The sequence below is a fragment of the Aquimarina algicola genome, assembly GCF_006443095.1.
Classification (GTDB): Bacteria; Bacteroidota; Bacteroidia; order Flavobacteriales; family Flavobacteriaceae; genus Aquimarina; species Aquimarina algicola.
Map to the genome: position 1 here is coordinate 57,118 of NZ_VFWZ01000003.1, position 115,343 is coordinate 172,460.

General features: G+C 33.0%; 95 protein-coding genes, 1 tRNA gene, 1 pseudogene and 2 riboswitches (2 of these 99 only partly in view). Of the genes and pseudogenes, 33 read left to right on the top strand and 64 right to left on the bottom strand.

The genetic code is table 11. From position 1 onward, the window contains the following. The 4 genes from FHK87_RS11110 to FHK87_RS11125 form a co-directional block, all read left to right on the top strand. Positions 1–240: the 3' portion of a hypothetical protein gene (locus FHK87_RS11110; protein WP_140592804.1), read on the top strand. The gene continues 474 nt to the left of window position 1, outside the view; 240 of the gene's 714 nt are visible here — the last part of the coding sequence; its start codon lies beyond the left edge, outside the window; the stop codon is at positions 238–240. A gap of 129 nt (positions 241–369) precedes the next feature. Beyond that, entirely contained in the window at positions 370–1,128 is a 759-nt protein-coding gene (locus tag FHK87_RS11115; protein ID WP_140592805.1) for a MerR family transcriptional regulator, read from the top strand. 256 nt (positions 1,129–1,384) lie between these two features. Further along, the gene (locus FHK87_RS11120; RefSeq protein WP_140592806.1) at positions 1,385–1,606 is read left to right on the top strand and encodes a hypothetical protein; all 222 of its coding nucleotides are present in this window, start codon (positions 1,385–1,387) and stop codon (positions 1,604–1,606) included. Continuing rightward, positions 1,584–3,200, top strand: a complete 1,617-nt coding sequence (locus FHK87_RS11125) for a recombinase family protein (RefSeq protein WP_140593918.1) — start codon at positions 1,584–1,586, stop codon at positions 3,198–3,200. The genes FHK87_RS11120 and FHK87_RS11125 overlap by 23 nt, the downstream gene beginning before the upstream one ends. Here the strand turns inward: FHK87_RS11125 and FHK87_RS11130 are convergent. The 15 genes from FHK87_RS11130 to mraZ all read right to left on the bottom strand — a co-directional run bounded on the left by FHK87_RS11130 (position 3,154) and on the right by mraZ (position 19,472). Beyond that, positions 3,154–3,227: transfer RNA gene (locus FHK87_RS11130), tRNA-Arg, on the bottom strand. The two genes, FHK87_RS11125 and FHK87_RS11130, sit on opposite strands and share 47 nt — an antisense overlap. Positions 3,228–3,237: 10 nt before the next feature. Further along, positions 3,238–3,687, bottom strand: a complete 450-nt coding sequence (locus tag FHK87_RS11135; RefSeq protein ID WP_140592807.1) for a GatB/YqeY domain-containing protein — start codon at positions 3,685–3,687, stop codon at positions 3,238–3,240. Between the two features lie 97 nt (positions 3,688–3,784). Then, complete coding sequence (gene ftsZ, locus FHK87_RS11140; RefSeq protein ID WP_140592808.1) at positions 3,785–5,773, bottom strand: cell division protein FtsZ; 1,989 nt, start codon at positions 5,771–5,773, stop codon at positions 3,785–3,787. 75 nt (positions 5,774–5,848) lie between these two features. Beyond that, complete coding sequence (gene ftsA, locus FHK87_RS11145; protein WP_140592809.1) at positions 5,849–7,207, bottom strand: cell division protein FtsA; 1,359 nt, start codon at positions 7,205–7,207, stop codon at positions 5,849–5,851. Positions 7,208–7,214: 7 nt separating this feature from the next. Beyond that, a complete protein-coding gene (locus FHK87_RS11150; RefSeq protein ID WP_140592810.1) occupies positions 7,215–7,934 on the bottom strand; it encodes a cell division protein FtsQ/DivIB in 720 nt (239 codons plus the stop codon). Further along, on the bottom strand, positions 7,931–9,277 hold the full coding sequence (gene murC, locus FHK87_RS11155) for a UDP-N-acetylmuramate--L-alanine ligase (protein WP_140592811.1): 1,347 nt from the start codon (positions 9,275–9,277) through the stop codon (positions 7,931–7,933). Before murC ends, FHK87_RS11150 begins: the two co-directional genes overlap by 4 nt. 22 nt (positions 9,278–9,299) lie before the next feature. After that, on the bottom strand, positions 9,300–10,391 hold the full coding sequence (gene murG, locus FHK87_RS11160; protein WP_140592812.1) for an undecaprenyldiphospho-muramoylpentapeptide beta-N-acetylglucosaminyltransferase: 1,092 nt from the start codon (positions 10,389–10,391) through the stop codon (positions 9,300–9,302). Next, a complete protein-coding gene (locus FHK87_RS11165) occupies positions 10,388–11,596 on the bottom strand; it encodes an FtsW/RodA/SpoVE family cell cycle protein (protein ID WP_140592813.1) in 1,209 nt (402 codons plus the stop codon). The genes murG and FHK87_RS11165 overlap by 4 nt, the downstream gene beginning before the upstream one ends. Positions 11,597–11,637: 41 nt before the next feature. Continuing rightward, positions 11,638–12,981, bottom strand: coding sequence for a UDP-N-acetylmuramoyl-L-alanine--D-glutamate ligase (gene murD / locus FHK87_RS11170; protein WP_140592814.1), 1,344 nt, complete (start codon positions 12,979–12,981; stop codon positions 11,638–11,640). Positions 12,982–13,026: 45 nt separating this feature from the next. After that, positions 13,027–14,259, bottom strand: a complete 1,233-nt coding sequence (gene mraY, locus FHK87_RS11175) for a phospho-N-acetylmuramoyl-pentapeptide-transferase (protein WP_140592815.1) — start codon at positions 14,257–14,259, stop codon at positions 13,027–13,029. 36 nt (positions 14,260–14,295) lie between these two features. Further along, complete coding sequence (locus FHK87_RS11180) at positions 14,296–15,759, bottom strand: UDP-N-acetylmuramoyl-L-alanyl-D-glutamate--2,6-diaminopimelate ligase (protein WP_140592816.1); 1,464 nt, start codon at positions 15,757–15,759, stop codon at positions 14,296–14,298. Continuing rightward, on the bottom strand, positions 15,756–17,750 hold the full coding sequence (locus tag FHK87_RS11185) for a penicillin-binding protein (protein ID WP_226294205.1): 1,995 nt from the start codon (positions 17,748–17,750) through the stop codon (positions 15,756–15,758). The genes FHK87_RS11180 and FHK87_RS11185 overlap by 4 nt, the downstream gene beginning before the upstream one ends. A 6-nt stretch (positions 17,751–17,756) precedes the next feature. Then, on the bottom strand, positions 17,757–18,068 hold the full coding sequence (locus FHK87_RS11190) for an FtsL-like putative cell division protein (protein ID WP_140592817.1): 312 nt from the start codon (positions 18,066–18,068) through the stop codon (positions 17,757–17,759). Beyond that, positions 18,065–18,970 (bottom strand): 16S rRNA (cytosine(1402)-N(4))-methyltransferase RsmH, encoded by a 906-nt coding sequence (gene rsmH / locus FHK87_RS11195; RefSeq protein WP_140592818.1) that lies wholly within the window; start codon positions 18,968–18,970, stop codon positions 18,065–18,067. Before rsmH ends, FHK87_RS11190 begins: the two co-directional genes overlap by 4 nt. Before the next feature lie 34 nt (positions 18,971–19,004). Continuing rightward, positions 19,005–19,472 carry a division/cell wall cluster transcriptional repressor MraZ gene (gene mraZ, locus FHK87_RS11200; protein WP_140592819.1) on the bottom strand — a complete coding sequence of 156 codons (468 nt, stop codon included), beginning with the start codon at positions 19,470–19,472 and terminating at the stop codon, positions 19,005–19,007. 302 nt (positions 19,473–19,774) lie between these two features. Between mraZ and FHK87_RS11205 the strand changes: the two genes are divergently transcribed. Together FHK87_RS11205 and yihA are read left to right on the top strand one after the other, a co-directional pair. Then, positions 19,775–20,545: an alpha/beta fold hydrolase gene (locus FHK87_RS11205; RefSeq protein ID WP_140592820.1), complete on the top strand. Its 771-nt coding sequence runs from the start codon at positions 19,775–19,777 to the stop codon at positions 20,543–20,545. Positions 20,546–20,557: 12 nt separating this feature from the next. Next, complete coding sequence (yihA, locus tag FHK87_RS11210) at positions 20,558–21,163, top strand: ribosome biogenesis GTP-binding protein YihA/YsxC (RefSeq protein WP_140592821.1); 606 nt, start codon at positions 20,558–20,560, stop codon at positions 21,161–21,163. On the opposite strand, the gene FHK87_RS11215 is transcribed toward yihA, so the two are convergent. From FHK87_RS11215 to gldB, 3 genes are all read right to left on the bottom strand, one after another. Then, a complete protein-coding gene (locus FHK87_RS11215) occupies positions 21,160–21,522 on the bottom strand; it encodes a GTPase (protein WP_140592822.1) in 363 nt (120 codons plus the stop codon). The two genes, yihA and FHK87_RS11215, sit on opposite strands and share 4 nt — an antisense overlap. Before the next feature lie 62 nt (positions 21,523–21,584). After that, the gene (gldC, locus tag FHK87_RS11220) at positions 21,585–21,914 is read right to left on the bottom strand and encodes a gliding motility protein GldC (protein WP_140592823.1); all 330 of its coding nucleotides are present in this window, start codon (positions 21,912–21,914) and stop codon (positions 21,585–21,587) included. A gap of 9 nt (positions 21,915–21,923) precedes the next feature. Next, positions 21,924–22,883 carry a gliding motility lipoprotein GldB gene (gldB, locus tag FHK87_RS11225; RefSeq protein WP_140593922.1) on the bottom strand — a complete coding sequence of 320 codons (960 nt, stop codon included), beginning with the start codon at positions 22,881–22,883 and terminating at the stop codon, positions 21,924–21,926. Between the two features lie 214 nt (positions 22,884–23,097). Between gldB and nadE the strand changes: the two genes are divergently transcribed. Further along, the gene (nadE, locus tag FHK87_RS11230) at positions 23,098–23,886 is read left to right on the top strand and encodes an NAD(+) synthase (RefSeq protein ID WP_140592824.1); all 789 of its coding nucleotides are present in this window, start codon (positions 23,098–23,100) and stop codon (positions 23,884–23,886) included. A 147-nt stretch (positions 23,887–24,033) separates the two neighbouring features. Next, positions 24,034–24,666 carry a response regulator gene (locus FHK87_RS11235; protein WP_140592825.1) on the top strand — a complete coding sequence of 211 codons (633 nt, stop codon included), beginning with the start codon at positions 24,034–24,036 and terminating at the stop codon, positions 24,664–24,666. Here FHK87_RS11235 and dnaG read toward each other — a convergent pair. Then, a complete protein-coding gene (dnaG, locus tag FHK87_RS11240; protein ID WP_140592826.1) occupies positions 24,663–26,630 on the bottom strand; it encodes a DNA primase in 1,968 nt (655 codons plus the stop codon). The two genes, FHK87_RS11235 and dnaG, sit on opposite strands and share 4 nt — an antisense overlap. Positions 26,631–28,027: 1,397 nt before the next feature. Between dnaG and FHK87_RS11245 the strand changes: the two genes are divergently transcribed. The 18 genes and pseudogenes from FHK87_RS11245 (at position 28,028) to FHK87_RS11330 (ending at position 51,390) form a co-directional block, all read left to right on the top strand. Further along, positions 28,028–29,866 carry a type VI secretion system Vgr family protein gene (locus tag FHK87_RS11245; protein ID WP_140592827.1) on the top strand — a complete coding sequence of 613 codons (1,839 nt, stop codon included), beginning with the start codon at positions 28,028–28,030 and terminating at the stop codon, positions 29,864–29,866. 6 nt (positions 29,867–29,872) lie between these two features. Continuing rightward, positions 29,873–30,169: pseudogene (locus FHK87_RS26215) on the top strand (PAAR domain-containing protein); the annotation flags it as partial. Between the two features lie 201 nt (positions 30,170–30,370). Beyond that, a complete protein-coding gene (locus FHK87_RS11255; RefSeq protein WP_140592829.1) occupies positions 30,371–33,526 on the top strand; it encodes a M23 family metallopeptidase in 3,156 nt (1,051 codons plus the stop codon). A 16-nt stretch (positions 33,527–33,542) separates the two neighbouring features. Continuing rightward, positions 33,543–34,154, top strand: coding sequence for a hypothetical protein (locus FHK87_RS11260; RefSeq protein ID WP_140592831.1), 612 nt, complete (start codon positions 33,543–33,545; stop codon positions 34,152–34,154). 191 nt (positions 34,155–34,345) lie between these two features. Next, positions 34,346–34,936 (top strand): hypothetical protein, encoded by a 591-nt coding sequence (locus tag FHK87_RS11265; protein WP_140592834.1) that lies wholly within the window; start codon positions 34,346–34,348, stop codon positions 34,934–34,936. 133 nt (positions 34,937–35,069) lie between these two features. Then, positions 35,070–36,149, top strand: coding sequence for a glycoside hydrolase family 24 protein (locus tag FHK87_RS26220; RefSeq protein WP_226294207.1), 1,080 nt, complete (start codon positions 35,070–35,072; stop codon positions 36,147–36,149). Continuing rightward, complete coding sequence (locus tag FHK87_RS11275) at positions 36,146–36,970, top strand: hypothetical protein (protein WP_140592837.1); 825 nt, start codon at positions 36,146–36,148, stop codon at positions 36,968–36,970. The genes FHK87_RS26220 and FHK87_RS11275 overlap by 4 nt, the downstream gene beginning before the upstream one ends. 269 nt (positions 36,971–37,239) lie before the next feature. After that, complete coding sequence (locus FHK87_RS11280; RefSeq protein ID WP_140592840.1) at positions 37,240–39,024, top strand: hypothetical protein; 1,785 nt, start codon at positions 37,240–37,242, stop codon at positions 39,022–39,024. Between the two features lie 16 nt (positions 39,025–39,040). Further along, complete coding sequence (locus FHK87_RS11285) at positions 39,041–40,453, top strand: SH3 domain-containing protein (protein ID WP_140592842.1); 1,413 nt, start codon at positions 39,041–39,043, stop codon at positions 40,451–40,453. A gap of 287 nt (positions 40,454–40,740) precedes the next feature. After that, on the top strand, positions 40,741–41,373 hold the full coding sequence (locus FHK87_RS11290) for a DUF998 domain-containing protein (protein WP_140592845.1): 633 nt from the start codon (positions 40,741–40,743) through the stop codon (positions 41,371–41,373). 87 nt (positions 41,374–41,460) lie between these two features. Next, on the top strand, positions 41,461–42,471 hold the full coding sequence (locus tag FHK87_RS11295) for a hypothetical protein (protein ID WP_140592847.1): 1,011 nt from the start codon (positions 41,461–41,463) through the stop codon (positions 42,469–42,471). A gap of 91 nt (positions 42,472–42,562) precedes the next feature. Next, positions 42,563–43,519 (top strand): alpha/beta hydrolase family protein, encoded by a 957-nt coding sequence (locus tag FHK87_RS11300; protein ID WP_226294208.1) that lies wholly within the window; start codon positions 42,563–42,565, stop codon positions 43,517–43,519. Between the two features lie 58 nt (positions 43,520–43,577). Next, complete coding sequence (locus FHK87_RS11305) at positions 43,578–44,126, top strand: hypothetical protein (RefSeq protein ID WP_140592852.1); 549 nt, start codon at positions 43,578–43,580, stop codon at positions 44,124–44,126. 82 nt (positions 44,127–44,208) lie between these two features. Beyond that, positions 44,209–44,877: a hypothetical protein gene (locus FHK87_RS11310; protein WP_140592855.1), complete on the top strand. Its 669-nt coding sequence runs from the start codon at positions 44,209–44,211 to the stop codon at positions 44,875–44,877. A gap of 128 nt (positions 44,878–45,005) precedes the next feature. After that, the gene (locus FHK87_RS11315; protein WP_140592859.1) at positions 45,006–46,328 is read left to right on the top strand and encodes an SH3 domain-containing protein; all 1,323 of its coding nucleotides are present in this window, start codon (positions 45,006–45,008) and stop codon (positions 46,326–46,328) included. Between the two features lie 336 nt (positions 46,329–46,664). Continuing rightward, the gene (locus tag FHK87_RS11320) at positions 46,665–48,221 is read left to right on the top strand and encodes a DUF3828 domain-containing protein (RefSeq protein WP_140592862.1); all 1,557 of its coding nucleotides are present in this window, start codon (positions 46,665–46,667) and stop codon (positions 48,219–48,221) included. A gap of 256 nt (positions 48,222–48,477) precedes the next feature. Continuing rightward, positions 48,478–50,403 carry a DUF4419 domain-containing protein gene (locus FHK87_RS11325; RefSeq protein ID WP_140592864.1) on the top strand — a complete coding sequence of 642 codons (1,926 nt, stop codon included), beginning with the start codon at positions 48,478–48,480 and terminating at the stop codon, positions 50,401–50,403. 6 nt (positions 50,404–50,409) lie between these two features. Beyond that, on the top strand, positions 50,410–51,390 hold the full coding sequence (locus tag FHK87_RS11330; RefSeq protein ID WP_140592867.1) for an SH3 domain-containing protein: 981 nt from the start codon (positions 50,410–50,412) through the stop codon (positions 51,388–51,390). Positions 51,391–51,541: 151 nt separating this feature from the next. Here the strand turns inward: FHK87_RS11330 and FHK87_RS11335 are convergent, their stop codons facing one another. The 16 genes from FHK87_RS11335 to rsgA form a co-directional block, all read right to left on the bottom strand. Next, positions 51,542–54,565, bottom strand: a complete 3,024-nt coding sequence (locus FHK87_RS11335) for a T9SS type A sorting domain-containing protein (RefSeq protein WP_226294209.1) — start codon at positions 54,563–54,565, stop codon at positions 51,542–51,544. Between the two features lie 507 nt (positions 54,566–55,072). Then, positions 55,073–55,672, bottom strand: coding sequence for a Crp/Fnr family transcriptional regulator (locus FHK87_RS11340; RefSeq protein ID WP_140592869.1), 600 nt, complete (start codon positions 55,670–55,672; stop codon positions 55,073–55,075). Between the two features lie 222 nt (positions 55,673–55,894). Further along, positions 55,895–56,965, bottom strand: a complete 1,071-nt coding sequence (locus tag FHK87_RS11345) for a porin family protein (protein ID WP_140592872.1) — start codon at positions 56,963–56,965, stop codon at positions 55,895–55,897. Positions 56,966–57,073: 108 nt separating this feature from the next. Beyond that, positions 57,074–57,892: a hypothetical protein gene (locus FHK87_RS11350; protein WP_140592874.1), complete on the bottom strand. Its 819-nt coding sequence runs from the start codon at positions 57,890–57,892 to the stop codon at positions 57,074–57,076. Beyond that, the gene (locus FHK87_RS11355) at positions 57,873–58,442 is read right to left on the bottom strand and encodes an RNA polymerase sigma factor (protein WP_140592877.1); all 570 of its coding nucleotides are present in this window, start codon (positions 58,440–58,442) and stop codon (positions 57,873–57,875) included. Before FHK87_RS11355 ends, FHK87_RS11350 begins: the two co-directional genes overlap by 20 nt. 99 nt (positions 58,443–58,541) lie before the next feature. After that, on the bottom strand, positions 58,542–59,519 hold the full coding sequence (locus FHK87_RS11360; RefSeq protein WP_140592880.1) for a polyprenyl synthetase family protein: 978 nt from the start codon (positions 59,517–59,519) through the stop codon (positions 58,542–58,544). A gap of 135 nt (positions 59,520–59,654) precedes the next feature. Further along, complete coding sequence (rlmN, locus tag FHK87_RS11365) at positions 59,655–60,695, bottom strand: 23S rRNA (adenine(2503)-C(2))-methyltransferase RlmN (RefSeq protein ID WP_140592883.1); 1,041 nt, start codon at positions 60,693–60,695, stop codon at positions 59,655–59,657. Positions 60,696–60,805: 110 nt separating this feature from the next. After that, on the bottom strand, positions 60,806–61,729 hold the full coding sequence (locus tag FHK87_RS11370; RefSeq protein WP_140592886.1) for a chalcone isomerase family protein: 924 nt from the start codon (positions 61,727–61,729) through the stop codon (positions 60,806–60,808). Positions 61,730–61,953: 224 nt separating this feature from the next. Continuing rightward, complete coding sequence (gene queA, locus FHK87_RS11375) at positions 61,954–63,003, bottom strand: tRNA preQ1(34) S-adenosylmethionine ribosyltransferase-isomerase QueA (protein ID WP_140592888.1); 1,050 nt, start codon at positions 63,001–63,003, stop codon at positions 61,954–61,956. A 186-nt stretch (positions 63,004–63,189) separates the two neighbouring features. Then, complete coding sequence (locus tag FHK87_RS11380; protein WP_140592891.1) at positions 63,190–64,413, bottom strand: 3-phosphoshikimate 1-carboxyvinyltransferase; 1,224 nt, start codon at positions 64,411–64,413, stop codon at positions 63,190–63,192. Position 64,414: 1 nt separating this feature from the next. After that, a complete protein-coding gene (locus FHK87_RS11385) occupies positions 64,415–64,633 on the bottom strand; it encodes a hypothetical protein (RefSeq protein WP_140592894.1) in 219 nt (72 codons plus the stop codon). 36 nt (positions 64,634–64,669) lie between these two features. Beyond that, positions 64,670–64,996 carry a nucleotide pyrophosphohydrolase gene (locus FHK87_RS11390; protein ID WP_140592896.1) on the bottom strand — a complete coding sequence of 109 codons (327 nt, stop codon included), beginning with the start codon at positions 64,994–64,996 and terminating at the stop codon, positions 64,670–64,672. Between the two features lie 3 nt (positions 64,997–64,999). Then, positions 65,000–67,024: a DUF3857 domain-containing protein gene (locus FHK87_RS11395; RefSeq protein WP_140592899.1), complete on the bottom strand. Its 2,025-nt coding sequence runs from the start codon at positions 67,022–67,024 to the stop codon at positions 65,000–65,002. A 21-nt stretch (positions 67,025–67,045) separates the two neighbouring features. After that, positions 67,046–68,956: a DUF3857 domain-containing protein gene (locus FHK87_RS11400; protein WP_140592901.1), complete on the bottom strand. Its 1,911-nt coding sequence runs from the start codon at positions 68,954–68,956 to the stop codon at positions 67,046–67,048. A 27-nt stretch (positions 68,957–68,983) separates the two neighbouring features. Next, on the bottom strand, positions 68,984–69,436 hold the full coding sequence (dtd, locus tag FHK87_RS11405) for a D-aminoacyl-tRNA deacylase (RefSeq protein ID WP_140592903.1): 453 nt from the start codon (positions 69,434–69,436) through the stop codon (positions 68,984–68,986). 48 nt (positions 69,437–69,484) lie between these two features. Further along, the gene (gene rsgA / locus FHK87_RS11410) at positions 69,485–70,435 is read right to left on the bottom strand and encodes a ribosome small subunit-dependent GTPase A (RefSeq protein WP_140592905.1); all 951 of its coding nucleotides are present in this window, start codon (positions 70,433–70,435) and stop codon (positions 69,485–69,487) included. Between the two features lie 140 nt (positions 70,436–70,575). Here rsgA and FHK87_RS11415 point away from each other — a divergent pair, with 140 nt between their 5' ends. Next, the gene (locus tag FHK87_RS11415) at positions 70,576–71,028 is read left to right on the top strand and encodes a hypothetical protein (protein ID WP_140592908.1); all 453 of its coding nucleotides are present in this window, start codon (positions 70,576–70,578) and stop codon (positions 71,026–71,028) included. A 69-nt stretch (positions 71,029–71,097) separates the two neighbouring features. On the opposite strand, the gene FHK87_RS11420 is transcribed toward FHK87_RS11415, so the two are convergent. From FHK87_RS11420 to FHK87_RS11450, 7 genes are all read right to left on the bottom strand, one after another. Further along, positions 71,098–72,180 (bottom strand): bifunctional 3-deoxy-7-phosphoheptulonate synthase/chorismate mutase type II, encoded by a 1,083-nt coding sequence (locus FHK87_RS11420; RefSeq protein ID WP_140592910.1) that lies wholly within the window; start codon positions 72,178–72,180, stop codon positions 71,098–71,100. Between the two features lie 76 nt (positions 72,181–72,256). Then, positions 72,257–73,105, bottom strand: coding sequence for a prephenate dehydrogenase (locus FHK87_RS11425; protein WP_140592912.1), 849 nt, complete (start codon positions 73,103–73,105; stop codon positions 72,257–72,259). Positions 73,106–73,110: 5 nt separating this feature from the next. Then, entirely contained in the window at positions 73,111–73,488 is a 378-nt protein-coding gene (locus tag FHK87_RS11430) for a nuclear transport factor 2 family protein (RefSeq protein ID WP_140592915.1), read from the bottom strand. Beyond that, positions 73,485–74,642 carry a pyridoxal phosphate-dependent aminotransferase gene (locus FHK87_RS11435; RefSeq protein WP_140592916.1) on the bottom strand — a complete coding sequence of 386 codons (1,158 nt, stop codon included), beginning with the start codon at positions 74,640–74,642 and terminating at the stop codon, positions 73,485–73,487. Before FHK87_RS11435 ends, FHK87_RS11430 begins: the two co-directional genes overlap by 4 nt. After that, complete coding sequence (locus FHK87_RS11440; protein WP_140592918.1) at positions 74,639–75,526, bottom strand: prephenate dehydratase; 888 nt, start codon at positions 75,524–75,526, stop codon at positions 74,639–74,641. Before FHK87_RS11440 ends, FHK87_RS11435 begins: the two co-directional genes overlap by 4 nt. A 483-nt stretch (positions 75,527–76,009) precedes the next feature. Continuing rightward, a complete protein-coding gene (kbl, locus tag FHK87_RS11445) occupies positions 76,010–77,200 on the bottom strand; it encodes a glycine C-acetyltransferase (RefSeq protein WP_140592921.1) in 1,191 nt (396 codons plus the stop codon). 19 nt (positions 77,201–77,219) lie between these two features. Continuing rightward, positions 77,220–78,194, bottom strand: a complete 975-nt coding sequence (locus FHK87_RS11450) for an NAD-dependent epimerase/dehydratase family protein (RefSeq protein WP_140592923.1) — start codon at positions 78,192–78,194, stop codon at positions 77,220–77,222. A gap of 182 nt (positions 78,195–78,376) precedes the next feature. Here FHK87_RS11450 and FHK87_RS11455 point away from each other — a divergent pair, with 182 nt between their 5' ends. Beyond that, on the top strand, positions 78,377–78,838 hold the full coding sequence (locus FHK87_RS11455; protein WP_140592925.1) for an Lrp/AsnC family transcriptional regulator: 462 nt from the start codon (positions 78,377–78,379) through the stop codon (positions 78,836–78,838). Between the two features lie 23 nt (positions 78,839–78,861). Here FHK87_RS11455 and FHK87_RS11460 read toward each other — a convergent pair whose 3' ends face one another. Then, complete coding sequence (locus FHK87_RS11460; RefSeq protein WP_140592928.1) at positions 78,862–80,193, bottom strand: glycoside hydrolase family 1 protein; 1,332 nt, start codon at positions 80,191–80,193, stop codon at positions 78,862–78,864. A 303-nt stretch (positions 80,194–80,496) separates the two neighbouring features. On the opposite strand from FHK87_RS11460, the gene gldA reads away from it, so the two are divergent. The 3 genes from gldA (at position 80,497) to FHK87_RS11475 (ending at position 85,034) form a co-directional block, all read left to right on the top strand. Beyond that, entirely contained in the window at positions 80,497–81,390 is an 894-nt protein-coding gene (gene gldA / locus FHK87_RS11465) for a gliding motility-associated ABC transporter ATP-binding subunit GldA (RefSeq protein WP_140592930.1), read from the top strand. 193 nt (positions 81,391–81,583) lie between these two features. Continuing rightward, complete coding sequence (locus FHK87_RS11470; protein ID WP_140592932.1) at positions 81,584–82,162, top strand: hypothetical protein; 579 nt, start codon at positions 81,584–81,586, stop codon at positions 82,160–82,162. Between the two features lie 238 nt (positions 82,163–82,400). Next, positions 82,401–85,034, top strand: a complete 2,634-nt coding sequence (locus FHK87_RS11475; RefSeq protein WP_140592934.1) for a TonB-dependent receptor plug domain-containing protein — start codon at positions 82,401–82,403, stop codon at positions 85,032–85,034. An 11-nt stretch (positions 85,035–85,045) separates the two neighbouring features. On the opposite strand, the gene FHK87_RS11480 is transcribed toward FHK87_RS11475, so the two are convergent. Further along, entirely contained in the window at positions 85,046–85,792 is a 747-nt protein-coding gene (locus FHK87_RS11480; RefSeq protein WP_140592936.1) for a head GIN domain-containing protein, read from the bottom strand. Between the two features lie 23 nt (positions 85,793–85,815). Then, the gene (locus tag FHK87_RS11485; protein WP_140592939.1) at positions 85,816–86,913 is read right to left on the bottom strand and encodes an acyloxyacyl hydrolase; all 1,098 of its coding nucleotides are present in this window, start codon (positions 86,911–86,913) and stop codon (positions 85,816–85,818) included. A gap of 512 nt (positions 86,914–87,425) precedes the next feature. Here FHK87_RS11485 and FHK87_RS11490 point away from each other — a divergent pair. Then, positions 87,426–88,130: a DUF2652 domain-containing protein gene (locus FHK87_RS11490; RefSeq protein WP_140592941.1), complete on the top strand. Its 705-nt coding sequence runs from the start codon at positions 87,426–87,428 to the stop codon at positions 88,128–88,130. Between the two features lie 493 nt (positions 88,131–88,623). On the opposite strand, the gene metF is transcribed toward FHK87_RS11490, so the two are convergent. The 19 genes from metF to FHK87_RS11585 all read right to left on the bottom strand — a co-directional run bounded on the left by metF (position 88,624) and on the right by FHK87_RS11585 (position 113,638). Next, on the bottom strand, positions 88,624–89,577 hold the full coding sequence (metF, locus tag FHK87_RS11495; protein ID WP_140592943.1) for a methylenetetrahydrofolate reductase [NAD(P)H]: 954 nt from the start codon (positions 89,575–89,577) through the stop codon (positions 88,624–88,626). Between the two features lie 182 nt (positions 89,578–89,759). Continuing rightward, positions 89,760–92,453, bottom strand: a complete 2,694-nt coding sequence (gene metH / locus FHK87_RS11500) for a methionine synthase (protein WP_140592945.1) — start codon at positions 92,451–92,453, stop codon at positions 89,760–89,762. 2 nt (positions 92,454–92,455) lie between these two features. Further along, a complete protein-coding gene (locus FHK87_RS11505) occupies positions 92,456–93,457 on the bottom strand; it encodes a homocysteine S-methyltransferase family protein (protein WP_140592947.1) in 1,002 nt (333 codons plus the stop codon). 127 nt (positions 93,458–93,584) lie between these two features. Then, a riboswitch (SAM riboswitch) is annotated at positions 93,585–93,709 on the bottom strand. 280 nt (positions 93,710–93,989) lie between these two features. Beyond that, positions 93,990–95,495: a M12 family metallopeptidase gene (locus tag FHK87_RS11510; protein ID WP_140592950.1), complete on the bottom strand. Its 1,506-nt coding sequence runs from the start codon at positions 95,493–95,495 to the stop codon at positions 93,990–93,992. A 454-nt stretch (positions 95,496–95,949) separates the two neighbouring features. Then, positions 95,950–96,270, bottom strand: a complete 321-nt coding sequence (locus FHK87_RS11515; RefSeq protein ID WP_140592952.1) for a 2Fe-2S iron-sulfur cluster-binding protein — start codon at positions 96,268–96,270, stop codon at positions 95,950–95,952. Positions 96,271–96,405: 135 nt separating this feature from the next. After that, positions 96,406–98,763 carry a hypothetical protein gene (locus FHK87_RS11520; RefSeq protein WP_140592954.1) on the bottom strand — a complete coding sequence of 786 codons (2,358 nt, stop codon included), beginning with the start codon at positions 98,761–98,763 and terminating at the stop codon, positions 96,406–96,408. A 230-nt stretch (positions 98,764–98,993) separates the two neighbouring features. After that, a complete protein-coding gene (locus tag FHK87_RS11525) occupies positions 98,994–100,049 on the bottom strand; it encodes an NAD(P)/FAD-dependent oxidoreductase (RefSeq protein ID WP_140592957.1) in 1,056 nt (351 codons plus the stop codon). Further along, the gene (locus FHK87_RS11530; RefSeq protein WP_140593928.1) at positions 100,036–100,662 is read right to left on the bottom strand and encodes a precorrin-2 dehydrogenase/sirohydrochlorin ferrochelatase family protein; all 627 of its coding nucleotides are present in this window, start codon (positions 100,660–100,662) and stop codon (positions 100,036–100,038) included. Before FHK87_RS11530 ends, FHK87_RS11525 begins: the two co-directional genes overlap by 14 nt. 47 nt (positions 100,663–100,709) lie before the next feature. Beyond that, complete coding sequence (gene cobA, locus FHK87_RS11535; RefSeq protein WP_140592959.1) at positions 100,710–101,477, bottom strand: uroporphyrinogen-III C-methyltransferase; 768 nt, start codon at positions 101,475–101,477, stop codon at positions 100,710–100,712. A gap of 65 nt (positions 101,478–101,542) precedes the next feature. After that, positions 101,543–103,633 carry a HEPN domain-containing protein gene (locus FHK87_RS11540; RefSeq protein ID WP_140592961.1) on the bottom strand — a complete coding sequence of 697 codons (2,091 nt, stop codon included), beginning with the start codon at positions 103,631–103,633 and terminating at the stop codon, positions 101,543–101,545. A gap of 108 nt (positions 103,634–103,741) precedes the next feature. Continuing rightward, entirely contained in the window at positions 103,742–104,989 is a 1,248-nt protein-coding gene (locus tag FHK87_RS11545) for a sulfate adenylyltransferase subunit 1 (RefSeq protein WP_140592963.1), read from the bottom strand. A 117-nt stretch (positions 104,990–105,106) separates the two neighbouring features. Then, positions 105,107–106,069 carry a sulfate adenylyltransferase subunit CysD gene (cysD, locus tag FHK87_RS11550; protein WP_226294210.1) on the bottom strand — a complete coding sequence of 321 codons (963 nt, stop codon included), beginning with the start codon at positions 106,067–106,069 and terminating at the stop codon, positions 105,107–105,109. Positions 106,070–106,088: 19 nt separating this feature from the next. Beyond that, positions 106,089–106,715, bottom strand: coding sequence for a phosphoadenosine phosphosulfate reductase domain-containing protein (locus tag FHK87_RS11555; protein WP_140592965.1), 627 nt, complete (start codon positions 106,713–106,715; stop codon positions 106,089–106,091). A 26-nt stretch (positions 106,716–106,741) separates the two neighbouring features. Continuing rightward, positions 106,742–107,008 (bottom strand): DUF2061 domain-containing protein, encoded by a 267-nt coding sequence (locus FHK87_RS11560; protein WP_226294211.1) that lies wholly within the window; start codon positions 107,006–107,008, stop codon positions 106,742–106,744. Between the two features lie 202 nt (positions 107,009–107,210). Then, the gene (locus tag FHK87_RS11565) at positions 107,211–108,389 is read right to left on the bottom strand and encodes a trans-sulfuration enzyme family protein (protein WP_140592968.1); all 1,179 of its coding nucleotides are present in this window, start codon (positions 108,387–108,389) and stop codon (positions 107,211–107,213) included. Beyond that, positions 108,386–108,811, bottom strand: a complete 426-nt coding sequence (locus FHK87_RS11570) for an OsmC family protein (RefSeq protein WP_140592970.1) — start codon at positions 108,809–108,811, stop codon at positions 108,386–108,388. Before FHK87_RS11570 ends, FHK87_RS11565 begins: the two co-directional genes overlap by 4 nt. Before the next feature lie 23 nt (positions 108,812–108,834). Continuing rightward, complete coding sequence (gene thrA / locus FHK87_RS11575; protein ID WP_140592972.1) at positions 108,835–111,249, bottom strand: bifunctional aspartate kinase/homoserine dehydrogenase I; 2,415 nt, start codon at positions 111,247–111,249, stop codon at positions 108,835–108,837. Between the two features lie 83 nt (positions 111,250–111,332). Further along, a complete protein-coding gene (locus tag FHK87_RS26575; RefSeq protein WP_140592974.1) occupies positions 111,333–112,295 on the bottom strand; it encodes an alpha/beta fold hydrolase in 963 nt (320 codons plus the stop codon). 53 nt (positions 112,296–112,348) lie between these two features. Continuing rightward, on the bottom strand, positions 112,349–113,638 hold the full coding sequence (locus FHK87_RS11585) for an O-acetylhomoserine aminocarboxypropyltransferase/cysteine synthase family protein (RefSeq protein WP_140592976.1): 1,290 nt from the start codon (positions 113,636–113,638) through the stop codon (positions 112,349–112,351). 177 nt (positions 113,639–113,815) lie between these two features. Then, a riboswitch (SAM riboswitch) is annotated at positions 113,816–113,944 on the bottom strand. 286 nt (positions 113,945–114,230) lie between these two features. On the opposite strand from FHK87_RS11585, the gene metK reads away from it, so the two are divergent. Next, positions 114,231–115,343: the 5' portion of a methionine adenosyltransferase gene (gene metK, locus FHK87_RS11590; RefSeq protein WP_140592978.1), read on the top strand. Its footprint extends 144 nt past the window's final position; the window shows 1,113 of its 1,257 coding nt (coding positions 1–1,113); its start codon is at positions 114,231–114,233; the stop codon falls past the right edge of the window.

A 115,343-nucleotide genomic window follows, 5' to 3' on the forward strand; every position in this document is an offset into this window, starting at 1 on the left:
GTAAAAACCATTGAGCTTGCACTCAAAGCGTTTGAAATGAGTATGCAAACACTTTCAACTACTTCACTGCAAGAGGTTAAACCTAAGAATAATGATATATCCGATGATAAAGTTGCGTTATACAAGGAGTTATTGAAAGCCAATGAAGCAGTCTTGCAAGCTAAGGATAGTGAGAATACCACTTTAAAGAAATACATCGCTTCATTGGAACGTCAATTAGAAAATAGTTTGTTGCCATAATAAGATGGCTAATAGTTAGCTTTCAAAGTACAGAAAATACTTTATTTCAATTAAAAACAAATGCAAGTTACTGCTTAGTAACTTTATTTTATTATATTAGCTGCTCACATCAATCAAATTATTTAGATAATGACAGCTACTAAAAAAGTAGATTATGAGATCTACGACATTCTGTTGAATGAGCGACAATTTGAACTACGACCACAGAGAGGGGTTAGCTCAAGAAAATTAAACGGATGGATAAAAACAGGGCTCTTGGAAGATTCAAGAGCCTTTCCCGGTTCGGGGAATGTACATTATTTCAGTCCTCTGGAACTGGTATGGCTTGGGATTATTATCGATCTAAAAAAATTACAGGTATCCGGCAAGAAAATCAGAAATGCTAAAAAAGGGCTTTTTACCCCTTTTAAAGCCGGAAATAACAAACACTATCCAGCCTTGCAATATTATATGACTTATATATTTGAAGCGAATACAGCCGTTTATATTGTTTTAAATGATAAGGATGAATTATACGTGGTCAATGACAAAGAATACTTTACAAAAATCAAACGTGGGCATATTCAAAATCACATTTGTATTTATTTAAACAAACAAATTAAGGATGCTTTGCACGATGTGTATACGTATCCGGATTTTAAAGATTTTGAAGGACTAAATCCAAAAGAAATTAAGGTGCTTAATATTATACGAAGTAAAGTATATAAGTATATTAAAATTACGACCAGTAAAGGAGAGATGACCCGATTAGAAGGAGTCCAAGAAATGAAAAAGAATGAAAATTCATTAGCAAAGCTTCTTAAAAGCGGGGATTACCAAGATTTTGAAGTAAAGCAGCATAATGGAGATGTGGTTTTGATTACAAGAACCGTTAAAAAGAAGTTGTAAACATCTTGATATGAAACAAAACAATACTAAAATCCGCGCTGATCCGTAACCAAACTTTTAATCATGCAATTACAGTTTTTTGTGATCTTTATTCACTTACTATACATTCATCCTTTCCTTATGCTAAAGGATACCTCAAAAAGTTGGATACAGAAGCTCAAAACCGAACACAGTAAAAAAGGCAGACCATGCCAATATTCCGACCCGTGTGATATGACTGCTAAACACGCAGAATACCACGACTTGTGTCACTAAAATGTTAACTAAATCAGAAAGAGAAGAAGAAAGAAAAAAATTAAACCAATTCTTAAAAGTTGAACGCATGAATCCTGAAAGACTAAAAAAGTTTAAGGGATTAGAACATTATTCAACCAAACAAGCCGAAAATGCCATCGAAATGATAGAAATGCTTTTTGAAGGTATTTTTGATCATTTATCAAATTCAAAAAGCAACAATGGAAAATTTAGAGATTTTTAGAAAGTTTGCAAAGAATAAAAGGCAAATTACTGAAAGAAAAGAGAAAAAAGCGGTTATTTATACAAGGGTTTCCACTAAAGAACAAATGGAAAACAATGCGAGCTTGGAAACACAAAAAAAATACTGTGAAGCTTACGCCAGTAAAAAAGGGTATGAAGTAGTGGAATATTTTGGCGGAACTTATGAATCCGCTAAAAGCGATGAACGTAAAGAATTCCAAAAAATGCTGACCTTTGTAAAAAGAAGAAAAGATATATCTTCAATTATCGTCTATTCTTATGACCGCTTTTCAAGAACAGGGGCTAATGGGGCTTATATTAGTAATGAGCTAAAAAAGAAAGGAATTACCACACAGTCGGCTACCCAAGAAGTAGATGCAAAATCTTCTGCTGGTACATTTCAGCAAAACTTATACTATATGTTCAGTCAATTCGATAATGAATTGAGGAGAGATAAAACGGTGTCAGGGATGCAAGAGAAGCTTAGAAAAGGGTATTGTATTGGACCTGTTCCGTTTGGATACACAAATCTCAATCCCGGAAAAGGAAAGGAGCAAAAGCTAGTGATTAATGAGAAAGGTAAGTTATTAAGAAAAGCATTTCTTTGGAAAGCCAATCGAAATATGCCACATCGTGATATTATAGAACGACTGGCTAAAAAAGGATTGAAAATTGATGAGCGTAGACTTAGCGAATACTTTAGAAGACCATTCTATTGTGGATTACTCGTCAACAACATGCTGCCTGATGAAATTATACCAGGAAAACATGAGCCGTTAATATCAAAAGAAACTTTTCTTAAAATACACAATTTACTATTACATAGAGAAAGTGGAAATAAATATAGTGAGGATGATATTAACCTGCCATTAAAATGCTTTGTGAAATCTGCTGTATGCGAAACTCCTTACACGGGTTATGTCGTTAAGAAAAAGGGACTGTATTATTATAAAAATCGAAGAAAGGGAAGCAATGAGAATAGAAGTGCAAAAATTATGCACAATAAATTTATTGAGCTTTTAGGGAACTATCAGTTAAATGGTGATTTGCTAACTCCCGCAAAAGAAATTGCAAAATTTGTCTTTGTACAGAAACATCAGGAGCGACTGCAAGAAATTAAGGAGCAAGAAGCTGAAATAAAATTGAAAGAAAAGCAGTTGGAAAGAATGAAGAAAAGATATGTTGTATTAGAAGATATATCTAAAGAAGATTACTATAATTTCAAATCTGAATTAGAAAATGATATTGCTAAAATTCAAGCAGATTTGTTTGAAGAAGGTTTAAATAGTTCGAACCTAGAAAAAGCAGTGGATTTAGCTTTAAATTTTTCTTGTAACATTGTGAACGTTTGGAAATTACAAGATATTGAATTGAAAAAATTAGTTCAAAATCTTGTGTTCCCCGAAGGAATTTTATTTGACTTTAAAAACGATGAATTTCGAACCCCAAGAGTAAATGAATTTTTTAAAATAATCCCCTCAATATCAGACACTTTGAGCCGAAAAAAAAATCGGAGTAATCAAATGAAATTTGACAACTCCGATTTAGTGACCCAGGGAGGATTCGAACCCCCAACCCTCAGAGCCGAAATCTGATATTCTATCCAGTTGAACTACTGGGCCATCTTATCAATTATGATAATTTACTTTTTACAATAGTCGAAATTGTTTTACCATCAGCTTTACCAGCTAATTGAGACGAAGCCATACCCATAACTTTTCCCATATCTTTCATTCCTGATGCTCCGGTTTGAGCAATAATATCTGCAACTACTTTCTCTATCTCTTCTTCACTTAATTGTTCAGGTAAAAACTGCTCAATAACTTTTGCCTGATCCAATTCTGGCTGTGCTAAATCATCTCTTCCTTGCTCTGTAAAAATAGCAGCACTATCTTTACGCTGTTTCACCAACTTTTGCAATAATTTTAATTCCTGATCTTCAGATAGTTCTTCTTTTGCTCCACTTTCTGTTTGAGCCAACAAAATAGCAGATTTAATTGCTCTTAATGATGTTAAAGCATTGCTATCCTTTGCTTTCATTGCCTCTTTCATGGCAGTCATTACTTTTTGTTGTAAACTCATGATTACTAATTTTGATCTTTAGGATTGCGAAGATAAAAAATAAACCGATAATCTATATCGAGATTATCGGTTATCTAATACTAAATTTTAAAAATTCTTAATCTACATTATCATGTAAAAAAGAATTGTTTTTTCTTAACTGAACATCATCATTACTATCCGTACCTATTGAAGTTCTAGAAAGTCCTGAATCTTCTGGTTTTGCATCAACATCTATTCCTGCTCTCTTGTAAGCCGGTTCTTTTTCGATATCATCAATATTAGAACTATTTCTAAATTTATAATTAAATTCTTTCATCTTAGCTCTTCGCTCCGCAGCTCTAGCTTTTAATGTTTCAGAAATAGGTTGATTTATTGGATCTACATTTTCTTTCTCTTCTACATCCGGAGTGGTTGCGATGGTTTTCTTCTCAAAGATAACTTCTTCATCTTGCTCTACTACCTCTGAAGGTTTTGCCTCGGTTAATCTTTTTTCTTCTTCCATATAGTCTTCTAAACTATATCTTTTTACTCCTCCTTCTACTGTTTCTGTAACCGGCACCACCTCAATTGGGTCTTTTACTTCCATATCGAGAATATCATCACTAAGATCAAAAACAATAGGTTGTTCTTCTTGATCACTATGTATCTCTGAGTCGTTTTTTGTAGTGGCCGCTATTTTATGATCTTCAGCATTTTCATTTGTATTATCTACAGGCATATCAAAAGCCAGAGAAAATTGATCTACACTTTCTTTTTCCGGCTCTACTTCTTTTGCATCATTAACCTCAATTTCTTTGATGATATCTTGCGCATTAATAATTACAAACTCATCTTTTGTAGAAAAAGGATCTACCACTTCATACTCAACATCAATATTTTTTAACAACCCTGATGTGAGAATCAAAGGATTATCTTTATCTATTACAACATCATCTTCTTTTAATTCATGTTTTATAATCGGCTCTTCTTCTACCTCTACTGCCTTTTTAGGTAAAGGAGATCGCAATGGTGAGATTTTTCCTGTAGATTTTGGTGATAATTCTTGTGTTGCTGCTCTTTGTTCATCTTCTAAAGTATGGATGATCTTTTTGGTTTCTGTATTCACAATTTCATCCTGCTGCTCTACATCAAAACCGGTAGCTATAACTGTTACTGATATTGCATCTTCTAAAGATTCATCTTCTCCTACCCCCATAATGATATTAGCTCCATGCCCTGCTTCTTGCTGGATATGATCATTAATTTCTCCTATCTCATCAATAGTGATTTCTTCTTTTCCTGAAACAATTAGTAATAATACATTTTTTGCTCCTGTAATCTTATTATCATTTAACAATGGTGAGTCTAATGCTTTTACAATTGCATCATGAGCTCTTTTATTACCAGAAGCATGAGCTGATCCCATAATTGCTGTACCACTGTTACTAAGTACTGTTTTAGCATCACGTAAATCGATATTTTGCGTGTAATGATGTGTTATTACTTCTGCAATACCTCTGGATGCTGTAGCAAGAACTTCGTCTGCCTTGGAGAAACCAGCTTTAAATCCTAGGTTACCGTAAACTTCACGTAGCTTATTATTATTAATTACAATTAAAGAATCTACATGCGCTCTTAATCGCTCTACACCCAATTGAGCTTGTTCATTACGCATTCTTCCTTCGAACTGAAACGGAATCGTAACAATACCAACCGTAAGCACATCCAATTCTTTAGCCATTTTTGCTATGATAGGAGCTGCACCAGTACCCGTACCTCCGCCCATACCGGCAGTGATAAATATCATTTTGGTATTGGTATCCAGCATTGTTTTTATCTCTTCATAGCTTTCTACGGCTGCTTGCTCTCCTACTTCAGGATTTGCTCCTGCACCTAATCCTTCGGTCAAAGAAACTCCTAATTGTATTTTGTTGGGTATAGCACTATTTTCTAATGCTTGCGCATCTGTATTACAGATGACAAAATCCACTCCTTTAATCCCTTGTTGAAACATGTGATTAATGGCATTACTACCTCCTCCTCCTACACCAATTACCTTGATGACATTAGATTGATTTTTGGGCAAATCAAACGAAATATTTCCGAAATCCTCATTAGTACTCATAATAGCTTATTTTCTGGTTCTCCTTACTTATATATTTTTACAGTGTTCTTTATTCGTGAACAGTCATTTTATTTCTTATTCAGCATTATCCAAGAATTCCTTGAATTTTTCTGTCCATTTCTCTAGAATATTTTTTCTAGGTTTCGTTTCTTCTTTTTGAGTTTTCTCTTCGGTAACCTCTTCTTCTATTGCAGTTGATGCTTCGGTTTCCTGCACTACTTCTACGTTAGCTAGTGTCTCTTTCTTACTCGCTTTTTGCTGCTTTTTCATATGGATTAAACTCCCCATAACAAGTCCTACAGCAGTTGCATACATAGGACTAGTGGTTTCTGAATCACTATTACCGGCTAGATGTTCATTTGGATATCCAATTCTGGTATCCATTCCTGTAATATACTCGACTAGTTGTTTTAAGTGTTTAAGCTGTGATCCTCCTCCTGTTAAAACAATTCCTGCAATTAATTTCTTTTTTGGCGATTCATGTCCATAGTTTTTGATTTCCAGAAATACTTGTTCTATAATTTCAACAACTCTGGCATGAATAATTTTAGACAGGTTTTTTAATGTTATTTCTTTGGGTTCTCTACCTCTTAATCCAGGGATAGAAACAATCTCATTGTCTTTATTTTCTCCTGGCCATGCAGAACCGAATTTAATTTTCAATAATTCTGCTTGTTTCTCTATAATAGAGCATCCTTCTTTAATATCTTCTGTAATTACATTTCCACCAAAAGGTATCACTGCGGTATGCCTGATGATACCATCTTTGAAAATGGCTAAATCTGTAGTTCCTCCTCCAATATCGATCAATGCAACACCAGCTTCTTTTTCTTCTTGACTAAGAACAGCATTAGCAGATGCCAAGGGTTCTAATGTTACATCTGATAATTCTAGACCCGAGCTTTTTACACATCGGCCTATGTTTCTAATCGATGTAACTTGTCCCACGACAACATGAAAATTAGCTTCTAATCGACCTCCATACATCCCTACAGGTTCTTTTATCTCTGCCTGACCATCTACTTTATATTCTTGCGGAAGCACATGTAAAATTTCTTCTCCTGGCAACATTACAAGCTTATGTACCTGATTACAAAGTTTTTCTATATCATCCTCATCAATAACTGCATCTGCATTTGGTCTTGTGATATAATCACTATGTTGTAGACTTCGAATATGTTGTCCTGCAATACCAACTGTTACATCATTAATCTTAGCTCCCGATACACTTTCTGCTTCTTGTACCGCTTGTTGAATGGATTGAATTGTCTGTGTAATATTATTTACAACACCACGATGTACTCCAAGGCTTTTGGATTTACCAACACCTAATACCTCCATCTTTCCATATTCATTATATCGCCCGACCATAGCAACAATCTTTGTTGTTCCTATATCTAATCCTACCGCTATTTCATTTACTTCTCTATCCATATTGGTATTATTTTATTGTGCACACCACTTGATTACTGAATTGCAAACTGACACTTTTATAACCGTTAAGCGTTTGATCTCTTAAAGCTTTTTGATAAAATGCTTTAAAATTTCTAAACTTATTCTTCAAATTTTCAACTTCTCCTACTACTATTCTAAAATCATATACTCGAAACCGAAGCTCATAATTTCCTTTTGTAGTTTGAGATATGCTTACTACATGTTTTTTAAAAAACTCATCTTTTTGAATTTCCTTTAGCAAAGGAAAAACCTCAGAAATTTCCTGTTCTGAAACATTTTGTACTAATGGTACATGAGCAGAATAACTATCAGACAATGGCATTACTCCCCCGGTAACATCAACATAAAAAGAAGTTACCGCATCAACCCTTGCAATTGGTGTGCGTTGTTTAATTCTGGCTTTAAGTTCCCCGCTTACAGTCAGATACACATCAGAATGCTCTATCATTTTGTGTGAATCAAGCTCTTGCTCTACAGTATTCAAAACTAAAATTTCTTTGCCCACGTTTGTCACTCTTCCTTGATTTTGTATTAACAATTTATTAACCGCTAATTCATTTACATAAGGATTTTGTTCTTCTACAAATTCTACATGTACTTTACTAATCTTTCTTTGGTCATTTCTTTTCCTTGCAAAAGCAAATAATCCTACCAACAAAATAAGTAAGCCACTATATTTGAGATATATTAAAATTTTCCTTTTCATATTATCAATGCTTCTTTTATTTTAAATACCTCTTCACCAATATCACCAGCACCAATAGTTAATAAAACTTCTGGTTTGGTATCTCTTATCTCTTTAACGAGATTATTTTTATTAATTATTTTTTTGTTTTCATTTTTGATCATATTTAACAACCACTCTGAAGTAATCCCAAGAATTGGTAATTCTCTAGCTGGATAAATATCCAATAACATGATTTCATCAAACTGACTAAGGCTTCTCGCAAATTCTAAACCAAAATCTCTTGTACGGCTATACAAATGCGGTTGAAAAACTGCGGTTACTCTTTTGTCAGGATGCATTTCTCTAACTGCCTGATGCAAAGCATCAATTTCTGTTGGATGATGTGCATAATCATCTATAAAAATCAAATCATCTGTTTTGACTTGATATGTAAATCTTCGTTGTACTCCCTTAAAAGAAAATAAAGCCTTTGCCAAAGAATCGGTCGGGGAGCCGTATAACATTGCTATAGCAAAGGCTGTAATAGCATTTAACAAGTTGTGTTTACCTGGAAGGTTTAAATGCAAATCCCTTATAAGCGTGTGAGGTGTTTTTAAGTCAAAAATATAAGTCCCATTATCGATTCTTATATGCTGTGCACAATATTGAGAATCATCATCAATGCCAAAAGTACTGCCGGTAAGAGGCAAGCCATTTCGGACTAATAAATGATCTTTTGTTCTGGATGAAAATTCTGTAAATGATTCCTCTAAAGCATTTGCTTCTTCATAAATATCTAAATGATCTGCATCCATAGATGTAATTGCAGCCACATCTGGATATAACTGTAAGAATGAACGATCAAACTCATCTGCTTCTACCACTACAACTTCATTCCCTTCTAAAACTAAATTTGAATTATAATTCTCACTTATCCCCCCTAAAAATGCAGTTACTTTTGCTCCACTTTCTTTTAATAAATGTGCTAAAATTGCAGTAGTCGTGGTTTTACCATGTGTACCTGCTACCGCCAATGTATAGACATCCTTTGTAATAATTCCTAATACTTCTGCTCTCTTCTTAACTGCGTATTCTTCTTTAATAAAAAAATTAAGTTCCTTATGATCTGCAGGAATTGCAGGAGTGTATATGATCAGTGTTTCTTTATTATTTTTATAAGCCGAAGGAATATTCTTGATTTGATCATCAAAATGAATTGCAATTCCTAGATCTATGAGATCACTTGTAATTGGACTTGGCGTTTTATCATATCCAGCAACATTTTTATCTAAAAATGTAAAGTATCGTGCAAGCGCACTCATACCGATACCACCAATACCAATAAAATATATATTTTGTATGTCTTTTAAGCTGTTATTCATTTACAACTATACTCTTCTTTTTTTATAATAAATCTTCAATTTCGTCAACGATGTCTGATGTTGCCTTAGGCAATGCAAGTTTTTTTATATTCTCTGAAAGCTCTTTTTGCATTTTCTCAGACAACAACAATTCTTTTATTTCGATTTCAAACTTATCATCCAATTCATTTTCTTTAATCATTTTGGCACCGTGTTTACTAACAACTGCAAACGCATTTTTTGTTTGATGATCTTCTGCTACATTGGGCGAAGGGATAAATATTGTAGGTTTTGCTACAATACACAGTTCTGAAACCGAGCTTGCTCCTGCTCTAGATATAATAATATCTGCAGCTGCATATGCTAAATCCATCGTATCCAAGAATTGATGAACCTGTGCTCCTTCTTGATCATTGTACTTTTGATATTCTTCAAAATACAGTTTACCACACTGCCAAATGACTTCTAAATCGTTTTGTTGAAAAAAATTAAGTTCTTTTTCTACTAATTGATTGATTCTTCTTGCACCAAGGCTTCCTCCGAGAACAAGAATTGTTTTTTTATTATTATCGAGGTGATATTTTTTGATCGCCCCTTCTCGTTTACTACTAATCTCTAATAAATCTTGACGAACAGGGTTTCCTGTTTTTACGATTTTATTTTTCGGAAAAAACCGATGCATTTCATCATAGGCTACACAAATTTTGTTTGCCTTTTTTGACAACCACTTGTTTGTGATACCTGGAAAAGAGTTTTGTTCTTGGATTACTGTTGGTATTCCTTTTGATTCTGCTACTCTCAACAATGGTCCACTAGCAAATCCTCCTGTTCCTATAACGATATCAGGGCTAAATCGTCTTATAATCTTTCTTGATCTCAAGAGACTGCTTATCAATTTAAAAGGAAATAAAAAATTACTTAATGATAGTTTCCTTTGAATCCCACTAATCCATAAACCTTCTATTTTATATCCTGCCTGAGGTACTTTTTGCATCTCCATACGGTCTTTTGCTCCTACAAATAGTACAACTGCATCTGGATACCTATTGCGTATCTCATTAGCAATAGCTATTGCAGGATATATATGTCCTCCTGTACCTCCACCAGACAATATGACTCTTACCGCATTACTCATATCACTTCGCTCAGAACCTCTGAAGGATTCTCTTCATTTTTATTTTCGTTTATATTTTGATTTTCGACAATGGTTTGTCTTTTGCTGCTTACACTCAATACAATCCCTATAGCAAGGCATGTCATCCAAATAGAGGTACCACCACTACTTATAAGTGGTAATGTTTGGCCAGTTACAGGAAACAACTCAACTGCAACGGCCATATTAATTAAAGCTTGAAAAACTATAGGCAAACCAACACCTATGACCAACAGTTTTCCAAAGACATCTATGCTTTTGTGTGCGACTATTACTAGCCTAAGTAATAATAATATATACAATAGCATCAAAAACACTCCTCCTACAAACCCCCACTCTTCTATAATTATAGCATAGATAAAATCTGAAGAGGATTGTGGCAAAAAGTTTCTTTGCACACTCTTACCTGGTCCCTTACCGATAACCCCGCCTCTTGCAATAGCTATTTTTGCACGCTCTATTTGATAATCTTCTTCTGTATCTTTATTATCTGCAAAGTTTTCAATACGACTTACCCAAGTATCCACTCTATTCGGAAAAACCCCTGGAAATGCTTTGGCAAATAATATAAAAAATGAAAGTACCAAAAACGCAGTTCCCAAAATGGTAATTATATACTTCAAAGGATACCCTCCTAAGAAAACCAACATAATAACCATCGAAAAAATAATAGCTGTTGTAGAAAAATTAGCTGGAAGAATTAACATTAATACTACAGCAACCGGTAGCCAAAGTGGCAACAATGTTTCTTTAAAAGACACTTTTTTATCTTTTATCTTAGAAAGATACCTTGCAACATAAGTCATCAAAACTACAGCCGCGAGTGTTGATGTCTGAAAAGTAACTCCGACAAATGGAATTCTAATCCATCTACTTGCATTTGCGCCCCCAATTGTCGTATTCTGAGCCATAGTTACCAAAAGCAAAACCACTATTACAGGAATCATAATAATCGAGAGTCCTTTGAAATAATGATATGGTATCTTATGTACTCCATACATGATCAAAAAACCTAATACTAGATGAGCACCATGTTTTATTAAAAACTTAAATGTATTTCCGTCTCCATATAAATAAGCCAAATTACTACTTGCACTATATACAGGCAGAAAAGAAAACAATGCCAACAGGGCAGCCACAGCCCATATCATCCTATCTCCTTTTATATTTGCTAGTATTTTGGTCATTTTATGATTAAAAATTTTACTTTTTTTAAAAAAATCTATTTTTATAATTCTCTTACTGCTTCTTTAAACTGTCTTCCTCTATCTTCATAATTTTTAAATAAATCAAAACTTGCGCAAGCAGGAGACAGTAACACATTATCATTTCTTTCTGCCAACTTATAAGCAATATCTACAGCATCTTTCATAGTTTGTGTTTCAACTATATTATCAACACAGTTGCCAAAAGCATTAATAATTTTTGAGTTGTCTATACCAAGGCAAATGATGGCTTTCACTTTTTCGTTTACCAAAGAATACAATTCTGTATAGTCATTTCCCTTGTCTACTCCTCCTACAATCCAAATGGTAGAAGATTTCATAGCATCTAATGCATAGAAAGTGGCATTTACATTTGTTGCTTTTGAATCATTGATATATTGAACATTATTTATTTTCAATACGTTCTCTAATCTGTGTTCTACTCCATGAAAGTTTTCTAAACACTCTCTTATCGTAGTTTTTCTAATTTTTAATAAGTGTGAAGCAGTAGCAGCTGCCATAGCATTTTTTACATTATGATTTCCACTTAGCGCTAATTCTTTTGTCGGCATGATTATCTTGTTGTTATCTATTTGTATTATTATATTTTCATTTTCTATGTAAGCTCCATTTTCTATTTTTTTTGTCAGAGAAAATGGAAGCAATCTTGATCGAATTGGGTTTTCTTTTAAGTATCTCACAATCACTTCATCATCGGCATTGTATATGAAATAATCATTTTCAGTTTGATTTTTAACTATTCTAAATTTTGACGCTATATAATTATCAAAATTATGTTCATATCGATCTAAATGATCTGGTGTAATGGTTGTTAAAATGGCAATATGTGGCACAAAATCAACAATCCCATCTAATTGAAAACTACTCAGTTCTAAAACATAATAAGGAGCATCATTCAATGCTACTTGCTTTGCAAAGCTATCTCCTATATTTCCAGCCATATTGATATCCAAACCACCATGTTTTAGAATATAATGAGCTAGCATGGTTGTAGTTGTTTTTCCATTACTACCTGTAATACCAACTATTCTAGCATTTGTATATCTAGATGCGAATTCTATTTCAGAAACTACAGGAACTTTATTTTTAAGCAACTTTTGTACAATCTGTACTTGATCCGGTATCCCTGGACTTTTCATTACAATAGATGCTTTCAGAATTTTATTTTCTGTATGCTGTTCCTCTTCCCATTCGATTTCAAAATTTCTAAGAACTTCTTTATAAGAATCTGTAATCGTTCCTTTATCAGAAACAAATACATCAAATCCTTCTTTTTTACCTAAAATAGCGGTCCCTACTCCACTTTCTCCTGCTCCCAATACAACTAAAAGGCCTTTATTTTTCATTTCCCTCTCCTTCTTCAATATTCTTTATCAGTCTATTTTCTGATATTATCTCACTTTGAGTGTTATCACAGCTATGATAGCTAGCAAAATTCCTATAATCCAAAACCTTGCTACTATTTTACTCTCATGTATTCCTTTTTTCTGATAATGGTGATGCAAGGGAGACATCAAAAAAATCCTTCTTCCTTCTCCGTATTTCTTTCTTGTATATTTAAACCAACTTACCTGCATCATTACAGACAATGTTTCTATAAAAAATATTCCACAGAGTATTGGGATCAAAAACTCTTTTCGTATCGCAATGGCAATTACAGCAATGATTCCACCAATAGTCAAACTCCCGGTATCTCCCATGAATACTTGCGCAGGGTAAGTATTGTACCATAAAAACCCTACTAATGCTCCTGCAAAGGCTGCAATATAGATAGTCATCTCACCAGAATTAGGGATGTACATAACATTGAGGTAATCTGAGAAAATAATATTACCGGACACCCATGCAAACAATGCCAGTGTGAGTACAATTATTGCCGAAGAACCTGCTGCCAAGCCATCTATCCCATCGGTAAGGTTTGCTCCATTAGATACTGCTGTAATGATAAAAATTACAATTGGTATAAAAATTAACCATGCATATTTTGTAAGGCCCGGATTGATCCAAGTAATCAGGCTAGCATAATCAAACTCATTATTTTTAAAAAAAGGTATCGTAGTCTTGGTAGATTTAATAGCCGGATTAAAATCTGAACTATTTTCTTCTGCATTTACTGTTTGCTCTATCTCTGATACTGCTTTTTCTTCTTTCACAAGAACATCTCCATGAAAATACATGATACAACCAATGATAAGCCCCAGACCTACCTGACCTATAACTTTGAACTTACCAGCTAACCCTTCTTTATCCTTTCGTTTTATTTTTAGATAATCATCTGTAAATCCGATTGCTCCCATCCATAATGTAGTTATGATGAGCATGATTACATAGATGTTGTCTAGTTTAGCAAACAATAGTACTGGAATCAAGGTTGCAAGAATGATGATAATTCCTCCCATAGTAGGAGTTCCTGCTTTTTCTGCTTGCCCTTCTAGACCTAACTCACGGATACTCTCTCCCATTTGCTTTTTTTGCAAAAATCGTATAATAACCTTCCCATAGATGGTCGAGATAAGCAGTGACAATATAATTGCAACTGCTGCTCTAAAAGTTATAAACTGAAATAGAGTAGCACCCGGAAATTGGTACTCATTTTCTAAATATTCAAATAAATAGTATAGCATACATCGTTATTATACCTCTTCTGTTTTGTTAAGAGATTATTTATTTAATTTTTTCAGTTCTTCTTTCACAATTTGGAAGTCATCAAAATCTATACGGTTTCCATCAATCTCCTGATAGGTTTCATGACCTTTCCCAGCTATCAGAATAATGTCATTCGTTTCTGCAAGTTGACATGCTATCTTTATTGCTTGTTTTCTATCTGTAATAGATATTGTTTTCTTATAATCTTGTGGTTCTACTCCTTTTTCTACATCTTCTATAATTCTATCAGGATTTTCTGTTCTGGGATTATCACTGGTAAAAATGGCTTTATTACTCAATTTTGAAGCAATGTTCCCCATTACAGGACGTTTCATCTTATCCCGATCACCACCACAACCAACTACTGTTATCAGATTCTCGTTATTAGTTCTGATATCATTAAGAGTTTCTAAAACATTTTTTAATGCATCCGGCGTATGAGCATAATCTACAACAGCTGTAATTTTTGTCTCAGAAATCAGGTATTGAAATCTACCACTTACACTCTGAAGGCTACTTAGCAACTGTAGGGTTTCTAGCGTTTCTAACCCTAATAATTCTGCAGTACCAAAAATGGCTAATAGATTATATGCATTAAAACTTCCTATCAATTTTGTCCATACCTCATGATCGTTAATCTTAAGCAATAAACCTTGTAAGCTATTTTCTAAAATCTGCCCTCTGTAATCAGCATATGATTTCAGTGCGTAGCTATACTGCTTTGCTTTGGTATTCTGAAGCATATACGCTCCATTTTTATCATCTTTATTGGTTAATGCAAACGCTTTATCAGACAATCCATCAAAAAATGCTTTTTTAACATCTCTATACTCTGAGAAGGTATTGTGATAATCCAAATGATCATGAGACAGGTTTGTAAAAATTCCTCCTGCAAACTCAAGACCTTCTGTACGTTTTTGATGAACTCCGTGAGAGCTTACCTCCATAAAGCAATATTCCACACCTACATCATTCATTTTTTTGAGAAATGAATTTATAGTTAAAGAATCAGGAGTTGTATGACTAGCCTCAAAAACCTCATCATCTACTAATATTTTGATTGTAGACAATAAACCTACTTTGAAGCCTGCTTTTTTGAAAAGCTGGTATAACAAGGAGGCTATTGTAGTCTTCCCATTGGTACCGGTCACACCAATCAGTCTCAAATTTTTAGATGGTGAACCGTAGTAATTTGAAGCCATTATCGCTAATGCTGTTTGAGCATTATCTACCTCTACATAGGTCACATCATTTTCAATGTGTTCTGGTATCTTTTCACAAATTACAGACATTGCACCTTGCTTTACAGCTTTTTCTATATAATCATGTCCGTCTGAGATTGTACCTTTTATCGCGACAAATACATCTCCTTTCGAAACCTTTCTGGAATCAAATTCAATCTTATTAACATCAATTACAGTATTACCTGCAACAGCATTAATAGCAACCTTATATAATATGTCTTTTAATTCTATCACGATAATTCCAGACTAATAGTTTGATTTTTTTTCACTTTGGTACCCGGAGCTACAGATTGTTTTTTTACACTTCCTGAACCTTTGACTTTTACATTAAGCCCCATATTTTCTAAAAGAGAAATCACATCCATTGCAGGCATTCCTGTTACATCGGGCATTATAGTTTTATACTTTTGAACTTTTTGATAATAGTTATCATAGCTTTTTTTCACAAACTTACTTTCTACGGTAACTTTTGAAACTTCATCAATAACCGGGATATCATTATAAATTTTGGTTGCTATAGTCTTAAAAACAGGAGCCGCAACCTCACTCCCGTAATACCCTTTCTTCGTATCAGGATTATGTATTACTACAATAGAAGAATACACTGGCTGATCTGCAGGAAAGTACCCTGCAAAAGAAGATATATACTCTCGCTCTTTGTCTTTCCCATAATTACCCCAACATGTTCCTGTTTTTCCTGCTATTTCAAAATTATCTGTACGGATATTACCTGCTGTCCCTCTTTTTACAACATTCTTCATCATTTCCTGTACAATTTTTGCTGTTTCTTTAGAACAAATTGTAGGGTTAAGAATCTCTTTCTCAAATCGCTCTCTTGTTTTATCCCATGTTTTTACTTCTTTAATAAATCTGGGTTTTACCATCTCTCCATCATTTGCTATTGCATTATAGAAAGCTAATGTTTGTAACGGAGTAAGAGACACCCCATAACCGTGAGCCATCCAAGGCAATGTAGTACCATACCAATCGTCATCACCGGGATATGGGATCTTGGGGACACCTTCACCTTTGATTGATAACCCTAAGGTTTCTGCCAATCCCATATTTATCAACCGATCTACAAATTTTCTTGGGTTGTCTTTATATTTTTCATTAACTATTTTTGCAAATGCTGTATTCGAAGACAATTCAAATGCTTTTGCCGCTGATATTTTGCCATACCCACCCCATCGAGAATCTTTTACTACTCTATCATAAAATTTTACACGCCCATTTTCGGTATCCACTACATAGCTTGAATCTATCACTCGATCTTCTAATGCCGCTACCATTGTCATTAACTTAAAGGTAGAACCTGGCTCATGGGATTCTCCCACTGCATAATTAAGCTTCTCGTAATATTTTCTTTTTTGGGTACGCCCCAGATTAGAAATTGCTTTAATTTCTCCTGTTTTCATCTCCATCACCACCACTGTACCATGTTCTGCTTCATATTTTTCAAGCTGCGCTAATAGTGCATGGTGAGCTATATCTTGAATATTTACATCTATGGTTGATATGACATCAAAACCATCTTGTGGTTCTACTTCATTAGCATCTCCAATTGGTTTCCATTGATTTTTAGCAATTTTCTGTTTTTTTCTTTTTCCTTCTTTTCCTCTCAAAAAAGGCCCATATGCCCCTTCTAACCCAACACGTGTGTAATACCCATTTTCATCCCTTCTTTCATACCCAACTGTTCGTTCTGCTATCTTCCCGATAGGATGTTCTCTTACTGTTCGCTGTTCTACAATAAATCCACCTCGATTAGCACCTAATTCAAACAAAGGAAACTCTTTGACTCTCATATATTGAGAATACCCGAGATTTCTACGAATTAACAGGTATCTATTTTTATTTCCTCTTGCGGTTCTTATCAATTTATCATAATAAGAAACAGGTTTCCCAAATTCTTGTGATAAGGCTTCACAAAGTGGTTTTATATGATCTCTAAAATCCTTATCTGTTACAGTAACTGCATCAAAACGGATATCATATTTTGTTACCGATGTTGCTAACAAATTGCCTTTACTATCATATAGATTTCCTCTATTTGCAGGGATATCAAAAGTTCTAAAAACACGTTCTTGTGCTTTTTGACGATATTGATCTCCTTCAACAAATTGTATATTAATCAGTTTTGCCACCACTACAATTGCAAAAACGAGCATAACTGCTGCTATAAAGTACAGTCTGTTTAATATGTTCTTTTCTTTTATTGCCAAGACAACTTAATTTTTTACAATTATTTTTCTGGGTGGTTTTTCAGGACGTTTCAATCCTTTTTTCTCCATTTTTTTTATAATTGATGACTCCATTTTTAATTTCATCAATTCTGTTTTTCCATCAACAAATCGTGTTCTCAATTCTCTTACTTCGTCATTTAACCTTGCAATCTCATGCACCTTACTCTCTGCATTATGAGAACTTGCAATCATTATGATCGCTAAAAAGGAAAGAAACAACAGCATTCTCCAATTTTTTATTGCATCATCTGCAATAAGAAACTTTCCTTTTAATATGTCATAAATTGCTTTTTTCAAAGTTTTTCCGCTATTCTTAGTTTAGCACTTCGTGCCCTGTTATTCTCTGCTATTTCTTCTTCATCAGGCACTATCAGCCCTCCTACTTTTTTAAAAGGAACTGTTACATTACCATATAAATCTTTTTCAGGTTCTCCTTCAAAAAGCCCATTTCTAATAAATCGCTTTACCAATCTATCCTCTAAAGAATGGTACGAGATCAAACTTAATCGTCCTCCTTCTTTCAATAATTCTTCTGTTTGCTTCAAAAACTCTTTAAGCACCTCTATCTCCTGATTAACTTCAATACGAATCGCCTGATAAATTTGAGCCAATACTTTATGTTCTTTATGTCTTGGCAAAAATGGTTTCAAAATCTCTTTTAAGGCTACACTCGTTTTTATAGGTGTATTTTTTCTCACTTCTACAATTGCTCTTGCTAGTTTAGGAGCGTTTCTCAATTCTCCATACTTCAAAAACACAGCTCTCAAATCTGATTCTTCATACTCATTAATGATATGATAAGCAGATACACTACTGTTTTGATTCATCCTCATATCCAAATCTGCATCAAAACGGGTAGAAAAACCTCTCTCTGCCTCATCAAATTGATGTGAGGATACCCCAAAATCTCCTAGAATCCCATCTACTTTTCGCACTCCATAAAATCGCAAGAACCTTTTGACAAACCTAAAATTCTCATTAATCAAAGTGAATCGCTCATCTTTTAATTCATTATTAAGAGCATCTTGATCTTGATCAAAAGCATACAATTTTCCTTGTGGTCCTAGCTGCCTGAGGATTTCTTTAGAATGTCCTCCTCCTCCAAAAGTTACATCTACATATATACCATCTGGTTTGATTGCCAATCCCGCGACAGTCTCTTTTAACAAAACCGGATTATGATATCCTGTATCTTCCATTCATTCTATTTCTATACTTAATAATGAGAAGCTATCAATCAAGACTTATCTCATCATCAAAACCCATTACTTCTTCAGCAAGATCTGCAAAATCATCTGCTGTATCATCTATTACTTTCTCGTATTGTGCTTTATCCCAAACCTCGATGATATTAACCGCTGATGCTAATACAAGTTCTTTAGATATCCCCGCAAAACCTATCAGATCTTTGGGAATCAACAAACGACCGGTAGCATCAACCTCAACCATTTTTACCCCTGCAGTAAATCTTCTTATAAAATCATTGTTCTTCTTCTTGAATCGGTTAAGCTTATTAATTTTAGCCATCAATAAATTCCATTCTGCCATAGGATACAACTCCAAGCAGGGCTGAAAAACACTTCTTTTAAGTACAAATCCATCTTGCAACACAGACGACAATTGCTTCTTGAAAGCAACAGGCATCATCAAACGCCCTTTAGCGTCCGCTTTACACTCATATGTGCCGATTAGATTTACCACTTTACTCTATTAAACGTTTAATTAGTCAAATATATTGAAAAAATTACCACTTTTTACCACAATTTACCACATTGTTAATAAGTTATACCTTTTTAAAGAAGAAAGAAGTGATCAAAATCTTTAAAAAATTGTTTATCAATACACTACAAAAAGCGAGATAAATACTTGCTTCTAACCAATTCGTATTGTATTTGACAGGTCACAAAAAAAATTATTAAAATTCATTTATTAGTATTTATAAAAAATCTTAAAACTTATTATGAAAATGCTATATTTGCTTTTGATTCTTGTAAGAAGCATTAATGAAGCACGAATTAATAAAAGACGGAAAATTTAGTTATCTAGAAATAGGAGAAGGAACCCCGATAATCATTTTACATGGGCTTATGGGAGGTCTTAGTAATTTTGACGGTGTCGTTTCTTTTTTTCCAAAAAATGGATATAAGGTTCTGATCCCTGAGTTACCTTTATACACAATGCCAATTGTTAAAACAAGTATAGGTGCATTTACCAGATATCTCAATGATTTTATAGAACATTTGGGATATCACAACAAAGAAGCTATACTATTAGGGAACTCTTTGGGAGGTCATATTGCACTATTGTGCACCAAGATGTTCCCAGAAAAAGTAAAAGGTCTGGTAATCACAGGAAGCTCTGGATTATACGAGAATGCAATGGGAGAAAGTTATCCAAAACGCGGTGACTATGAATATATAAGAAAAAAGGCTGAAAATGTTTTTTATGATCCTTCTATCGCTACCAAAGAAATCGTAGATGAAGTTTATGAAACCGTAAATGACAGAAACAAACTTATAAGAACCCTCGCTTCGGCAAAAAGTGCAATTCGCCACAATATGGCAAAAGACCTTCCTAATATGACAACTCCAACTTGTATTATATGGGGAAAAAATGACAATGTGACTCCACCTGAAGTGGCTGAAGATTTTCATAAGCTTTTACCAGATTCTAATCTGTATTGGATAGACAAGTGTGGCCATGCTCCTATGATGGAACATCCCGAAGACTTTAACAAACTCCTTTATAACTGGTTACAGGAGCGTAATTTCTAAAAAATCGGTATTATGAAAATTAGCAGTGCTGATTTTGTAATGAGCAATAGTGATGTTGCAAAGTGTCCAAAAGACAAGCTCCCTGAGTATGCTTTTATCGGAAGATCAAATGTAGGCAAGTCTTCTTTGATCAATATGCTAACGCATCGCAAAAACCTCGCAAAAACTTCTGGAAAACCTGGAAAAACACAGTTAATCAACCATTTTATCATAAACAAATCATGGTTTTTGGTAGATTTACCAGGATACGGATATGCCAAGGTATCTAAATCTACTAAAAAAGTTTTTCAAAAATTCATTACCGCATATTTTTCAAAACGTACACAATTAGTAAGCGCATTTGTACTTGTCGATTGTAGACACGAACCCCAAAAAATAGATTTAGAATTTATGCAATGGCTGGGAGAACACCAGATTCCCTTTTCTATCATTTTTACAAAAGCTGATAAACTTTCAAAAAATAAACTTGAAACACAAATAAACATGTACATCGAGAAGATGCTACTGTATTGGGAAGAAATGCCTAACTATTTTATCACCTCTTCTTCATCAGGCTTAGGAAAAGAAGATATCCTTAATTACATCAATCAAATTAATACTGAATTAAAGAACAACTAGTTACCCTCTTCTCTTTGCAAGAACTCTATTAATTCTTCGATAGAATGTATGTCTGAAAACTGAGCAGCAGTAATCAGTTTATCTAAACCTTTTTCTGTTTTCTTCATTACAATTGGTAAATCTACATCTACATAATCAGGATATTGATTCTCAAATTCATTTTTGTACATAAAGACAAACCCATCTTCAGTAGTTTCTCTAAATTCTTTCCAGATTTTCTTTTCAGAAAAATTTCCATGAGTAAGACTACATAAATCACAAGGATACGTAGAAGGACTTACAATTTTGTGAGCAACATCAATATATTTACTCCAAAAATCAGAAGTAGCATTATAAACAAAGATCAACGAGCGTTTCAAACTATAGGTTTTTAAAGTTTTAGTCTATTTTACTTTAAAAACATTTCAAAAAATTCATTCTTTTATTTCTGCTTGAGCTCTAGTTTTTCGGCAAAATAGTCGCAAAAATCTTTCATTGTTGCAGACATTTTTTCATCTTGAGTAGCACGATGAAATGTATCACTCATTGAAACAAGGGTTTGATGAAAAAATATTTTCATTTCGTCTACGGGCATATCTTTTGTCCATAGATCGATTCTTAAACTTTCTTTATTTTTACTATCCCAAACCGATAATAATACTGCTTTGGTTTCTTCATTCTCGACACCACCATCTTGGGCTGTCCATTGCAACTGTTCCGGCACTCGATTTTCGTCTAATTCTATATCTATCTTTATTTCTGACTTATGCATCTATCAATACTATCTAGCGGGTTTATATTTTGATTTATTAAAAATTGTTTCGGCATCTGCCATCAACATTTGTTGCAAAGATACGTCGTTATTTTTCATATAAGAAGAAACTATTTGCCAACCTATATACTGCCCTATTCTATCCGGTGCCTCCTTATCTATTTCTTCTAGATAGAATTTTGAAAAAGGTCCCGGATACAAAAACCTAGGCATGAGATTACTATCAGTGCTGTACAATAATTGTCTATCTACAAAATACCTCCATATCTCTTCTTCATTTTCTTCTGCCCAAGCATATTCTTCTTGCGTATACCCTATTTTTTTAGCCTTATCAAAATCTGGCAAAAGCAAATCCTTGATATATAATTCTTTTCCAAACGCTATGAGATTACCCAAAAAAGTCCTGTCGCGTATTGGACCTACTCTATTTTTAGCATAAGCTCCTGCAACATCAGGAAGAATATATTCTCTTTTGAATCCTTTTTTTAAGTAATTCTGTATGCTTTCATAAAAATGATGATCTTCTCCCAGATATGTATCCAATGATATGATCAAAATACCTTTAGAAACAACTATCTTGTTTCTATAATCAACATCAGAGGTTATAGTAATTATTCGTGGCTCTTTGATCTCAGGAAAATAATATTTAATATGCTGAAACAAATCATACAACATCTCTTCTTCTTTAGAAAAGTCAGGAAATATCTTTTTAATTTCACTATTAACCTCTAATTGAATTGTATCTTTTGCCCTATTAATCCAAACACTATCTGCATATTGCTCTGCAAAAAGAAATGGATATTCCTTTTTTAAATCCGGTAAATTCTGCGGGGTAATCTCTGCAAATAATTGATCAAATCGTTCTACAGTAATATCAACAGGAATGTTTTCTATCTCCTTTTCTATCCTATTTTTACTTGTACAAGAAAATATTATGCAAGAAACAATTATAATTTTTACATATTTCATACTATTCGTCATCAAATCACGATAACTTTTTAAATAATTATTATCTCTACTAAACGCCATCTTTTTTTATTAATTTTATATTAACAAAAGTACTAATCAAATTATGAACTAAGCTAGTAAACATATAAAGTATAAAAGCTTACAAATATATAATGATTACAATCTTTAACACGTATTTTCTTTATTTTATTAAAACAACTATAAACAACGACACATGCAAACAGAAAAAGTGATTGATCATATTGTAACATGGCTTAAAGAATATGCTACAAAAGCAAACATGAACGGTTTTGTAGTAGGCATTAGTGGAGGAATCGACAGTGCAGTTACTTCTTCATTATGTGCAAAAACAGGTCTCAATACACTTTGTGTAGAAATGCCTATACATCAAGCTCAGAGTCAAATCAACCGAGCTCAAGAACATATCAATCAATTAAAAGAACGGTTTTCTAATGTTTCTGACACGAGAGTAGATCTAACTCCAGTTTTTGAAGAATTAAAGACTGCTGTTCCTACTGTAGATCCTAGTGCTCAATTAGATTTGTCACTAGCAAATACCAGGGCAAGGCTTAGAATGTCTACTTTATATTATTTTGCAGGACTCCATAGATTTCTTGTTGCCGGTACCGGTAACAAAGTAGAAGATTTTGGTGTGGGCTTCTATACAAAATACGGGGATGGTGGTGTAGACCTAAGTCCAATAGCAGATTTATTAAAAAGCGAAGTCTATGCTATCGGAAAAACGCTGGAAGTGCCAAATTCTATACAAATCGCAGCACCTACGGATGGATTATTTGGTGATAGCAGAAGTGATGAAGATCAAATTGGAGCTACTTATGATGAACTTGAGTGGGCGATGAAAATGAAAGATCAAGGAAAGAGCAGCAGTGATTTTGAAGGTCGAGAATCAGAGGTATTTAACATTTTTATTCGATTAAATACCGTAAACCAACACAAAATGAACCCTATACCTGTCTGCAAAATACCCGTTAATCTATTATAAATGTCATTTTGTCGATAAATTAACAAAAAAAATTTTATGAGGAATAGTTCTTAGTAATTTTGCATTTAAGATTTATAAAAAACTACCCCTAATCTATAAGCTAAATGTTAAATAAAATTAAACGAACATTAACACTCGTAAACAAGAATGACAACCGTATTAATCGCCGATCATCATCCAATTACAAGGAAGGGGATCGTTTCTTTATTTCGTAATTCTGAGGAATATGAAATCATTGGCAAAGTTAGTAATGGAAACGAAATGTATGATGTATTAAAGGCTAACACCCCTAATGTCCTTATCATGGAACTGGATTTACCCCAGATCAATGGTATTATGGCATTAAGAACAATTAAAAAAGAATTTACTGGTATCAAGGTAGTTGTATTTAGTTCTCATCCAGAAGAGATGTATGCACTTAGCGCTATTAAAGCTGGTGCTTCTGCCTATTTATCAAAAACAGTACCTACAAAAACGCTGAAAAAAGCTATAGAAAGAGTTGCCAGAGGAGGTATATATCTTAATGACAACCTAACAGAGCAATTAGCAAATGGTAATGCTAATGATAACAATATGGTTGTTAAGTACAAAAAACTTTCTTCTCGAGAAATTGAGGTATTAAACCTACTGTCTTCAGGAAAAAGAAATAAAGACATTGCTACTACTCTATCTATAAATGAAAAAACAGTAAGTACTTATAAAACAAGGTTACTAAAAAAACTTAAAGTAGATAATTTGGCTGATCTTATACATCAATCCCGATTATTACATATTAATTAAACTACTCGATTTAGTTTTTCTGACAATATTTTTCTTAAAAGAAGATAATCACTTATATCCTGAAGGGTTTCGTGGTTATCTTCATTATTTTCTGATGTCATTATAGATTGCTTAAGCTCTTCTATCTTTTGTGCAATCAGAACGCCTCTTAGATTCAAAATAACGTCATGTACATATGCCGATACATTATTCTCTTTTAATTTGACATGTATTTCTTTGTCGTGCCACCTGCTTAAAGAATGCTTATCCTCCGTCATCAAAATAGACGTTATTTCTGATGCAATCTCAGGATCAATATGATTGATAAAATTTTCTAATCTAAAATCTTCTTCTTGATTAAGCTGCTCTATAAGAATTGTATATAGTGTTTTAAAATCATTATTCGTAAACTCTATCTCATCTTCTTGCAAGTCCAGATATATTTTCTCAAAAACTTTAGCTGTATATTGCTCTAATTCATGTACAAGCTCTCCTTCTTCATTTTCTTTTAGGATAAGATCCTCAAACTCTTCTTCCTTTTTACCGTACAACAACAATATTTCAATAATTTTACGCTCTAATTCATATTGTCGATTTACCTCCGGAGCTTTCTTGACTTCTGTTTTTACAACCTCAAAAGATTTTTTTTGTGCTGTTTTTTGCTGTTTACGTTGATCCTTTGTGTGATCATTTCGTATTTGTGCCAGTGTATCAAATAAAACATCTTCAGAAATATCCATGATTTTAGAACATTCTCGTATGTAAATCTCTCGCTTGATCACATCCGGTATTTTAGAGACACTTGTGATCATATCTCTAATCATTTCAGCTTTTTTAATCGGATCATTACTCGCTTCTTTTTGAAGTAGAGAAGCTTTAAAACTTATAAAATCCTGTACATTTTCTTCAAGATACGAGGTTAACTCTTCAAGCGTATTTTGTTTTGCAAAACTATCAGGGTCTTCTCCTTCGGGAAAACTACATACCTTTACATTCATTCCTTGCTCAAGAATTAAATCTATCCCTCGGATTGAAGCTCTCATCCCCGCAGCATCACTATCAAATAGTACTGTTATATTTTTGGTAAGCCTACTAACCAATCGGATTTGATCCGGGGTTAAAGCTGTACCGGATGAAGACACAACATTTTTTACTCCGGTTTGATAGAACTGTATTACATCTGTATATCCTTCAACCAAGTAACAGTTATCGTTTTTGGCAATGGCTTGTTTGGCATGATAAATCCCATAAAGCACTTTACTTTTATGATAAATATCGCTTTCTGGAGAATTGAGATATTTTGCAGCTTTTTTTTCATTAGTCAATATTCTACCTCCAAAACCAAGTACTCTCCCAGACATCGATTGAATAGGAAACATTACTCGTCCTTTAAAACGATCAAATTGCTTCTCTTCTTTTACGATAGTGAGCCCTGTTTTTTCTAAAAACTCTAATTGATACCCTTTTTTTATAGCTTCTGTTGTAAAAGCATCCCAAACATCAGGAGAATATCCCAATGAGAAGGCTTGTATCGTTTCTTCTGTAAACCCTCTTTCTTTAAAATAAGTAAGGCCAATGGCTTTACCCTGTTCTGTTTTATGAAGTGAATTTTTAAAAAAAGTATTAGCAAACTCGCTTACCAAATACATACTCTCTCTCTCATCAGCCTGTTGTTTTTGCTCATCGGTTTGCTTAGTTTCTTCAACCTCGATATTGTATTTTTTGGCTAGATATTTTATGGCTTCGGGATAGGTAAAGTGCTCATGTTCCATCAAAAACGCAACCGCATTACCTCCTTTTCCGCTAGAAAAATCTTTCCAGATCTGTTTTACAGGAGACACCATAAATGATGGAGTTTTCTCTTCGCTAAAAGGACTTAAACCTTTAAAATTACTCCCCGCCTTTTTAAGCTGCACAAAATCTCCTATTACCTCTTCTATCCGAGCAGCATCAAAAACAGCATCTATCGTAGACTTATGGATCATGTTTATTGTATTTTCTGTAGCGACTACTACAGCACGTCACTTTGTATAATAAACAAAAATAATACAATCAGTCCATTTTGTGCATTTTATTATTTTACTTTTAAGTCAAAGGGGGTTAAAATCTTTAGAGCAGAAGATCAAAAGAAGCCTATAGATTTGAGGTGTCAACTTCAAAAAACAACTCAATACCCCTTGTTAGGAAGGGTGTACCCCCTACTCGATAAAGGGTCGAGGCCACGCAAAGGTAGTTCGAGGCCGCACTTTACTTCTTTTTACCCATATTTTATCGCTTCGAAGGCTTACATTGACGCTTTTTTCTGATCCTTTGCGGCTTCGAGGGCCTATATTGAAGGATATTTTTGATCAAATCAGGGGTGTCGATCCAAAAAGAGGTGGTTCGAACTACCTTTGAGTGGCCTAGAAGTACCTTTCTAATGATTCGAACTACCTATACAAGTAGTTCGAAGGATCAAAACAAGAGCTCGAATCACCTCATTATGACCTAAAAGTACCTTTATCAAGAGTGATACTACTTATGCGAGGCATTGAATGCATCTACAATGATGGGTAAAAGATCAAATCTAAAGGTACTCGATTCAGCATCTCATTAGGATTATTCCCAATATTGTGTGACCCTGAATCGAGCTCAGGATGATGCTTGTTTTTATCTATACTCTTTCATTGTCAAACTGAGCTTGTCGAAGTTTTTCATTTTACCATTTTAAAAAGTGTCTTCAACAAGCTCAGACTGACAATACTCTTATGTTATAAAAATAAGATATATCAAAAGAAGCTTGGGAAACCCAAACCGTATTTTCAGCAACAAAACATTAGGTTTGGGAAGTTGACCCTATAAAAATCAATCTAAAAGTAAGATTTTTGAATGTTGTAAATACAGCTTATAAATGTAGTACTCTATTAAGTATAAAAAATACTCTGATTGAAAAAACCTCTATGGTTACTCCCCTATTATCATATTGTTTGACAGCTGTATATAAACCCCATTATAATGAATTAAAAAACACAACAAGATATTGTACGCTGTATTTAATTTTGGCAAAGATATTGTGGTATAAGAATAACAAAATAATAACAACTTTTAACTTTATATTTTAACACAAAATAAGCAGGCATTATTTGCTTTAAGAAAAAGAAAACAATTGTAGGAATTTTAAAATTTATTCCTATTAAAATCAAAAAAATAATTACCTTTTAACGAGTTTTTTATTTTTTTCGTAGAGAAACAGGGGGAAAACCCCCTGTCGATTAAAAAATAAAATTTTATACTTGCATGCTTGTATAAAGTTTACGTTCATATTCCTCTTAACTTTTTTATTGTAAAAGAGATAAGTGTAAAAAACCAAATAATCAATCAACTAAAAAACGAGATATATTCTATGGCTTTACAAACTGAAATTCAGGTATCAATCGGAGGTGAGGTTATCCCATTTATAAACAGTTTTTCTTTAAAAGAGGATATAGGAGAGCATTCTAGTTTTAAAATAGCTGTAAGAGGTGACATTTTAGAAACTGAGCTTAATGGAACTTCATTACTAGAAAACAGCAAAAATTTTCTAGGTCAGGATTGTATCATACAAGTAGACGATCATGGTAGAGACCTTGGATATACCTCTTTACAATTCAAAGGGATTGTTACACATATCAATAGTGAGAAAGGTAAAGATGGTGCCGGAGTTGGTGACATCATTAATATTCATGGTATGAGTAGCAGTATCATTATTGATGATGGTCCACATATGAGCTCTGCTTTAGACACACCACTATCAGAAGCGATACAAAATGTACTAGGCATATATGATCAATCAAAATTAAATATAAATATTACTCCGGAGAACGACGACACACTTATGTACTCTGTTCAAAATCAAGAAAGTGGATTTCAATACATGCAAAGGTTGGCGGCCACCCGAGGAGAATATTTATTATATGCAAGAGATACCTTATACTTCGGAAAACCAGACCTTGGCGATGATGTTGTACTAAATTATGGATACGATCTTACAGATTTTAGCCTTGGACTACAACCGGAGTCGGGAAAATTTAAATATTACACTCATAAATACCTTAGCGACGAAGCTGTAGAAGCCTCTACGGCATCAGTATCTTCTCAAGGGCAAGGGCATACTGTTTTTGCGTCTAGTGTGAGTGAAAATATGTTTCAAAACGAAACACAAATACCTTTTTACGCTTACGAAGACGAGCAATTGCAACAACGTCTTGATACTGCCATTACGTTACAAAAGAAAATAATAGAACAAAAACAGGTAAGCATTACCGGAAAAAGCAGTAATACCAGCGTAAGTTTGGGCAAAGTGATCGATATACAAAATGAGAGTGGCACTTTTGGTAGATATAGAATAACAAAAGTAGACCATACCTGTGATGAAAATGGTAATTATGTAAACAGTTTTACAGCAATACCTATGGATATCGATGTATATCCGCTTACAGATATTTCTACACTCTCAAAAAGCGAGATCCAAATCGCAAGAGTAATCGACACCAATGATCCCGAGGGCATGAGTCGTATAAAAGTGCAATACAACTGGCAGATCCCAATGGGAGGCGAAACCCCATGGTTACGAATGTCGACTCCTTATGCAGGAGCAGAAAAAGGATTACATTTTATACCAGAGACGGGAGAAGAAGTTATTATAGGGTATGAAGGCGGTAATGCCGAGCGGCCTTTTGTGATGGGCGCCTTATACAACGGCAGCAACAAAGCAGACGCCTGGCAGACTGAAACCAATGATATCAAGGCTATTAGATCCCGCAGCGGACATACAGTAGAATTAAATGACACTGATGGAGAAGAAACCATAAAAATTTATGATAATGAAGGAAGTATTATTACCTTTAATACTCAAGAAAAATCATTAGTGATCAACGCTACAGAAACCATTGATATCGCAGCCAAAAATATAAATATACAAGCAGAAGAAAACATCAATATAGGAGCGCAACAAAATGTAGATATTGCAGCAGAAGCAGATCTGTCGGCGCTGGCAGAAGGTAATGTTGCAATACAATCTACAGGAGACACAGGAGTAAAAAGTAATGGTGCTATAGCCCTAGAAGCTATGTCTGATGCAACGGTAAAAGGACAAAAAGCGATTGTAGAAGGGTTAACCACTGCAGAAGTAAACGGTACACAAACCAAAGTAACCGGTACAGCCATGACAGAAGTATCTGCACCAATTGTAAAACTTAATTAATATACTATGCCAGGACCAGCAGCAACAATAGGAAGTATTCACACTTGCCCGATGTTTAATCCGGGAGTACCTCCAATACCACACGTAGGAGGACCTGTAACCGGTCCGGGAGTACCTACTGTATTGATCGGTGGCAAACCTGCCGCTGTAGTAGGAGACCTTTGTACCTGTGTCGGCCCACCCGATACGATAGCACAGGGAGAAGCTACGGTATTGATCGGTGGTAAACCTGCTGCCACAGTTGGTAGTATGACTGCACACGGGGGTGCTATCACTGTAGGAGAAACTACTGTATTAATCGGCACAGGAGTTTCTGCACCTACAGCCATACTGCCCTTGCAAGAAATCCCTTTTCCTAAGATTAGCCCTGTCTTGAATGTATTGGCATCAGTGACTGGTAGATCGTTGAAAGAAGCAAAAGAAAAGCAAGATGAGCTTAAGCAAGAGGCTAAGAAAAATACGATCACTCCAGAGTATATATTTAGTATGTAATTTAATGCTTATATGAAATTATCTTTTCCATATATCCAAAACAATGTAGCAGATATACTGGGGCAAACCAACAGCTTTGGAGTATACCCGGTGAACCATTACAACACCTGGCATGGAGGACTACATGCCGAAGGTGATAAAGAAATAAGAGCCATTGCTGATGGTAGAATCATTGCCTATAGGATTCTAGAAGACTACATCAAAGAAAAAATTGATGGTAAAACCTATGAATATTCAAGTGGTTTTATGCTCATGCAGCACGAGTACAAGAGCCCCGAGGGATTCACCTATCCGTTCTACAGCCTGTATCATCACCTAATGAGCAAAAATGAAATGAAGGGCAAAATCCCCGATCTGTACGGCAAACCCATTTACAAAATAAAATCAGCACATCATAAAAAGGGAATAAGAGTTCGAGGGCACGAAAAACTTTATGACAAATTCCTTATGGTGATTCCAAAAGGCCACACCGTAAAAGTAGCCAAACTAACAGAAGAGGAACAAAAAAAATCGCACTGGAGCAACACTGCCAAAGGAAAAAAATATGTAAAAGTCTCCTATACCGACCCTGCGACAAAAAAAACACATACCAATCTGTGGATGTATCGATACAAGCAAGATGCTAAACTAAAAGATGGTATATACACAATCTATAAAGAAATACACACAGATAAAAACTCAGAACAAGGAGCGCACGTCTATGACAAGCCCAACGGAACTTTTGTACGCATGATCAACAAAGACCAAGAGATCAAAGTAGAAAAAACACAAGGTAACTGGTATAAGCTCAAAGGCAAAGACGAATACGTACATAAAAACGACGTATCTAAATACAACGAGATCAAAGACGATGTCGTGCTTAATAAGGTAAAAAACTATGATTTAGCGATCAAAGCTGGAACTTTGTTGGGATATACCGGAAAATATAATGCCGAACGACAACCTACATATAGAACCGCTCATATAGAAATCTTTAGCCACAAGAATCCAGAAGGCTTGCTTAATGATGAAGGCAAAGACGGGGAGAAAAAGAAACATTACTATAAGATAGCAGCAGGCACATCGCTAAAGAAAAACCTGAAGTTTGATACTACAATAAAGAAAAATACCCCTGTAAAAATCCTTGCTATTAGTGGTAATTATTGTAAAGTAGAGCCACAATCTGTAGAAACAACAGTACAATACAAAGACCTGATCGACCATAAAAATAAAATCAATAGTTATGGAATCAAAAAAGGTGATGCATTTGCAACTGTAAATACTGCTTTTAATAACATCTTGTCTAATGGTGATACCTTGTATTTTGTAAAATCAGACCCCGAAGAAAAAGACAAAAAGTGGGCAGACAAAAAAAACAGGATTGTACGATTTGACCCCAAAGCCAAGGGAAAAAGCATTTGGATTGATCTCGATGCTACCAAACAAGAAGCATTACAACCCATAGCCTCTATCAAACCACGATCATTTGTTATCGATGGGGTCAAAGAAGACCTTGCCGGCACCACTACAGAGACCACAACCGAAACCGAAACTGCTACAGAACCTGAGCTCATCACCCCCCGGGTAACCGAAACCGTAAGACTGCGTACCGATGTAAGCGAATATTACCTGATCCAACCCATAGAAGACGAAACAGAAGAAGTAACCCTATCACAAGAACATCTCTTACTGATCAGAAAAACCAAACACGTCACCAATCCCAAAGACAAAAAATGGTGTTATATCATTTGTAAAGAGGAGCAAGAAGAAAAAAAAGGGTGGATTGCGCAGGATGATGCACAACTAGAACAAGTCTCTGCCTTTGATTGGACAATCTTTGGTTTTGAACCCCTAGAGGCAGGTAACGAGTTTGTGTACAGCGTAGCAGAGATACGCAATGCCACTAGTACTACCCCATTTATAGAAACCATTTGGGGCAAAGTAGATGCCAATCAAGACAAAGTATTAGATCATAACGAGTGGCGTACCGCTTATAGAAAAATCGATAACGTAACCAAGTTTAGCAAACTGGTTTGCAAACATAAGAGCGAATGGGCATACACCTCTGGTGAGATCGAAAGAGAAACCAAACAGTTTTTTGACATACAAGATGTAGATGCCGCCAAAAAGCAAGAAAAGATAAATGCACTCAAAGAGCGTATCAAAAACCTGTGTTTTTGGAAAGAACTCAAGGCAGGAGAGTTTAAAGAAGAACCCAAAGACGATACTGCTGAAGTAATGGGACCTATGCCGCCCAAGCCCTTGGCATCACCAGCATCGTTGCTAGAAGCACCGGCAAAACCCAGAATGATCCCACCCAACCCAGAAGTATGGCATTTTCATCCTATTAGCTTTATTAATCATATGAAAAAGATTACCAACCCTTATGACCCAGATCATGGGGAATGGTATGATCCTATTGTTAACCCACAAGTTAGAGGGCATTATATAGGACAATTAGGTATTCATAGTGAGCATAAAGGCTGGGATACAGATCGTAGTAGGGCTATAAAACGCCGTCTTAGAAATGGTAAACCAAGAATGCATCATGGGTTGGATATCTATGCTCCTGTAGGTACTCCTATATATGCTTGTCAAGATTTTACTAAAGTTACTAGACACAGATTTAGAGAAAGAAAAGCAGGAGGTTTTGATTTAAATTTTAATATAAAATATAAAGACAAAACACATGTAGTGGTATACTGTCATATGATAGAATTTCTTGACAAGAAATTCTGTTTAGGAGGTGTAATGGGAAAATCAGAAGAATATCATACCTATGAATCTTGTATAAATACTAAAAAGATTCAACTTAAACATACCAATGGTAGTCTAGAAAAGAATGCTATATTTGAAGTAACTTATGCCCCTGCCGCCAATACACTAACTATTGACAAAATGGTAGTAGATTTAGATATAGCCAAAAAAAATTACGAAGGAGTTAGCAAAGATGACTTACCTAAAAAAGGCGATATTGTTGGTTATGTGGGGATGACGGGTAATGCAGTACAACATCGTAATACGGCTCATTTACATTTAGCAATGTACGATGCAACTGAAAAAGATCCTGTAACCAAAAAAATTAAAGAACTTGAACCAGCACAAATATTAAAAGAATATATAATTAATGATGAGGAGGGAGACTCGATGAGTAAGCAAGATGGATATATCCCAAGTTCAGAATGGTAATTAAAATTTAAATATCATGAAATATTTCTTTAAAACTATAATATTTTTATTCATTGTTTCATCTTGTAAGGTTGAGACAAAAAAAATAGCAAATACTTCTGAGAATATTATATCTACTTCTTCTGAAAAAGAAGTTGTTCAACAGCAAAAAGATACTGTTAGAAAAAAGTCTGCCATAGGAAAATCGTATAACAAGTATTTACATGAAATTGAAGAGTTTAAAAAATTTACTAGTAGAGGGGGATGGAGTGTAACTGATTATCAGGATGATACATCTAAGTATTCAGGTTACATTTTGTCGACTTTAGATATCTTTGAAGAAAACAAAGAAGAAGGAACGAGTATACGAAAAGGAACAAAGTACGTTGTCATGGTCAATAATAAAGTGGTAATTGATTACATAGATGTTGAAAAAATTGATATTCCAAAAGATTATTTTTTAAGTGATGAAGTTTGGTTAAATGACGAAATAGACCGAGAAATATTTGCATACGTAAGATATGATGATAGTGGCGAACAATTTGTTACAGATATTTATAAAGCTTTTAGAGCAGACAAGGAAACAGGTAAAATCTTTGAAGTCCCATCAAAGGGTATGAAAGCAGAAAATGGAGATTACGGATTTTAATTGTCTTTGTCTTTTCCGTAATCTTTAAATGATTTTATTTGTATAAATGTAAGGAAGAGTAGGTTCCTATATTAAATCAAAAATAATAGAAATATCTAAAAATACTGGCTCTACAGGCAACTATTATCAAGATAAAAAAATGAATCACTTACATTTTGGTGTAAGTTTTGATAAAGTACCGCAATTACCTTATGAAACATATATCAAAATATTTATTAATAGTACTTTTTTTATTAGCGTGTAAGATTGAGAATAAAAATAAATCTAGTCTCATAGCAGAAACTAAAGAAGCAATAACACAGCAAAAAGACACTATTAAGATAAAATCTGCCATTGGAAAATCATATAACCAATATTTACATGAAATTGAAGAGTTTAAAAAATATGATAATCATGGTAGTTGGAGTATTTATGATAATTTTGGGAATGAAAATCAGGATTTCAAAGAATATGGACTAGCAACATTAGATATTTTTGAACGAAATAGGAAAGAGGGGACGAGTATTAAGAAAGGTATAAAGTTTATTGTATTGCTGAATAGTAATATAGTTATCGATTATATAGATGTAGAGGATTTAACAATATCTGAAAATTTGATTTTATATAGTGATGGTGTACAATTGAACGGTAAAATAGACAAAGAATTATTTGCCTTTGCACCTTACATTGAAGAAGATGAAGAAATAATTACGGAAGTAAATAAGGTATATCGTGCAGATAAAGAAACAGGTAAAATTTTCGAAATCCCTACAGATGGTATTTCCATTATTTCAGATTACTAGGGTCCATGATTAATCCCCTACACCACCGGCAGAAAACAAAAAAGAAACACCCACAACACCAGAACGTGTTTTTCCTGCATCACCAGAGGTATTTCATTTTCATCCGATTGCCTTTATCAATCAAATGAACTTGATGTTCCCGAAGAGCAAAGCAGATAGTAATCCGGAGGCTATGATAAGAGCCTTTATGAGATTGGTTAAAGAATTTGAAGGAGTACCGGGAGAAGAAGGATATACAACACTATTTGGAGGCAGTCAATTTACAGACACAACCACACATCCCGAAAAACCTATTTATTGGTACACGAAAAAAGACGGAACTAAAATGTATAGTTCAGCAGCTGGGGCTTATCAAATAATGCAATACGTTTGGTGGGATTATAATGGATGGGTCGTTAAGGATTATAAAAAGACAGAGAAAAGAAATGAAAACAGAAACTTTGTCAAAAAGTATGGAATTAAAGATTTCTCACCAAAATCTCAAGATGAGTTTTGTATTGCTTTGTTAATACATGCAAAACCTGGTTTGTTAGATAAATTGTTGAATGGTTTTGTTACTCAGGCTATAGAAGAACATGCAGCGCATATATGGGCTAGTTTAACTCCAGGAAGGTTTGAAAACCAAGGACCAGCTAAACATGCAAAAGATAAGAAAGAACGTCAGGAATTGATACATGAAGCTAGAATAAAGCAATTAAAATCGTATAATAAATTTCTTGCAGAAGAATTAGATGGGCAATCTGATTTACATTTGGAACCTGGCTTTTTGAAAAGGTTTGGAATTAAAGAACCTGAACCACAAGAACTAATAGAAAATAAAAAGGAAGGACTTGATTTAAATAAAGTACTTGAAGGGCTAAATAAAAGAGCTGGTGCTATGGACATAGCTGTCGGATATTGCGCAAAATATGTACGATGGGCATTAGAAGATGGAGGGATGAAAACATGGGGCCCAAATGAAATTGAACAGAGGCCTAATTATGCTTGTAATTATGGACCATTTCTACTTCACAAGGGATTTGTTGAAGTATCTAATGAAGATTATAAAAAAGGAGACATAGTTGTTATAGAATCTTTTTCAGGACACAAAGCTGGTCATATACAGATTTATAATGGTGAAAACTGGGTGTCCGATTTTATTCAAAACTATTTCTATCCTGGCAGAGCCTACAGGAAAGCAAAACCAAACTATAAAACTTACAGATGGGAATGAATATATATTTTAAACTTTTAATCGTTCATTTTTTTGCTTTTTTCATAATTTCCTGCAAAGGGAATCAAAAAAATGATAATGGATTTTCCGATAGTACTTCAATTGTAAAAGAGGAAATAAAAGGACAGCTTTCTAAAACTGATCAAATTGATTTTATAAAAAGTTTTTACACAAAGTATTTGAGAGATTTAAATGAGCATACCAACACATGTGTGCTTAGGGAGTATTTATCTGAAGAATTAATTAAGGTTCTAAATAAATTAGATTACAATGCAATTATAGATGCTCAAGATTATGATAAATTTGATTTAAATACTTTAAAAGTTTCAAAAACAAAAAATACAGATATTTATAGGGTTTCATTTATCAATATGAGTAAAGAAGTACTTACTGATGTTAAAATTGTCTCAAGAGGTAATTCATTTATAATAACGGAGCTTACTAATGACCAATACACAATTCCTACTGACTTTAATGAAAGTACCTCTATAAACGAAGATGAATTCACTTATTATCTTTTTAAATATCGAACGAAGCCAGAAAACCCAAGAACTGCACTTATTTACCGAATAGAATATATTGACAATGATATTGTTGTTATTAATATGGACTCTCATAATGATTCATTTGAATATGAATTATTACAAAAAAAGTCTCAAAATGATGTAGAACTTTACTATAAGAAGAATACGGGAATAAAAGAGTACACAGGAGATATAAGCAAACCTTTGATGAGAATATATAAAAAAGGAGATGATTTTTATGCTATCAGTCCTCTTATCGAAGATGGTAAAGAAGTAAAGCTAAAAGAAGAAGAATAAAATAGGTAAGCTCAATATCAATAATATTACCTAAACTAGCAGAAGCTAATACAAAAATGATAGAAACATCAAAAAATATAAACTTTCTAACATAGAGCTGATTGAACTCTAAAATTCGAAAACTAATATTATTCATACCTCTATGTATTTCTGTAAATTTTAAAGGAAAAAATCAGAGCCAACTACTAAAGTAGTTACCTGTAAGGTGATAAAAAAGAATCAAAATCTTATCTGATATTTGCAATGTATTATAACAAATCAAATTAATAATGAAAATTTTTAAATTTTTACTGATAATTTCTCTACTAATTTCTTGTAATTCTAAACCTGAAAACACAAGAAATAAGAAACTGCAAAATCCAGATATCGAACAGTCATCTAGTAACAACAATTTGATTGACAGTTCTAAACAGGATATAAACGAAATTGCAATTGAAAAAGAACAATTATCAGGAAAAATTGATTCTATAATAAAGACCTATAATACATCTAATATATCTTTAACAAGTAATTTACTAGAAAGCATTGAGAGAATAGTATATACTGATACCATTAATGATCAATATTGGCAAAGAGGAACTTACTACACTTCAAATAAAAAAAATGAAAAGCTTTATAATGTCAGGGTAAGTAATTTTGATTACAAAACAAGGTTTTATTTTATAGGTATAAATTCGGCTATAGTAGAAGGAAAAAGCCCTATTGCCAATATTTACGAATTATATAACAATGAAATTCATATTATTGATTCATTTAATTTACCTTCTCCTAAAGTAGGTTTTGTAAATGAAGCTACTCCAGAAATTCACCTAACTTCTTTTATGCTAAGGCAATTAGATAACTTGATTATTAAAAATGATACACTTTATTATTTTAAAGAAAATACCCCTATTGACTCAGATGATTCAATGTATCAATTAATAAGTAAAAGAGATTATTATGCTTATAAAATAGGCTCCAAAAAAGAAGCTCAGATAATTGAAGACAAAATAACTTCTGATAAATCTTTTTTTTGTCGAAGTACCTTTAGAGCATTAATAAATCCTCAAAATTCTGTTATTGCTTGGACTCATAATTATAGCATTAATTTTAGTCATATTCCTGATTTCGATAAAACCTTGAAAAAGTTATATAACAGTAAATCGCTAAATGATTCTCTTTATCAATTACCAAAAGTAGAATTTGATTTCTCTTCTTTTTTTAACCCCATGACAGAAGGCGTAGTTACAGATATCGATAATGAAAGAGATGTCTTTTTTGGTAGTATGTGCTGGCACAAAACAGATAATAAACTCTACTTTGACAATAGTGGTTTTGACTATAGATGTATTTGGGAAGCAGATATAAATAACAAAAGAGTTGTTAAAATTGTTCCAGAGCACGAAGCTATACAACCATTTTTTATAAATAAAAAGTACATTACTTATGTAGAAAATAATAAAATCATGGTATGTGAACCAACAGATAAATTTTATGATAAGAAACTTAATAAAAATACAAATGCATATAATGCATCAAGTTTAATATATAAAGTTAAAAAAACATTCGATTTGAGTGAAGAAAACAATGTATTACGAAGTTTAACCAATAATTGGTTTAATTTAAAACAAACTCACCCCTTTGATAAAGATAATTGGAGAGATGCTGATTTCATGGACTCTTTTTTTTCTGAAGATATTATTGACGTGATTGTTTCTGAATTACATAAAAATGATATTTATAAAAAATCAAGAATTAACCTATATTTAGATGCTTTAATTAAAACTTATAATACAATTGATAAGGCGGCAGACTATTATCTATTAGAAGAATTATATGATCTTTCTGAAAATGGGTATTTTAATAAAGAAAAAGAAATTAATGAATTATTAGACCAATTAAATAGTTTAGATGAAGATATTTATCAAACAAAATTCAAGGATTATGTTTCAGGAATGAACGGATATTTTAACCTGTATTCTTTTTGGGCCAGACGACACAAAGAAAATAATATAGACGTAGTTTACAGAATTTTAAAAAATATACAAGTTGGTATGAATAAATATAAGAATTAATATTATTAAATCTTTTATGAAAAAACATCTCAAAACATTAATTATAATTTTTATAATACTTTTTTGTTCTACATCTTTTTCACAACGACACTATACGGTTAAAGCAATAAATGGTCTAATTATTAGAGTAAGCCCAACAAGTAATAGTAAACGACTAGGAAAATTACCTTATGGTTATCATTTTGAAGTGGATGAAATAAGTGTCGATAGATCAGATACAATTACTGATCAAGGTTATAAAATTATTGGAAATTGGGTTCCTGTAAAAAATGATACTATAAATGGATATGTTTTTGATGGTTTTACCAAAAGATCATACGACACAAACTATTATAGATTATACGGCCCTGTAAAATCTTTAAAAACCTACTACTACTATGCTGACAATAAAGAAAAAATAAAATATAATGAGCATGCTCATTTTAACAAACTTGGCAAAAAAACTCAGGTCTATGAATATGATAAAGGCTGGGAGCTCGATGAGGAATATATTTACAACAAAAAAAATCTATTAATTTCAAGATACCAATATAATACCCTATATAAATACAAATATGACAAAAAGGGCAACGAAATAGAAAGAATTCAATTTGATGAAGACAAAACACCTGAAACTAAGACTTCAAAAACTTATGATAAAAAAGGGAATAAAACGTCTTCTGAGTATTATAATTATAAAAAAAAGACAACCGACAAGTCTTATTACAGCTATAATAATGCAAATAAACGTACTAAAGCAACTCACAATTATAATGATGGAAAGTCAAAAGTTATGTATTTATATGAATATTTAAATGATACAATTTTAGCAAAAGAATATAGAATAGATTATGAAGAGAATAAAAAGCTAAATGGAGAAAGAATAATAACTGATTCTTTAGGATTCATTTCTGAAAAATATGTAGAATACAATCTTAAAGATAAACCCTTTAATAAAAGTAATGTATTCACCTCCGAAGAAAAAATGTTTGATCCAAAACACAAGTTAATAAAGAAAATCACCTATGCTTCTGCTGATAGTCAATTACCTTCTTTTTCGTTTTCTGGTGGTAGTGGAAGCTATAATGAAAGAACAGTTAAAGAGTACCAAAATGGTGAACTGACTTCAGTTAAGTTATACAAAGAAATATATTACAAACAAGAATATCAAGAATTATTAATAGAAGATATTAGCCGTAAACCAAATTATTCTAATGAAATATATCATACATACTATAGCGATTTTAAAGAAATAAGTAGAAACGAGTATTATTATGACTATAACAACAGGCTAATAAAGCATATTGAATATGATAATGATCTAAAAACGATCCAAACTACAAGAGAATTTAAATATATTTTTGACAAAAACGGAAATTGGACAGAAAAACAAATTTTCAGAAATGGTAGATTATATAAAATATACAAACAAGAGTTTGAATACTATTAAATCTTTGATTTTCAAAAAACCAAAAACTATCAAAAAACTTTATATTCATAAAAATTTACTATATTTTTATCTTTTACCTCCCCTATTTCGTCTACTCACCTTCACACCTTACCAATACACAGAAGTATAACAACAGATCGTATATAGAATAATACGTAATTTTAAGTTCATCAAAAATTCTGCTAGATTTGTAAATAGGCACATATGCAGTATAAAGGGTATAATGTGTTCTTAACTAATTTGTTAATGATCATTAGACAACAAAACTACAATAGTAAAATAATGAGATGAAAAACAAACATTATTCGATAATAGGTTTTCTTGCAGTTGGAATATTCTGGATAACATATTTTATCATGGCAAATCAAAGACCAAAATATAGTTATCTATCAAAAGCTATTAGTGAACTTGGCTCTGTTGATGCTCCGAATAAGTGGTATTGGAATATCGTAGGGTATATAATCCCAGGTATGCTAATTGCTATTTTTGGATTTGGGCTACACAAGAATTTAGCATCAAAAAACTCAAGTAAACTTCCCTTAATCGGAATAGTATTGAGCGGGTTATTTATGTCTTTTTCAGGAATATTCCCAGGTGATTTTGACAACAAAGAATCATTAACAATGCTTCTTCATACATTAGGGAGTTTTGGAAGCTATATTTTTTTTCTAATTGGAGCATTTACTTATCCCAAATTGATGAAAACATCGACGTATTGGAAAAAAGCCATTAAACCAACCTTGACGTTTACATGGTTAACCATCTTATTTGGGAGTTGGGCATTTATTTTTCCAAATATTCCTGCCGCTGGACAAAGAATAGTGTTCGCTTTCTACTTTATATGGGTATTATTTAATGCTTACAAGTTATATAAACGACCAAGAACAGAGATAAAAAACGAATCCTTACCAACACCCTAAAAAATGAAATCCATATACTCAAATATCATAATAGCTATGCCAAGATAATTTATACCTACAATAATAGTCATCGTTAAAACAGTCAATATGAAATACAATATCCTAATATTCATGATAATCAGCATGGTTTCTTGTAACAAAAGTCCAAAAGCTGATACTGCTTATACTACAGACTATTTTGAATTTAATATTAACTATTGGGTCAATCTTCATCATTTCCTATATCAAAGAGCAGATGGTAGTCAACAGAAAAAATTAGAAGAAGATGGCTTAACGTTTATAGAAATAGGCGAAACTAATGTCGAAGCACAACTATCTAAGAACGAAAAAGAAATCTTAAATCAGGCAATCAAATACTACAAAGACAGCCTAATTACAAAAAATCTTAGGCGAGATCTGAACCATCATAGAATCTGGTTGCAAGAAAAAAAAGAATTCAAAACAATAACTGACACTGCTTTTGGTGAGAAATTCACAGAAATACTCAATAAAGTCTCTCCTATCTATCAAAAGTACTTCTGGGAGATACATAAAGCACATAATACATCAACCTTAGAAAAACATATTGAGACTATAGATACAATAGAAGAAGAAGTTATTCATAAAATGGAAAGACTGTCTCTAAACCAATGGCCGGATACTACAAAAGTAAGAGTTGATATTACAACCTATGCCAATTGGGCGGGAGCTTACACGACTTCTAAACCCAAAATGAACATCGTCTTATCTACAACAGACCCGTCTAAGGTTACAAGCACTTTTGTAGAAACCATACTTCACGAAGGTTCGCACTTACTATATCTATATGGAGAAAGTAAGATAAGAGATGATTTTTATTATAAAAGTGAAGAGATGAAAATTGAATTTCCCAGAAACTTATGGCACGCAAGCATGTTCTATCTTTGTGGAAGAGCAACTATGGATGAACTATCCAAACTGGGGATCGATCATGAGATGGTAATGGATGTAAATAATATTTTCTCTAAGTATAATACTCCTCAATTTAGAGAAATCAACGAACAGTTCTACACTAATAGTATTGACGCAGACTCCTTGGTAATAGCCCTTTTGACAGAAATAAAAGAAAAAAACAACTAACCAATATGTGTTGTATATTAGCATATACCTCTCTCCCAAAAACAAAAATCACATATCAAAACCACTATAGAGGATGCAAAACACAACACTTATGAAACTTAGGATACTAACAATTGTATATGTATGCTGCTTTGGGCATTATTTTGCTTATGCACAAGATGGCAAAATCATAGAAAAGGAGAGAATGACGCTAAGCGAGACTACTATCGAAAAAATTCAAAAAGCAGATTCAGAATTGGCATTGGTCCTCAAAAAAATTGAATTCTATCGTATTACTTATTTATCTGACGATCTCAAAATCAAAGGGTTTATTGCCAAACCCCGTGGTACAGGAAATTTTCCTTGTATCATTTCTAATCGAGGGGGATCAGGAGAATTTGGCAAATGGAATGAAATAGGAGTTGGCTATTTTTTAGGAAAATTAGCAAGCTGGGGATATGTTGTAGTAGCGAGTCAATATCGTGGTAATGATGGCAGTGAGGGGCAAGATGAAATTGGTGGCAAGGATATAAATGATGTACTCAGTCTAGTCAATACCCTTACCGAAATAGATAATGCTGATACCACAAGAATAGGTATAGAAGGAGCAAGCCGAGGGGGTATGATGACATATCTCGCACTCAAAAAATCTTGTACATTCAAAGCTGCTTCAGTTCTTGCAGGTTCTGCAAATGCATTTACACACTTGATCAACAGGCCGGATTTTGAAGAAAATGTCTATGCAAAGTATATCCCCGATTATTACAATAACAAAGAAAAAGAACTTAAAGCAAGGTCTGCAGTCTTTTGGGCAGATCAAATGTGCAAAACAACCCCTATTCTTATCATGCATGGCAGTTCAGATTGGCGCGTCACCGCTTCAGAATCATTAGAACTGGTACAAGAGCTTTATAAACACAAACATCCTGTACGCTATATGTTATTTGAGGGAGCAGACCATCGATTAAGTGAATTTAGAAGTGATTTTTTTGCTCAAACAAAAAGTTTCTTTGACCATTACCTCAAAGAAGGGGATGAATTACCCAATATGGAGCTGCATGGAAGATAAAACCAGTTACAAGGATTTGTAGGTATATACACTAATCACAATACATTCTAAATACAATATGAGAGACATCATCAATACGTATATAAAAACCGAAGACAGTGCTGTTTTAAAAAAATTTAAATATCAAAAAAATAATCAATGGGACGATACATACTGGGATAGAAGTGAACTTATCTTTGAATTATATAACGATTTTGATAGCACTCACAAAGCATTGATCAAATGGCTTATCAACGAAGAAATGAAAGGAATAGAAATCGAACTCCCTACAGAAACGCTTCAAGTATGTGCCTATATGATCTATAAAATCATGGATATGAGTGATATTTATGATTTATTTAATATCAAATTTGGAGCAGGAACCGATCTACAATGTGCTATCGATACCGAATTGATATTTGGTCTTGATAAAGAACGAACCAAAAAATACCTAAAGGAAAATCCATCAGAAGAAAGTAATGAGATTTTAGATTGTATAAAACATTATGAAAGTTTCAAAACCGCTGTTTATAGAAGTAGAGAAGAATATATAACATACTTTGAAACGAGGCGAATCAATATGCTCAAAACAGATTTTGAAGACGTAAAAGATTATTTAAAAAAATAAACATTATACCATATACCATAGATAAAAAAAGAGTTTTTATTTTAAGCTATATTACTGAAAACTAGACATCTTAACAAACATTATGAAAAACACCTCTACAAGTATCATCATTTTTCTTTTTTTACTGATCATCATCTCTTGTACACAAAAAAAAGAATCACAAATTAAATTTAAAGACTTTGAAATCAATGTATCTAAAGATGAAGAACCTCCCTTAGTATTTGAGCTCGTTTCTAAAAATGGGACACAATACTTCATAGAAAATCAACCTAAAAAATGGAACGGAGTACCCCAAGATTCAGAAATCAAAATCAAAGTTTATGATTGGAAATTGTTTCCTCATAATAATATTGAATTTGAATATCCAAGAACGTATTCTTTTGAAGCTGATCTATCAAAAACTAATGATATATGGACACTATCCGGTAACGACTTTAAGATTATGGTGATACGGCCACTTATCGAGATGGATGTAAAAACATATGTTGATAAAATGGTAGAGCAATTCGGGCCATCAAACTGTACAACAAAAGAGATTTTCAAAAAATTAAATCATTCAGAATTGAACGGAATACAACTCTTGGTTAAGCTTTCCGGGGTTTACCTCGAACTCAATGTTATGGAGATAATTGACAATAGCGGAAACAAAAGCCTATTAGTATTTCAAGATTCTTTATCAGACGCCAAAAAGAACAGTAAAGAATCATCAAGCACGATGAAACGAATCGAACAAACATTTAAGGTAAATTAAATGTTGCATGATAGGTATAACAAAATATAAGAAAACTGCAAAAAACCAATGGAAATTGATCTTGAGCAAAGAAGAAAAATTATAAATCAATAATTTTGACGAATCAATAGTGTGTAATCATCTCATATATGAAAAAAACAATACCCTTATTTATACTATCATTCCTATTTATATACATCGCCTGCAAAAACAATACTCAAAATACAGATGCGTCTCTCGAGGTGAAAAAGGAGATTCCTGAAGAACACAAAGAAACCGCAGAAAACCTAATAGAGAATGACTACACTGCGCTTATACCCAAAGGATACGAATTAGAATACTCTGCTACAGGAGATCTTAATCTAGATACAGTTAATGATCTCGTATTGGTTGTACGCAAAAACGACTCTCCCTTGGTAGACAGAGAAGTAATGGTATTTCTAAAAGACGAAAATGAGTTCAATCTTGATGTGATCTCCAAAACAGTATTTCCTCAAAAATATCGATCCAGAGAAGATGATATTACAAATTATGATCAAGAAGAGATTGCAATAGAAAATGGAGTACTATCGATAAAGTTGTATGGTGTAGGCCCACAGAGTAACAATTTCAGTCGTTATAAATATATTAAAGAGACACTCATGCTCATTGATATAGAATGTTATGCCATGGGAGCAGGCAGTCATGAGCGTATACAATACGAGGTTTTAGAAGGAAACATAAAAGTAGAAACCACAAATACTATGGAAGATGATATGCCTACCGAAGTCAAAACTGTACAGATAGATGGTATTGGCTACGCTTTTGACATTTGTGATACAGAAGAACTTATTTCATATGCCTACACCCGTATATCGAACAGAAACAAATTTACGGTAGTTGCAAAAAATGGTTTATTGATTAGAGAAAGCCCAGACGTTAATAGCAATCGCATCGGGAAACTCCCTTTTAATACTGATATAGAAGTTTTAGAAAAAACAAACGTCCTTTTCACTTTTGAAGATGAAGAAGGCTATACTACTACAGAAGGACATTGGGTAAAGATTGCTGTCGATAATCTCAACACATCCCATCAATACGGTTATATATTCGATGGTTTTTTAACCCCCTATGAACAGCCTACCATTTTTAGAGGCTGGCAAAATGCTGATTATATCTACATCAATATCTCTAAAAACGCTATAGATTATCAACTTCATGGGCAATGCCAATACACCTATCCGACAAAAGTGATAAGTGAAAATGAAATTGAACTTATCTGGGCTTATGATGCTGATTGTGTTTTTGACAGTCAATTAGATAATGATTTTGGCTTACAAAAACACCCCATCAAAGGGGAACCTTTTGCCAAATATACTCTGGAAGGCAGAATATTAAAAGTGACTTACTATTATCCCGAATGGGTAAAAACCTATACCGAAAAAGTCAATAAAGATACCTTTACCAACCAATATACGGAACGGTATTACTAAACTGCAGTAGAACAAAACTAGTAGGTGCAGGATAAATATAGTTCCTAAGATTTTGAAAACAAACCTTAAAGAAAAAAATACTAAACATGGGTTAAAGAGACTCAAGATTACCTATACGCATGTTTTCCCTATGTAATATGGCACGCTGGCATGGGGTGCGTGCGGGTCACCTTTATCTACGTAACATATAATAGATACTATGCGAAGACTTATCAGATAATATCTAATCAAATTTGTTAAAGTTTTTTAAATTCACAACAGGTTAATAGAACAAAAATCAATACTTTACGCCCAAACATCAATCAAATCATAATACCAATAAAAAAATACAAGTACATGAACAACCGGGTAAATTACTTTATACTTATCATACTATTGGTAGTCGCTTGCAAACAGCGTCAAAATCCTAAAGAAAACAACCTAAATACAGTTGATACAACTTCAGTAAAAACAAATAAAGAAAAAAACACTGCTGATATCAACGATTCTGAAGCAATACAGGCAATAAAAAAGTTCTATGCCTCTTTCTATTTTACAGATAATATCGAGTTCGACGACAACACACTATCTAATTTTATATCCAAAAGGTTACTTAATTATATGAATGCATTGAGAACAGAGGATAATTATATCTTAGATTATGACCCCTTTATAAAAGCACAAGATTTTAATGGTGAAGTCATTAAAAAAACATTTAAGGTTGAGGCATCACCCGATAAAATAAACGAATTCAAAGTACATTTTAATGTATTTCAACTTGAAAATGAACCTTCTACAGAAATTATTCTGCACGTAATAAAGAATGAAAATACGTATATGATAGATGCTATTAATAATGATAGTATGCTAAATCTTGATGAGCTTGAAAAGCATGAAGCAGAACTAACAAAATATATTGATGAAGCATCAGAAGAAAGTATTGTTTGCAATAAAGATATAAGTCAATTTATCACATTTTTGTCGATCGACCTCCTTGATGATAAGTACAAAAAATCATACCCCTCTATCCCGATAATATTAAAAAATGATAGTTGCAATTTTTCTGTAGAACGATATCCTGACCAGCTTCATTTTAAAGTAATTCCAAATGCAATAGATACGATTATAGTGCTCAAAGCGAGAGATATAGAGAATGAAGCATGCTATCAATGTTTAGAAATTACTAAAATTGAAACACTACAGGGAAATAAAAATTTATACTACGATATAAGTCAAAATAATAATGTAATCATACAGAAAGGTTCAATAGAAGATATTTTGGAGAAAAGAAATTTATCCTTTTCAGATCTAGACTTAGATAATAGCTACCAGACTTATGAAAATATGATAGGAAGTACTGATCTTCCAGAAATATTACAGCCAAGCTATATTTTTAATTCAGATCCAAGTTGGAAAGAGAATATAAGTATCAAAGACATTCATAAAAAAATACATTCGAGTAAATCGATTGATACTACACTGCAATCACTACAAAAAGAATATAGTGAATACATTGCTAATCACGAGCATGTATCTTTTGACAACTTATTGTCAGAAGAACAAAATGGTTATTTTCACTCTGGTGGATTTACAGTAGAAAAGGATTATTATATCAATATCGAAACGATTAATATCATCTTCATTTCTCAAAAAAATAAAATGTATACTGTCGAATGGATTAATGATTGGGAAGAATTAATTAGAGTAGATTATCAACCGCCTTTTGATGATAATGAAGTAGAAGCCGTAAATGAAACATATCAAATTAATAAATGGGATAATAACTCAAAGATAAATTTGTTTCATCCAGACATGAGTTTTGGAAAATATTTGATAGTCTATGAAATAAAGCTTAAACAAAGAGATGTCTATATACAATCCCCTATTGAAATAATTACATATAAAAAACCTTAAAAAACATAAACTATAATTGTGTTAGAGAAAAATCGCATCGCGGCGTCTATTGTAAAGTTTTGCTTTTATAAGTATGATGACCTTAATTCTGATTGCTGCAATTTCTAACCCTATGCAGTATCATATACTTCTTAAAAAGTTAAAAAAAACAACCTATAACCCCTTCAATCAATCTGATCAAAAGACCAAATTGTTAAAATTGTAGTATATTGTGCTAAAATTAACAAAAAATAGTAACCATCTATAAATCAAACAAATGCTCCAAAATAAGTTTGAAATCAAAACGAATATTTTATATTCTCATATGATTTATAGAACAATCCTTGGCATTGTTATATTATTTCTATTGTTTGCTTGCAAGCAAAAACAAGATGGGGAAAAATCCCCGGTTCTTACTCATGATACAACACACATCTGGAAATTAGACACTGTTACTATAACAGACGCAACCATAGTCACCGCACAAAATGGCCTTGTTATACGAGAGCAACCCGACTTATCCGGAAAAAAGATCGGTAAACTCGACTATCTCTCTACTGTACAAACTGGTAAAACCACAGATACTGCTTTAGAAATCAAAGACGAAGGAAAAACAATAAAAGGACATTGGGTAGAGGTTTTAGAAAATAATGCTGTAAAGGGATATGCATTTGATGGTTTTTTGGCTTCGAGAGCATCATTTTTTTCGCAAAAGAAAAATAGTAGTTTTAGAACAGCACAAGTATCTATTGCGACAGAGTTAATGCCTACCCGACCTGCCTTAGATGTGTTTAGGCTTAAAACCAAAAAAGAAACCTATTTTATTCCTGAAGATTCCAAAAAACTACAATTAATTTATTCAAACAATAATAATCTTATACAAGCTGTACAAGATGCTTATGATACACACCGCCCGTTGATCCTCTCTCCTGATATTATTTGGTTATCGATCACACAAGGGTTTTCTATTCATATCAATCAGAATTTTAAAACGCTTGAAAGTAAAATCTTTAAAAAAGATAAACCTTCAAAAATAGAATTTAGAATAGACGAACTTGATCAAGGCGCAGCACAATGGGCAAAACTAGTATCATTACTATCAAAAGATACCCAAAAATACACCCATGACAATTTGTATCAAATTATGGTACCCAAGTTTTCGACCACTACTCCTCTGCATACAACAGCGTATCAGGTTACATTACTCGAGGGGTTTGAACAAGCTTTTCAATACGTTGCCGAATCCGGATGCGGAATCCCCTATATAACTATAGAAGGAACTCCTGAAGACTGGAAAAAAATCTATGAAAACACTCAAAAACTTAAAGGATATGGTGTAGACGATTGGCTTGATAGCCTAGAACCTGTTTTACAACAATTTTATAAAGCATCACTTGGACATATCGATCAACCCTTTTGGAAAGACATCTACAAAAATGCATCAGAGTATGCTGCTTTTTATATCTCGGGGTGGATTATCAAATTTTTTCCTTATCTCAAAGCCACAGGAGAAGCAACCGGCGAGTATGACAATGAAAAGGGAAGTAAAGTCAAAGAGATTTATATCAAAAATCCGTATTATAAAAATACCGATTACCTGATGTCTACCCTATCAACAGATGATTTTCCATCGGGTCTTGCAGAAATTTCTATACAATGGAACAATCGCTTTAATAACTCACAAACAGACATACAAGTATTTGCAGGATTTATGGGGATTCAGCAATTTAAAGACAAATCTCTAAAACCATACATCTCTTATGCCATATGCAAAAAAGAAGCAAATCAGGTTACTATACAAGAAGGAGATTTTGTAGAGAATACAGCTCATGAATGTGACAAATACTGGATACCCTATCCAATAGAGTCAAAATCCATAAAGCAAGCGGCAATTTATAATCACAAAAAATATAAAGATACTGCGGCAAGCTATGCAGATGTAAAATCATATTTAAAAGAACAACTCAAACTACCTAAAAAAAAGCTGAGTTTTATTGTATTAACCAATGGAAAGGTTACTAATGTAACACTGGATGAGGCACAAGACATACTATCTGATAAAGTACAAAATCTGCTCAACCAGATGCCATCGACATGGTTACCTGCTCTGGCTCCTATACAGGTAATTGACAAAGAATTTGAGCCTCACATTGATGATGAGCAACTCATGAAAGTAAATAGTTATGTAAGAATACAACTATAACACGCTATGACGATTCAAAAATACATTACCTTATTATCAGTGATCATCATACTTGTTTCTTGTAAGCAAAATCAAAAAAAACCTGTACCTGTAACCGATAATGATATTGTAGAAGAAAAGGAAATAATAGAAAAGAACAAGACTCCGATACGTTCTAAAACAGATACTTTGTATTATGTCTATGCAAATGGATTAACTTTTAGAGAACAACCTTCATTAACGGCCAAAAAAATTAGTACGCTAAAATATCTGGAGCCTGTATATCTCCTTAAAAACCATCCTGATAAGCAAGAAACTATATCTGATGAAGGTAATACGATTATCGGTAATTGGGTATATGTCCGGTTATTGAATGGAAAAAAAGGATATCTATTCAATGGTTTTTTAAGAACCGTAAATGAGTTGGATAGTCTACCTCCCAAAGGAATGTTAGCAGAAGAATTATTAATTAACGGAAAGCTAAACATAAAAAGCACTAAAGAAGAATTTATAAATGTTTTAGGCAAACCAGACTCTATTAAATCCTTTATCGTAGTCGAAGATGATGACCTAGTAGGAGAAAAAAATGAATATTATTATGAAGACATCTACTATATCGAAGAAAATGTTGCTGAGTATTTTGGTACCGAAGAAGGTGATCTGATGTGGTATGACAGCCCAGAAACACAGCTATTCTACAAAAATGGTGTTGCATACGAAGAATTGAATAATGAAATCAGCTTCTTATCTATAAATTTTATGTCTGATGAAAATAATTTTCTGGACTATGATGGTTTCAGGATCGACAGTCAAACTACAAAGCAAGAAATTATCACTATTTTTCCGATTACAACAAAAGAGAACAAATGGTGTTACGAAAACAAAGAAGAATTTTGCTCTTTCGATTTCGGATTTATGCGAACTAAAGATACTGGTAGTGAGATCAGTTGGAATTTATCATTTACCAATCAAAAAGCAACAACATTCAGTTTCTATTATTACGATTAGAATTTGTAATACATCTTATAGTTTTGTACATATATTACAATCTGTGCATTTAATAATACCCAAAATAATCAATCATTCAAATAAAGAAAGAACTCTAAAAATGATCTTTTAGAGTTCTTCTTAAACTACCTAAAAAGCTAAACGTTTTATTTTATTTAATAATAAAACGTCTGGTTACCACCGCTTCTTCTGCTGTAATTCTAGCAAAATAAGTTCCTGATGGTAATGCGCTTACATCTACTTGAGATGTATTATCTTTTTTCCCTGCAACGTATACTTTCTGACCAAACATAGAGAAAATTTCTAATTGCTGTACAGGGATTTTCTCTACAGAAATATTGAGTGTTCCTCTTGTCACCGGATTTGGAGATAACACAAAACGACTATCGTCTTTAGTAATATCTGCCAAATCGTATGTATCTAATTTTACTGCAGTATTTTCTACACAAAAATCTGTGCTTTCTGAATCAGTAAAGTCTCCTCCTGATAAAATTTCGCCAGCACTGCTCGATACTGTGTACGATCCATTACCAAACTCACAACAAATTCCATCGCCAAACGCGTCATTAATTGTAAACGTATAACTACCTGTAGCCAAACCACTAATAGTCTCGGTAACCGTAGAACCATCAGGATTAGACGCACTATAGCTCTCTGATGCTACAATTGTACCTGCTGCGTCTGTTAATGTCCAAGATGTTTCTTCAGGATAGTTATCAAAAGTGATACTTACAGTTATATCTCCTGTTGCACAATTTGATCCTCCTGAGCCTGAGCCTGTAGATAATTCAATCTTATCAATAGCGGCATCTGCTTGCCATGTAGATCCAGTAACACGAACAAATCTTAATTGTAATCCAGAACCAATATAATCTGCCAGATCTACTGTTGCAGTTTGCCATGAGTTACCTTGATTTCCGGTTCTGCTCCAAATACTTGTCCAGGTCACCCCCTCATCATTAGTAGCTTCTAATGCTAATGAACCAAAATCGGTACCTCCAAACATATGATATCTAAATGAGAATACCGCTGACCCTGCATCATTAAGATCAAAACAAGGAGAATTGAGTGTAGCTCTTTTTTGTGGAAACCCTGTACCATTGCCAGAGGCTTCTACAAACAAATATGAAACTCCATCATCTGCCGAAGAAGGCCCTGTATTTCGAGATGGAGTTCCACCTGAGTTTTGCAACCAATCTAAATCGTCTGTAGCATCTTGAGTCCATGCCCCAATGCCTGATTCAAAGCTTTCTGCATATGGCAATAATAGTCCATCTACACAACCGGGTCCCGTAGTGCTCTCTAGAGTTGTAACACTGATACTATTACTAGCAGGAGATTCATTATTTGATGCATCTTTGGCAACAACAAAGAACTCATAAGTTGTTAGAGGTGTCAATCGATTTGCAACATAAACGGTATCTGTTACTGTCTCTAATAATGTTGCATCTCTATAGACATCATAACTGGTAACACCAATATTATCGGTAGCACTATTCCATTGCAAGGTGATTTGTCGAGCAGTGGTATCGATTGCGGTAAGGTTTGTAGGTGCAGTAGGCGCCTCATTATCTATAATCTCTGGTTCTAATTTGAAAGCTACTACATAATTTTTTCTAATACTATTTGTACCAAAATACTCTCCTGTATACCAAAAAGTCATATCATCCAGAGGGTCTATTGTCATTTGTCCATAATCTCCATATCTAAAAGAACCTGATGGATTATTACCATTTACCGATACTTGTTCTGCGGCTGTCATAGTACCAAGTGGATCACTTGCAAGTCTACCGGTATAGCGTAATGAAGGAAAAACTGAAGTGCTTACCACAGTATATCCTAACCCGATATTACCTTGAGCGTCCATTGCCATACTACCACAAAAAGCACTAAGTCCATCTGGCTGTGCATATGTTCCTTCTTGATAGATCGTCCATGGCTGACCATCGGCAGTTTGTCTGAGTTCATACCAACGAATGCCTGCCAAACTATCTGTACCGTCTAAATCTACAGCAAAATTAAGTACAATAGAATTGTGCGTACCAAAACGTCTATAATGAGTCATGTACATCATAGTTGCCTGTAGTGCATCGATATCTGGTCCTGATGGTTGTTCCAGATTTGAAAAAGATCCATTATCAAATACACTATCAAAAGGTGCTGTCGTGATTTCTTGTGGCTGCGAAATCGTTGAGTTTGCAGGATTTACCCAATCTACATCTGTTGTCCATACTTTGATATGATCTTGATTAACACCAGCCCAGCTATCATCTTGTAAATAAAGTATTGAATGTCCTACTCCTACAGGAGGTAAGTTGATTCCTGTAGCATTTGATCCTCCTGGACTATAAAAACCATTGGTTTCTGCTCCTGGTAAAGGAAATCCTATCATTTGTGCATTTGGGTCTCCTACAAGCATCAAATCTCTTTCTAATGCAAATACTACATCATTAACATCGGGAGAGTTTTGGTCTTTATTGGCTGTAATATAATATCCATCACTCCATATAGAGAGTTTTTCATAATCAGGAAATGTATCAGTATCAAAACGGTAAGAGAACCATCCATCATTTATAGGATCTGGTCCTTGAGAAACTGCGATCAAAAATCCTTTTTCAGGCTCAGAAGGAGATGAACCAAAAAACTGCATGATCACAAAACGATCTGCAAAGTTATCATATACTACTATAGGATCTCCATCAGAGTTGTCACTTTCGTTAGGAAATAATGTAGCCAAAGAAGCTTCTGGTAGTAACACATTACCATTTCTATCTCGGATTCCGAATCCAGTATTAAATGCGTATACATAATGATTAGGCCCTATCGCTCCTGTAGGATCCGTAGGAGTACTAAATCCTTCAAAAGTGTCAAAAGATGCAACCTGTGTCGAGATAGCCGCTTTTGTGGATTTTTGTTGTACTTGCGCTAAAGGGTCTGATTGTCCAGCCGCAGGAAGCCCCTTACCAGGAACAAAAGTGTTCTTACCTCTGCGCTTTTCGCTACCATTTTTGATGATTCCTTTTGCAGAAATAATATTATCCATCTTAGATAATGCAGGAATATTTCTTACATAAGAAGCCTTGCTGTGCGAGCTAGCTTTCATAGGTGATTTTTGAGCAAAAAGCCCAAAACTACACAACATAAAGAGTGTGCAATAAAAGAGTGAAATTTTCATATGTGTGAAATTTGGTTAATTTAATTACTGGGCTACATACCAATTTTCACATAAGTTTTTTTCTTGCATTTTCTTAAAAAAACAAGAATTAGGTTAAGGGTTTGGGTAAGAACTATTTCAACATATGACTGGAATAAATATAAAGCATTTCGCCACAAAACAAAAAATAAAACCATATAAAATCCTTAAAAACAAATAATTACGGTATAACCTTACAGTAATTAAGGAATTCGCTTTTGCAATATTGTTGCATTTGTGTATCCGCAATGAATTTTGAAAAATAAAGTATTTTATCCTTAAAGCATTAAAAACAAACATAAGATGCTACATTAACCTTAACCTCATAAAAAAGCAATCTTTTACACTTTAAAAAAACCCTTCATCTCTATGATAAAGGGTTCCCTAACAAACACTACGGAAAACGGTAGTTTTCCTAAACAATCGAAATTGTCATCAACAACTAAAATAAAGGCGATCGGATTTTTTCCAGTACGAATTAAAATTGTATTAAGCGGTCATATCATATCTGAGACGACTGCGTATTCTACTAAGTGAAGGTGGTTTTATTCCTAAATAAGAAGCGATATAATATTGCGGAATTGTTTTATATATATTTGGATGTTCTTTTACAAAGTATTTATATCGCTCCTCTGCTGTATACAACAAAAATGAAGAAGACTTATACCTCGAAGCACATATTGTTTTTTCTAGAATAGTCCTAAAAATTTTATTGAACAAAAGGTTATGGTTAATAGAGGTATATAATAGATGTAGATGCGTTTTATATACTCTTGAAAAAGTTAGCGCTTCTACATTTATTTGAGTTGTTTTATTCTCTAAATAAGCGCTAATATCCATAACAAAGCAAGGAGCCTCGAAAAACATTGTTGTAATTTCTTCTCCTTTACTATTGATCTCAAAACTTCGTAATATGCCTTCTGCCAAAAATGCAATTGGATGTGTAAAAGTCCCTTTTTTGATAAGATATTGCTTTTTGTGTAGTTCTTCGTGATGAAAAAGCGTTAAAAAATCATTCTTAACGCTTTTATCTAATGATGAATCGTCAGAAATAAGTGATTCTAAAACCATTTTATCTTTTTCCGACATGTAATTCTTTGATTTTAATATGTACATCGCAAGCCTTATTTTATGTGTTATATTTCTATAAGCACAATTGTAGCATAACGTGACATTTTAAAATTAAATAGTTTGCTCGATAGTCGAAACTCGAATATATTTTGGAATTGCTTACTCTAAAGTATTTTACTTTTTATTGTGTCTCCTAATTCTTATCAGTACTCTGTATTACATTATATCTACACGAAAGGATTAAAGTTCAATTCTCAAACCAAGAGAAATATTATTTTGTTCTATTTCTGCATCTTCGAAAATAGGAGAAAGATCGTATTTTGCATATAGTGAGAGATCACCACAACCTATATAGCCGCTTATACCATAAACGATATCACTGGTATTATAATCTCTTTTGATTTTATCTTTAATTCGCTCACCATTTTCTCTGTATTTTAATTTTTGGCGTGTACTCAAATTAAATCCTGCATACCCCCCAATACCAAAAATAAACTTGTATTCTGTAGAGTATCGTATGCTTTGCGCTGTTTCGGTTAATTCTGATGGCCCAAACTCAAAATGTACCGGGATAACAAGATTATCCATTCTAAATTTTGATTTGCTAAGTTCAACTCTGAACTCTTCTAAGCGTACTTGATTATTACTTTCTACAAAGTATCTATTTCCTTCTGGTTTTAATCCATTGTTTGTGTAGGACAATCCGTATTTTAACCTTAAGAAATTGGTATTTTTAAAGACTCTTGTCTTCCATACCCAACCAATTTCAAAAAACCGACTTCCTGCTCCTTTATAGTCAAGATCATCAAAGCCTTTATCTTCTGAAATAGCATTATTAAAACCTGTTGCGATCACAAGGTGAGAAGTTGTGCGACGATCATATTTTATTTCTTTTTCCTTATCGGGATTAATCTTTATCCCAAATAAAATATCGTTGCTATTCTTACTTTTAGCTCCGACACCTATCCATACTTCTGGATCTTCTTCTTGATCGGATTCAATACCGTTTCTTTGTATTAATGCGATTTGATTATCTATAATTGCTATTTTGTTTTCAATATTTAAAGCGTGGGTTTTTGCTGCATTTTCTTTTTGTCTTTGCGCTTCTTCTATTGTAATTTCTTTATTAATCAATTGATCATTGATCTTCTCAACTTTTTGTTTTAGTGCTTCTTTTTCTTGTAAAACGATCTGCTCTTTTTGTTGCTCTAGTAGTTCTAATTCGCTGTTTATTTCTCTCTCTTGCGCATTTGTTAATTGAACAAGAAATGACATGACTACAATTGTAGCTAGTGTAACTATGGTCTTCATGTAATTTGATTTTTGACACTTTGTGGGGATGCCTAAAGAGTAAGTAAGCATCTATAGTATTACATTACTTTTTAGAACTCCCACACAAAACTGATTGATGAATATTGTCTAATGATTTCTTTCTACGATAGTTGTTTTAACTTTTTGAAAACCTGTTTTTAGCGCTTCAAAAACACGTTTTTTAAATGTTTCATCCAACTCCCCTTCTATTTCTTCTAGAAGTGCGGTAGCATTTACTTTTGCATAATCTGATTGAAATATTTTTTCTTGAGCTATTTCTCTTTGTGCTTTATATAATAATTGATCAATTTCTTCGTCTGATACAGATCTGTTATTTTTTTCTAATTCTGCTACTTTGGCAATTACCTCTTCAACTTTGTTATGTATAATAGAGTCATGTATAGGTACTATATCATTTGGTGTTACCAAAATCTCTTTATTTTCTTTTAAAATTGTATTTGCTATTGTAGTATTAGAATTGCGAGTATTCTTATCTTCTACTTGTACCATAGAGGATGTTTGATTCTCTTTTTTCTGTCTTGTAGCTTCTACAGTTTTTGCTACACTAGTAGTTATATCATACTTTTTTTCAACAATAAGAGTATCGTTTTTAACCAATTGTTTGTTAGTATCTCGATTTTCTATACTTTTTTCATTGGTATTTTTTATTATTGATGTATCCTGAACCACGAATTTTGTAGAGGTATTATTGGGTGATGAGGTATTGGTTCTAAAAAGCATGGTAGTCGTTAATATTCCAATAAATATAGCTGCGACAGCCAACCACCATTTCTTTTGATTGTTCTTTTTCTGAAGTTGCGTATTATCTATCCGCAATGCCAAACGTTCCCACGAATTAGAAGAAGGCTCTATAGTATGCCCTTCTAATTTTTCTCTCATTCTATCTTCAAACTTTAATGGCGCCATTGTGCATTCTATTTTGGTAACTTAATTTTTGCTGTAACATCTTTCTTGCTTTAAAAAGTTGTGATTTTGATGTACTTTCAGAAATCTGTAACATATCTGCAATTTCAATATGTTTATAGCCTTCTATAGCATACAATACAAAAACCATTTTGTATCCTGGAGGCAAACTATCTATCAACTCTTGAATTTGTTCTACTTCTAATATCGAATTAATGTTGTTCCAGGATTCTTCATTATAATTTGTGATTTCTTCTGTAAACAGCGTATGCTTCTCTTTTCTTAAAAATGATATCGATTCATTAATCATAATCCTTCGTATCCAGCCTTCAAAACTTCCTTCTGATTTAAAAGTATTGAGATTTGTAAATACTTTTAAAAAACCAGTCAGCATAACTTCTTCTGCACAGTTGGTATCGCGGATATATCGTCTACATACTGCCAGCATTTTGGGAGCATATAGATTGTATAGCTCTTGTTGCGCATCTCTGCGCTGCTTCTTTGCTCTTTTAATTAGCTGTACTTCGTTTTTATAGAATTGAATGACTTTCAATTTTAATATGAATTGATTTATTCTTCTATATGCATAGACGCATATAAAAATGAAAAGGTTGCCCGATACTTAAAAAATAGTGATTTTTTTTGACTATGGTTATTTTTTGCGGTCTATTACATAGGTCACCATGAGCTCTAAAGAAGATTTATAATCAGAATCAGGATATTCTGAAAGAATAGTCAAAGCTTCTTCTTTGAATTGATGCATTACTGTTATTGCATATTCTAGTCCCCCATTCTCTTTTACAAACTTGATAACTTCTTTGACTCTTTTTTTGTTCTTATTATGATTTTTGACAGAATTGATCAACCATTTTTTTCTTTCTTTAGAACAATGATTCAATGTATAAATCAAAGGAAGTGTCATTTTTTGCTCTTTGATATCTATACCCGTAGGCTTTCCTATAGCAGTATCACCATAATCAAAAAGATCATCTTTAATTTGAAAAGCCATACCGATTAACTCGCCAAATTTTTTCATTTTTTGAACATGATCAGTCTCTGGGGCAACAGAACAAGCTCCTAAACCACAACATGCTGCAATAAGAGTAGCTGTTTTTTGACGAATGATATCATAGTACACTTCTTCTGTTATATCTAGATTTCTAGCTTTTTCTATTTGAAGTAGTTCTCCCTCGCTCATCTCACGAACGGCTACCGAAATAATTTTAAGTAAGTCAAAATCTCCATAATCGATAGAAAGCAATAGCCCTTTTGATAGTAAATAATCTCCAACTAGTACTGCTATTTTATTTTTCCATAGTGCATTGATAGAGAAAAAACCTCTTCTTTGATTAGAATCATCTACTACATCATCATGAACAAGAGTTGCAGTATGTATCAACTCTATAACCGACGCACCTCGGTATGTCCTATTATTTATTTCTCCTCCAGAGACCATTTTTGCCACGAGAAACACAAACATTGGTCTCATTTGTTTTCCTTTTCTGTTGACAATATAGTGGGTGATTCTGTTGAGCAGAGCAACTTTTGAAGACATCGACTCTGAGAACTTTTGTTCAAAAAGTTCCATTTCTTCAATAATAGGCAGTTTTATTTGCTCTACGACTTTCAACTATGTATTCTTGGATGCTATTAATTATTCGGTGCTAAGATAATGTAAATAGTTTTTCTGTTACAATACTATAGTGTTATATATGTTAATATTAACGATAAATATAGATTTGTTGAGTAAAATCAAAGTGTTTTATTAAGATTTATTTGCTAATTGACCACACGCAGCATCAATATCTTTGCCCCTACTTCTCCTTACATTAACAACAAAACCTTTGGATTCTAAAGCATGAATATACTTATCAATAGCAGAACCAGATGCTTGCTGAAACATCCCATCGTCTATAGGGTTATATTCTATTAGATTTACCTTGCAAGGTACATAGGTACAAAACTTAAGAAGAGCATCTATATCTTTTTGTTGATCATTAATCCCTTTCCAAACCACATATTCGTATGTAATTCTACTTTTAGTTTTTTGATACCAATAGATTAGTGCTTCTTTGAGGTCTTCGAGTGAAAATGTTTGATTAAATGGCATTATAGAAGTTCTAACTTCTTCTATTGCTGAGTGTAGTGATACCGCTAATTTAAATTTAACTTGATCATCTGCCATTTTTTTAATCATTTTTGGCACTCCGGATGTAGAAAGTGTGATACGTTTGGGAGACATTCCTAATCCTTCTGGTGAGGTAATTTTATCAATGGCTTTGAGCACATTATTATAATTCATCAAAGGTTCTCCCATTCCCATAAATACAATATTAGACAAGGGACGACTATGATATAATTTGCTTTCTCTGTCTATCGCAACAACTTGATCATAAATTTCATCTGGATTAAGATTCCTCATCCTTTTTAAGCGGGCAGTAGCACAAAACTTACAATCTAAACTACACCCTACCTGAGAGGAAACACAGGCTGTGGTTCTTGTTGGTGTAGGAATTAGTACTGATTCTACAACTAGGCCATCGTGTAATCTTACAGCATTTTTGATCGTCCCGTCTGTACTACGTTGCATTTGGTCCACTCTGATATGGTTGATCACAAAGTGTTCTTCTAGCATCAGTCGGGTGTCTTTAGAAATATTGGTCATATCTGAAAAATTATGGGCTCCTTTATTCCATAACCATTCATAAACCTGATTACCTCTAAAAGCTTTATCTCCTTGTTCTTCAAAAAAAATTCTTAATTGATCTTTGGATAAAGCTCGTATGTCTTTTTTCTTTACACTCATTTTGCAAAAGTATAAAAGATAAAGGGTACTTTGGCAGTTATCTAACTTTTCATTAGATACTAATTAATGTATATATCGTAAAATCTAGCTGTTATTGCTAAAAAAGAAGATCATTCTTTTACTTTCTTCCATTTATGTACACCGCCACCGCCTTTGTATTTTATATAAAGTACACCTTGATCTTCTGGCTTTGTCCATATCTGACACTCTGATACTTTTCCTGTTTTGATATCTGTAAATTTTCCTTCTACATATTTCTCACCAACTTTCTTTAATCCTTTCAAGATTACTAACCCTTCTACTTTTTGATTCTTATCATCGCCTCTACATTCGTAGCATACTGCATCTCTTTCTGATTGTCGTAGCATTCTGTCTATGGTTCCAAAAACTTTATTTTTGATAACATATAATTGTACTATATTGATCGCTACTCCTGTCTTTTTATCAAATGTTTTCCATTTACCTAATACAGGGTTAGGCTGATAAGAAGCTAATAAGTTTGTTTTTAATTCTACATTTACGGGATTCTCTCCCAGCCAAATTTTAAACAATGCTTTTTTAAACTCCAAACTTTTTATCGTTCCTAATTTTTCTTTGTTTTTGTACAGTGTAAGTTCTCCTCCCTTTTTATGTAAAATTTTGAAAATATCAAACTTGTTAATCTCTGATGGAAGGAGATTTAAAAAATCTCTAATTTGATTTTCTAATAGATAACTATTACCGTCTGTAGCTCTCTCTAATCCGTTTCTTATAATTTCTTTGAACTCTTTTCTTGAAAAAGATGAGGTAAGTTTTAATACAACTGCCATTGTATCATCTTTTTCGGCTACTTTTATCCCATCTTCTACGCCGTCAACTTCAAAATCGAGATACAATGCCATCGCATAGAGTTTTTCTCTGGCTCCGGCACCATTAAGCATTAGCTCTGATCCCTCAAACGTATCTGAATCGTTAAAATAAAGACTGCCAACCTGGGTTTGCGAAAAGGTAATAAGGGTAATAAAAAACGTAAAGTAACTGACTATAATTTTCATTAGACATATTTAGGTTTAGTTCTTTTTTATTTAGGGCTTAAAAAAAGCAGCACAAATCTATAAAAATCTAAAATGATAGTTTTACTTTACTATAAAGAATCAATAAAATATCATTTATTTAACAAGAAGTACCTTACAAGTGTTTAATTTTTAACATAATAATAAAAAATCCTGTTGCGCAAAAAACGCAACAGGATCATTATTTTGATACTATATCGGAAATTTTATATAATTAGCATGGCATCTCCATACGAATAAAATTTATACTTTTCTTTTACTGCTTGATCATAGGCTTCTTTTACAAAATCATGTCCTGCAAATGCAGAAACCATCATAAGCAAAGTAGATTTTGGTGTATGAAAGTTAGTGATCATACAATTGGCAATACTAAAATCATAAGGAGGAAATATAAACTTATTTGTCCACCCTCTAAATTCATTTAATGTTTTTTCTGAAGATACTGAACTTTCTAAAGCTCTCATAACGGTAGTACCTACTGCACACACTTTTTGCTTACGCTCGATTCCTTGGTTTATAACATCTACAGCTTTGGCAGTTATATAAGCTTCTTCACTATCCATTTTATGTTTAGAAAGATCTTCTACTTCTACCGGGTTGAAAGTTCCCAAACCAACATGCAAAGTAATTTCTGCAAAATCTACCCCTTTGATCTCTAATCTTTTCATAAGATGTTTAGAAAAGTGTAATCCTGCTGTTGGTGCTGCTACCGCTCCTTCATTTTTGGCATATATTGTTTGATATCTTTCTTCGTCTTCTGGCTCGGTATCTCTTTTTATATATTTTGGTAATGGTGTCTCTCCTAAATCATTTAGTTTTTGTCTAAATTCATCATAAGACCCATCATATAAAAAACGTAGTGTACGTCCTCTGGAAGTAGTGTTATCAATTACTTCGGCTACTAGACTTTCATCATCCCCAAAGTATAATTTATTTCCTATACGAATTTTTCTTGCAGGATCAACTAATACATCCCAAAGACGAGTTTCAGAATTTAACTCGCGTAACAAAAACACTTCAATTCTAGCCCCTGTTTTTTCTTTATTCCCGTATAATCTAGCAGGAAAAACCTTGGTATTATTGACAACCATTACATCATTAGGCTCAAAATAATCTATAAGATCTTTGAACTGTTTATGTTCTATAGTTTGCTCTTTACGATTAAGAACCATTAGACGAGACTCGTCTCTATTCTCTGCTGGATACTCAGCCAACAACTCTTGCGGAAGGTTAAAATTGAAATGTGATAACTTCATTAGTGTCTATATTTTTTGAAGTTGCAAATATACAATCTCAGAATAGGGGTTGTCAAGTAAATGAGCACATATTTGTATATTACTTACTATGTTGTTTTTTAAAAAGTTTCTTCGAAAGAAGTCTAACTCTCAACAATTGACACTATTTTATTGCTATGACAAAGCATCACAAAACATACAGATACGCTAATCGGTAATCAAAAAGCCCAATTTTTTTAAATCTGACCAAAAATCCGGGTAGGATTTAGAAACTACATCTGCTTCTTCTATATATAAAGTAGTTCTCAAAGCCAAAGGAGCAAAGGCCATTGCCATACGATGATCATGATAAGTCGCAATAGATATGCCTTCTTTAATCTCGGTACGCGGATACAGCTTTAAACTATTGTCTGTAATTTCTACTATTCCTCCTAATTTTTCAATTTCAATTTTTAAAGCTTCTAATCTATCTGTTTCTTTAATTTTTAATGTATGAAGCCCTGTTAAATAACAACCTAGCCCTAATCCAAAACAAGTCACAACAATAGTTTGAGCAATATCAGGGCAATTTGATAAATCTAATCCCTCAGGAATTCCTGTAACTGATTCGGAAGTTTTAGTTAATGTTATAGTATGCTCTCCAAAAGCTGTTTCTACACCTAGGTTTTTATATATTTCTACCAGAGCGGCGTCTCCTTGATAACTCTCCTTTTTATAACTTCCTATAGTTACAGAACCATTATTTGATAAAGCAACGATACTATAAAAATAAGAAGCAGAACTCCAATCGGATTCTACAACTATGTGTACAGGTTCAATTGATTTGTAATGCTTTATTGTTATTTTATTATTTTCAAAAGTGCCTTTTATTCCAACATCCTGTAATAGACTAAGTGTCATTTTTATGTAAGGCACTGAAGTGACTTTGCCTACTAAAGAGATCTCTAATCCATTAGGTAATGATGATGCGATAAGCATTAAAGCAGAAATATATTGACTGCTAATATTAGCTTCTAGTGATACTGTGTTGGTATCGGGTTGCTTACCTAAAATTCTGATTGGAGGGTAACCTTCTTCATTTTCATATTGAATAGTACAGCCAATTTTTTGTAATGCTTCGACCAAAATTTTAATCGGCCTCTCTTGCATTCTTGCACTTCCGGTAAGTACTGTTTCTTTACCTTTCTGTATTGCAAAATAGGCTGTAAGAAATCGCATTGCCGTACCCGCATGATGAATATCTACTATTTGATCATTACTTATCAATGCTTTTTGCATAAGATTTGAATCATCACTATTTGAGATATTTTCAATAGTAATATTGGGATATAGAGCTTGAAGAATTAATAGTCTATTGGTTTCACTTTTTGATCCCGTAACTTGCAATGTATTATTTGTGATGTTTGTAATCTGTGATAGCTTCAAACTCATGTTATCGTTTTGATTTTAATTTTCTCAATTCAAAATAATATGCCATAATCATTCCATACAATACCCCTCCTACAATTCTGGATATGATATATCTAACCCAATTTTGGTTAGCTATTCTTTCGGTAATAAACGCTTCCCATCCTAAGGTACTGTATTGCATAAAATACTCTATAATGCTGTAAATAAAAATAAAGCCTATACCGATAAAGCTAACAGACATCCAATATTTTTTTGAGGATAGTATCGTAACAAACATTTATTTTAATTTTTCATTGTTATGATGACGATCATGATCTCTTTTGGTTTTAATATCCAATTTTTTGTCAAATGCTTCTTGAAGGTCAATTCCTGTTTGATTTGCCAGACACAATACTACAAACAAAACATCTGCCAATTCTTCGCCCAGATCCTTATTTTTATCGCTTTCTTTTTCACTTTGCTCTCCATATCTCCTAGCAATAATTCTTGCTACTTCTCCTACTTCTTCTGTAAGTTGAGCCATATTAGTAAGTTCATTAAAATATCTTACCCCATGGATTTTAATCCAATCGTCTACAGCATGTTGCGCATTTTGAATATTCATTATCTATATTTTTTTTAATACAACCTGATCACTTTCTTTTTCTATAATTTGACTATAAAACTGTTTCAAAACAGGATAATAATCTGCTGTTACAAATGGAACGTTCAAAGTTTCTGTTATACTAACCTGAATTGAGTTACTAGTTTTATTAATTCTATAGACAAAATTACCCATATTTTCTGGTAATCTAAATGCTGAACTCTTTGGAATTTCTACAATTTCATAATTTTCAGGAATTTTTATAGAAATCATCATTGTATTTGAATATCCAAAACCAAAATCAATTGGATATCTTCTTTCTTCAGACTTAAATACATTTTCTTTATCTCTTAAAAATAATAAAGGAGAAAAAAACATTTCATCATCGATCACTTCTACTTGATTATCCAAATTAAAATCAAAACGTTCTATTACAGGTTTACCAAGTTCACGCATACCCTTCGCCTCATAATTATCTAAAGTATTGATCTCATATTTTTGTTTTAATCTTTTGATCATTGTTTCTTGGCTTTCAGCACTATAATTTAATCTGAAGTTATGGGCTAAATAATCTTTATAGTATAGATTTGTCTTCCCTTTTACAGCACCATCAGAATCAACTTCGCATTGAATCCCCAGCCTATTTAAAGAAGGTGTTTTAGGTCTAAAAGTAACTAATCTAGTGGAGCCATTCTCTGATATAATTCTACCAGAACCGTGAATCACTCTATTTGGGAGAATGTTTGGTTCTCCATATTTATCAGTCGCATCAAGATACATATATTTATCCCCCAATTGTACTCTTGCAACTACGTAGTCAAAACCTTTTAATGTTGGGAACAGAGCTGTAGTTTTTTTAATAGAACTTACCAAAACAGGTGTAGCTTTTATTTTAGCATATTTGAGCATTGCTATAAGTATAAAATTAACCTCGGCTGCATTACCTACACCTTCTTTGTAAGCTTTTTTAACTCCATGATTTGAAACAACACTATATTTTTCATTCCAATTCATTTTTGTTTTTACAAAATTATATATGAGCGCTGCTTTTTCTACGGGAGAATCTATGCTTTTTAGTAATTGTTTTAAATCTTCTTTAAAATAACTTGTCTTTTCTAATTCACCGCCAAATCTAGGGTCTTTGTATATGGATTTTACAACTGCTTCCCATGTTGTTGAAAAGTTTTCTAGTTTACTATTTGGAAATTTCACAAATTGTAACTCAAATACAATAGACGACAAATAATTATCAGGATTTCCACTATAGGGTTCTTCTCTAAAAGCAGGTACATCTTGTGAAGTAATATTGTAAACATTTACTCTATGATCAATATCTCTACTCGAAAAATTAGTAGACGAAGGAGTAAACCCTTGTCCTCCTGATCTTGTCTTTGATGTTAATGTTATTTTACTATTAAAACTTGACTCTTTAAGTTGAATCGGTAAATATCCTGTTGTAAACTTTTTAAAATTAAAATATTCTGGTATTTGGACAACCGTTTTAAGTTGTTTGATAGGAATAGTATTTTGCAAATACATTTTGTCAATACTATAATAAAAAGGCGATATAATTTTGTATTTATAATCTATGACAGAACCTTCTTTTAAAGAAGGCATTGTAAATTTTACCTGATTATTATATTCAGAATACTCTTCTTCAAAAATTTCACTTTTTTTAAGTTTTGTTTCTTCTATAGCACCGTCTTTTAAATTATAGGTGATTCCCTTTAAACCTGAAATTTTCTCTGCATTACTATTTTCTTTGTATAAATAAATTTCATGGGTCGCATGATCAAAACCCTTATTATTATATATTTTAATTCTTCTAAAAACTTCGGTGACTATTCTAAATCCGTTTTGTTGCCCAAAATCATAATATATTTTTTTATTTTCGAACAGAACAGCAGCATTTGCAGTACTATCTCCTTTGTATGATTCCTCAAGAAGTTCTTCTTTGGTTATTTTACCGAATTTATATTCTTGTGCATGACTTTTAAGTGATATAACAACGGTAAATAAAAAGGCTAATAAAAAGTAAAAATTCTTCATAAAATTAATTGGTTAATGTGCTTAAATTTGTTTCAACACTATCTTAGAATGGTCTATTTTTTTGATTTCTGATCTAAATTTTCTATAATTTTCATATTCTTCTTTAGGATAAGTCCCATCCGTAATTTTTAAATATCTTTTGAATCGAATCTGTGAGTCTTTAATTTTTTCTAATTCATAAGTATATAAGCCAAATTTGGTTTTTAATTCTCTTTTTTCTGGTAAACTATTGATTTGATATCCACTGGGAAGGTTAATTATATATTCATCTGTATTCACATACCCCCTGGCTATTATTAAAGAGGTTTGCCTATCTTCATATTGAGGGAAATTACTTTGATCTCTACTAAAAACATTTGGAACAACTAATAGTCTTGATCCAACCTTTTTGGTATATCCTTCACACGAAATATTTAATTTCTCTGTAAAAACAATATCACTTTTATCGTCTTGGTATTTAATCGAATTCACTTTTAAATCATTCAAATAATCCCAATACTTTTTGTAATAAAGTTTTTGATCTTTAGGATTTTGGTATTGAATCTTATAATTCCAATCATACTCCAATCCTTTAGATTTTTTTATATAATCAGAAACTAATTTTTTATCCGTGCCTAAGTGTATGGTAGCATCAACATGATAATGATTATCTTCAGAACCATACTTCTTTGTTCTCTTTATTTCTCCACCTTCAGGCATGATGACCAACACATTTCTGTCATCTGTAAAATCTCCGATAAAATTAAATGGTGTATTTTGACTTGTGCATTCCAACCAAATATCTTCTTGTTCATCAGGGATATTTAAGATTACATGATTTCCTTGCATTGATGCAAATTCTTTATCGATATCAATTTTTTTGTCTGCATGAACAATTGTATAATAAGAAGTAATCCCCTGGCTATTAAGTAAGGCTTTGGTATAGTTAGTAAGCGCTTTGCAATCTCCATATCCCAATCGATCTACATCACTTGCCAAAAATGGCATCCATCCTCCTATTCCTAGTTGCACACTAATATATCTAGTCTTATTCTGAACATATTTATAAATCAACCTTGCTTTCTCTTTTTTTGTCTTTGAGTTCGCAACTAATTGTTTTATTTCTTCTATAGTTTCTTGGGGTAACTCATCTCTTCCCAAAATTAATTTGTCATATTGCCACTTACCAAAAGTTTTCCAATCTGAGGCATGTCCTTCGATTCCTTTTAAAGAAAAATCGTTCAAAGCAACCTTAACTCTAGGCACTCTTTCCAATCTTAAAGGACTTAACACTTCTGGAATAACCGGTTGCACATTAGAAATTAAAAACACCTCATCACTTTCTCCTTTTTTTCTTTCAACATTATATCCATCAAAATTAATTTCTTTGATTCTCAATTTTATTTTTGAAGGATTTAAGAGTTTATAAGAAGATTTTTCTATACCTAACCTATAATTTGAAATAGGGTCCCAAGAATTTATAAAAGCAGTAGAGTTTTTTTCTACTTCACTTTCAAAAGCTATTGTATAAGGATATGCTACAGGAGTATATTCAAAGTACTTTACACGATCATCTATCATTAAAGAAACCCCATCATAAGAACTTCTGTCTTTGAAATCTTTCTTTTTATATTTTTTGATTTCTTTGCCATTTTTATCATATACTACTGCTTCAAGTTTTTTAATTTTTATTGAAGGATCATAACTTTCATAAGCATCTGCATTTTTATTACCATACTTATTCAAAATTGTTATCGTTCTCTTCGTTTTTATGGTAACAGAATGAATAGATTTTATGTCAACAATAATTTCTTCTGATCTTATTATAGCATTTGCTTCTTCTATTAAAGACGGGTTAATTTGTGAGGTTTGCAGGTTACTATCCTGAGCATTAATTTTAAAAAACACTAATACAAGGATAGCCACAAAAAATCGTAGTAATTTTTTATGCATATAAATCTTAAATTATTTAGGGGTAGTTTACTCTTTATTTTTTGTATCTATAATTATGGTTACAGGTCCATCGTTAAGCAGTGATACTTTCATATCGGCACCAAATATACCTGTACCAATCTTTTTTTTCAAATTCAATTCTAATTGTTCCACAAATTGTTCATACACAGGTATTGCTATTTCTGGTTTTGCTGCTTTAATATAACTAGGCCTATTTCCTTTTTTAGTACTAGCATGCAATGTAAATTGGCTTACGACAATAATTTCACCATCTACGTCCTGTATACTTTTATTCATTACTCCATTTTCATCTCCAAATATCCTTAGTTTTATTATTTTATTACATAACCAATCCACATCCTCTTTGGTATCTTCATTTTCGATGCCAATTAATATTAATAAACCTTGATTTATTTTTGATATTATATTTTTCTCTACTGTAACGGATGCTTCAGAAACTCTTTGAATTACTGCTTTCATATATCTATGTCACTTATATAAGAATTGTTACCTCTTATTTAAAAAAAATTATTCTTCATCATAATTATTTTTCCTGTAACTCGCTTCATCTCCTTCTAAAATCTGTAAGTAACTCTTGTATCTGGACCAAGCAATTTCTCCATTATCTAATGCTTCTTTTACTGCACATTTTGGCTCATTAATATGTAAACAATTATTAAACTTACAATTTGATTTTAATGCAAAAAATTCTGGGAAATAATCTCCTAATTCTTCCTTATCCATATCTACTACTCCGAACCCCTTGATCCCGGGTGTATCTATAATTTTTGATCCAAAACTCAAGTCAAACATTTCTGCAAAGGTTGTTGTATGCTGCCCTTGTTGGTGTTGATCACTTATTTGAGCCGTTTTCAAAGAAAGATCAGGAGCAATCGTATTAATCAAAGTTGATTTACCAACACCGCTATGCCCAGAAAACATACAAACTTTATCCTGCATTGCTTCTTTTACTTTATCAATATTTTTTCCGGTTTTTGCAGAAATCCCAATACATTCATATCCAATTTTGCGATATAAAGCTGCCAGATATTTTATTTCTAAAAGTTCATCTTCATTATACGTATCAATTTTATTAAAAAGTAGTATTGCTTTAATATCATAAGCTTCTGTGGTAACCAAAAACCGATCTATAAAAGAAGTAAATGTAACAGGGTTATTAAGTGTCACTAATAAAAAAACCACATCGATATTAGAAGCTATGATATGAGTTTGTTTAGATAAGTTTACAGATTTTCTTATGATATAATTCTGTCTGTCATGAATTTTCTCAATGATCCCTGTATGCCGATCATTGTTACTCTCTAATTTAAAATCCACATGATCTCCCACAGCTACAGGATTTGTACTTTTGATACCTTTAATCCTAAATTTTCCTTTTATACGACATTCGTATATGTTCCCGTCTTCTGTTCTTACGGTATACCAACTGCCTGTAGATTTATAAACAATACCTGTCATAACACAAATATGCAAATATTAATACGGTTAATAATCTTATTTCATTTATTAATTAAAAAAATTGAACATGTACCAGACAAAGATTCTTTGGCACGACTATTGATAAAACTGCTCATGTTATTAATTATAATCATCAAATTATGAAAAAACTATTATTTTTAGGATTAGCATTATTAAGTATTAATGTATCCATTGCTCAAGATACTTATGAATATCAAATTGTAACTGTTGTTGAATCTATAGTTCCTAATGGATTAGGTAGATCTAGAATGATCACTGCCAACGAAACAAGAGATTATAAAGAATTTACTTCTACTCGTACTGGTGAGGATGATAAGAGAAATAAATCTGATCGTGGAGACATTCGTGTAAAAGGTTTTGACGAAACTAAACTTTTGAACTTCTTTAACCTTGGTGGTATTCGTTTTCAAAACATTGCAGCAAATGATGCTCTTGTAATGTCAAAAATCAATACTATGGCTTCAGAAGGTTGGGAACTTGCATTTGTAAATAGTGGAGTTGAAGGTTATGCTGGTAAAGGTGATAAAAATGGTATTTACATTACTCGTTATACTTTCAAAAGAAAAAAATAAATCTTATTTAGATTATAAAAAATGGTTTGAATATAAAATTATATTCAAACCATTTTTTTTATTTATCATCTATCCTCTTGCTATCTTCTTTTGGTGATTAATAGATTCTTGATGAATTGCTTTGTAGATACGAAGAATGAACTCTTCGCTCAATCCATTTTGCTCTCCTTCAAGGATCATTCTTCCTAAAATCTCATTCCATCTTTTAGATTGCAGAATCGCTACATTTTGTTTTGCTTTTACTTTTCCTATTTCATCTGAAATTTTCATTCGTTTAGATAATATTTCAAGCAATTGATTATCGGCGATATCTATTTTAACACGCAGCTCATCTAATGCTTTTTGGTAGGCTTCATCCACACCAACTTCTTTACGAATTTTTAAATCTACCATATATTGTATCAAAGTTTCTGGTGTAATTTGTTGTTTTGCATCACTCCATGCATTGTCTGGGTCATAATGCGTTTCTACGATCATCCCATCAAAATTTAAATCCAATGCTGTTTGAGAAAGGTCAAAAATCAAATCTCTTCTTCCCGCAATATGTGACGGGTCTACAATCAATGGTAAATCTGGAAAACGATTCTGTAAATCAATAGGAATTTGCCATTCTGGGATATTTCTATATTTCGTTTTTTCGTATGTTGAAAACCCTCTATGGATTACCCCCAAATTTTTGACATTTGCCGTATAAAACCGTTCTACTGCTCCTAACCATAATGATAAATCCGGATTGATAGGGTTTTTGATAAGCACAGGATTTTCTATGCCTTTACAAGCGTCTGCTATATCCTGAACAATAAAGGGTGAAACTGTACTTCTAGCACCGATCCAAAGTACATCAACACCATGTTCTAACGCAAGTTCTACATGATGAGGAGTAGCTACTTCTGTAGCTATTTTCATTCCTGTTTCTTCTTTGGCTCTTTGCAACCATTTTAACCCCAATGCGCCAACCCCTTCAAAATTACCAGGACGGGTTCTCGGTTTCCAAATTCCTGCCCTAAGTACTGTAGCATCAGAATCTTTAAGTTGATGTGCAATTTTAACGACTTGATCTTCTGTCTCTGCGCTACATGGCCCAGCGATTACTAAAGGATGTTCCAGATTGTAAGCATCTAGCCAGTTTCTGAGTTCTTTATTATTTTCCATTTTTGATTTCTTTCTTTTTTACTGTAGGGTTATTGTTATTTTGTGTATTCATTTGTTCTCTTTAATTATCGCTTTTTTAAGCAATTCCTTTCAAAATCGTTCTTATATGGTTTGTATTTTCCATTTCTTTATAAATTTCTTCATAATCATTATTCTCAATAAGTTCTTTGAACTGATTAAGATTAGTAATATATTCTTCTAACGTTTCGATGACATTCTCTTTATTGTGTTTAAAAATTGGAGTCCACATGGCTGGTGAGCTTTTTGCTAATCGAACTGTTGATGCAAAACCACTACCCGCCATATCAAAAATATCTCTTTCGTTTTTTTCTTTTTCTATTACTGTTTTCCCTAACATGAAAGAACTAATATGAGACAAGTGCGATACATACGCAATATGTTTATCATGTGAAGCCGGATCCATATATCGAATTCGCATACCCAATCGAGAAAAAATTTCCATTCCTTTTTCTTGAAGTTTAAAAGCAGTTTTTTCGATCTCACAAATAATATTGGTTTTACCCCGATATAAGTTCGCGATAGCTGCTTGAGGGCCTGAAAATTCTGTACCTGCAATCGGATGCGCCGCAAGATAATTTCTTCTTTTATCATGTTGCTCTACACTAACACATAATTTCTGTTTAGTCGATCCTACATCAAACACGAGACAATCTTCATCAATCATATCCAATATCATAGGTAATATATTTACAGTAGCATCAACAGGGATTGCTACGATTACAATATCTGCCTGACTTATATCTTCTATTGTAGATTTATGGTCTATAATATTGAGTGATAATGCTTGATCGAGATGTGTTTCATTTTGATCAACTCCATAAATGACTGCTTCATCAAAAGCTGCTTTTATATCTATGGCAAATGAGCCTCCGATCAATCCTATTCCTATTACAAATACATTCATAGCAGTTAACTGATATCTATAATTTTTATAATTTTATTTTCTTTAAAAGAAAAGGTACTTTTTCCTTTTATATTCATTTGATCTCCTGCTTTTATATCTTCTGAAAGATCTACAGCCAAAATAGCTGAGTACTCAACTTCAATAACTATTGTATCACCAGTATGTTGAATTTCACGAATACTTTGATTTCTTTTGACAAATAATTTGGTTGCTTTTTCTGCCTGCTCTCTAAACGCATCAAGACCTTCTAAAGACAAAGTCACCTCATCATTAGTAACATTCTCAAAAACAACATCATTATGCAAAACAGATAGCATCATTTTTATATCAAATGCATTGTAGCCATTGATATATTCTTGTACCAGATGTTCTTGATTTTTCATGCCCTAACGGTTATGCGTTCAATTGCTGTTTTAATATCTTCTTTGGTCACACATAGAGAAAACCTAATATATCCTTTTCCATTAGATCCAAAAATATCTCCCGGTGCAATAAAAATATCTTGATCATATAAAATAGTATCAATAAATTGTATCGCATTGGTTCCCTCCGGAAGTTTAGCCCAAACAAACATCCCCACCATATTCGGATCATAAGAACATCCTAAAAGAGTGGCGAGCTCCCATATCAACACTCTTCTTTCTGCATAAATGGAATTCATTTTTTTATACCAATCTTCTGAAATTTGAAGTGCTGTTGCAGCTCCTTTCTGAATACCTTGCAACATCCCACTATCCATATTACTTTTAACTTTTAGGATCGCTTCAATTTTATCAGCACTCCCGTTTACCATACCTATGCGCCAACCTGCCATATTAAATGTTTTGCTCAATGAATTAAATTCTAATGCTACTTCTTTTGCGCCTTCAACAGATAAAATACTGGTTGGGGTATCATTTAAAATAAAACTGTATGGATTGTCATTTACAATTAGAATACTATGTTTTTTAGCAAAATCGATAAGTTTTTTAAACATTGTATTGGTCCCCGAAGCCCCTGTAGGCATATTAGGATAGTTAACCCACATGATTTTTACTTTATCCAAATTTAGTTTTGAAAGGCTATGAAAATCAGGCTCCCAATCATTTTCTTCTGTCAAATCATAAAAAACCGGAGTTGCCCCAATCAATTTTGTCACTGATGTATACGTAGGATATCCCGGATTCGGGATTAAAACTTCATCACCTTCATTAACGTATGCAAGAGAAACATGCATGATTCCTTCTTTAGAACCAATTAATGGCAAAATCTCACTATTAGCATCCAAAGAAACCTGATATTTTGATTGATAAAAATCTGCAATGGCTTCACGCAATTCCAGCAACCCCTGATAACTTTGATATTTGTGTGCTCCTTCTTGTAAAACAGCCTCTTGAATGGTTTGAATTACTTCTTTTGGGGGTGCCAAATCAGGGCTTCCGATCGCCATATTTAGGATCGGTTTTCCTGAAGCCATAAGGGATCGTACTTCTCTTAATTTCTTAGAGAAATAATATTCCTCTACAGTATCTAGTCGTTTTGCGGTTTGAATATTCATCCGTTTTGGTTTTTATATTCTCCAAGTATTTTTAATTCTAATGCCATGATTTTCAAAACAGAAATCGCTTTTTCGTACGCTTCATACTTTGTAAAGGTCACATCTACAAAAAAAGAATATTTCCATGGCATATCGATAATAGGTAGTGATTGTATCTTGGTAAGATTCAAATTACAATCGCTCATTACATTAAGTACTGTTGCCAGGCTTCCTCTTTTGTGATCTGTATGAAATTTTAAAGATGCTTTATTAATCTCTTCTTTAGGAACTCCCGAAGTACTACGAGTATTTAACACAAAAAATCTAGTGCTATTGGATTTGATCGTTTGTATATCTCTTGCCAAAATATCAAGTTGATAAATTGAAGCTGCTGTTTCTCCGGCAATGGCCGCTACTCCTTTTAATTGCTTATCATGAATTCTTTTGGCTACAGCTGCGGTATCAGAATCCTCTACTAATTTGATATGCGAGTGTTCCCTAAAAAACTCTTTGCATTGCAAAAGTGCCATTGGGTGAGAATATACTTCTTTGATATCCTTAATACTTTGACCCTGTAATGCCATTAAACAATGATGAATCGGCAAAAAATATTCTCCACTGATTGTAAGATCATGCTCATCGATATATGCATAGTTAGGAATAATCGACCCTGCGATAGAATTTTCTATCGCCATTACTGCATCTGTACTGTTACAATGTTCTAAACTTTGAACCAATTCTCTAAAAGACATACATTCATCTACTGCAACGTCATCTCCAAAAAAGGATTGTGCTACTTGATGATGATAAGAACCCTTAATTCCTTGTATTGCTACTTTAACTTTTTTTGAAGTCGCGTCATAAGTAGAGCGTTCTCCTTGTATGTCCAGACTTGTTTGTTTCATCAAAAGTTTACTTTTTTTAAAATAAGTTCAAAAAAAAATCCCGATAATATCGGGATTCTAGTTATATATTGTTCTAATTCATATTTACATAGAAATCCCGTTCTTACTTTTATAATAAAAGAAGAAATAAAATCGGTTCCAAGTAAATAAGTTACTGTTCATTGTTGTCTTATTTTTACATTGCTAATGTAGCTAAATCTATTACGATTCAAAATATTTTTTTGTTTTTTTCAATAACAAAAGAACATTATCACGAAAATTTAATTTTTAACCCTATATGATTAAAGAATTTTAAACAAAAGTTAGATTACACTAAGAATATTTTAGATTTTCTGCAACTAACAAACGTTTGTGAACTCTTTATCAATCCTTTATATGCTAAATTCATGATCAACATTCTAAGAAAATGACCCTTATTTGAATCATTTTATGTCCTAAAAACCAAAAACTATCATAGTTATTTTACCTCTTAAACAAAAGGTATTACGAGATTACCTTTAATTCTTTTCCTATTTTGGTAAATGCTTTTACAGCTTTTTCAAGATGATGACGTTCATGCGCTGCAGACAACTGTACTCTTATCCTTGCTTTTTCTTTTGGAACAACCGGATAGAAAAATCCTATTACGTAAATACCTTCTTCTAATAGTTTTGCTGCAAATTCTTGTGCTAGTTTTGCATCATAAAGCATCACAGGTACTATAGGGTGATCTCCTGCAATAATATCAAAACCTGCTGCTGTCATTTCTGATCTGAAATATTTTGTATTTTCTTCTAATTTATCTCGAAGTGTGGTAGATGAATTTAATATATCCAACACTTTGATAGAAGCTCCTACAATAGACGGTGCAACAGTATTAGAAAAAAGATAAGGTCTTGATCTTTGTCTCAACATTTCTACAATCTCTTTTCTGGCAGCCGTAAATCCTCCTGACGCTCCCCCTAATGCCTTACCGTACGTACCTGTAATAATATCAATACGCCCCATAACATCTCTATATTCATGAGTACCTCGTCCCGTTTTCCCTAAAAACCCTGTAGAATGACACTCATCAATCATCACCATTGCTCCATATTGATCCGCCAGATCACATATTTTATCTAATTGTGCTATAGTACCATCCATAGAGAATGAACCATCGGTAACAATAAGTTTACGTCTCGAACCTTCTGCAGATTTCAGTTGTTTTTCGAGATCTACCATATTATTATGTTCATATCTAAAGCGTTTTGCCTTACATAATCGGATCCCATCGATAATCGAAGCATGATTCAAAGCATCTGAAATGATTGCATCTTCTGGTCCCAAAATAGGTTCAAAAAGTCCTCCGTTTGCATCAAATGCAGCTGCATATAGAATACAATCTTCCATTCCTAAAAACTCTGCGGTCTTACGTTCTAATTCTTTGTGAATATCCTGTGTTCCACAAATAAATCGCACAGAAGACAAACCATATCCATGAGAATCAATGGCTTGTTTACCAGCTTCTATAACATCAGGATGTGATGATAGTCCTAAATAATTATTAGCACAAAAATTAAGTACATCTTTTGCTTTGAGCGTATCTATCTCTGCTCCCTGTGGAGTAGTAATCACTCTCTCTGCTTTGTACAAGCCCGCAGCAGTAATTTCTTCTATTTCTTTTTGTAAATCGTCTTTTATATTTGAAAACATAATGATTTGTGTTAGTTGTTTATAAAACTAAACTTTCTAAGTTTCTTGATCCTGTTTTGTATTTTTCTTTTAACTTTTGAATCATAATAGTGGTCATAGATTCTAGGTCAAATTCTGGTTTCCAGCCCCAGTCTTTTGTAGCCATTGTATCATCGATTGATTTTGGCCATCTTGAAGCGATTTCTTGTCTAAAATCAGGATGATAAGCGATCTTAAAATCGGGATATAATTTACGAATTTCTGCTGCTATTTCTGCTGGCGAAAAACTAACTCCTGCAATATTATAAGAAGTCCTCAAGGTAATATTTTCTTTTGGGGCATCCATCAGTTCTAAAGTAGCACGAATGGCATCATCCATAAAGATCATTGGCAGAGTTGTGTTTTTATCCAAAAAACAACTAAAATCTTCTTGCCGAACTGCTTTATGATAGATATCTACTGCATAGTCGGTAGTTCCTCCTCCCGGCAAAGATTGATATCCGATTACACCAGGATATCGAATTGACCTTACATCCAGTCCGTACCTTAAAAAGTAATATTGTGCCCAATTCTCTCCTGCTGCTTTACTAATCCCGTAAACAGTAGCAGGATCTAAATAAGCATCATTAGGCGTATGATCCAATATAGCACCTTCTCCAAAAACTGCTATCGAACTTGGAAAAAAGACTTTATCTATATTTTTTTGCCTTGAAACTTCCAAAACATTAAACAATGTTTTCATATTAATGTCCCAAGTCTGCAAAGGCATTTCTTCTCCCCTAGCCGACAATATTGCGGCCAAATGATATATCTGAGTCACATGATATGTATCAACAACCTCATGTATTCCATTGATATCTGTAGCATCAATAATTTCAAAAATACCTTTGTATCCTTCTCTATGCTTTAAATCAGAAGCTATGACATTATTCTCTCCAAACTTCTGCTTCAATGACTCTGTTAATACCGAACCCAACTGACCATTAGCTCCGATTACTAAAACTACTGTTTTCATACCTCTTTTTCTTTTAAAGCCTTACAGCATGATTTACTGACAAATTTACAAAAAATAGCACTTAAAGCTATTGAACAATTACAATTAAGTAATTATCACTTCAAAATACCATTTTAAAAGTATTTTTTATTTTATACAATATAATAAACATTATATTTGAAGTAATTTTTTTCGGAAATGATATGGAACAACTAGACGATATAGACATTACGATTTTAAGAATGCTTCAAGAGGATTCTAAAAAAACAGCTAAAGAAATTGCAAAGACGCTTCATCTTACCCCATCACCAGTGTATGAAAGGATTCGGCGATTAGAAAAACAAGGGGTGATCAAAAAATATGTTGCTATATTGGATAAAAAACTCATAGATCGATCGATTACCACAATTTGTCAGGTGTCGATGCGATATCACAATGAAGCCTTTATTGAAAAATTTGAAGAGCAAATCCAAAATCTAAAAGAAGTACAGGAGTGCTATCACATGGCGGGACAAGTTGATTTTATTTTAAAAATTCATACTAAAAGCCTTGAAGAATATCATGATTTTGTAAAAACAAAATTATCCAAAATTGAAAATATAGGAGTGCTCAACAGTACTTTTGTGCTCAAAGAAATTAAACACACATCTGAGTTTTATATTTGATCGTCTCTCTTTCTTGATTTCAATTAACGTTCGGCAATTATAGCTGCTTTTATAGTAGAAAGATATTTTTGTAACCATATAGCAGATGGTTTCATTGTTCGCTTTAATGTCTTGCGATCTAGTGCTATGATTCCAAATTTAGGAAGATATCCTTCGGCCCATTCAAAATTATCAACTAATGTCCAAAGTAATACCCCTTTAAGATTGACACCCTTGTGAATAATAGCTTTCATTTCTTCGATCACTTTTTGATAATACTCGATTCTATGTTGTTCATCTTCATCTTTAGCAAGTGCCATTCCACATTCTGAAAGCCATAGTGGTTTTTGCGAATCATATTTGGCAAATCTCTCTAAGAAATCTGATATCCCTTTGGGATACGTTTCCCAACCCATTATAGATGTCGCTACTCCTCTCTTTTTGGGTTTAACACGCATAGCACCCAAATAAGGCACATACCAAGCTGACCTAACAACTTCTCTTGCATAGGTCTGAATACCCCAAAAATCAAAATCTGTTCGTAGTGCTTCAAGATCTCCTATTTTGTAATATTTTGCCATTCGCTTCAATATAGGAAGATCATCGTCAGGATATCCCAAACCGAGATGTGGTTCGATAAAAAGACGATTCATCAATGTATCTAGACGTTTGGCAGCTTTTTGATCCCTAATCGTATCTTGATAAGGATCTATTTTTGTGCAGCTTATAGCCGTACCTACTTTTAACCCTTGTTTTTCTTTTAGAATTTTAAATCCTTTTGCCTGTGACAATAATAAATGATGAGTACTCGCTAGAAAATTTCGTATCCCTCTTTTACCCGGGGCATGAACACCAAGAAAATATCCTCCTCCCATGCATACGATACCTTCGTTGATCAAAATCCAGTATTTGACTCGATCTGCAAAATTATCTCTTAATATAGTTACATATTCTACATACCAATCAATGATTTTTCTATTCGTCCATCCGCCCTGATCTTGAAGTATTTGTGGCAAATCCCAATGATACGTTGTAATCCAAGGTTCGACACCAACCTCTAGACAATACTCTATGACTTTATTATAAAAATCAATTCCTTTTTGGTTTACTTTACCAGTGCCTTCTGGAAGTATCCTTGACCAGGAAATAGAAAAACGAAATATTTTGAGACCAATAGCAACCGTAAAATCGATATCTTCTTTATATCTATGATAGAAATCTGTTGCTACTTTTGCATTTGAGCCATCTTTAATCCGAAACTTTTTTTGAGTAAATGTATCCCATATAGAAGGTCCCCTTCCATCTTTGTCATACGCTCCTTCTGTTTGGGCAGCTGCTATAGTAACTCCCCAAATAAGATCATCAAGTTTTTTCATGTATAAGCTTATTAAATCCTAGAAGTTGGATTTTAATGCTTAAAAAAGTTTCTCTTTAAAAAAGGATATAGAAGATAAAAACTTAACCTTTGTACAAAACAGATTATTCTATACACAATCTGTTTTCCTATATATTTTAAATATCTAAATAACATATTGATTATCTTATAATTATAAATATACTCATCTTCTATCATTACTATCTTATCTTAATGTTATGATAATATTACTATTGATTTTATCTGATTGATATACACTAATTATGTACTTTTGAGTGTTAAATAGACTAATATCTTTTCATTTATGTCAATTTCGGTTTCAAATATTTCTAAACTTTATAATGAACAAAAGGCATTAGACAATATATCTTTTGACATCAAGCAAGGAGAAATCGTAGGTTTTTTAGGCCCGAATGGAGCAGGGAAATCTACAATGATGAAAATTCTTACTACTTATCTAAATCCAACCGAGGGTGCAGCGACGGTAAATAGTTTTGACATCAATACACAATCTACAGATGTTAGAAAAAGTGTTGGTTATCTTCCTGAACATAATCCATTATATCTAGAAATGTACATTCGTGAATATCTTGATTTTAATGCAAAAGTGTATGGATGTCATACATCTCGAATCGAAGAAGTAATTCAATTAACCGGATTGTTGCCGGAAGCTAATAAGAAAATTGGCCAATTATCAAAAGGATATCGCCAAAGAGTTGGACTTGCATGCGCATTACTTCATGACCCTCAGGTATTAATCCTAGATGAGCCCACAACAGGACTTGACCCTAATCAACTTGTTGAAATCAGAGAACTAATTACTTCTATTGGCAAACAAAAGACTGTATTCTTATCGACTCATATTATGCAAGAGGTAGAAGCCATGTGTGATAGAGTTCTTATCATTAATAAAGGAAAGATTGTTGCTGACAAATATCTAAATGATATGATAGACGAAAAAGAGCAAATTATAGAAGTTGAGTTTGATTATCGTGTAGAAGAAGCTTTTTTGTTACAATTACCTAATGTAGAAACTGTAAAAAACACAGGTGGTTTTTTATATCAAATCACTTTTAATACTACAGTTGATATGAGATCAGCAGTTTTTGACTTTGCTCATGACAACCAATTAAAAATATTACAACTATCAAAGAAAAACAAAAACCTTGAGAGTCTTTTTAGAGAATTGACCAGTTGACTCATTTAAAAGTTATATTCATCAATCATATATTTAACTCCACCTTAAAGACTATACTCTTACAAATAGTATTCTTTTTATCATTTCAAAAATTTATTTCTCCACTCATTTTTTTCCTTATTATTTTTTTTTCAAAAATTAGGGTGTTTTGATATATGTGTGTTTTTAGAATAAGTAATAACAATTCTAAAAAATGAAAAAAATAGTATTAAGTTTAATATTATTAGCTTGTACTTGTACATTAATTGCACAAGAAACTAATGAAGAAAAAATCAATGAAAAAGGAAATACATTTAAAAATAGTTTAAAAGTACATCCTCTAAATATTTTTGTAAATGAACTAGTATTGGAGTATGAAAGAGTAATTAGAAAAAAATCATCTTTGATCTTTACTTTGGGCCTTGGATATGAAGATGGAGACTTTATCCCTTCTGGTACTTTTGAAGAATACTTAATATTTTCACAAGTCGATTATCGCTATTATTTCTCAAAATCAAAGATTGCACCCAAAGGATTCTTTGTGAGTGGTGGGGCTTTTGGGTTTTATGAACATATACGGTATAAGGGTTTATTTAGGACAGTACAACCTAACATCAATCAAGATTTCTTCACTGCAGGTATTTCGGGGGATATCGGATACCAATGGGTTTTCAAAAAAGGAATTACAATTGGTATTTCAGGGGGAGCAGATCTACAAATTCCTCTTAACTATGATAACTCTTCTACAAAAGTTAGACCAGATCTAAACGTTGCAATAGGATATTCTTGGTAAGAATTTAAATAAGTCTCACATTATACACCTTCTATTATATGAGACTTAATCAAACAGCAAAAATTTGTATAGAAAGAAATATCACCATTATCTTTTACTCAAAAACCATCTAAATATCTCTATAGCAAATATTAATCTTTCAAAAATTACAATAAAGAAAGCATTACAAACACGTTTTGAACCTATAAATATTAATAATACCTTTATCCACCATATAACTATAGAATTTTCATATTGAGTGACCTACTTTAAGGTATTTATAGCATTTATATTATTGTCTTCATTAGGACATGCACAAGAAATTGAGATTTTAAAGCCTAAAGATGCAATTTCAATCTCCAGTCTTTTTGAAAAATTTCAAACCAATCACAAATTTAATTTTTCATTCGATGCAGATGCTATCAAAGATATGCAGCTTAAGATAGATCGAAACACACTATCAATTGATCAACTAAAACAAAAAATTAGACAACAAACAAAGTATCTTCTTAAAGCAGTCAATAGTACTAGTTATATTTTGGTGCAAAATGATACGATAACTGAAGTATGTGGAGTTGTTGTAGATGCCATAACTTCTTTTGAACTTACTCAAGCCGATATAAGTAACAATAAAGCAATTATTGATATTACGGATAAAAATGGTTTTTTTAATATAAAACTAACGTCTTTAGACACCATTTCTATATCATATTTGGGTTATAATACAAAAGTGTTAAACACCAAAGAATTCTCTTCTACTTGTGATACAATCTTTTTGCAACCAAAAATCGAAAATTTAAATCAAATTATCATACGAGAATATCTTACTACTGGTATCCAAAAAAATGAAGATGCTTCTGTAAAAATCTCTACCAAAAAATTAAAAATTCTACCAGGATTAGTCGAACCTGATGTTTTTCAAAGCCTTCAACTATTACCAGGTATCAATAGTCCAAATGAAGATCCGGCAGGTTTACATATCCGAGGAGGAACCCCAGATCAAAACTTAGTCTTATGGGATGGTATTAAAGTATATCATACAGGACACCTTTTTAATCAAGTCTCATCCTTCAATCCTTATATTGTTGAAAGTGTTAATGTCTATCGAGGCGGAACTAGTGTTCGCTATGGTGATCGCTTATCAGGAGTTATCGAAATCGAATCAGACAATGATCTTACCGAAGAACTAAAAATAGGAGGTGGTCTCAATCTTACTCACGGAGATCTTTTTATAAAAATGCCTCTTTCTGAAAAAGCAGGAATTATGTTAGCCGGACGTAGATCATCAACTGATATCTATCAAAATATCACATCAATTAATTTGTTAGAGAAAGTATTTCAAAATACCAGAGTAAATGTTAATGGTGATAACCCAGATCAAATAGATAGAATGCTAGAAGATGATTTATCATATTCTGATAGTAATTTTAAATTTATCTGGCTACCCAATGACAAAAACACCTTCAAAATTAGTTCTTTGTTTGCAGAAAATAGATTAAATACTACTAGAAATGTAGAAAGCTTATCAGAAGGTAAAATAGAAATCAATGATATTTTTAAGCTTAGAAATTTTGGTTCTAGTATTAACTGGACATCTAACTTCAAAAATGGTATTATTCAAAAAACCAGTTTTTATGCTTCGATATTTGATCAAAGATATAGGCTTGGAGCAAATTTTATTGATAGTGACATGTTTATTCAGAACGACATAGAAAACCTAATACTACGAGATATTGGAGGTGAATATTCTTTGAGCATACCTATCAAAAAAAATCAAAAACTGGGGATTGGTTACCAGTATGCATATAATGAAACAAAATATGAAACTATAGAAATTGAAAATTTTATAGATGAAGAAGATATTTCAGAAGGTAATATTAATAATCCAAATAATAGTCATACCGTTTATTTAGAATATATACGCAAAACATCAAAATCTTATCTAAACATTGGTTTACGAAATTCACTTTTGAGCGCTACAAATAAATTTTTAATAGAGCCAAGAATGTTTTCTTCTTTCGAAGTCGTCAAGGATTTTAGAATCACAGCTTCTGCTGAGCTAAAAAATCAACAACTGAATCGTTACTTTGGATCTAGAAGCACCTTAGCAAACACAGGTTTTTTACCTGTAGCCGATAATATTTGGTTGACCTCGGGGATTGTGGGTGACAATGATCTTAATCTTCCTATTTTCAGGAGTTCTCAATTTACACTTGGTGGACTTTACACCTACAAAGGCTGGAATATTGATGTTGAAACTTACTACAAAAGATTAGGAAACATTTCATCTATCAATGATATTATATTAAACGTAGCATCTCAAAGTAACTCTGATGATTTCCCCATTTTTTCTGGAAAAGAAAATAGAATAGGTGTGGATATTTTAATAAAAAAACGAATTAAAAATTATCGATTCTGGCTAGGGTACTCTTTAAGCAATACCCGGGTCAAGTTTCCTGATATTCAAAATTCTTTTTATCCAGGAAATTTTGATCAGCGCCATGTGTTTAACATCTCTCAAACTTTAAAAGTCAATGATTTTGAATTTTCTTTGGGCTGGAACTATAGTTCCGGGAAGCCATTTACAAAAATTGTGAAAGATATAAACGCTCCTGAATTTGGAGTTAGAATAGGAGATGAGACAATCAATCAAAACAGATTTAAAGATTATCATCGACTAGATGCTTCTGTATTATATCGATTTAACCCTTTGAAAGGAAATCAATGGAAAGGAATCTTAGGAGTATCATTAAGAAATATTTATAATCGAAGAAATATAATTAACGAAGCTTTTATTGGTAGAGAAGATATCAATTTTAATCAATTTATTGAGAGCCAACCAGGCGAATCTTTACGATTTACACCCGATTTTTTAATTCGTTTTGAATTTTAATATGCATACACTTAAGGCAATATTAGTTGTCCAGTAAAAAACGTTTCTACTTCTACAATACCAGGCCTGTTTACTGCAATGACATCGCCTGTACTTCTTAGCTTTCCTCTTATAGATTCTTGTGGATTTACGATTATTTTATTGGTTCCTCTATGAGAAATGTCCACATTTTGAGCTACAAGCTCCGCTCCTTCAAATCTTCCTGTACCGGATGCAAAAGCAACGTTTAGGTTTTCTGTTTTTCCTTTTAGAAAAAAAGAAGCGATATTATTCCCTACAACAAATACACGTGCATTATCTATTTGAAGCGTAAATGTCCCTGTTGTATTTCCTTCGTCTTCATTAAAATCTTCTGACAAAAGGGTTAGCGAGGGATATGTCAATACGCCATCTGAGATGATATCAAACTGTGTAGCGCTTCTAATCTCAGTAATGTTTGGTGCAGTCACAAAAATTCGTGTTTGATTGGGAGATCTAAAAAAAGTACAATCATTTGTGTTTTCTAAAATAAGCCTACCTTCTATCACTGTTGCCGATACTTCTTCTAACAGGTTATCACCGGTTTCGATAACTACAGAAAAATTCGCTGCCTCTTTGATAACCATCTCTATATTTGGTCTCACCAGAATTCTCGAAAACTCAGAAACCTCAACTTCTTTTGTTACAATATTACCTGTGCGTTGAAAACAATCAGGTGCATTTTCAGTATCACATCCGAAAATTAATATTGATAGTAATATAAAAATAAATTGTCTCAATCTAATATGCTTAAATCATTACATTAAAATCTATATCCGATAGAAAACTCCGTTGCTTCAGCTTTTGCTGCATGGGATCTTACTGTTATAGAACCTATTATATTTTTTGTAAAATAATACTGTAGTCCTGCCCTCAAATATGTTTGCCCTTCAAAATCATATGGATAATATACATAATATCCTAGTTGAGTAAGCACAGCAACTCTATTAATTCTTAATTCGTGCCCCAAAAACATCCCTACTCTTTTAGCATCTTCATCTCCTGTAGTGCCATCACCAAAATTACCTACTGCTCTAAAATCAATAAATCGTTCTAAAGCTTTTGAAAAAAATACTTCGGTCCCAAGCTGAATTGCACTTTTTTTATTCAATCTTTTATCTGCAAACGCAGCAATTGTATAAAATGGATATTGTCCTGACCCTACCACATCACTTTCATTAACACCACTTCTAAACAGAAAACCAAAACCTATTGGTTCTGTACCTTTTATCAATCCTTTTTCTTTTTCTATATATTCAGGAAGGTTCGTATCTAATGAGTATGTCAAACCTGCATTCAAAAACAATGTATTGGTACTCTTATTTGGTGCTTTGGCATTACCATTTGAATAATGCAAAACACCTAGTCCCGCTTTTACTCCTAAACCTTGTAGTAGGTTTTCTTTCTTGAAATTCAGCATTGCATATGTACCACTAACCAAGTGTGAACCATAAGCTATATTTCTAAAATTATCATCTGCATCATACGGTTTTGTATTGTAAGAAATCCCTTGTCCGACTCTAAGCATTAATAATCTATTTAGAAAATAGAAATTATAATGAACAAATATTCCATAATGTTCTCCTAAATATTCATTATCCATATTTTGATACGCAAAAGAAACACCATAATCCGGATAATTATACAAGCGTTGCCATTCTTTCTCACCAAAAGTTTTTTGTTGAAAAGAAACAATAATGCCAGAAGGATGTCCTGTGATAAGATGCGATATATCAGGATTATGCTTTAAGATAGAACCATAAAAACTATTTACATCCAACGTGTAATGTTTATTTGATTCTACTTGAGCACTAATGCTAAAACAAAAAAGAAAAAAGAAAAAATAGATTTGTTTTATCATCCGGCAAAAGTAGTAATACTTTTTATATACTCTTAAAACCTTCTTAAAAAAGCGCTTCTTTTGATTAAATCATATCATTAATCATGCTTTTTACCCATTAACAACAAGTAAATTACACTTTATATCAAATACTAAATCACACTTTGAATTAAATGAATATCATATTGTAAAGTCATTTTTACTAAATGTTTTCCAAAAAAAAATTAGGGTCTTTGTTTAGATATGTGTTTTAGGGATATAATTTTTAACTATTAAAAGAAATCGAAACATAATTGTATAGCAGTGTTAGAGTATAAAACTGAAAGTTAATACGATGATTACTACAAAATCTTAATTATGAATAGAACGAAATAATAGATCAATAAAAACACTGTATTTTAAGTAAAGAACCTCGGAGCAAGCTCACGAGGCATTCGAAGGGAACTGACTTTTGATTTCGAGGCAAGCCTCGGAGTATTTAAATCTAGATTATCGAGTAAAAATGAAAATTACAACCAACAAAAGCACAAAAAATGGCTAAATCACTGTTATTCATATCTGACATTTCTGGTTTTACCGAATATATTCAAGAAACAGAAATTGAGCATAGTCGTAATGTTATCTCAGAATTATTAGAAGCGATGATAAGTGCAAACACTTTGAATTTAAAATTAGCAGAAATTGAAGGTGATGCTTTATTTTTTTATCTGGAGAATAAAATACCGTCTAATGATGAACTCATGCAACAAATAAAAATAATGAATACTGCATTTTATAACCATCTAGAAGTTCTAAAATCAAAAACAAAATGGTCTTATAAAACTCATGCAAACCTCGATAAATTGAAACTCAAAATTGTTGCACACAGTGCTGAATTATCCTTTATCAAAATTCATAACATAGTTAAACCTTTTGGTAAAGAAGTCATAGAAATACATAGACTGTTGAAAAATTCAATTAAAAGTAAAAATTACCTTTTAATTACAAAGCAATTAGCTAATGATATGCAAATAACTACAGATTATAAGAATAATCTTGGCCATCTAGAATATGGTAAAGATATTTATGATGGCAAAGAAATGATTTACTTATATTCACCTATTAACGTTCAAAGACTAAATATTTCCTACCCAACAATAAATGAAAGTAATAATGCATTGAAAACAAATTTAAAAATTCATATCCTCGAATTGTTAAAAAACTTTTTTATCCCAACGACTTTGTACTCTTATCATTGATTAGATCCACACTCACATAAGCGTTTGCACTCGTGTATTAAAATCCTATGAAATTTCATCAAAACCTTCAATACAATATGAAAACGATATTTATATGTGCCTATAATTTTTTTGATTAACTTTTAAAAAATTTAATATCTCAATCAAAAAAAGCAATAATAGTTGATGTCTACTAAACCTATTTTAAATTTCTTTAAATACGTGTGTATTAATACTTGTTTTACTTTATTAGGGTTTGGTCTTAGTTTTGTGCTAGACTTTGCCAGATGGTTTAAGCTTGATGATGCTCATGATTTAGGACTCACTAATTTATTTTTCACAACAACTATTTTTACCATCTTAGGATTAATCTACACCGGGTATTTATTTTTTGAGCATAAATTTTTTGTAATACTATCCGTGATAGCAATCATTGGTTTACTCTATTTTATTTTGTAGAACTCAATCATACTTCGATACTAATGGATTTACCTCCTCTTTTATTGAAATAAAATCAAAATACTGCTTCGGCTATTTTTTTAATATTGTCAGATTTTCCCATAGAATAATAGTGTAATACCGGTACTCCATACTCCATTAACTCTTTGGATTGTTGAATTGCAAATTCAATTCCTACTTGTCGAACATCGGCATTACTAGTACAATTTTCGATTTCTTTGACCAATTCATCCGGCATATCTAACTTAAAAACTTGTGGTAAGAGCTGTAAGTGCCGTTTTACTGCTACAGGTTTGATTCCAGGAATAATAGGTACTTCTATCCCTGCTGCTCTTGCTTTTTCTACAAATGCAAAATACCTTTTATTATCAAAAAACATTTGAGTCACTACATAATCTGCACCTGCATCTACCTTTTCTTTTAATCTTCTTATGTCAGAATCCATAGAAGGAGCCTCCATATGTTTTTCAGGATATCCCGCCACCCCGATACAAAAATCAGATTTGTTGTCTGTTTCAATGACTTCATGAAGAAACTGTCCTTGATTCATTTTTATAATCTGAGTAACCAGCTCGGTGGCATACGCATGTCCCCCTTTACTAGGTGTAAAATACTTTTCTTCTTTCATGGCATCTCCCCGAAGCGCCATAACATTATCGATCCCCAGATAATGGCAATCAACCAGCAAATACTCTGTTTCTTCTTTGGTAAAACCACCACAAAGTACATGTGGTATGGTATCTATATTATATTTATGTTTTATAGATGCACAAATCCCTACCGTTCCCGGACGCATCCTCGTTAATTTTTTATCCAACAATCCATCACGATCTATGTAAATAAATTCTTCTCTTGATGTGGTTACATCTATAAAAGGAGGATCAAATTCCATCAATGGATCAATATTATCATATAACTCCTGAATACTTCTTCCTTTTTGGGGTGGGATCAGCTCAAATGAAAACAATGTTTTTCCTTTGGCTTGCTCTATATGTTCTGTAACTTTCATTTTTTGTTATATCGTTCTATCTTTTATTTTTAAAAAAAGGGTGTGCCCTTCGTTTTACTTCGGTCGGGCTATACTTGCTACATGGTAGCTTACTTCTATCCCTCACACAAATTGTGCGTTTTAGACTTCGAAATCTCCAAAAACAACCTCGGAGTCTCGTGTCTGCAAGCAGACACGGTTTTTTACTCTTGTATATTAGGACTCAACCATTTCTTGGCATAGTCAATATCAATATTTTTTCGGGTAGCATAATCTTCTACCTGGTCTTCTTTAATTTTACCTAGTCCAAAATATCTGGCTTCAGCATTTCCAAAATAATACCCTGATACAGATGCAGCCGGCCACATCGCCAAACTTTCGGTTAATGCTACTCCAATATTCTCTTTCACTTTCAACAAATCCCAAATGGTGAGTTTCTCCAGGTGATCTGGGCAAGCAGGATATCCCGGAGCCGGTCTAATTCCTTTATACTGTTCTTTAATCAATTCTTCATTATTCAACATTTCATCACTGGCATACCCCCAATCATTCTTACGAACTTTTTCATGAAGATATTCTGCAAATGCTTCTGCCAGTCGATCTGCCAAAGCCTTAATCATAATCGAATTATAATCATCGTGTTCTTTTTCAAAAGCTGTTGCCAATGCTGCTGTTCCAAATCCTGTAGACACGCAAAAACAACCTATATAATCCTGTATATTACTTTCTTTGGGAGCAATAAAATCTGATAATGCAAAGTTGGGTTTGCCTTGATATTTTTTGAGTTGTTGTCTTAAGGTTCTGAATTTGAATACTTTTTTATCATGAACAACTTCGATATCATCATCATGTATCGTATTAGCTTCAAACAATCCATAGATTGCTTTGGCATTAAGTAATTGTTCTTCAAATACTTTTTTAAGTAATTCCTGTGCATCAGCAAACAATGAGGTTGCTTGTTCTCCTACGATCTCATCTTTTAATATTTCAGGATATTTCCCATGCAAATCCCATGATCTAAAAAACGGAGTCCAGTCGATATAGGATTCTAATTGTTTAATATCAAAATCATCAATGATTTGAATACCTAATTGATTAGGCCTCACAATTGAAGTAGTCGACCAATCGATTTTGTATTTGTTTTTGCGAGCATCGTTGATATGTAAATATTCTTTCTTTTTAGTTCTTTTTAGAAATCCTTCTCTAAATTTTTCATAATCTTCTTTAAGCTCCCCTATATATTTTTGGTTACTTCTTTTGTTCAAAAGATCGCCCACTACAGTTACAGCTCTAGAAGCATCATTGACATGAACAACTGCATTTGTATATTGCGGATCAATTTTTACTGCAGTATGTGCTTTTGAAGTGGTCGCTCCTCCTATCAAAAGTGGAATATTAAGATGCTTACGTTCCATCTCTTTTGCCAAATAAACCATTTCATCGAGTGAAGGAGTGATCAGACCACTCAACCCTATAATATCGACTTGTTCATCTATAGCCGTTTGGATAATCTTTTCGGGAGGTACCATCACTCCTAAGTCTACAATCTCATAATTATTACATCCTAAAACTACTGAAACAATATTTTTTCCTATATCATGCACATCTCCCTTTACGGTTGCCATCAGGACTTTGCCAGCTCCCCTAGCTTCTTTTGGAGACTGGGGGGCTTTCTTTTTTTCTTCTTCAATAAACGGAAGTAAATAAGCAACTGCTTTTTTCATTACTCGTGCAGATTTTACAACCTGTGGTAAAAACATTTTTCCCGAACCAAAAAGATCCCCTACCACATTCATACCAGTCATAAGATTGCCTTCTATGACTTCAATAGGTTTATCTGCGCTTTGTCTTGCTTCTTCTACATCTTGTTCTATGTATTGGTCAATACCTTTTACCAATGCTCGTGTAATCCGATCCTGTAATGATTCCTCTCTCCATGCAAGATCGGCAGTTTGTTCTTTTTTTGTTCCTTTTACAGTTTCTGCAAAGTCAAGCAATCGTTCTGTCGCATCCTCTCTACGATCAAGAATTACATCTTCTACATATTCTAATAAATCTTTGGGAATATCGTCATATACTTCAAGCATTGTAGGATTAACGATACCCATATTCATTCCTGCCTCAATAGCATGATATAGAAATACAGAATGCATAGCTTCTCGAACCGCATTATTTCCCCGAAATGAAAAAGATACATTGCTTACACCACCACTTACACTACAATGCGGAAGATTTTCTCGAACCCACCGTGTAGCTTCGATAAAATCGACAGCATTCTTGCGATGTTCTTCCATCCCGGTTGCCACCGGAAAGATATTAAGGTCAAAAATGATATCCTCTGGAGGAAAATTCACTTCATTTACCAATATCTCGTATGATCTTTTTGAAATTTCGATTCTACGCTCGTAGTTATCGGCTTGGCCAACCTCATCAAAAGCCATGATGATTACTGCAGCTCCATATCTTTTGATGGCTTTTGCTTGTTTAACAAATAGTGCCTCTCCTTCTTTGAGGCTAATTGAGTTTACTACGCATTTTCCTTGAACCACTTGTAATCCCGCTTCGATGATTTCCCATTTGGAACTATCGATCATGATAGGTACTCGTGCAATATCAGGCTCTGCCATAATAAGGTTGAGAAAACGTATCATTGCTTCCTTACCATCAATAAGCCCATCATCCATATTGATATCAATTACTTGCGCTCCTCCTTCTACCTGATGTCTAGCGATATCTAAAGCTTCATCAAATTTTTCTTCTTTTATTAAGCGTAAGAACTTTCTCGAACCAGCAACATTGGTTCGTTCACCAACATTAATAAAATTCGTTTCTGCAGAAACGATCATAGGTTCAAGCCCAGACAATTTGAGATATTTTCTTTTATTTTCTATACTCATAGTCATACTGAAACTTCTGCTATTCTGGGTTTATAATTTGCTGCTAAATCAGCAATGGCTTTAATATGTTCTGGTGTGGTACCACAACAGCCTCCTACTATATTCACCAGATGCTTATCCAAATATTCTTTGATCTGATTTGCCATCTGTTCCGGTGTTTCATCATACTCACCAAAGGCATTGGGTAGTCCTGCATTGGGATGAGCTGACACTGCAAAAGATGCTTTTTGAGACAGTATTTCTAAATGAGGGGTAAGTTGACTTGCGCCTAGCGCACAATTAAAACCGATAGATAACATAGGGATATGGGACACCGATATCAAAAATGCTTCTGCTGTTTGACCAGAAAGGGTTCTACCACTTGCATCAGTAATCGTACCACTTACCATTATCGGAACATTCATATTTCGTTCATCTTTTACTTCTTCGATGGCAAAAAGCGCTGCTTTTGCGTTCAATGTATCAAAAACCGTTTCAACCAATAAGATATCGGCTCCTCCATCTAATAAGGCTTCAACTTGTTGCTTATAGGCAATTCTTAACTCATCAAAAGATACTGCTCGATATCCCGGATCATTGACATCAGGAGACATACTGGCTGTCTTGTTTGTTGGACCGATAGAACCTGCAACAAATCGTGGCTTATCTGGTTCTTTCTCTGTAAATTCTAAGGCTACTTCTTTGGCAATTTTTGCAGATTGGTAATTGAGTTCATAGACCAACTCCTCCATTTCATAATCTGCCATAGCGATAGTAGTTCCTGAAAATGTATTGGTTTCGACAATGTCTGCTCCGGCTTCAAAATACAATCGATGTACTTCTTTAATCGCTTTGGGCTGAGTAATGCTTAATAAATCATTATTTCCTTGAAGAGGAACCGGCCAGTCTTTGAATCGTTCTCCTCTGAAATCTTCTTCGGTAAACTTATAACGTTGCAACATTGTTCCCATAGCTCCATCGAGTACAAGAATTCTTTCTTCTAATATTTTATATATGTCTTTCATTCAAAAAAATATTATACTCATCTTCATCAGAAAATATCAGATAAATACAGACGAGTTATTATTTTAATTATTAAAAAAACTGTAATCGAGAAAAGTAATGGAAAGAAGTAGAAAATTCTTAGGATTGTCGTTATCTATTCCTCTAATGGGATAGAATGTAGCACCTTCTTTAATATTATTAAGTTGTATGATAATTTTAAAGGGTTGCTAAGGTTTCAACGGGTCTATTCCCTCCACCTTTCTTGATAACAGGATAAATACGTAAATGAACTGTTGTAGTATTACTACAAAATCAATACAAATAAAAGGCATTGGTACTTGTTTTGCAAGTTTATTTAATAAATATTGTACAAAGAAGTTTTTTTAGTGTTCCGTAACGCTGCTATGCAACAATAAAAAATTAAAAAAGTGTAAACCACTTCAAATACAAAAAGCGATCACAAAATTTGTGATCGCTTTTATATCTTTCATTTTATAATCGAGATTTAAATATTCTTAGGGTTGTTTCAAAGTTATTGACTTTTATATTTTTTTACCTTGTCCAAACAGATCCACCAAATCCTCCTGTAGCATGTACTCTTGTTAATCGATTTGCATGATCCACATTTATTCTCAAGATACCGTTACTATTTGCATTCCCTTTGGGTACATCTACCCAATCAAGCCATAAAGTATTTCCAAAACGGCTTCCATAAGCTACATTGGCCCAACCGGGGCGACCTGAGGCAAAATTACGTTCTCCAAACCATACCACTCGATTTCCAATTTGCCTTATATAATATCTACCTCCATCATTTGCTATCCATCTTGCGGTAAGATTATTTATATTATTTCTACCTCCAAAACCTGCTGCTCTGGGGGGCGGTAGATTGGCAGGCCGAGTTGTTTTATTCCATACTGATCCGCCAAAATTAGCTCCTTCTGTTTTGGTAATCCTTGTGCTATTATAATTAACTGTTAATTTTAATGTTCCTGAACCTTGTATTCTTCCTTTGGGCACATCATAAAATTGACCGGTTATTTTATTACCATCTAATTTTCCTTTAAAAATATTCGCCCAGTTACCTGATGCATGTTCTCCAAACCAATACACATCTGTTCCTATATGGCGAATATAATAATGCCCTCCATCGTTTGCTCTGTAGTATCCACTCATGTTTGGAACTGTCCCACATACATCTCTATACATTCTAGAGACCCCTATCTTATCCCAAAAAGACAATCCTGTTCTTTGTACAGAGTATGTAGTACCATTTTTACGAGTAATCGTTGGTCGATCATTTTTTGAAAATGCATAAGATCCATACATCATGATACTTCCAAAATCGAGTGATGGAGAATACTCGTCACCATCATAGCCTCTCTCTATATATGTTTTGAAATTATGATCTTTTTCTGATTCTATATTTGCATAATTAATCGTAACATATGCATTTCTGTCTTTTCTACTGTGTTCATGCCACAATCCAATCGCATGCCCTATTTCGTGTATCGTATTTCCTGTCGAGCATAGATTACTTAGTTTAATTTCTTGTTTTCCTCCTATCCGACCTACTCTGGAGGAACACCCTGTACCAGTTCTAAAATATACATAGTCTACCTGATTCGTTCTTTTTATAAATTGAAAATTAGTATTCGCTTCCCAATGTGCAATGGCATCATAAACTCTTTGTTTATTGGGTAAACTGTTTTGAATGGTGTAATAAATAGTACAATTGGGCCAAAGCCGAGAGGTTCTACCAGTACTTTTTGAAGCATTGAGTTCTTCTTCAGAAATTATGATATCGCCTTCAAAAACATAGTGGTCATCTATTTTTTCAACAGGTAGTTTTTGACCTTCAAAAATAATTTCAGTTACTTCACCTGATGTATTGGGATACGCTTTTTCTACCTCAATATTATTCTCATTTGTTACAATTGTATCAGATAAATTCTCTTCTTCAAGAAACTCTTCTTTATCACAATTTGTAAATACTAATAGGCTCCATAGTAAGATTATTGAAACTAAAGGTTTCAATATAAATGAAAGTTTTTTCATAATATTTTGATTTTAAGATTGATTTGATTGCCCCTTATGATTGATATTCTAGAAATCAATATTGGTTTCAAAAATATTATAATACTTAACTGAAGAGTAGAGACAAAACACCCTTTTTTGTATAGGGAAAGATGGTTAAACAGAAAGTCAAAACACTTAAAAACAAACAGTTAAAACACTCATCAACATATACACTTCATTCTTTATGATAAGCACTTTGAACTGTTTCTATAGTATAGGCTAAGAAAATTAAATACAAATGTTATTGAAAAATTGAGAATGTTGTCCCTAAGAGAGATTTTAGATTATTAAAAGACAATATGATATGTATACAGGACAAGAACTGTATTAATAAATAGAAAGTATAAGAAAAGGAAAAACAATATAATTATCGAAAATAGATATTATAGTAAAAATATTTATTTTCGATAATTCATATATCAACAATAATTTTTTATGATTCCGGAGCTAACTCTATTTCTAATCCATCCAGCTCTTGTGTTATAGGAATTTGGCAACCTAATCTACTATTATCTTCTACATAGAAAGCTTCGGCTAACATTAAATCTTCATCTTGACTCATTTCTGGCAGATCATGATTTGATAAAATATAGCATTGACAAGAGGCACACATTGCCATACCACCACATGTGCCTTCTACCGGCAACTCGTAAGCTTTGCATACTTCCATAAGATTCATAGCCATATCAGTCGGTGCTTGTACTTCATGAACTACTCCTTCTCTATCTTTTATTTTTATGGTAACGTCTGACATAATTTAATTCTTCTTTTGCTTAACAAATATAAGTAAACCCTAAACATTGAGAGTCATCTTTTTGGTTTATAAAACTGATTTTTTATCTTACAAATACCTGAAAACATTTGATTGTTAATACTATTAAACTTTTAACTATTGAATCATTAGTTTTCCTCTTTTTACACTATCATAAGACCTTTTTTTCTTAAGCTTATGTTTACTCTTTTTTTTCAGTTTATTTTGTTTATATACTTCTTTATATATCAATGAGATATCTCCTTCAGAATCTTGTTGGTACATGACTAGTAATATTTCATCTAAAGGATGACTTTTGATAAATTCGGTTGTAGCCTTTTTCCAATTCAATTTTTGGTTACTACTAGATATTGTATCACTCGAAAAAAACATATCATCCCCTCTATAGAAATTAAAGTAAAACTTATCATCTCTACTATATTCTCTAGATAATTCAAACTCACTTACATTCAGTTTAATTGAATCAATAATATTTTTTTTGACTTGAAAACAGGTATCTAGTTTACCAATGCGTACCTGCCGATAGTTATTGATTTTCAAACAAAGACCGTTGGCAACATTATTTTGGTTTATCTTATAATAGGGCACAAAAATGGAATTTTCATAAAACACTATCTTGTTTTCTTTGGTATTTTTTGATGTATGATCTTTGATAAATGCTATTTCTTTTTCTCCATTCTGTAGTTTTATATCATAAGACCCATCTGCATAAAACTGATCCAAAGTCATTTTTGTTTTTATGTATACACCATGAATTTTTGTCTTATTTTCATAAATTCTGCAATCTGTTGTTCCTCTTTTAAATCCATGACAACCATGAGAATATATAATAGTACTATCAACAGCTTTTACGTCATATAGTACATCATTAATTGAATGTTTGCTTTTATGTTTTATTGCAAAATTACGAGTTAACCGATCATTATTATCTCCTGAAGCCACATAAACCTCATAATTTCTAAATATTGCCAAAGGAATTTGTAACGAATATTTTTTATTGAGGAAGATGTTTTTTTTCAAAAGCTGATTGTTTTTGTTATTGATTTTAAAGTGTAAATCATCATAAATACCACTAGATGTAAGCATAAAGCTTACATCCAAAATACTTAATCCGTCTACTTTCTTTATTTCTTTGTTTAGAATATTAAATTGTATGGCCTCATAAGGATATATTTGATAAGATAAATTGATAGAATCAATAAACTTAAATGGCGTTTGATAATTCCTTTTTTTATCATCATAATTGATAGTAAAGGTTTTGGCACTAATAAAATCATCTGAAAAAACATCATCATCCATTACTACGAAACTAAATTCTTTAGGTTTTTCAGTTTTAATAAGTATTTTTCCTGTACGAGCTTCTCTTGAATTTTGAGCAAAATCGCTTGAAAACGCTTTTTTATCATTAAACTTAACAGACCAATAAGGATCAGGAGTTTTATGTCTTCCAGGTTTACCCGAATCTGCTCCGGTATCATCAGAGATTATTAATTTTTTAAGGTCAATAAAAAATAAATGAGATTGTAATTGATTATGAATAATCTTGATAGAATCAGAGGCTACAATAACATTTTGTTCTCCTCTTTGAACTGCCTCTATTTTTGCAGTCAAACTATTTAACCCTATAGGAAAAATAAGCTTACCAGAACCTATCGGCGCTTTGAAACGATCAATAATAAAGTCGTCAGATTTTAGAGGTTTAAACAGATTTCTACTGTAGTACAATACTGTTCCTGAAGAATCTAAAAGTTTAAAATCAATATCATAATATTTAAGACTATCCTTAATCTTTTCATTATTAAATCCTTTATTAATAGTGCTTATTGAATGCTTAGCTTGTAGCTTATATGATATTATTGTATTATTTTCTTTTTCCTTAGTATTACTGATCTTTATCTCAGACAGTAGAACTTTTTGATTTTTTAGGCTATAGATTTTAGGAAAGATTATTTTCTTTTTGATTTCAAACTGATCTACTAGCTTATCCGGTTTTGAACCAAAAATGGAATAAACTTTTATTTTGATCGTATACATTCCTGATACAGGATCGGGGTAAAACGCTTTGTAAGGTACAATCAACCGAGCTTTAAAACTATTTCTGAATTTTGCATAATGAAATTTACCATTTAAATTATTGAAGTCAGGGTTATAAAATGAATTGTTTAGAGGATTTTTAGGAACATTCGTATTCACTGAAAGTTCATAAATCGATTGAAGTGGTTGATCATAAATAACGTTTCCTAATGTATCTATTATTTCAACATTAAAAACATACCAATCCATTTTAGACTGGCGTGAAATATTCTTGAATGTTCCATAAAAAGAAAGTCCATCGGAAATATATTTGACATTCAGTTTTGTTAATTCAAATGTTGATTTTTGTTCTTGTTGTGAGTAGATTATTTTTACGTTGAATAATAATAAAATACAAATAGTAAGAAAACAATGGTTTTTCTTGTTAAATCCTATTTTCATGATATAAATATATGATGTTCTTGTCTCAAAGTTTAGCTAACATCTACATTCATCTTACAAACAAAACCCTTCTTTTATATTTTTAAAGATATTATCTTAAAACAAGAACAGCTTATTTACTGAGCTATACATATTCGTGATTAACATATTCTACAAAGTAAAAAAATCTTATAAAGTTGGCATATTTCTACATCAACTCTATAAGATTTCTAAAATAAAGGATTTTATATCTAAATTATTGCTTTTACAACTTCTTTTTTGGCTTCTTTTTTAGTTCCATCAAATCCTTCTACACCTCCTACTGTTGTATATTTCATCACATATTTTTTATCTGGAAATATTCTTTGATATGCACTCTGACACATGATCGCTGCTTCATGGAATCCTGATAAAATAAGTTTTAATTTCCCTTTATAAGTATTTACATCACCAATAGCATAGATACCAGGTATATTGGTTTGATAATCGTATGAGTTATCTACCTTTATAGCGTTTTTCTCTATTTCTAGTCCCCAATCTGCAATAGGACCAAGTTTTGGAGATAATCCAAATAACGGGATAAAGTAATCTGTATCAACATTAATATCACCTTCGGTTTTATGTTTAATACCTACGCCTGTCACATGATCATCACCTTTAATCTCTTTTACCTCAGCTTCGGTGATTAGATTTACTTTTCCTAGCTTAGTTAATTCTGCTACGCGTTCAACAGAATCAAGTGCTCCTCGAAACTCATTTCTTCGGTGTACAAGGGTTACTTCGCTTGCCACATCAGCCAAAAAGATGGTCCAATCTAAAGCAGAATCTCCTCCTCCTGCAATAACAACACGTTTATCTCTATACACTTCAGGATCGCGAATAATGTATGCTACTCCTTTGTCTTCAAAATCTGTGATATTTGGGATAGGTGGTTTACGAGGTTCAAAAGACCCTAGTCCTCCTGCAATAGCTACTACAGGAGCATTGTGTTGTGTTCCTTTGTTTGTAGTCACCAAAAACGTATCATCTTCTAGTTTTTCGATAGTTTCTGCTCTTTCTCCCAATGTAAATCCAGGATTAAAAGGCTTTATTTGCTCCATCAGGTTATCTACTAATTCTCCAGCTAGAATTTCTGGAAACCCTGGTATATCATAGATAGGTTTTTTTGGGTATATCTCTGCGCATTGCCCGCCAGGTTGTGGCAATGCATCGATAAGATGTGTTTTTAATTTTAATAATCCTGCTTCAAAAACAGTAAATAGACCTGTTGGTCCTGCTCCTATGATCAAAATATCAGTCTTTATCATTTGCATCTTCTTTTTTTCCTATTAATCCTTTGGTGAATTCATTAAGAGTTTGAACTTTCTCTTCAAAATCACCTTTTATTGTTTTTCTATATTCATTTAAATTTTTCACTAAATCATCTACATTCTCGGGGATCACCTCTTCAAAAAATTGTCTTAATCTCTTGGCTGTTGTTGGTGACTTTCCATTGGTCGAAATTGCTACTTTAACATTACCTTTTGTGACTATTCCTCCCATATAAAAATCACAATATGGTGGATTATCTGCCACATTAACCAATTTAGCCTGAGCTCTACAATCTTTCCAGATCTGAATATTGACTTCGGGCACATCGGTAGTTGCAATTACAATATGTCGTCCTTGCAAATATTTTTCATGATATACATCTTTGATCAAAGACACACAATATTGGTTTGCCAAAGCAATTGTGTTTTCTCTAAACATTGGTGCAACCATTGTCACTTTGGCATCCGGACTCGACTTCGTTAAGAAATGTAATTTTTCTTCTGCAACATTACCTCCCCCTACAATAAGAACGTTTAAATTTTTTGATTTTAAAAAAATCGGGTATAAGTTGTTTCTTTCAACTTCATTCGTCTTTGCGTCTCCATGCATAGCATTAGAGACCTTATCCTGAACATTCGTATTTATATTACTTATACTCAATGTATTGATTCTTCTTTAACTTCTTGATAAACAGAAGCTAATTTCTTTTTATGATGTACTACTTCTCCTACCACAATTATAGCAGGAGAAGACAGTTTTTTTTGAAAAACTATTTCTTCAATAGTTTGTATTGTACCGATTCCTGATTGTTCTTTATCAGTAGTACCATTTTGAATTATGGCTACCGGCATAGCTTCTTTGTTTTCTTTGGTAAAGATACTAACTATTTCACTCAACTTACTCATTCCCATCAAAATAACTACTGTAGCATTTGATTTTGCTGCCAGATAGACATCTTTTGATAATTTATGTGATTTTGTAGTGCCTGTAATTACCCAAAAACTTTCTGAATCTCCTCGTTTTGTTAAGGGTATATTTTGATACGCCGGAACTGCATAAGATGATGATATCCCCGGCACTATACTTGTTTGTATTCCAAATTGTGCTGCGTATTGCATCTCTTCTGCTCCTCGACCAAAAATAAACGGATCTCCTCCTTTAAGTCTAACGACATGACCGTGACTTTTTGCCCGACTAACAATTAATTCATTAATTTGTTCTTGTTGGTATGCATAACAACCTTTACGTTTTCCTACAAAAATCTTTTCAGCATTTGAAGCATATTTCAACAAATCTTCATTAATGAGTGCATCATACAACACCACATCTGCAGAAGCAAGAGCTTTTAATGCTTTTATCGTTATTAAATCAGGATCTCCCGGACCTGCTCCAACGACGGTGAATTTCGGTGTTTTATTACTCATCTTTTATGATTTTTGTCATTTGACTTCTTTTAATAATTTACTAGAAGTCAACCAAAGTTATAGCTTTATATGCTTTCTACCTCAAGTGCTCTAAAAGATTGTACTTTTTGTAAAAATTGCTCTGCTATTTTAATATAATCTAATGCAAAGTCCTTTGTAGGTGCATTTTTCTGAATTTGATACACCTTATTTGCAAAGGTATCGTCAATATTAATTTTTCCGCTAGCGATAAATTCTTCATCAAACTGCTTGATAATTCCTGCATGTGTATTCGTCTTCTTGTTTTCGGCCAGCAATAATGCTTTGGCAGAATTTATAAGCGAACTGTATGCATGATACACAGCATCAGAATATACTTCATTATCAAAAGAAATCTTAGCATTTTCGATTTTTTCCTGACTTTCTAAAAATAATGTTGCTATCAAATCGATTACAACCCCTGCACATTCTCCTATTCCGATAGCTTTTACATATTGTTCTTCGTTACCCCAGTCTATAAAGTCTTCTGCAGTTAGATTTTCTACATTTGATAGGTCGGTTAGAAAATCATAAAAGTATTTCTCTCCTTTTTCTGCATAATAGTCAACAAACTGTTTACCATTGGCATTGGCTTCATAGTCATTTAATATTCTACGTAGTGCTTCTGGCCCTCTCCTACTTGGTATTTTTACGACTTTATCAGCAAATTTTCCTTTTCCGTTTCCAAGGTTTCCTCCTCCTAGTAATACCTGAAGTGCCGGAGCAACGAGTTTATCTTTGGTACGTACAGACATTCCTTGAAAGCCAATATTAGCCATATTATGTTGACCACAAGCGTTCATACATCCACTGATCTTGATGACTAAGTCGTCTTTTTTAAGATATTGTGGATATTCTGTCTTAATAACACGTTCTAATTCTTCTGCTATACCTGTACTACTGGCTATCCCAAGGTTACACGTATCAGTTCCCGGACAAGCAGTAATATCAATAGCCTTATTGTATCCGCTTTCTGTAAAACCTAGTTTTCCTAATTCTTGATAGAAAAATGGAACTAAGTCTTCTTTTACATAAGGAATCAAAATATTTTGGCGCAAAGACAATCTGATCTCTCCTGCTGCATAGTTCTCAACTAAATCTGCCAGTAATCTTGCTTTATCTGTATAAAAATCTCCGAGCAATACTTTAATTCCGATTGCGACATACCCTTCTTGTTTTTGAGCCATCACGTTAGTTGACTTCCAAGTTTCAAAAGCTTGTTGATCTTTTATTTCTACTGCTGGTGCTTCTACAGAAACAGGTATTGAAACATTATAAGCATCTGCATCTATAACTACTGTCTTTTGCTCAATTGCATTCTGCTCTGCTTCAACTAATTCTTTGAAAGCTTCTAAACCAACATCTTTTAGCAAGAATTTCATTCTTGCTTTTGCTCTACTTTTTCTTTCACCATGACGATCAAAAATCCTTAAAACTCCTTCCATTAGAGGAATAATTTTATCTGAAGGCAAAAAACTATACAATTCGTCTGCATGTCTTGGTTGTGACCCCAGACCTCCGCCAAGCATTACTTTAAAACCACGAACTCCGTTTTCTATTTTTGCTATAAATCCAAGATCATGCATATATGAGAGTCCTGTATCTTCGTCTGACCCTGAGAAGGAAACTTTAAACTTTCGACCCATTTCCTGACAGATTGGATTTCTCAAGAAAAAACGAAATAGTGCGTCTGCATAAGGCGAAACATCGAAAGGTTCTTTTGGATCGATCCCTGCCGTTTCTGAAGCAGTAACATTACGCACAGTATTACCACAAGCTTCTCTAAGGGTAACATCATCTTTTTCTAACTCAGACCAAAGTTCTGGTGTTCTGTTCAAATCCACATAATGAATTTGGATATCTTGTCTTGTTGTGATGTGTAAACGTCCTCTAGAATATTCATCCGATACTTCACAAATTCGACGTAATTGATTGCTTAGTACTTTACCATAAGGTAGCTTAATACGAATCATTTGCACGCCTTCTTGTCGTTGCCCATACACTCCACGAGCTAATCGTAGACTACGAAACTTTTCTTCATCAATCTTACCCTTGTGAAATTGCTCAATTTTATTCGCTAATTCTACAATGTCTTTTTCAACAATTGGGTTTTCTATTTCGGTTCTAAAACTTTGCATCTTTTTTCGTATTTCGTCCCTTAAAAAAGGACATAGTTATGACTTTTGTGTACTATCTTTTGCTGTTCAAAAAAGTCTTGTTTTTATATCTTCTGAAAAGTTATTTATCTATTCTATAAATCCTACTCCAGAGGTATTGTTCGTCTGTGAATCGATTAATATAAAAGATCCTGAGGCTTTATTATTACTATAGGAATCAAAAGCCAAAGGTTTACTTAATTGTATTTGCACTTTTCCTACTTCATTGAGTTTTAATGTATTTTTTGAAGTATCCTCTCCAGAAAAATCGGTTGCAATTGTTCCACTTATGCTTTTTACCTTTGCCAGTATTCTATTGCTTCCACTTTGTACAAAGTAATTTGTACCAGGGTTGAGATCTTTACTATCCATCCAACATATTGTTGCTGTAAGTTGTTTCTCTACCTTTGGTTTTTCTGAAGATTTCACAATCATATCTCCCCTACTTACATTTACATCATCTTCTAAAGTAATCGTACAAGCACTACCTCTACCAGCGGTTTCAAACTTTTGGTCAAAAAAGTAGATTTCTTTTACTTTTGATGTTGTTAATGAAGGAAGAACTGTTACTTCGTCTCCAACAGAAAGGTCTCCTCCATATAATTTTCCTGCATATCCTCGAAAATCATGAAACTCATCTTGCTTTGGCCGGATTACCGTTTGTATAGGAAAACGTGCTTGTGATTTTTCATATACATCTTGTGCATTTAATTCTTCTAAATGTTCAAGAAGGGTTTGGCCTTTGTACCAAGGTGTATTGTCTGATTTATCAACAACGTTATCTCCTTGCAAAGCACTTACAGGAATAAAGGTTATGTTTTGTTCTTTGTAGTCACTTTTTTCTATTAACTTTTCGAAATCTGCTTTTATCGCTTCAAATTTATCTTGAGAAAATTCTACAAGATCCATTTTATTAATGGCAACAATCACATCTTTGACCCGAAGTAAATTATTGATAAAAAAGTGGCGATAGGTTTGTTCTATTACCCCTTTACGTGCATCGACTAAGATAATTGAAGCTTGCGAAGTAGAAGCTCCTGTAACCATATTCCTTGTATATTCGATATGACCGGGAGTATCTGCTATAATATAACTTTTTGACTTTGTAGAGAAATAAATATGCGCAACATCAATAGTGATTCCTTGCTCACGCTCAGCTACCAATCCATCTGTTGCCAAAGAAAAGTCTAAGTAATCAAAACCATTTGCTTTACTTCGAGTTTCTATAGCTTCTAATTTGTCTGTAGTCAATGACTTTGTATCATACAAAATACGACCTATCAAAGTACTTTTACCATCATCTACGCTTCCTGCTGTTGCTATTTTTAATACGTCCATAGCTATTATTATTTCTCCTTTTTGGGAGTAGTATTCTTAAAAAATTAATATTGTTGGTATATCCTCTCTACATTTCGACAAGTTCAATATGACATATCGAAATAATGATAAACGGCTTTAGAAATATCCTTGTTGTTTACGTTTTTCCATAGCGGCTTCTGATCGCTTATCATCGATACGAGCTCCTCTTTCTGAAATCGTAGACTTTCTGATTTCTGCCACCACTTTATCAATAGTGATTGCATCAGAAAGTACTGCTGCTGTACATGACATATCGCCAACAGTACGAAAACGTACCATTCTCTCTTCTACTACTTCGTCGTCTTCTCTGTATACTACATCATCTTCTGCAGACCAGATCATTCCGTCTCTAATAAATGTTTTTCGTTTGTGTGCGAAATAAATTGATGGTATTTCTATTCCTTCTTTTTCGATATAAGACCAAACATCTAGTTCTGTCCAATTGCTTATAGGAAAAACTCTAACATTTTGTCCTAAATCTATTTTTCCGTTAAGGTGATCAAATAACTCAGGACGCTGATTTTTTTCATCCCATTGTCCAAAATCATCTCTTACCGAGAATATACGTTCTTTTGCTCGAGCTTTTTCCTCATCTCTACGTGCTCCACCAATCGCAGCATCAAACTTAAACTCTTCTAGGGCATCTAGAAGGGTTGTTGTCTGTAGACTATTACGACTTGCATACTTTCCTTTTTCTTCAATCACTTTTCCTTGATCAATAGAATCTTGAACATTACGCACGATTAACTCTACTCCTAATTCTTTTACTAATTTATCTCTAAATGCTATGGTTTCAGGAAAGTTATGTCCTGTATCTATATGTAATAGAGGAAAAGGAATTTTTGCAGGGTAAAATGCTTTTTGTGCTAATCTTACCAAAGTAATTGAATCTTTGCCTCCAGAAAACAATAATACCGGCTTCTCAAATTGTGCAACTACTTCTCTAAAAATATAAATAGCTTCACTTTCAAGAGGATTTACCTTTAAAACAGATTCTGCTCCTTTTGAGAGATCAGCATTTTGATGTAATTGTTCAACTTTCTTTTCTAATATTTCCATGCTAATTTTTCGTCATTTATTAGTTAGTGTGCAATCCACATTCTCGATTTTCTAATACTTTGGTTGGATCAAAATATTTAAATTCATTAGGTAGTTTATTCTCTTCCAGATACACATCTAATTCTGCATCTGAATAGTAATAAAAAGGACTTACCTTTAATACGCCATCTTTGCCCATACTAAGAATATCTAATGAGTCTCTCAATGCAGTTTGTCCTTTTCTAAGGTTTGTGAACCATACATCAGGTGTATGCTCTGCCATTGCTCTTTTGAAAGGTTCTAATTTTACTTGCTCTGTAAATTCTTTATGCTTTGGATCATCAATATCAGGGATTCCCATTATCACATCTCTGTGCGCAGTAGTTTGTTTTGGAACATATAATTTGACATTCAATTTCAACATATCAATCACTTCTTCTGCATGACGATACGTATTAGGAGTATTATACCCAGAATCACACCATATTACCGGCATATCCGACAATGCTACCGAGCAAACTTGTAAAATTGCTGCTTCATAAGGTCTAAAATTTGTAGTAACTACAGGTTGATTTGCCTTTTCAACTGCCCATTGCACAATCTCAAGAGGAGTTTTATCTCTCAATGATTGATTTAAATTTTGTATTTCTTTTTCTGTCAAATTCATTTTTATGATTCGTTTCTAAATAGCAATTATCTTCCCCATTTAATTCGATTCCAAATTCTCTCATGAAAGAAATAAAGAATCATCTTCGTTATAAAATCAACTGATGCAATTGATGTAGCCAAAACCAATTCTCCAGTCAAAATATAAGACACAATCAATGTATCTAATGTACCTATGACTCTCCAACTTACAGCTTTTGCAATACTGCGTATTGGTTTTTCTGAAGACTTATCATTTTGATATGTTGTCTTTTGTGTAGCTACTTTATCTAATATCATCTGATCTACAATCATTATTTTATATTTTCTATTACCCTATCGGATTAGTAGATTATTAAACAAATGTATGCATAAAATTCTTTTTATTAGTCTCCATACTCAGAAAATCTTACTATAAATTTCAAAAATTATGATATTAGCAACAAAAACCCTAGTGATTTAGTAGATTATTAATCAGGATAAGTTTTTCTTTATCTATATATCAGGTATTTAATATTCAAGAATTCTCAAGAGCTTGCTGTAGATCAGCAATGATATCATCAATATGTTCCAGCCCTACAGAACATCTTACCATACCATTAGTAATCCCAACAGCTGCTTTATCCTCATCTGATAATTTACTATGTGTTGTAGATGCCGGATGTGTCACTATAGTTCTGGTATCTCCTAAATTTGCAGATAATGAACACATTTTTATGTTATTAAAAAATTGTCGCCCTCCGTTTATTCCTCCTTTCACTTCAAAAGCAACAATATTGCCCCCAAGCTTCATTTGTTTCTTAGCCACTTCGTATTGCGGGTGTGATTTCAGAAACGGATATTTTACCCAGTTGATTCTGGGATGAGACGCTAAAAACTCAGCTAATTTTAGTGCGTTTTCGCAGTGACGATCTACACGAACCGCCAGTGTTTCTAAACTTTTAGATAAAACCCAAGCATTAAATGGCGAAAGCGCAGGCCCGGTATTACGAGAAAAGAGATAGATTTCTCTAATTAATTCTTTCTTTCCTACTGTTACACCTCCTAGAACCCTTCCTTGGCCATCTATTAATTTGGTTGCAGAATGAATCACTAAATCCGCTCCGAATTCAATGGGTTTCTGTATATATGGAGTAGCAAAGCAATTATCTATAATTAATAATACCCCATGTTTCTTTGCTATACTCGCCAACATTTCTAAATCCAATACATCTACCCCTGGGTTGGTGGGTGATTCTGCATAAATTATCTTAGTATTAGATTGTATAAGTCGCTCTGCTTTATCTACTTCATCGATGTTAAAATAACTTGTTTCTATATTCCACTTTGGGAAGTATTTTGTAAACAATGAATGTGTAGAACCGAATACTGATCTCGCGGAAACAATATGATCTCCTGCATCAAGTAGTGCTGCAAATGTCGAAAAAACTGCTGCCATACCCGTTGCAAATGCATATCCATCTTCTGCTCCTTCTAATTTGCAAATTTTATCAACAAACTCTGATGTATTAGGATTACTAAAACGACTATATAGGTTGCGATTTTTTTCTTCGGCAAAGGCAGCTCGCATTTCTTCGGCATCTTCAAATACAAAGCCCGAAGTAAGATACATAGGTGTAGAATGCTCTAGAAATTGCGTCTTTTCGGTTTGTGTTCTTATTGCTTCTGTTTCAAAATGTTGGCGTTCTTTATTCATACTTCTTGATTATTGACCACCACTTTATACTTTATTTCTGCAGTTGGTTCTAATGTTTTGGATACAGAACAGTATTTTTCAAATGATAATTGTGCTGCTCTTTTTGCTTTTTCGGGAGCGATATCTCCTTCTAGATATACGATTACTTCTATTGTTTTAAATGGTTTTGCTCCATCGATTTCAATTCTCGTCCCATCTACTTCCGCTCTATAATCAGTGATCTCTTGTCGTTGTTTTTTGAGAATAGAAATTACATCAATGGCGCTGCATCCTGCTACTCCCATCAACACATACTCCATAGGGCTGGGTGCAAGATCATGTCCTCCTACTTCTGCTTTACTATCGATATGTGTTATGTGTCCTCTTTCATTTTTTAGTTCAAAATGATAATCATTGTCTATTCTTTTGAGTTGTATTTTCATCTTTTTTATTAAAATTTTGATTTTTATCCTCTTTCTGCTAATCGTAAAATATCACCAAAAACCCCTCTGGCAGTAACCGCAGCTCCTGCTCCTGCTCCTTGAATTACAATAGGCTGCTCACCATAGGATTCTGTATAAATTTCGAATATAGAGTCGGAACCTTTGACTTGTCCTAACGGACTGCTTTGTGCAACAGAAACCAGCTTTACATCCAAATTTCCTTTTTCTTGTGATAAATCCCCCCAAAGATCACCAATATATCTTAATACATGATTAGGTTTTTGGTCTTCTTTAACGTTTTGAAAAACCTCATCTAATTCTTTTAATCTACTTAAAAATGTATCTACTTCTCCTTCTCGTAAGTTTTCTGGGATAAGGTTATGAATATTTATATCTTCGAACTCATTACACAAATCTAATTCTCTCGCTAATATCAAAAGTTTTCTCCCTACATCGTTTCCACAAAGATCTTCTCTTGGATCCGGTTCTGTAAAACCTTTATCAATAGCCTCTTGCAACACCTCACTAAACGGTCTTTCCTCGTTAGAAAATGTATTAAAAAGATAACTTAATGATCCAGAAAACACTCCTTTGATTCTAGTGATATTTTCACCTGACAAATGCAGTAGTTTAATGGTATCGATCAAAGGCAAACCTGCTCCTACATTAGTTTCATACAAATATTGTTTTTGATTTTCTTCTAGTTCGGTTCTTAGTTTCTTATAAAAATCAAAACCTAGTGTGTTCGCTATTTTATTAGAAGAGACCAAATCAAAACCATGATTAACCAAGTCTATGTAATGTTTTGTAAAATCGATACTTGCTGTATTATCAACGGCAATTAAGTTTTCGAGATGATTATCTTTTGCAAATTGAATGATGTCTTTTACTTCATAGGGTTCTCCTTCTTCTTTCAGTTTTGTTTTCCATTCTGTATCTACTCCATTTTTATCAAACAACACCTTTTGGGAGTTTGCCACTACAAAAAGATTAAGGTTAATATCTTTTCTTTTTTCAATTTGCGTTCTGGATTGTAATATCTGATCAATTAATGTTCCTCCCACCAATCCATGACCGAATATGGCGATATTAATTTTTTTAGAAATATCAAAAATCTCTCCGTGGATCACATTCAAAGCCCGATGTAATTGATGTTGTTTTACTACCAAACTCACATTTTTACCTGTTATCGTATTATTGAATAGCAATGGTACCACTTGATTTTTAATCAATGCATTGTAGGGTTTATGAAATGTACTGAGATCTTGACCAATAATAGAGATCACTGACACCTCTTGATCAATAGAAATTTTACTTACATCTTGTTGATGAACATCAACTTCAAATTCTTTTTCGAGAATAACTTTTGCTTCTTTTGCTTTATCTGCATCAACAACAAATCCGATTCCTCTTTCTGATGATCCTTGCGAAATTATACTTACACTTATATTTTTATGTGCTAAAGCTCTAAATATCCTCGCATCGATTCCTATTTTACCCAAAAGCCCTCTTCCTTCTAAATAGACAAGAGCAACATCATCTAATACTGAAAGTGATTTAATCCCTTTTTTGTTGGTTTCAGAAGTGATTAATGTTCCATTATTTTGATCGTTAAAAGTATTTAGGATACGTAATGGTATATTTTTTTCTATAAGTGGAATAATTGTTTTTGCATGTAGAATATTTGCTCCAAAATATGCTAGTTCATTGGCCTCTTCAAAAGACAATTTTTCTATTTTCTTTGCTTCCGGAACCAAATCAGGGTTAGCTGTATAGATTCCATCTACATGAGTAAAGTTTTGTAACTCTTCGGCATCGAGATAATTTGCTAATAACGATGCTGTATAATTACTGCCATTCCTACCTAAGGTTGTAGTTTCATTTTTGGTATTAGACGCAATAAAACCTGTCACCACATTTACTGTACTTCCATTATACTTACCAAAATGGTCTATCACATTTTCTTTTGATAGTGTGTTAAGCGGTTGTGCGTCCCCAAATTGACCATCAGTAATAATCAATGTTCTGCTATCCGTATAATTTGCTTTAATATTTTTTTGTTGAAGTAGCTGTGTTACTAATTTTGCCGACATCACTTCTCCATAAGACAAAACCTGATCTTTGATACGTTTACTATAATCTTTTAAAAGCGAAACCCCTTCAAAAAGCTTATCTAAGTTTTCAAACTCTTCATCAAAAGCTATATCTCGAAAATCTGATACTTGATACTGCTTAAAAGCCTTGAGTTGTTCTTGATAGCCTTCATTATTTCTGGCTTTTTCAAGAATTTCTTCTAATTCATTTGTTGTATTTCCTCTGGCAGAAAGTACAACCGTGATTTTTTCTCCTTTTTTGATTTTATCACCAATAATATCAATGACTGTATGCACACCTTTGCCATTTGCCAATGATTTTCCTCCGAATTTTAAAATTTTCATAGGTTTACTTTTTTTTGATAAGAAATTGATTCCTTAATTTTTTTTGAATATTTCTTAATCAGATATAATATCATGTGTTTTTTTTAAAAAATTCCATCAAGCAATTCTCCTAATTGTTGATACTCTATCAAAAAAGCATCATGCCCATGATCAGAAGTAATGATACCATGAGTAACATTTTTATTCATTACCTCTAATTGCTGATAAGTTGTTTTATTTTCTTCAACTGTAAAAAACAAATCAGAATCTACACTTATTATATGGATCGTAGATTCTACAGGAGATAATACTTCTTCAAAACCTCCTCTTCCTTTTACAATATCTATATTGGCCAAAATATGATTCAACGCCTTGTATGCAGACAATGTAAATCTTTGATCTAGTTTTTTGCCATGATGTAGCAACCAACTCTCTACATTATACATACTCAATTCATCATTATAACTTCTATCAAATTTTTGTTTAAATGATTTTGGTGATCTGTATATCAACATAGCATGCAATCTAGCATCATGAACAGGATTTTCTGAATTGAGTAAAATTTGTTCTTGCACCAAGCAATTTGCTTTTAACCAATCTGTAGATTTGTGATCTGTAGCAATTGGTATTAGGTGTTTGATCAAAGTAGGTCTTAATATTGCCAACTCCCAGGCAATCCCTCCTCCTACTGACCCTCCTATAACCGCATACAAATCCTTAATAGCCAACAACTCTAATCCTAAAGAAAAAATAGCTGCAATATCTCTTGCTGTATACTGCTTGTAATCTTGTATAAGGTTTTCTTCAACACCATCATACCCATTACCTGGGATATCAAAAGAAAGTATTGTATATCGAGTTGTATCGATTGGTTTTCCTTCTCCAATAAGACCATTCCACCAACCATTTTCTCCGCATACTGTAGAGTTTCCCGTTAGCGCATGATTCACCAGTACTATCGGAGCTGTCTGCAATGGTTTTCCGAAAACCTGATACGTAAGAGAAATTTCTGGTATTCGTTTTCCTTTTACAGTAACAAAATCATGTATTTGAAGTTTCTGAAGCATTCTATTCTAATCGTCTTATATTATGATTTTCACCAACTATCAATAGTATAGGCTTAAACCACTGCTTTTGTCACTTTTTTGAAAGCGTTTTGCAAATCATTTTTTAAATCCTCAATATCTTCAAGTCCTACGGATAACCTTATCAAATCCTGAGTAACTCCTGTAGACTCTTGCTGTTGTTCATCAAGTTGCTGATGTGTAGTGCTGGCTGGGTGAATAATTAATGATTTCGAGTCTCCTATATTTGCTAATAAAGAAAATACGTCGGTCTCATTTGCTATGGTTTTAGCAGCTTCAAATCCGCCTTTTACTCCAAAAGTTATGATACCACTTTGCCCTTTTGGCAAATACTCTTTTGCTAATGTATGATAAACGTCATTTTCTAAACCGGGATATTTTACCCATGTTACTTCTTCTTGCCTCTCCAACCATTGTGCTAGTTCTAGTGCATTCTCGCTATGTTTTTTAATTCTAATAGATAGCGTTTCTAACCCTTGTACTATTTGAAAAGCATTAAAAGGACTAAGTGCAGCTCCATGATCACGTAATCCTTCTAATCTAGCTTTGGCGATAAATGCAGCTGGACCTAAAGCCTCGTGATATACCAATCCATGATATCCGGGAGATGGTTCTGTAAATTCTGGAAACTTACCGCTAGACCAATCAAAAGTCCCAGCATCTATAATCACTCCTCCAAGAGATGTACCATTACCACTTATATATTTGGTAAGTGAATGAATAACGATATTTGCTCCGTACTCAATTGGATTCAATAATGCAGGAGTTGCGACTGTATTATCAACAATAAAAGGCACTTTGGCTTCTTTTGCTTTATTAGAAATAGCTTTGAGATCTAAAACATCTAACTTCGGATTGCCCAAAGACTCTACAAAAAAGGCTCTTGTATTCTCTTGTACTGCATCTGTAAAATTATGAGCATTAGATGGATCAACAAAGATTGTAGTAATTCCAAATCTTGGTAGGGTAACGTTGAGCAAATTATATGTTCCACCATATAGGCTACTTGAAGCCACTATATGATCACCTGCTTTAAGTAATGTTAACAAAGTTGTATTGATCGCCGCAGTTCCTGATGCGGTAACTACTGCCGCTATTCCTTTTTCTAGTGCAGCTAACCTTTGCTCTAAAATATCATTGGTAGGATTGTTGAGCCTTGTATAGATATATCCTGTTTCGGACAAATTAAATAAATTGGCAGCATGGTCTGCATTATCAAAAACATATGATGTAGTTTGATAAATAGGAACTGCTCTAGTTCCTCCATTAGCAGAAACATCATGTCCTGCATGTAAGGCATCTGTTGCAAATTTTTGTGTACTCATAACTCTTTTAATTTTTTTGAGATGTCATGCTAAAACATCAATTACAATAAATTTTAATAAGAGTTTCTTTGCTTATCACACGAAAAGCTAAATACGATAACACTTATATAAAAGTGTATGCTCAAAAATTAAAAAGAAAGGGATTTTAAATATACTTCTAAAGAGGTAATTCATCTAAAGTTATCTTTTCCTAAAAAATAAGGATAGAATTTAGCACCTTCTTTATGATTCTGAAAAATTTTCAGTAATTATAAAGGGTTGCTAAGGTTTCATAGGGTCTACTCCCTCCACCTTTCTTAATAACTAGCAATAATGTATAAGAAACTTGGAAGCAAAGCTAAGAATAATTTTTAAACTGAAAAGAATTATTTGAAAAACCTACAAATTAATAATGATACGTTAAATACTTTTAGTTGTTCTCATTTTTTTTACCTTTGCCGAGATATTTTAGGGAGAGATTTGACTGATTGCAACCCACAATTTTGATATATTCTCAAAATGTAAAAAATGCTAAAGCAGTTCGATTATTTTTTTATCGAAAGTTTTACACTGCATTCTCGTCTAAGCCTTCCTATGTAAACAATAATAACGAATGGCATATTTATTTACTTCAGAGAGTGTATCTGAAGGACACCCAGATAAAGTAGCAGACCAAATTAGTGATGCATTACTCGATAATTTTTTAGCTTTTGATCCAGATTCTAAAGTAGCTTGTGAAACATTAGTTACCACAGGTCAGGTAGTACTTGCCGGTGAGGTAAAATCAAAAACATATCTTGATGTACAACATATAGCAAGAGATGTTATTAATAAGATCGGATATACCAAAGGTGCTTATCAATTTAGTGGTGATTCTTGTGGAGTGATTTCTCTTATTCATGAACAATCCCAAGACATTAATCAAGGTGTTGATAGGGAGAGTAAAGAAGAGCAAGGTGCAGGAGATCAAGGAATGATGTTTGGGTATGCAAGCAAAGAAACTGCTAATTATATGCCACTTGCACTCGATATATCGCATAAAATTTTGCTTGAATTAGCAAAATTGAGACGTGAAGGAAAAGACATTCCTTATTTACGACCTGATTCTAAAAGTCAAGTTACCATAGAATATAGTGATGACAATATACCACAACGTATTGTTGCAATTGTTATCTCTACACAGCATGATGATTTTGATGAAGATGATGAACGGATGCTTACCAAAATCAAAAACGATATCATTTCTATACTCATGCCAAGAGTTGTTGAGCAGCTCCCAGAATATGTCCAAAAACTCTTTAATGATCAAATTACATATCACATAAATCCAACAGGTAAATTTGTAATTGGAGGTCCTCATGGAGATACCGGATTAACAGGTAGAAAAATTATTGTTGATACTTACGGAGGAAAAGGCGCCCATGGTGGTGGAGCTTTTTCTGGAAAAGATCCTAGCAAAGTTGATCGATCAGCAGCTTATGCTTCTAGACATATTGCAAAAAATCTTGTTGCTGCTGGCGTAGCCAATGAAATATTAGTTCAAGTTTCTTATGCAATCGGTGTGGTAGAACCAACTTCTATTTTTATAGACACATACGGTAGTAGTGCCTTAGGATTAACGGATGGTGAAATTGCCCAAAAAGTCGGAGAAATTTTTGATATGCGCCCGGCCGCAATAGAAGAAAGACTTAAATTACGTAATCCAATTTACCAGGAAACTGCAGCT

What these genes read in the sequence shown, in the direction of transcription:
- FHK87_RS11290 (WP_140592845.1), top strand. Translation starts at nt 40,741, where the DNA reads ATGAAAAACAAACATTATTCGATAATAGGTTTTCTTGCAGTTGGAATA.
- FHK87_RS11205 (WP_140592820.1), top strand. Translation starts at nt 19,775, where the DNA reads ATGAAGCACGAATTAATAAAAGACGGAAAATTTAGTTATCTAGAAATA.
- yihA (WP_140592821.1), top strand. Translation starts at nt 20,558, where the DNA reads ATGAAAATTAGCAGTGCTGATTTTGTAATGAGCAATAGTGATGTTGCA.
- ftsZ (WP_140592808.1), bottom strand. Translation starts at nt 5,773, where the DNA reads ATGAGTACTAATGAGGATTTCGGAAATATTTCGTTTGATTTGCCCAAA.
- dnaG (WP_140592826.1), bottom strand. Translation starts at nt 26,630, where the DNA reads ATGATCCATAAGTCTACGATAGATGCTGTTTTTGATGCTGCTCGGATA.
- FHK87_RS11150 (WP_140592810.1), bottom strand. Translation starts at nt 7,934, where the DNA reads ATGAAAAGGAAAATTTTAATATATCTCAAATATAGTGGCTTACTTATT.
- FHK87_RS11490 (WP_140592941.1), top strand. Translation starts at nt 87,426, where the DNA reads ATGGCTAAATCACTGTTATTCATATCTGACATTTCTGGTTTTACCGAA.
- FHK87_RS11265 (WP_140592834.1), top strand. Translation starts at nt 34,346, where the DNA reads ATGAAACATATATCAAAATATTTATTAATAGTACTTTTTTTATTAGCG.
- FHK87_RS11540 (WP_140592961.1), bottom strand. Translation starts at nt 103,633, where the DNA reads ATGCAAAGTTTTAGAACCGAAATAGAAAACCCAATTGTTGAAAAAGAC.
- ftsA (WP_140592809.1), bottom strand. Translation starts at nt 7,207, where the DNA reads ATGGATAGAGAAGTAAATGAAATAGCGGTAGGATTAGATATAGGAACA.
- cysD (WP_226294210.1), bottom strand. Translation starts at nt 106,069, where the DNA reads ATGGAAATATTAGAAAAGAAAGTTGAACAATTACATCAAAATGCTGAT.
- FHK87_RS11245 (WP_140592827.1), top strand. Translation starts at nt 28,028, where the DNA reads ATGGCTTTACAAACTGAAATTCAGGTATCAATCGGAGGTGAGGTTATC.
- FHK87_RS11435 (WP_140592916.1), bottom strand. Translation starts at nt 74,642, where the DNA reads ATGAATATTCAAACCGCAAAACGACTAGATACTGTAGAGGAATATTAT.
- FHK87_RS11530 (WP_140593928.1), bottom strand. Translation starts at nt 100,662, where the DNA reads ATGCATGGAGACGCAAAGACGAATGAAGTTGAAAGAAACAACTTATAC.
- metF (WP_140592943.1), bottom strand. Translation starts at nt 89,577, where the DNA reads ATGAAAGTTACAGAACATATAGAGCAAGCCAAAGGAAAAACATTGTTT.
- murD (WP_140592814.1), bottom strand. Translation starts at nt 12,981, where the DNA reads ATGAAAAATAAAGGCCTTTTAGTTGTATTGGGAGCAGGAGAAAGTGGA.
- rsgA (WP_140592905.1), bottom strand. Translation starts at nt 70,435, where the DNA reads ATGACAGGTATTGTTTATAAATCTACAGGCAGTTGGTATACCGTAAGA.
- kbl (WP_140592921.1), bottom strand. Translation starts at nt 77,200, where the DNA reads ATGTTTTCAAATATAAAAGACGATTTACAAAAAGAAATAGAAGAAATT.
- FHK87_RS11310 (WP_140592855.1), top strand. Translation starts at nt 44,209, where the DNA reads ATGAAAAACACCTCTACAAGTATCATCATTTTTCTTTTTTTACTGATC.
- FHK87_RS11585 (WP_140592976.1), bottom strand. Translation starts at nt 113,638, where the DNA reads ATGAGTACACAAAAATTTGCAACAGATGCCTTACATGCAGGACATGAT.
- FHK87_RS11545 (WP_140592963.1), bottom strand. Translation starts at nt 104,989, where the DNA reads ATGGACGTATTAAAAATAGCAACAGCAGGAAGCGTAGATGATGGTAAA.
- FHK87_RS11345 (WP_140592872.1), bottom strand. Translation starts at nt 56,965, where the DNA reads ATGAAGACCATAGTTACACTAGCTACAATTGTAGTCATGTCATTTCTT.
- cobA (WP_140592959.1), bottom strand. Translation starts at nt 101,477, where the DNA reads ATGAGTAATAAAACACCGAAATTCACCGTCGTTGGAGCAGGTCCGGGA.
- FHK87_RS11385 (WP_140592894.1), bottom strand. Translation starts at nt 64,633, where the DNA reads ATGTCTGTTAGCTTTATCGGTATAGGCTTTATTTTTATTTACAGCATT.
- FHK87_RS11400 (WP_140592901.1), bottom strand. Translation starts at nt 68,956, where the DNA reads ATGCATAAAAAATTACTACGATTTTTTGTGGCTATCCTTGTATTAGTG.
- FHK87_RS11430 (WP_140592915.1), bottom strand. Translation starts at nt 73,488, where the DNA reads ATGAAAAATCAAGAACATCTGGTACAAGAATATATCAATGGCTACAAT.
- murG (WP_140592812.1), bottom strand. Translation starts at nt 10,391, where the DNA reads ATGAGTAATGCGGTAAGAGTCATATTGTCTGGTGGAGGTACAGGAGGA.
- FHK87_RS11340 (WP_140592869.1), bottom strand. Translation starts at nt 55,672, where the DNA reads ATGTCGGAAAAAGATAAAATGGTTTTAGAATCACTTATTTCTGACGAT.
- FHK87_RS11295 (WP_140592847.1), top strand. Translation starts at nt 41,461, where the DNA reads ATGAAATACAATATCCTAATATTCATGATAATCAGCATGGTTTCTTGT.
- FHK87_RS11450 (WP_140592923.1), bottom strand. Translation starts at nt 78,194, where the DNA reads ATGAAAACAGTAGTTTTAGTAATCGGAGCTAATGGTCAGTTGGGTTCG.
- FHK87_RS11395 (WP_140592899.1), bottom strand. Translation starts at nt 67,024, where the DNA reads ATGAAGAATTTTTACTTTTTATTAGCCTTTTTATTTACCGTTGTTATA.
- FHK87_RS11420 (WP_140592910.1), bottom strand. Translation starts at nt 72,180, where the DNA reads ATGGAAAATAATAAAGAACTCAGAAACTGGCTAGATGCTTACAATCTG.
- FHK87_RS11255 (WP_140592829.1), top strand. Translation starts at nt 30,371, where the DNA reads ATGAAATTATCTTTTCCATATATCCAAAACAATGTAGCAGATATACTG.
- queA (WP_140592888.1), bottom strand. Translation starts at nt 63,003, where the DNA reads ATGAAGTTATCACATTTCAATTTTAACCTTCCGCAAGAGTTGTTGGCT.
- FHK87_RS11305 (WP_140592852.1), top strand. Translation starts at nt 43,578, where the DNA reads ATGAGAGACATCATCAATACGTATATAAAAACCGAAGACAGTGCTGTT.
- nadE (WP_140592824.1), top strand. Translation starts at nt 23,098, where the DNA reads ATGCAAACAGAAAAAGTGATTGATCATATTGTAACATGGCTTAAAGAA.
- FHK87_RS11320 (WP_140592862.1), top strand. Translation starts at nt 46,665, where the DNA reads ATGAACAACCGGGTAAATTACTTTATACTTATCATACTATTGGTAGTC.
- FHK87_RS11135 (WP_140592807.1), bottom strand. Translation starts at nt 3,687, where the DNA reads ATGAGTTTACAACAAAAAGTAATGACTGCCATGAAAGAGGCAATGAAA.
- FHK87_RS11505 (WP_140592947.1), bottom strand. Translation starts at nt 93,457, where the DNA reads ATGAAAGACATATATAAAATATTAGAAGAAAGAATTCTTGTACTCGAT.
- FHK87_RS11350 (WP_140592874.1), bottom strand. Translation starts at nt 57,892, where the DNA reads ATGGCGCCATTAAAGTTTGAAGATAGAATGAGAGAAAAATTAGAAGGG.
- FHK87_RS11325 (WP_140592864.1), top strand. Translation starts at nt 48,478, where the DNA reads ATGCTCCAAAATAAGTTTGAAATCAAAACGAATATTTTATATTCTCAT.
- FHK87_RS11380 (WP_140592891.1), bottom strand. Translation starts at nt 64,413, where the DNA reads ATGAGTTTGAAGCTATCACAGATTACAAACATCACAAATAATACATTG.
- FHK87_RS11470 (WP_140592932.1), top strand. Translation starts at nt 81,584, where the DNA reads ATGAAAAAAATAGTATTAAGTTTAATATTATTAGCTTGTACTTGTACA.
- FHK87_RS11370 (WP_140592886.1), bottom strand. Translation starts at nt 61,729, where the DNA reads ATGAAAATTATAGTCAGTTACTTTACGTTTTTTATTACCCTTATTACC.
- FHK87_RS11520 (WP_140592954.1), bottom strand. Translation starts at nt 98,763, where the DNA reads ATGAAAATAGGATTTAACAAGAAAAACCATTGTTTTCTTACTATTTGT.
- FHK87_RS11515 (WP_140592952.1), bottom strand. Translation starts at nt 96,270, where the DNA reads ATGTCAGACGTTACCATAAAAATAAAAGATAGAGAAGGAGTAGTTCAT.
- FHK87_RS11235 (WP_140592825.1), top strand. Translation starts at nt 24,034, where the DNA reads ATGACAACCGTATTAATCGCCGATCATCATCCAATTACAAGGAAGGGG.
- FHK87_RS11415 (WP_140592908.1), top strand. Translation starts at nt 70,576, where the DNA reads ATGAAAAAACTATTATTTTTAGGATTAGCATTATTAAGTATTAATGTA.
- FHK87_RS11335 (WP_226294209.1), bottom strand. Translation starts at nt 54,565, where the DNA reads ATGAAAATTTCACTCTTTTATTGCACACTCTTTATGTTGTGTAGTTTT.
- FHK87_RS11330 (WP_140592867.1), top strand. Translation starts at nt 50,410, where the DNA reads ATGACGATTCAAAAATACATTACCTTATTATCAGTGATCATCATACTT.
- mraY (WP_140592815.1), bottom strand. Translation starts at nt 14,259, where the DNA reads ATGCTATACTATTTATTTGAATATTTAGAAAATGAGTACCAATTTCCG.
- FHK87_RS11165 (WP_140592813.1), bottom strand. Translation starts at nt 11,596, where the DNA reads ATGACCAAAATACTAGCAAATATAAAAGGAGATAGGATGATATGGGCT.
- FHK87_RS11120 (WP_140592806.1), top strand. Translation starts at nt 1,385, where the DNA reads ATGTTAACTAAATCAGAAAGAGAAGAAGAAAGAAAAAAATTAAACCAA.
- FHK87_RS11555 (WP_140592965.1), bottom strand. Translation starts at nt 106,715, where the DNA reads ATGAATTTGACAGAAAAAGAAATACAAAATTTAAATCAATCATTGAGA.
- FHK87_RS11485 (WP_140592939.1), bottom strand. Translation starts at nt 86,913, where the DNA reads ATGATAAAACAAATCTATTTTTTCTTTTTTCTTTTTTGTTTTAGCATT.
- murC (WP_140592811.1), bottom strand. Translation starts at nt 9,277, where the DNA reads ATGAATAACAGCTTAAAAGACATACAAAATATATATTTTATTGGTATT.
- FHK87_RS11460 (WP_140592928.1), bottom strand. Translation starts at nt 80,193, where the DNA reads ATGAAAAAACTTGATGATCTTATTTGGGGAGTTACTATAGCAGCTGCC.
- FHK87_RS11260 (WP_140592831.1), top strand. Translation starts at nt 33,543, where the DNA reads ATGAAATATTTCTTTAAAACTATAATATTTTTATTCATTGTTTCATCT.
- rsmH (WP_140592818.1), bottom strand. Translation starts at nt 18,970, where the DNA reads ATGGAAGATACAGGATATCATAATCCGGTTTTGTTAAAAGAGACTGTC.
- FHK87_RS11510 (WP_140592950.1), bottom strand. Translation starts at nt 95,495, where the DNA reads ATGAAAAAACTTTCATTTATATTGAAACCTTTAGTTTCAATAATCTTA.
- FHK87_RS11315 (WP_140592859.1), top strand. Translation starts at nt 45,006, where the DNA reads ATGAAAAAAACAATACCCTTATTTATACTATCATTCCTATTTATATAC.
- FHK87_RS11275 (WP_140592837.1), top strand. Translation starts at nt 36,146, where the DNA reads ATGAATATATATTTTAAACTTTTAATCGTTCATTTTTTTGCTTTTTTC.
- dtd (WP_140592903.1), bottom strand. Translation starts at nt 69,436, where the DNA reads ATGAAAGCAGTAATTCAAAGAGTTTCTGAAGCATCCGTTACAGTAGAG.
- FHK87_RS11560 (WP_226294211.1), bottom strand. Translation starts at nt 107,008, where the DNA reads ATGATTGTAGATCAGATGATATTAGATAAAGTAGCTACACAAAAGACA.
- gldC (WP_140592823.1), bottom strand. Translation starts at nt 21,914, where the DNA reads ATGCATAAGTCAGAAATAAAGATAGATATAGAATTAGACGAAAATCGA.
- FHK87_RS11525 (WP_140592957.1), bottom strand. Translation starts at nt 100,049, where the DNA reads ATGATAAAGACTGATATTTTGATCATAGGAGCAGGACCAACAGGTCTA.
- FHK87_RS11285 (WP_140592842.1), top strand. Translation starts at nt 39,041, where the DNA reads ATGAAAAAACATCTCAAAACATTAATTATAATTTTTATAATACTTTTT.
- FHK87_RS11570 (WP_140592970.1), bottom strand. Translation starts at nt 108,811, where the DNA reads ATGAAAATACAACTCAAAAGAATAGACAATGATTATCATTTTGAACTA.
- gldB (WP_140593922.1), bottom strand. Translation starts at nt 22,883, where the DNA reads ATGAAATATGTAAAAATTATAATTGTTTCTTGCATAATATTTTCTTGT.
- FHK87_RS11300 (WP_226294208.1), top strand. Translation starts at nt 42,563, where the DNA reads ATGAAACTTAGGATACTAACAATTGTATATGTATGCTGCTTTGGGCAT.
- gldA (WP_140592930.1), top strand. Translation starts at nt 80,497, where the DNA reads ATGTCAATTTCGGTTTCAAATATTTCTAAACTTTATAATGAACAAAAG.
- FHK87_RS26575 (WP_140592974.1), bottom strand. Translation starts at nt 112,295, where the DNA reads ATGCTTCAGAAACTTCAAATACATGATTTTGTTACTGTAAAAGGAAAA.
- FHK87_RS11390 (WP_140592896.1), bottom strand. Translation starts at nt 64,996, where the DNA reads ATGAATATTCAAAATGCGCAACATGCTGTAGACGATTGGATTAAAATC.
- FHK87_RS11280 (WP_140592840.1), top strand. Translation starts at nt 37,240, where the DNA reads ATGAAAATTTTTAAATTTTTACTGATAATTTCTCTACTAATTTCTTGT.
- metH (WP_140592945.1), bottom strand. Translation starts at nt 92,453, where the DNA reads ATGAGTATAGAAAATAAAAGAAAATATCTCAAATTGTCTGGGCTTGAA.
- FHK87_RS26220 (WP_226294207.1), top strand. Translation starts at nt 35,070, where the DNA reads ATGTTCCCGAAGAGCAAAGCAGATAGTAATCCGGAGGCTATGATAAGA.
- FHK87_RS11425 (WP_140592912.1), bottom strand. Translation starts at nt 73,105, where the DNA reads ATGAATGTATTTGTAATAGGAATAGGATTGATCGGAGGCTCATTTGCC.
- FHK87_RS11455 (WP_140592925.1), top strand. Translation starts at nt 78,377, where the DNA reads ATGGAACAACTAGACGATATAGACATTACGATTTTAAGAATGCTTCAA.
- thrA (WP_140592972.1), bottom strand. Translation starts at nt 111,249, where the DNA reads ATGAAAATTTTAAAATTCGGAGGAAAATCATTGGCAAATGGCAAAGGT.
- FHK87_RS11565 (WP_140592968.1), bottom strand. Translation starts at nt 108,389, where the DNA reads ATGAATAAAGAACGCCAACATTTTGAAACAGAAGCAATAAGAACACAA.
- rlmN (WP_140592883.1), bottom strand. Translation starts at nt 60,695, where the DNA reads ATGAGTGTAAAGAAAAAAGACATACGAGCTTTATCCAAAGATCAATTA.
- FHK87_RS11440 (WP_140592918.1), bottom strand. Translation starts at nt 75,526, where the DNA reads ATGAAACAAACAAGTCTGGACATACAAGGAGAACGCTCTACTTATGAC.
- FHK87_RS11125 (WP_140593918.1), top strand. Translation starts at nt 1,584, where the DNA reads ATGGAAAATTTAGAGATTTTTAGAAAGTTTGCAAAGAATAAAAGGCAA.
- FHK87_RS11115 (WP_140592805.1), top strand. Translation starts at nt 370, where the DNA reads ATGACAGCTACTAAAAAAGTAGATTATGAGATCTACGACATTCTGTTG.